Source organism: Pseudoalteromonas luteoviolacea CPMOR-1, from assembly GCF_001625685.1.
GTDB classification, from domain to species: Bacteria; Pseudomonadota; Gammaproteobacteria; order Enterobacterales; family Alteromonadaceae; genus Pseudoalteromonas; species Pseudoalteromonas luteoviolacea_K.
Genome location: NZ_AUYC01000028.1, coordinates 57,672 through 159,598, shown reverse-complemented (window position 1 = coordinate 159,598; position 101,927 = coordinate 57,672). Strand labels below are relative to the sequence as shown.

General features: G+C 41.8%; 95 protein-coding genes, 2 tRNA genes and 3 pseudogenes (1 of these 100 only partly in view). 35 read left to right on the top strand and 65 right to left on the bottom strand.

What is annotated here, in order from left to right; translation table 11 throughout:
- Positions 1-744 precede the first annotated feature (744 nt).
- From N473_RS26895 to N473_RS25845, 11 genes and pseudogenes are all read left to right on the top strand, one after another.
- The gene (locus tag N473_RS26895; RefSeq protein WP_269202341.1) at positions 745-876 is read left to right on the top strand and encodes a hypothetical protein; all 132 of its coding nucleotides are present in this window, start codon (positions 745-747) and stop codon (positions 874-876) included.
- Positions 877-887: 11 nt separating this feature from the next.
- Positions 888-1,019, top strand: a complete 132-nt coding sequence (locus N473_RS26890) for a hypothetical protein (protein WP_269202340.1) — start codon at positions 888-890, stop codon at positions 1,017-1,019.
- A gap of 7 nt (positions 1,020-1,026) precedes the next feature.
- A complete protein-coding gene (locus N473_RS26885) occupies positions 1,027-1,161 on the top strand; it encodes a hypothetical protein (RefSeq protein WP_269202339.1) in 135 nt (44 codons plus the stop codon).
- Positions 1,162-1,168: 7 nt separating this feature from the next.
- Positions 1,169-1,303: a hypothetical protein gene (locus tag N473_RS26880; protein ID WP_269202338.1), complete on the top strand. Its 135-nt coding sequence runs from the start codon at positions 1,169-1,171 to the stop codon at positions 1,301-1,303.
- A 6-nt stretch (positions 1,304-1,309) separates the two neighbouring features.
- A complete protein-coding gene (locus N473_RS26875; protein ID WP_269202337.1) occupies positions 1,310-1,432 on the top strand; it encodes a hypothetical protein in 123 nt (40 codons plus the stop codon).
- 7 nt (positions 1,433-1,439) lie between these two features.
- On the top strand, positions 1,440-1,577 hold the full coding sequence (locus tag N473_RS26205) for a hypothetical protein (protein WP_155735591.1): 138 nt from the start codon (positions 1,440-1,442) through the stop codon (positions 1,575-1,577).
- Between the two features lie 915 nt (positions 1,578-2,492).
- Positions 2,493-2,714 carry a hypothetical protein gene (locus N473_RS11845; protein ID WP_046354849.1) on the top strand — a complete coding sequence of 74 codons (222 nt, stop codon included), beginning with the start codon at positions 2,493-2,495 and terminating at the stop codon, positions 2,712-2,714.
- 124 nt (positions 2,715-2,838) lie between these two features.
- A complete protein-coding gene (locus N473_RS11840) occupies positions 2,839-3,087 on the top strand; it encodes a hypothetical protein (RefSeq protein WP_046354850.1) in 249 nt (82 codons plus the stop codon).
- A gap of 24 nt (positions 3,088-3,111) precedes the next feature.
- Positions 3,112-3,558, top strand: a pseudogene (locus N473_RS11835) (IS110 family transposase); the annotation flags it as partial.
- Positions 3,530-3,961: an IS110 family transposase gene (locus tag N473_RS11830; RefSeq protein ID WP_063368090.1), complete on the top strand. Its 432-nt coding sequence runs from the start codon at positions 3,530-3,532 to the stop codon at positions 3,959-3,961. The pseudogene N473_RS11835 and the gene N473_RS11830, both read left to right, overlap by 29 nt.
- Positions 3,962-3,979: 18 nt before the next feature.
- Positions 3,980-4,165: pseudogene (locus N473_RS25845) on the top strand (IS3 family transposase); the annotation flags it as partial.
- Positions 4,166-4,347: 182 nt separating this feature from the next.
- Here the strand turns inward: N473_RS25845 and N473_RS11825 are convergent.
- The 22 genes from N473_RS11825 to N473_RS11720 form a co-directional block, all read right to left on the bottom strand.
- Positions 4,348-5,109, bottom strand: coding sequence for an enoyl-CoA hydratase-related protein (locus N473_RS11825; protein WP_063368089.1), 762 nt, complete (start codon positions 5,107-5,109; stop codon positions 4,348-4,350).
- Positions 5,110-5,123: 14 nt separating this feature from the next.
- Positions 5,124-5,597, bottom strand: coding sequence for a MaoC family dehydratase (locus N473_RS11820; protein WP_081221118.1), 474 nt, complete (start codon positions 5,595-5,597; stop codon positions 5,124-5,126).
- Positions 5,598-5,623: 26 nt separating this feature from the next.
- The gene (locus tag N473_RS11815) at positions 5,624-6,430 is read right to left on the bottom strand and encodes a class I SAM-dependent methyltransferase (RefSeq protein ID WP_063368087.1); all 807 of its coding nucleotides are present in this window, start codon (positions 6,428-6,430) and stop codon (positions 5,624-5,626) included.
- Positions 6,431-6,525: 95 nt separating this feature from the next.
- Positions 6,526-7,527, bottom strand: a complete 1,002-nt coding sequence (locus tag N473_RS11810; protein WP_063368086.1) for a class I SAM-dependent methyltransferase — start codon at positions 7,525-7,527, stop codon at positions 6,526-6,528.
- The gene (locus N473_RS11805; protein ID WP_063368085.1) at positions 7,524-8,510 is read right to left on the bottom strand and encodes a hypothetical protein; all 987 of its coding nucleotides are present in this window, start codon (positions 8,508-8,510) and stop codon (positions 7,524-7,526) included. The genes N473_RS11810 and N473_RS11805 overlap by 4 nt, the downstream gene beginning before the upstream one ends.
- Complete coding sequence (locus N473_RS11800) at positions 8,503-9,411, bottom strand: arginase (protein ID WP_063368084.1); 909 nt, start codon at positions 9,409-9,411, stop codon at positions 8,503-8,505. The genes N473_RS11805 and N473_RS11800 overlap by 8 nt, the downstream gene beginning before the upstream one ends.
- Positions 9,408-10,979, bottom strand: coding sequence for an amino acid adenylation domain-containing protein (locus N473_RS11795; protein WP_063368083.1), 1,572 nt, complete (start codon positions 10,977-10,979; stop codon positions 9,408-9,410). The genes N473_RS11800 and N473_RS11795 overlap by 4 nt, the downstream gene beginning before the upstream one ends.
- Before the next feature lie 3 nt (positions 10,980-10,982).
- Positions 10,983-12,248 carry an ATP-grasp domain-containing protein gene (locus N473_RS11790; RefSeq protein WP_063368082.1) on the bottom strand — a complete coding sequence of 422 codons (1,266 nt, stop codon included), beginning with the start codon at positions 12,246-12,248 and terminating at the stop codon, positions 10,983-10,985.
- A gap of 6 nt (positions 12,249-12,254) precedes the next feature.
- Positions 12,255-13,178 (bottom strand): fatty acid desaturase, encoded by a 924-nt coding sequence (locus tag N473_RS11785; RefSeq protein ID WP_063368081.1) that lies wholly within the window; start codon positions 13,176-13,178, stop codon positions 12,255-12,257.
- A 30-nt stretch (positions 13,179-13,208) separates the two neighbouring features.
- Entirely contained in the window at positions 13,209-13,943 is a 735-nt protein-coding gene (locus tag N473_RS11780) for a hypothetical protein (protein ID WP_063368080.1), read from the bottom strand.
- A gap of 28 nt (positions 13,944-13,971) precedes the next feature.
- Entirely contained in the window at positions 13,972-15,009 is a 1,038-nt protein-coding gene (locus N473_RS11775; RefSeq protein ID WP_063368079.1) for an efflux RND transporter periplasmic adaptor subunit, read from the bottom strand.
- 6 nt (positions 15,010-15,015) lie between these two features.
- Positions 15,016-18,063 (bottom strand): efflux RND transporter permease subunit, encoded by a 3,048-nt coding sequence (locus N473_RS11770; RefSeq protein ID WP_063368078.1) that lies wholly within the window; start codon positions 18,061-18,063, stop codon positions 15,016-15,018.
- On the bottom strand, positions 18,056-18,799 hold the full coding sequence (fabG, locus tag N473_RS11765) for a 3-oxoacyl-ACP reductase FabG (RefSeq protein WP_063368077.1): 744 nt from the start codon (positions 18,797-18,799) through the stop codon (positions 18,056-18,058). The genes N473_RS11770 and fabG overlap by 8 nt, the downstream gene beginning before the upstream one ends.
- Positions 18,800-18,804: 5 nt before the next feature.
- Positions 18,805-20,001 carry a beta-ketoacyl-[acyl-carrier-protein] synthase family protein gene (locus N473_RS11760; protein WP_063368076.1) on the bottom strand — a complete coding sequence of 399 codons (1,197 nt, stop codon included), beginning with the start codon at positions 19,999-20,001 and terminating at the stop codon, positions 18,805-18,807.
- Positions 19,994-20,887, bottom strand: coding sequence for a beta-ketoacyl synthase N-terminal-like domain-containing protein (locus N473_RS11755; RefSeq protein ID WP_063368075.1), 894 nt, complete (start codon positions 20,885-20,887; stop codon positions 19,994-19,996). The genes N473_RS11760 and N473_RS11755 overlap by 8 nt, the downstream gene beginning before the upstream one ends.
- A 5-nt stretch (positions 20,888-20,892) precedes the next feature.
- Positions 20,893-21,123: a hypothetical protein gene (locus N473_RS11750; RefSeq protein WP_063368074.1), complete on the bottom strand. Its 231-nt coding sequence runs from the start codon at positions 21,121-21,123 to the stop codon at positions 20,893-20,895.
- A 1-nt stretch (position 21,124) separates the two neighbouring features.
- Positions 21,125-22,486, bottom strand: a complete 1,362-nt coding sequence (locus N473_RS11745) for an MATE family efflux transporter (protein WP_063368073.1) — start codon at positions 22,484-22,486, stop codon at positions 21,125-21,127.
- Complete coding sequence (locus N473_RS11740; RefSeq protein ID WP_063368072.1) at positions 22,479-23,729, bottom strand: ATP-grasp domain-containing protein; 1,251 nt, start codon at positions 23,727-23,729, stop codon at positions 22,479-22,481. Before N473_RS11740 ends, N473_RS11745 begins: the two co-directional genes overlap by 8 nt.
- Entirely contained in the window at positions 23,726-24,754 is a 1,029-nt protein-coding gene (locus N473_RS11735; RefSeq protein WP_063368071.1) for a BtrH N-terminal domain-containing protein, read from the bottom strand. The genes N473_RS11740 and N473_RS11735 overlap by 4 nt, the downstream gene beginning before the upstream one ends.
- A gap of 42 nt (positions 24,755-24,796) precedes the next feature.
- The gene (locus N473_RS11730; RefSeq protein WP_063368070.1) at positions 24,797-25,024 is read right to left on the bottom strand and encodes an acyl carrier protein; all 228 of its coding nucleotides are present in this window, start codon (positions 25,022-25,024) and stop codon (positions 24,797-24,799) included.
- Positions 25,025-25,036: 12 nt separating this feature from the next.
- Complete coding sequence (asnB, locus tag N473_RS11725; RefSeq protein WP_081221113.1) at positions 25,037-26,848, bottom strand: asparagine synthase (glutamine-hydrolyzing); 1,812 nt, start codon at positions 26,846-26,848, stop codon at positions 25,037-25,039.
- A gap of 4 nt (positions 26,849-26,852) precedes the next feature.
- Positions 26,853-28,271 (bottom strand): hydroxymethylglutaryl-CoA synthase family protein, encoded by a 1,419-nt coding sequence (locus N473_RS11720; protein WP_063368068.1) that lies wholly within the window; start codon positions 28,269-28,271, stop codon positions 26,853-26,855.
- A gap of 1,132 nt (positions 28,272-29,403) precedes the next feature.
- Between N473_RS11720 and N473_RS26200 the strand changes: the two genes are divergently transcribed.
- The 8 genes from N473_RS26200 (at position 29,404) to thpR (ending at position 41,269) form a co-directional block, all read left to right on the top strand.
- The gene (locus tag N473_RS26200; protein ID WP_155735590.1) at positions 29,404-29,571 is read left to right on the top strand and encodes a hypothetical protein; all 168 of its coding nucleotides are present in this window, start codon (positions 29,404-29,406) and stop codon (positions 29,569-29,571) included.
- A gap of 1,088 nt (positions 29,572-30,659) precedes the next feature.
- Positions 30,660-32,021, top strand: coding sequence for a bifunctional UDP-N-acetylglucosamine diphosphorylase/glucosamine-1-phosphate N-acetyltransferase GlmU (gene glmU, locus N473_RS11715; protein ID WP_063368067.1), 1,362 nt, complete (start codon positions 30,660-30,662; stop codon positions 32,019-32,021).
- Positions 32,022-32,154: 133 nt separating this feature from the next.
- Positions 32,155-33,399: an HlyD family efflux transporter periplasmic adaptor subunit gene (locus N473_RS11710; RefSeq protein ID WP_063368066.1), complete on the top strand. Its 1,245-nt coding sequence runs from the start codon at positions 32,155-32,157 to the stop codon at positions 33,397-33,399.
- A 29-nt stretch (positions 33,400-33,428) separates the two neighbouring features.
- Entirely contained in the window at positions 33,429-35,558 is a 2,130-nt protein-coding gene (locus N473_RS11705) for a peptidase domain-containing ABC transporter (RefSeq protein ID WP_063368065.1), read from the top strand.
- A gap of 188 nt (positions 35,559-35,746) precedes the next feature.
- Positions 35,747-36,967 carry a lanthionine synthetase C family protein gene (locus N473_RS11700; protein WP_063368064.1) on the top strand — a complete coding sequence of 407 codons (1,221 nt, stop codon included), beginning with the start codon at positions 35,747-35,749 and terminating at the stop codon, positions 36,965-36,967.
- Positions 36,968-36,977: 10 nt separating this feature from the next.
- On the top strand, positions 36,978-40,124 hold the full coding sequence (locus N473_RS11695) for a lantibiotic dehydratase (RefSeq protein WP_063368063.1): 3,147 nt from the start codon (positions 36,978-36,980) through the stop codon (positions 40,122-40,124).
- Positions 40,125-40,226: 102 nt separating this feature from the next.
- Complete coding sequence (locus tag N473_RS11690) at positions 40,227-40,745, top strand: hypothetical protein (protein ID WP_063368062.1); 519 nt, start codon at positions 40,227-40,229, stop codon at positions 40,743-40,745.
- Positions 40,745-41,269, top strand: coding sequence for an RNA 2',3'-cyclic phosphodiesterase (thpR, locus tag N473_RS11685; protein ID WP_063368061.1), 525 nt, complete (start codon positions 40,745-40,747; stop codon positions 41,267-41,269). The genes N473_RS11690 and thpR overlap by 1 nt, the downstream gene beginning before the upstream one ends.
- Here thpR and N473_RS11680 read toward each other — a convergent pair.
- Genes N473_RS11680 through N473_RS11670 form a run of 3 tightly spaced genes read right to left on the bottom strand, consistent with a single transcriptional unit; the run spans position 41,259 to position 43,914 of the window.
- Positions 41,259-41,909, bottom strand: coding sequence for a glycoside hydrolase family protein (locus N473_RS11680; protein ID WP_063368060.1), 651 nt, complete (start codon positions 41,907-41,909; stop codon positions 41,259-41,261). The genes thpR and N473_RS11680 overlap by 11 nt on opposite strands.
- Complete coding sequence (locus N473_RS11675) at positions 41,888-42,592, bottom strand: hypothetical protein (RefSeq protein ID WP_052262573.1); 705 nt, start codon at positions 42,590-42,592, stop codon at positions 41,888-41,890. Before N473_RS11675 ends, N473_RS11680 begins: the two co-directional genes overlap by 22 nt.
- Positions 42,593-42,624: 32 nt before the next feature.
- Entirely contained in the window at positions 42,625-43,914 is a 1,290-nt protein-coding gene (locus tag N473_RS11670; protein ID WP_063368059.1) for a LysM peptidoglycan-binding domain-containing protein, read from the bottom strand.
- Positions 43,915-44,090: 176 nt separating this feature from the next.
- Here N473_RS11670 and N473_RS11665 point away from each other — a divergent pair, with 176 nt between their 5' ends.
- Positions 44,091-44,387, top strand: a complete 297-nt coding sequence (locus N473_RS11665) for a DUF6482 family protein (protein WP_039611170.1) — start codon at positions 44,091-44,093, stop codon at positions 44,385-44,387.
- Positions 44,388-44,412: 25 nt separating this feature from the next.
- On the opposite strand, the gene N473_RS11660 is transcribed toward N473_RS11665, so the two are convergent.
- From N473_RS11660 to N473_RS11650, 4 genes and pseudogenes are all read right to left on the bottom strand, one after another.
- Complete coding sequence (locus tag N473_RS11660) at positions 44,413-46,407, bottom strand: hypothetical protein (protein ID WP_063368058.1); 1,995 nt, start codon at positions 46,405-46,407, stop codon at positions 44,413-44,415.
- A gap of 159 nt (positions 46,408-46,566) precedes the next feature.
- A complete protein-coding gene (locus tag N473_RS11655; RefSeq protein ID WP_081221112.1) occupies positions 46,567-47,319 on the bottom strand; it encodes a LytR/AlgR family response regulator transcription factor in 753 nt (250 codons plus the stop codon).
- Between the two features lie 84 nt (positions 47,320-47,403).
- Positions 47,404-47,552: pseudogene (locus N473_RS26730) on the bottom strand (histidine kinase); the annotation flags it as partial.
- 260 nt (positions 47,553-47,812) lie between these two features.
- Positions 47,813-48,712, bottom strand: coding sequence for a pepsin/retropepsin-like aspartic protease family protein (locus tag N473_RS11650; RefSeq protein ID WP_063368097.1), 900 nt, complete (start codon positions 48,710-48,712; stop codon positions 47,813-47,815).
- 263 nt (positions 48,713-48,975) lie between these two features.
- Here N473_RS11650 and N473_RS11645 point away from each other — a divergent pair, with 263 nt between their 5' ends.
- Together N473_RS11645 and glmS are read left to right on the top strand one after the other, a co-directional pair.
- Positions 48,976-49,752, top strand: a complete 777-nt coding sequence (locus tag N473_RS11645; RefSeq protein WP_063368056.1) for a DeoR/GlpR family DNA-binding transcription regulator — start codon at positions 48,976-48,978, stop codon at positions 49,750-49,752.
- Between the two features lie 30 nt (positions 49,753-49,782).
- Entirely contained in the window at positions 49,783-51,603 is a 1,821-nt protein-coding gene (glmS, locus tag N473_RS11640) for a glutamine--fructose-6-phosphate transaminase (isomerizing) (RefSeq protein ID WP_063368055.1), read from the top strand.
- Positions 51,604-51,743: 140 nt separating this feature from the next.
- Here glmS and N473_RS11635 read toward each other — a convergent pair whose 3' ends face one another.
- Complete coding sequence (locus N473_RS11635) at positions 51,744-53,192, bottom strand: anti-phage deoxyguanosine triphosphatase (RefSeq protein ID WP_063368054.1); 1,449 nt, start codon at positions 53,190-53,192, stop codon at positions 51,744-51,746.
- A gap of 142 nt (positions 53,193-53,334) precedes the next feature.
- On the opposite strand from N473_RS11635, the gene N473_RS11630 reads away from it, so the two are divergent.
- Positions 53,335-53,841, top strand: a complete 507-nt coding sequence (locus N473_RS11630) for a TnsA endonuclease N-terminal domain-containing protein (RefSeq protein WP_231099562.1) — start codon at positions 53,335-53,337, stop codon at positions 53,839-53,841.
- A 142-nt stretch (positions 53,842-53,983) separates the two neighbouring features.
- On the opposite strand, the gene N473_RS26725 is transcribed toward N473_RS11630, so the two are convergent.
- The 5 genes from N473_RS26725 to N473_RS11605 all read right to left on the bottom strand — a co-directional run bounded on the left by N473_RS26725 (position 53,984) and on the right by N473_RS11605 (position 58,823).
- Positions 53,984-55,429, bottom strand: coding sequence for a hypothetical protein (locus tag N473_RS26725; RefSeq protein WP_063368053.1), 1,446 nt, complete (start codon positions 55,427-55,429; stop codon positions 53,984-53,986).
- Positions 55,411-55,641: a hypothetical protein gene (locus N473_RS11620; protein ID WP_063368052.1), complete on the bottom strand. Its 231-nt coding sequence runs from the start codon at positions 55,639-55,641 to the stop codon at positions 55,411-55,413. Before N473_RS11620 ends, N473_RS26725 begins: the two co-directional genes overlap by 19 nt.
- Before the next feature lie 550 nt (positions 55,642-56,191).
- On the bottom strand, positions 56,192-56,788 hold the full coding sequence (locus tag N473_RS11615; RefSeq protein WP_063368051.1) for a hypothetical protein: 597 nt from the start codon (positions 56,786-56,788) through the stop codon (positions 56,192-56,194).
- Positions 56,789-57,782: 994 nt separating this feature from the next.
- Positions 57,783-58,367, bottom strand: a complete 585-nt coding sequence (locus N473_RS11610) for a hypothetical protein (protein WP_155735589.1) — start codon at positions 58,365-58,367, stop codon at positions 57,783-57,785.
- 207 nt (positions 58,368-58,574) lie between these two features.
- Positions 58,575-58,823, bottom strand: a complete 249-nt coding sequence (locus N473_RS11605) for a helix-turn-helix domain-containing protein (RefSeq protein WP_063368049.1) — start codon at positions 58,821-58,823, stop codon at positions 58,575-58,577.
- 278 nt (positions 58,824-59,101) lie between these two features.
- On the opposite strand from N473_RS11605, the gene N473_RS11600 reads away from it, so the two are divergent.
- Entirely contained in the window at positions 59,102-59,380 is a 279-nt protein-coding gene (locus N473_RS11600; protein ID WP_231099561.1) for a helix-turn-helix domain-containing protein, read from the top strand.
- A gap of 85 nt (positions 59,381-59,465) precedes the next feature.
- On the opposite strand, the gene N473_RS11595 is transcribed toward N473_RS11600, so the two are convergent.
- The 14 genes from N473_RS11595 to N473_RS11530 form a co-directional block, all read right to left on the bottom strand.
- Positions 59,466-60,290 carry an energy transducer TonB gene (locus N473_RS11595; RefSeq protein WP_063368047.1) on the bottom strand — a complete coding sequence of 275 codons (825 nt, stop codon included), beginning with the start codon at positions 60,288-60,290 and terminating at the stop codon, positions 59,466-59,468.
- Complete coding sequence (locus N473_RS11590) at positions 60,291-60,710, bottom strand: biopolymer transporter ExbD (protein ID WP_063368046.1); 420 nt, start codon at positions 60,708-60,710, stop codon at positions 60,291-60,293.
- A gap of 1 nt (position 60,711) precedes the next feature.
- A complete protein-coding gene (gene exbB, locus N473_RS11585; RefSeq protein WP_081221107.1) occupies positions 60,712-61,422 on the bottom strand; it encodes a tonB-system energizer ExbB in 711 nt (236 codons plus the stop codon).
- A 308-nt stretch (positions 61,423-61,730) separates the two neighbouring features.
- Entirely contained in the window at positions 61,731-63,014 is a 1,284-nt protein-coding gene (locus tag N473_RS11580) for an HlyD family type I secretion periplasmic adaptor subunit (protein ID WP_063368045.1), read from the bottom strand.
- Positions 63,011-64,720, bottom strand: a complete 1,710-nt coding sequence (locus N473_RS11575) for a type I secretion system permease/ATPase (protein ID WP_063368044.1) — start codon at positions 64,718-64,720, stop codon at positions 63,011-63,013. The genes N473_RS11580 and N473_RS11575 overlap by 4 nt, the downstream gene beginning before the upstream one ends.
- Entirely contained in the window at positions 64,720-66,612 is a 1,893-nt protein-coding gene (locus N473_RS11570; protein WP_063368043.1) for a choice-of-anchor tandem repeat GloVer-containing protein, read from the bottom strand. Before N473_RS11570 ends, N473_RS11575 begins: the two co-directional genes overlap by 1 nt.
- Positions 66,613-66,667: 55 nt before the next feature.
- Complete coding sequence (locus tag N473_RS11565) at positions 66,668-67,285, bottom strand: heme acquisition protein HasA (RefSeq protein WP_063368042.1); 618 nt, start codon at positions 67,283-67,285, stop codon at positions 66,668-66,670.
- A 129-nt stretch (positions 67,286-67,414) separates the two neighbouring features.
- Positions 67,415-69,313: a choice-of-anchor tandem repeat GloVer-containing protein gene (locus N473_RS26500; protein ID WP_196766403.1), complete on the bottom strand. Its 1,899-nt coding sequence runs from the start codon at positions 69,311-69,313 to the stop codon at positions 67,415-67,417.
- Positions 69,314-69,334: 21 nt separating this feature from the next.
- Complete coding sequence (locus N473_RS11555) at positions 69,335-71,842, bottom strand: TonB-dependent receptor (protein ID WP_063368041.1); 2,508 nt, start codon at positions 71,840-71,842, stop codon at positions 69,335-69,337.
- Positions 71,843-71,952: 110 nt separating this feature from the next.
- The gene (locus N473_RS11550; protein WP_063368040.1) at positions 71,953-72,915 is read right to left on the bottom strand and encodes a FecR family protein; all 963 of its coding nucleotides are present in this window, start codon (positions 72,913-72,915) and stop codon (positions 71,953-71,955) included.
- 15 nt (positions 72,916-72,930) lie between these two features.
- Positions 72,931-73,434 carry a sigma-70 family RNA polymerase sigma factor gene (locus tag N473_RS11545; protein ID WP_196766402.1) on the bottom strand — a complete coding sequence of 168 codons (504 nt, stop codon included), beginning with the start codon at positions 73,432-73,434 and terminating at the stop codon, positions 72,931-72,933.
- Positions 73,435-73,906: 472 nt separating this feature from the next.
- Entirely contained in the window at positions 73,907-74,437 is a 531-nt protein-coding gene (locus tag N473_RS11540; protein ID WP_063368038.1) for a TlpA disulfide reductase family protein, read from the bottom strand.
- Between the two features lie 165 nt (positions 74,438-74,602).
- The gene (locus tag N473_RS11535; protein ID WP_063368037.1) at positions 74,603-75,100 is read right to left on the bottom strand and encodes a YbaN family protein; all 498 of its coding nucleotides are present in this window, start codon (positions 75,098-75,100) and stop codon (positions 74,603-74,605) included.
- The gene (locus N473_RS11530) at positions 75,090-75,701 is read right to left on the bottom strand and encodes a biliverdin-producing heme oxygenase (RefSeq protein ID WP_063368036.1); all 612 of its coding nucleotides are present in this window, start codon (positions 75,699-75,701) and stop codon (positions 75,090-75,092) included. Before N473_RS11530 ends, N473_RS11535 begins: the two co-directional genes overlap by 11 nt.
- A gap of 303 nt (positions 75,702-76,004) precedes the next feature.
- Between N473_RS11530 and N473_RS11525 the strand changes: the two genes are divergently transcribed.
- The 3 genes from N473_RS11525 (at position 76,005) to N473_RS11515 (ending at position 79,787) form a co-directional block, all read left to right on the top strand.
- Positions 76,005-77,192, top strand: a complete 1,188-nt coding sequence (locus N473_RS11525) for a cellulase family glycosylhydrolase (RefSeq protein ID WP_063368035.1) — start codon at positions 76,005-76,007, stop codon at positions 77,190-77,192.
- Positions 77,193-77,446: 254 nt separating this feature from the next.
- On the top strand, positions 77,447-79,465 hold the full coding sequence (locus N473_RS11520; protein ID WP_231099560.1) for a methyl-accepting chemotaxis protein: 2,019 nt from the start codon (positions 77,447-77,449) through the stop codon (positions 79,463-79,465).
- A gap of 55 nt (positions 79,466-79,520) precedes the next feature.
- The gene (locus tag N473_RS11515; protein ID WP_419555150.1) at positions 79,521-79,787 is read left to right on the top strand and encodes a TIGR02450 family Trp-rich protein; all 267 of its coding nucleotides are present in this window, start codon (positions 79,521-79,523) and stop codon (positions 79,785-79,787) included.
- 2 nt (positions 79,788-79,789) lie between these two features.
- Here N473_RS11515 and N473_RS11510 read toward each other — a convergent pair whose 3' ends face one another.
- The gene (locus tag N473_RS11510) at positions 79,790-81,004 is read right to left on the bottom strand and encodes a helix-turn-helix domain-containing protein (RefSeq protein WP_081221104.1); all 1,215 of its coding nucleotides are present in this window, start codon (positions 81,002-81,004) and stop codon (positions 79,790-79,792) included.
- 188 nt (positions 81,005-81,192) lie between these two features.
- Here N473_RS11510 and N473_RS11505 point away from each other — a divergent pair, with 188 nt between their 5' ends.
- Positions 81,193-81,906, top strand: a complete 714-nt coding sequence (locus tag N473_RS11505; RefSeq protein WP_063368033.1) for a DUF2306 domain-containing protein — start codon at positions 81,193-81,195, stop codon at positions 81,904-81,906.
- A gap of 161 nt (positions 81,907-82,067) precedes the next feature.
- The gene (locus N473_RS11500; protein ID WP_063368032.1) at positions 82,068-82,880 is read left to right on the top strand and encodes an SDR family NAD(P)-dependent oxidoreductase; all 813 of its coding nucleotides are present in this window, start codon (positions 82,068-82,070) and stop codon (positions 82,878-82,880) included.
- Here the strand turns inward: N473_RS11500 and N473_RS11495 are convergent.
- Positions 82,877-83,767, bottom strand: coding sequence for a LysR family transcriptional regulator (locus N473_RS11495; RefSeq protein ID WP_063368031.1), 891 nt, complete (start codon positions 83,765-83,767; stop codon positions 82,877-82,879). The genes N473_RS11500 and N473_RS11495 overlap by 4 nt on opposite strands.
- Positions 83,768-83,865: 98 nt before the next feature.
- On the opposite strand from N473_RS11495, the gene N473_RS11490 reads away from it, so the two are divergent.
- Entirely contained in the window at positions 83,866-84,858 is a 993-nt protein-coding gene (locus tag N473_RS11490) for a zinc-dependent alcohol dehydrogenase family protein (RefSeq protein ID WP_063368030.1), read from the top strand.
- A gap of 316 nt (positions 84,859-85,174) precedes the next feature.
- Here N473_RS11490 and N473_RS11485 read toward each other — a convergent pair whose 3' ends face one another.
- The 5 genes from N473_RS11485 to N473_RS26190 all read right to left on the bottom strand — a co-directional run bounded on the left by N473_RS11485 (position 85,175) and on the right by N473_RS26190 (position 88,364).
- The gene (locus tag N473_RS11485; protein ID WP_063368029.1) at positions 85,175-85,558 is read right to left on the bottom strand and encodes a hypothetical protein; all 384 of its coding nucleotides are present in this window, start codon (positions 85,556-85,558) and stop codon (positions 85,175-85,177) included.
- Positions 85,555-86,151 (bottom strand): hypothetical protein, encoded by a 597-nt coding sequence (locus tag N473_RS11480; protein ID WP_063368028.1) that lies wholly within the window; start codon positions 86,149-86,151, stop codon positions 85,555-85,557. The genes N473_RS11485 and N473_RS11480 overlap by 4 nt, the downstream gene beginning before the upstream one ends.
- 190 nt (positions 86,152-86,341) lie before the next feature.
- The gene (locus tag N473_RS11475) at positions 86,342-87,718 is read right to left on the bottom strand and encodes a class II fumarate hydratase (RefSeq protein WP_063368027.1); all 1,377 of its coding nucleotides are present in this window, start codon (positions 87,716-87,718) and stop codon (positions 86,342-86,344) included.
- Between the two features lie 8 nt (positions 87,719-87,726).
- The gene (locus N473_RS11470; RefSeq protein WP_046354893.1) at positions 87,727-88,098 is read right to left on the bottom strand and encodes a hypothetical protein; all 372 of its coding nucleotides are present in this window, start codon (positions 88,096-88,098) and stop codon (positions 87,727-87,729) included.
- Positions 88,099-88,193: 95 nt separating this feature from the next.
- On the bottom strand, positions 88,194-88,364 hold the full coding sequence (locus tag N473_RS26190) for a hypothetical protein (RefSeq protein ID WP_155735588.1): 171 nt from the start codon (positions 88,362-88,364) through the stop codon (positions 88,194-88,196).
- 198 nt (positions 88,365-88,562) lie between these two features.
- Here N473_RS26190 and N473_RS11465 point away from each other — a divergent pair, with 198 nt between their 5' ends.
- On the top strand, positions 88,563-89,153 hold the full coding sequence (locus N473_RS11465) for a DUF938 domain-containing protein (protein ID WP_063368026.1): 591 nt from the start codon (positions 88,563-88,565) through the stop codon (positions 89,151-89,153).
- On the opposite strand, the gene N473_RS11460 is transcribed toward N473_RS11465, so the two are convergent.
- Genes N473_RS11460 through N473_RS11445 form a run of 4 tightly spaced genes read right to left on the bottom strand, consistent with a single transcriptional unit; the run spans position 89,130 to position 94,759 of the window.
- Positions 89,130-90,284, bottom strand: a complete 1,155-nt coding sequence (locus N473_RS11460; RefSeq protein ID WP_196766405.1) for a GNAT family N-acetyltransferase — start codon at positions 90,282-90,284, stop codon at positions 89,130-89,132. The two genes, N473_RS11465 and N473_RS11460, sit on opposite strands and share 24 nt — an antisense overlap.
- Positions 90,280-91,575 (bottom strand): alpha/beta hydrolase, encoded by a 1,296-nt coding sequence (locus N473_RS11455; RefSeq protein WP_063368024.1) that lies wholly within the window; start codon positions 91,573-91,575, stop codon positions 90,280-90,282. Before N473_RS11455 ends, N473_RS11460 begins: the two co-directional genes overlap by 5 nt.
- Positions 91,527-94,277, bottom strand: a complete 2,751-nt coding sequence (locus tag N473_RS11450) for an ATP-binding protein (RefSeq protein ID WP_063368023.1) — start codon at positions 94,275-94,277, stop codon at positions 91,527-91,529. Before N473_RS11450 ends, N473_RS11455 begins: the two co-directional genes overlap by 49 nt.
- 20 nt (positions 94,278-94,297) lie before the next feature.
- A complete protein-coding gene (locus N473_RS11445) occupies positions 94,298-94,759 on the bottom strand; it encodes an Lrp/AsnC family transcriptional regulator (RefSeq protein WP_063368022.1) in 462 nt (153 codons plus the stop codon).
- Positions 94,760-94,896: 137 nt separating this feature from the next.
- On the opposite strand from N473_RS11445, the gene N473_RS11440 reads away from it, so the two are divergent.
- Together N473_RS11440 and N473_RS11435 are read left to right on the top strand one after the other, a co-directional pair.
- On the top strand, positions 94,897-96,090 hold the full coding sequence (locus N473_RS11440; RefSeq protein ID WP_063368021.1) for a PrnB family protein: 1,194 nt from the start codon (positions 94,897-94,899) through the stop codon (positions 96,088-96,090).
- On the top strand, positions 96,080-97,189 hold the full coding sequence (locus N473_RS11435; RefSeq protein ID WP_063368020.1) for an aminotransferase class V-fold PLP-dependent enzyme: 1,110 nt from the start codon (positions 96,080-96,082) through the stop codon (positions 97,187-97,189). Before N473_RS11440 ends, N473_RS11435 begins: the two co-directional genes overlap by 11 nt.
- Here the strand turns inward: N473_RS11435 and N473_RS11430 are convergent.
- The 4 genes from N473_RS11430 to N473_RS26185 all read right to left on the bottom strand — a co-directional run bounded on the left by N473_RS11430 (position 97,182) and on the right by N473_RS26185 (position 98,657).
- The gene (locus tag N473_RS11430) at positions 97,182-97,949 is read right to left on the bottom strand and encodes an MBL fold metallo-hydrolase (protein ID WP_063368019.1); all 768 of its coding nucleotides are present in this window, start codon (positions 97,947-97,949) and stop codon (positions 97,182-97,184) included. The two genes, N473_RS11435 and N473_RS11430, sit on opposite strands and share 8 nt — an antisense overlap.
- Before the next feature lie 156 nt (positions 97,950-98,105).
- Positions 98,106-98,198: transfer RNA gene (locus N473_RS11425), tRNA-Ser, on the bottom strand.
- 18 nt (positions 98,199-98,216) lie between these two features.
- Positions 98,217-98,307, bottom strand: a tRNA-Ser gene (locus N473_RS11420).
- Between the two features lie 200 nt (positions 98,308-98,507).
- Positions 98,508-98,657 carry a hypothetical protein gene (locus N473_RS26185; protein ID WP_155735587.1) on the bottom strand — a complete coding sequence of 50 codons (150 nt, stop codon included), beginning with the start codon at positions 98,655-98,657 and terminating at the stop codon, positions 98,508-98,510.
- A gap of 248 nt (positions 98,658-98,905) precedes the next feature.
- On the opposite strand from N473_RS26185, the gene N473_RS11415 reads away from it, so the two are divergent.
- Positions 98,906-99,784 carry a diacylglycerol/lipid kinase family protein gene (locus tag N473_RS11415; protein WP_063368018.1) on the top strand — a complete coding sequence of 293 codons (879 nt, stop codon included), beginning with the start codon at positions 98,906-98,908 and terminating at the stop codon, positions 99,782-99,784.
- On the opposite strand, the gene N473_RS11410 is transcribed toward N473_RS11415, so the two are convergent.
- Complete coding sequence (locus N473_RS11410; protein ID WP_063368017.1) at positions 99,762-100,685, bottom strand: DMT family transporter; 924 nt, start codon at positions 100,683-100,685, stop codon at positions 99,762-99,764. The genes N473_RS11415 and N473_RS11410 overlap by 23 nt on opposite strands.
- A gap of 113 nt (positions 100,686-100,798) precedes the next feature.
- On the opposite strand from N473_RS11410, the gene N473_RS11405 reads away from it, so the two are divergent.
- Positions 100,799-101,927: the 5' portion of a PLP-dependent aminotransferase family protein gene (locus N473_RS11405; protein ID WP_063368016.1), read on the top strand. 305 nt of this gene lie beyond the right edge of the window; 1,129 of the gene's 1,434 nt are visible here — the first part of the coding sequence; it begins with the start codon at positions 100,799-100,801; the stop codon falls past the right edge of the window.

The window sequence follows — 101,927 nt, the reverse complement described above, 5'->3', positions numbered from 1 at the left end:
CATGGGATATTAACATGGGATGTTAAAGTGGGTTATTAAAGTGGGTTGTTAATGTGGTAAATAAAAATTCGGCGTTAGTGGTTGATGTTATTTTTTATTTTGTTTTGTTTTTTATTTTATTTTTTTTGTGTTTTTGTGTTGACAATGTTTTTTTGTTTGGTAGATTGGGTTTCAAGGTTTTATTTGTTATTTGAATTATTATTATTAAGTGTTGTTTATTTAGTTTGAGGTTTTGCTTCCTCTTGGCGGAGAGAGAATACTTCAAGGTTTAAATTGTTATATTCTTCGGTGGTGAAGTTTAAATAAAATTGTAATAAGGGTGCGAGAAGGTAATCTTCAAATTTATCTTCGTATACAGCTTAACGGGCTTTTATAGTGTGACTTACTCTTGGCGGAGAGAGTGCATTATTACTGTATTTTAAAGTAAGTTCATACTCTTTTTTGTGGTTGGGTAGCTTGCCCTCAGTCACCATATATAAAAGGTTTAGGGATTTTATTTTTACATTAAATGTCAGATAGGTTTTTATGTTTATCTGTTTTGTTCGGTTGTATTTTTTGGTGTGTCTGGGTGTTGTACTAGGCTGGGCATTAATATTTGGTTTGTTTTTATGGTATGTATATGAAAGTTATTTCAATAAAAGATGTTGAAAAAATCAGTGGTGGAAGTGTGTTCGGAGTAATAACTTTGGGTCCAGCTTCAAGTTTATATTTAAATTTAAATAAGTAGTTAACTAGGAGAAAGAAATGAGAGAGTTGACAGTAGTAGAAGTGCAAGATGTAAACGGTGGTAGTGAATCAGTAGATTCAGCTTTCATAAGATTGGGTGAGGCCATTGGGGAATGGCTTGTCGATGTATTTTTAGGTCTTTTCAACTAGAGGGTGAAAAAATGAAAGAATTAAGTTTATACGAAGTACAAGAAGTTAATGGTGCAGGATTCTTTGACCTAATTATTGATGGTATTGTTAATGCTGTTGCCAATATTGTAGTTGATAAATTAATTGGTTATTTCTTTGACTAGGAGATTAATGATGAAAGAATTGAGTTTATACGAAGTGCAAGAGGTTAATGGTGCAGGGTTCTTTGACCTAATCATTGATGGTATTGTTAATGCTGTTGCTAATATTGTAGTTGATAAATTAATTGGTTATTTATTTAACTAGGAGATTAATGATGAAAGAGTTAAGTTTATACGAAGTGCAAGAGGTTAATGGTGCAGGGTTCTTTGACCTAATCATTGATGGTATTGTTAATGCTGTTGCTAATATTGTAGTTGATAAATTAATTGGTTATTTATTTGATTAGGGGTTGATGATGAAAGAATTAAGTTTATACGAAGTGCAAGAAGTTAATGGTGCAGGATTTGCTGAGTATTTTTTAGCTAGTATTGTTGTTAGGCTTTTAGAAGAAGCTTATGATCGAATTTTTAACTAGGAGATTAATGATGAAAGAATTAAGTTCATATGAAGTACAAGAAGTGGCCGGTGGTGATGTCATTGACAGGTTTTTAGATGGTGTTTCTAATGGCCTTCCCTGGGATCAAGCTCTCATCGAAGCACTTTTCCCTAATCCTTTTTAACTCTATTATATCGGTGGCGGCTGAATATTAGAGAATAGTAAGATGAATAAGGAGCGTTTGCTCCTTTTTTTCGTCTGATATTTAGATAACTATACTAATGCGTGAAGTGTATTTTTAGCTGGTAAAATAGGGGTAAGGTGATTATCTACTTCTTCTCTTAGTCGTCTAGCTTAACTTTCTTTGTATCTACCTTAACCTGTATCCACTTCAACCTGTATCCACTTCAACCTATATCTACTTCAACCTGTATCTACTTCAATCTTTACCTACCTCACCCTGTATCTACTTCAATCTTTACCTACCTCACCCTGTATCTACTTCAACCTTTACCTACTTCAACCTGTATCTACTTCAATCTGCATCTACTTCAATCTGCATCTACTCCAGCCTTTAATTTATACATTGCAGGTTTAGCGTAGCTCCCTCTAACGATATAAATGGAAACCTTCTTATATGTCATTATACTTTGTGATGGTTTATTAAATGGTTAATAACCATTTTTATGTTGTTTTTGACTGGCTTAAAGTCTGTCTTTTTTTATTTTATATCTTCTCTGTTTTTTTCATATCAAAGCCATAAAAGAGTGTTATCCATGCCTAATTTTTATATGTAGGTTGTTGTTTTATATGCTTATTGTTGTTTTTTGTTTGAGTTTGATTTTTAGCAGGTTAAACATCATGATGGGCTCATGTTAATTGCTTGTTTTATACAGGTTGTTAACTGAATAAATATATTTAATTTGTTTAAATTGTTTTTCTCATTGTGGTTTAAATTGGGTTGATTGTTGCCAATTAATAATTGGTAAGAGTGGCGGAGTTATATAACTAATTAAACGTTATGTATATCCGTGTTTTGTGAAGAGCCGATAGAACATGGATGTTCTATTTTTAAATTTTATAACAATAAGAGTTTGCTATGAAGCTAATGCTTAAGAAAAAAAGCATCAAAACACTCTCTAGTTCGACGGTGAGAGTGATGAATGATGTGAAGACCGTGGCCGTTGCTGGAGGGGGACAAACGAGTGAAAACATAGCGCCGATTTTTACATCTCCGCATAAGCATTGCCAGATAGACAGTCTAGAGTGCATCAAGCCAAGTGTGATGGCACAGCACTGTATCGTACCAACCTTAAAGTAAGCGCTGGCGGCTCCATTTTTTGGTGTGGCGTGGTATGTGAATGAGTAAGTGGACACGCTGAGAAGTGCTCACTTAAATACACAAAGTAATGAAAGTTAAGTTCAATAAACAAAGCGAGAATAATATGAAATTAAATCTAAAGAAAAAAAATGTAAAGATGTTATCTAAAAATGCCAACGCCATTGGGCATGCGCAGACAGCAGCGATTGCGGGAGGGGCCTTTGCTTTGCCTGGTAAGGGTCACGCGAATACGGTGCCGGAAATATATTGCGTTGCGCCAAGTAGTGATGTGTGTAACCAGTATTTTTCACTGCCATGTCACCATGAAAGTGATGTCACACATTGCCGACCTTCAGCCTTAGCCTGTATCTAGTCTAGTAGTTAGGGATTAGAAGGGACAGGCACCTATGGTGCCGGCTTATGTAAGTTCTTGCAAGGTAAACACATTACAGTTTTTGAAGTTAACCGTCCTAATCGAGCAGTTAGAAGGCTAAGAGGAAAATCCGATCCTACTGATGCTGAAAATGCAGCTCGCTCTGTCTTGGCTAATGAATCTACTGCTATCCCCAAATCTCATGATGGAAAAGTTGAAGCTATGAGGTTTTTAGTTGTAGCAAGGAAAAGCTCAGTAAAGTCTAAAACACAAGTAATCAACCAGATTAGAGCTTTACTTGTTACTGCGCCAGAACATATTCGTCAAAAATGCTATGTCCCTTCGAGTTACCAATGCATTCTTGCCTGTAAAGCACTAGAAATGAATTCAGACAGCATACTTGAAGAAACACTAATATCAATTGCTAGCAAAGCGATGGGAAATGCTGTCACACGAGCTAAAAACAATTGATAAACGACTTAAAGCATTAACCAGCTCAGCAGCTTCTACATTACTAGAGCAATATGGTGTAGGAAGTTATGTTGCAGCGACTTTGCTTGTTGCTGCTGGTGACAACCATGAGCGGCTAAAAAAAGAATCATCCTTTGCAGCCTTATGTGGTATTAGCCCCTTGGATGTATCATCAGGTAAAAAGCAACGGCACAGGTTAAACAGAGGTGGTGCAAGAGATGCTAATAATGCACTTTGGACTGTAGCTTTAATTCGAATGCGTAATGATTCTAGAACAAGGAAGTATGTAGAAAAACGTTCATCAGAAGGCAAATCAAATAAAGAAATCCAGCGTTGTTTAAAACGCTACATTGTAAGAGAGTTGTATCCCATTATCGTTTCTGATTTATCAAAACTAAGTTGACCTTGACATAGGAGCGTCAATGCGGTCGTTGAACGCTTCTTCGGTAGCTTAAAATACGATTGGTTGTTGAAAGTACCTCAGCCAACTCATGAACATATGAGAGATGATGTGACAGCGTATATACGCTATTACAACTTGGCACGACTTCGTACGGCGAATGGAGATCTGTCGCCAATTAAATATGAGCAAAGCTCCTTAAGATAAGTGTCCTGATTTAGTTGCGCAGAACAATTGCTTATGCGATTGATGGGCAGCTGATATGACTTACCACTGCATAGTAAGTAGTGGGTGATATGTTGAATAGATATTTTATTTTGGCGAGAGTGCATATTAAGCGCAGAGACTGTAGTAAAATCATGTGATACAGCCTCGCTTTTTACATACTGCTATGCCTTTAGACGCAATTGTGCTTCGTCAGATACTCTTACTTTCGCAAGTAACTGAGCGGTGTAGTCTAGTACTGATGAAGGAGGTATTGTTTTAAGATCTAAAACTAAACGTTTTGATATCCTTTTTGCATTAGGCGCACACTCTGCTAGTTGAGAGAGTGTTAAGTCACATTGTCGATCGATGTCTTCGAGAGACTCACAAATCATGTCGACAATCCCATATTGAAAAGCTTGTTCACAGCTAAATATCTCGGCTGTTTGAAATAGTTTCTTGGTTTTCTTGCTACCAATACAGCCAATCACATAGGGGGCAATAGTTGCAGGGACTAGGCCTGACTTTACCTCTCTAAAACAGAAATTTACGCGCTTGCTAGCTAACACTATATCCATACAGCATAGAATGCCAATTGCCCCGCCAAATGCAGCTCCTTGTACTTTTGCAATGGTGGTTTGCGGCATATTTTGAATGAGCTGTAGTAAATCAGCGAGTTCGCGACTTGATTTATAATTGTCTGCATCATCTAATGTGGATGCTTCTTTCATCCAGTTTAGTGAGGCACCAATAGAAAAACAGCGTCCAACTGTTGAGAAAACAATTGTTTCGCACTGCTCTGAATCATAAAGTGCCTTTAATACACGGGTTAACTCTGCGATGAGTAAGCTATCAAATGCATTATGTTCCTTCTCATTATTAATTACAATACGAACAACTGAGCCATGCTCAGTCATACTAACATGTGTTAATGCTGGTGGAGTCATTCGTAATCCTTCGTTTAATAGTATGTACGTTCAATCAATTCAACCTCACAGGCTTTGATTGGAGCATTTTCGTTTGTTTCGATAGATGCCTTTAGTGTTATATTTTCGAATTTTTTATACTTTTGGCATGCCACCACCGTTAAACCTGCTCTAATCTTGGCTCCAACTTTAATTGGGTGTAAATATCTTAGATTATTAGCGCCTAGGTTTACTCGTGTTTTTGCATTATCGAAAAGGGGGTGTGTTTCACGCATTATTTGTGTTAAATGTGGAATAAGAGATAATGTAAAAAAACCATGCACTATGGTTCCACCAAAGCTCGTATCTGAAGCTGCTCTAATAGGATCTGTATGGATCCATTGTTTATCCTGAGTAATATCAGCAAATTGATCCACCATCGATTGTGAGATTATTAACCAGTCACTATACCCTATAAAAATAGGCAAATCATATGCAGCTGGTGTTCGTTGTACTGTTTGTGAGTTCAAAATAAGTTACACTGCCAATTTCTTTGTTAATTCGCACTGCGGCCAATAATCTCTACATAATTGATTGCAGCGAGTACTTCTGGTCGGCGCGACTCCTCTTTTAATTTCTGAGCAATCTTGTCTCTTTCTTCGATTGTGATCCACTTTAAGTCTGTTGCTTGGGTAGTGAAATTTGCTTTATTCCACAATGAAAGCATTGACTTATAAAACATCATTTTTCCCATTGGCTTTGTGGGTTGAGAGTAGGAAGCTGCGCACTCTTCGAGTTGATATCCCGCTTCACCGATTAATTTCGGTAAATAACGTCCTATATTTGGATTGCCTTGGTTATGCTTTATTGATTTGGCGAAGATGTCCATCAGGCTTTTTATTGCTGACTGTGAGCTGTGATAAAAGTTCTGACCGAGATCAACTTCTCTGAAGGCGATAATACCGCCGGGTTTGAGCACACGTTTTATCTCTGTTAGCGCATCATGGACATTGCTAAATTGCATCAAAATTGTATGGCCATATACGGCATCAAAATAGTTATCCTCGTAGGGGAGATCAAAAATGCTTGCTGTTTTGAAGTGACAATTCTTTATCCCTTTTTGAGCTGCATCATTCGCTGCTATTTCGATTTGGCCTTGTTCTATATCGATGCCGTGTACTTCTGAGCGCGCAAAGCGCTCGGCAAAGTCAATGGTAATTGAACCTGGACCACAACCTACATCTAAGATCCGATCTCCATTTTGGACATAGTCTAAAAATAAAGATGCGTTATCTTGTGCTGAACGAGATTGCATGATCCCTACTGCCGCTGAGTTATAACCAAAAGGGTATACTTTTTCCATCTATCATTCCTTTATATAGAATATATACAGAGAACTAATCTCTGTATATATTATTGAATTTTGTTGTTTGTTGTTTGTTGTTTGTTGTTTGTTGTTTATTTTTTTATGTATATTAGGTTGTCTCTTAACCTTGAGTTTTCAGGTAGTTTATTGATAAAACCTTCTGTTAAGCCTACTACAGTATAACCGCTGGGTTTAAATAACAGATCGACAACTCGATATTTATCTTCTATTGATAGTGCGTTATATCTTTCTTTTAGTAAATCAGTGTTAATAAGGTTTGATACATTTGTTATTTTACAGTTTAGAGGAGTTTTATCTGATAAACGAGTGTCATATAAAAATGCATCTTCCTCTGACGTTACACCAGAAATGACATAAGCTTTAAAGCCACTATCTTTCATTAGGTTGCCGATTGAGTCACAATCATACAATTTCTCATTGATATTTAAGTATGCATCAACGATTAAGCTATTTAATTCTTTTTCAGTAATATTAGAAAGGTTCCAACCGAATTCAAACTGGTCAAATTTTAAATCTTTTACAAGTTGAATACCCGACTCATAATCATTGTTATTACCTTGCATTAGCAGTCGTACAGCTTGCTTTCGACGCATTCTTTCTGCCCCACCAAGCTCTCCGTAAAGCCACAATAAAAGTGCGCCGTCTTCTTTTAGAGTTTTAGTTAGATTCGCAAGCCCCGTTGCAGGGCACTCGAGATGATGTAATACACCGATACACATGATCAAGTCAAATTCACCAAGACCTTGTAGATCTTCCATTAGATTAACTTGTTTATGTAAAACATTTTTTAGTTCATTTTCTGTAGCTAACGACCTTGCAATTGATAATGACGTTTCACAATAGTCTACCGCAGTGAAATGGCTATCAGGGAATGCTTTTGCTGCCTGCGTTAGACGGTGGCCCGTACCTGTGCCTGCATCCAAAATATGCTTGTCGGTTAAGTTGATATTGTTTTCTATTGAAAATATCTTCAATAAATATGCTAATTCTTCTAGCTTTTCTCGACCCGCTTCAGGAGATGGGTATGGGTATTTATTATACATTTCCATTACTTGTTCTGTAATACTGCTCATTTAACATTCCTTAATTTCATACTTGTTACATAAAAATCATAAATTTGAGATTCTAACTTAAATAAAATTTCAAGCTTTAAAATAATTTCATTTTTAAAATGTAATATTCTCTCTTCATTTTTTGAGAAAATAGCCTTGTAGTAAAGTGATTTTAATTCTGATACCTCTTTAACTATTGAAGATGCTTTTTCTTTAATTTCAACCTCTTTTCTCTTATTAGATTCTGTGGTTATATAGTCTAAGTAGCAAAATAAATATCTAGATAACCTTTGGAAAAAATCTAAATTAGCTTTAATTTCTTTTGTCGATGATAGGTGTTCTTGAATTTTCTTTGATATTGACCATTCGTTACTTTTTGTTTTTTCTTGGGTGTGTTTTAATATTTTTCTTCTTATGTTTGTTTCTTTTTCTTTTACGTTTTCCAAGGTTTTTATTATGTTGTTGAAGTAAATGTAATATGGTTTTTTAGTGTTAAAAATATCTAAATTAAAGCTGTTAACTTGCTTTAGTTCTGTATTTTTACTTGTTTTAGCGATGTCGAATACTTTTATTTTTTGTAACTTATGGCAATAACTAGCTATAAAGTAATGATAATGTGATTCTTCAGCATCATTTTTTAGATCTTGACGATGTTTAACGAAAGATTCAGGAATAGATATACCAAAAACTTGCGACTCGTATTGTTGTTTAAATGCATTGGCTAAAAGTGATTCGAATCGATCTACTGACATGTGGCCATCGCAATATTGTTGACTCCACTCACTCTCTATACCGAAGCAATTAGAAAAATAATGGTCAATAAAATCTACTCTAGAGTTACTCGTTATCGTCTCATTTTCTCTATACATCAAGTGTAGAGCTGAAAATATAATGTCTGCATCATCATAATAAGATAGACAAAAAGCGTACAAATTTGACAAGTAACAATTAGAGGGCAGTCTTGTATCGACTTTCTTGATAAGTTCAATGTTGTACTTATTCACTGAACAAAGTTCCTTTTAATATACGCATTACTCTATCTAGCGTTTCATTATTTGAATCAAGAGAAGGGTTAAACTCAACACATTCAAATATCTTGATTTTAGGGTTTGCAACCAAGGACTTTAATATGGACATGGCTAGTTGTTCGTTTATTCCACCTGAGACAGGTGTTCCTGTACCTGGTACCAGAGACTGATCTAGCGAATCAATGTCAAAGCTGATGTATATATGATCGCAATCGTAAAGTGCTGATGATATTCGCGTGACTATTTCATCAACTTTCAATTGTTGTAGCTGCTCGGGTGTTAAATAATTAATGTGATTATTTTCGAGTATTTGCCACTCTTGAGGTTCCAGATCTCTAATTCCCAAATAGAACATATCATTAAAGCTCACAGCCTCATTGCAGATAGACTTGGTTTTGTTCCACAGCTTTGAAGTCGTGCTACAGACATCCCGTACTTTTAGATCTAAATGATCTTCACCGACGACAGCTGCCAGTGGCATGCCATGTATGTTACCTGAAGGACTTGTATATGGTGAGTGTATATCTGCATGCGCATCAATCCAAACCACGCCTAGGCGTTTATCTGGATGAGATGCTTTTAATCCTGCGATGCTTCCTGCGGCGGTACTGTGATCACCAGATAAGACAACAAGCAAGCTACTTTTCTGATTGTCGAAATAGACTTGTACTGCGCGAGATATATTCTCAATGGTTAAATTTATAGCCTCTAAGCACGTAGGTAAATCTGAATTATGTAATTTACTATCGGTATGGATTTTTTCTAATACAGTGAAATACTCTTCCATATGATTATAAATTAGAGGCGGGCCTTGTTCTGCACCTAACATTCCAGCCCCAATACCACATTCAACCATGAGCAAATCTTTTTTTTTCATACATGCACCTCGCCCTTACAGAGTGCTTTTCTATCAATTTTTCCATTAGATGTTATTGGCCATTCTTTTACGATTTTAAACGTCCCCGGAATGGCATAACTAGGTAAGAATTGCTCTAAATAACCAATTAACTCTTGAGAAATTAGCTTGTTTTTTTCAATTGGTTGTATAAAGGCTGTTAAATTTTTTGAAGTACCATCTTGGTTAATCACAACAGTTGTTGACACCAATTTTGAAGCAATAATTACTGATTCTATTTCTTCCATTTCAAAGCGATAACCATTTACTTTTGACTGATTATCGATACGGCCGCAAAAAACTAATTCGCCAATATTATTGAAGTAACCTAAATCGCCTGTTTTATAGATAATAGAGGGTAGAGAACTCCCCGTTGTTTTATCTGTATGGATAAAATGCTTAGCGGTTAGTTGAGTGTTGTTATAGTAGCCTAAACTTAGCGCATCTTTGCCAATGTAAATTTCACCGACTTCCCCTTGTCCAACAGGAAGTCGAGTCTGTGGATCAAGTATCAGGACAACTGAGTTGCGCATTTGGACACCACAAGGTAAGTTATTGCCAGAGACACTTATTTCTTCTTTATATTGATAAAGTGTGCAGCCTACGACGCATTCGGTTGGGCCGTAGTGATTCCAAATAGTGGCGCTAGGGAATACTTTATTTATTTGTTCTGCAAGTGAAGTTGCAAAATTTTCACCTCCTATGACAAATGTATGGTTGTTATCATTAGTTTTTTTCCCAGATGCTAACAAAATTGACTTCATTCCGGTTGGAGTGATTCTGATTAATAGATTTCCACTTTGCTTGGAGTTCAGGAATCTTCCTGCGCGGATAGTGATGGAAGTCATGTCCATTATGACAATTTTGTGGCCTAAACACAGTGGTATTAAGATACTTGTGATACCCATATCAAACGATGGTGAGGCAACCAGTAGTGTGCCTTCCAATTGGGTATGGTAGTACTGATTTATCGCCGTTTGAAGGTAGCTCATTATACCTTCGTGACTAATTAAAACGCCCTTAGGGGTACCTGTTGAGCCCGATGTGTAGACCATATATGCCAAATCATCGAGTGCCAATTTAGGATAAGCTCTAGCTGATAATGATAAGTCAGTAACACTTCGCAGGGAGTCTGCACTGAATTTCTGTCCAGAAAAGTTTAAGTCGCATTCTCCTTCGGTAATTAGTACTCGAGTATTACTGTCGGACAAAATTTGTTCATTTCGAGATTTTGTATTGTTTTGATCTAACAATATAAAATGACATCCAAGCTGCATCACTGCTAGTAAGCTGGAGATCATTTTAAAGCTAGGTTTCAGATTAATAGTGACACATTCTTTTGGCTTCAAGTTAAGTTCGTTTAACTCATACGCAATGCTTTCAACCGCTTGACGCAGTTCTTCATAGGTATACTCTATATTTTTATCAACAATGGCGACGTCATTGGAAAACCGTGCCATATTGAATGAAAATAAGTCTGCTAAGGAACCAAACTGCATGATATTTATATCATGTTTATATGTATGAGCAGGGGAAGTTAATGTCTGCATCGCTTAAGCTCTTTCTAGCTGAATGTTGACGTTGTCTTCTATTGTTTTTAAGTCAGCTAATACTTCAGAATATGAGTGGCCTTTTAATATAAATATGGATGCGTGATCTTTCATCATTGCGAAGCCAGAATTGATTGTGCTGCCAATATTTCTAGTCTCTCCAAAAACGACAGAGTTTGGTATCTTATCTAAGCCAGAGAGCCCTCGTACCTTTGATCGTTCACGGGTCCCTGTTTTGGTATAAACTCTACCAACAGTAAACTGTGAGCCAGGCCACGTAGACCGATCAACCTCTTTTATATTAGAGGGTTGGTGCATATCCGCTAGTATTGATTCAATGAACAAATCGTGACCACAGGTTTCTCGATACATATCATTTATATGTGCCCCTCCAGCTCGACATCCAATTTCAAGAAATATAAGAGAGCCATCATCGAGTAAAAAGGCTTCTAAATGAAAAACACCATTCTGTAAATTGATTGCTTCTAGTACGTCTTTTGCTAATTGTTCTGAAGCAAGGATTTGGTCCTCATCTGACAGCGAAATTGATGGAAGTGCTGTATTTTCATGTTCGTAGGCATAACATGTTTCTAAGTATAAACAAGGACAGAAGAACCTTAGTTCGCCATTTCTGATCACACCATCTATGTGTAGCACAGGTGCAGAGATAAAAGACTCGATAAGATGTTTCTCGTTTATTTTATTGTTTGCTGCATATTCTAAAAGTGCAGCTTTATTATCAAATATCTCAACCCCTTTGCTGCCCATGCTAGAGATAGGCTTCATGACTATCTGGCCATCATAGTTAGCAAACTCGGACTCAATTACATTTGTATCTGATAAAGTATCAACCACAATGCCCGGTACGACACGTACATTTGTGTTTGCAAGCGCCTTTTTCATCTTAAATTTGTCACGGCAAATAAGGGCTGTGTGTTTAGAAATACCTTGTATTCCATACTTACTTCGTAAAAAACCAGCTGCATACGTTGCGTGTTCATATGGCGCAATAATGGCAGAGAATTGTCCATACTCTTCAACTAATTCACAGAATAGTTTATCTATATCGGATAAGCAGTCAGTATAATAGTCAAACTTTGGAGTCAGTGTTCCTCTAAATATTTTTATATCTTTTAAGCACTTTAAAGTGACCTTAGACAAGCTCATATAGGTGAATCTATCAATCACGACATGAACATCAAATTTTTTAAAATCAATATTGTCAATAACCTTGTAAGGGCTACCTATTATTAAAACGTTTTCTTTCATGGAAACCTACTTAGTTAAAAACTTTATATGAAATTTAATGTAACCATTTGATTTGTTTTTTATGTGTGGCTTTATTTCTTTGTTTATAGTTCTTAGTTTATACCAAGGTATATCTGGATAAAGGTGGTGCTCAACATGGTAATTCATATTCCAAAGGAAAAATGAAATAATTTTATTGGTATAAATGGTTCTTGTTTTTTCTATCACTGTACCTTCATTTGGCAATCCAAAATGTTCAGTTGCTAACCAAAATGAACAAAAAACATGAAAGAAAACAAGGCTTAAAACTACGAATGCCATTTGGCTGAAAAACGCAAATGAAAATGTTAAAAAAACCATCCAAATTGATAAAATTATACGGCTTTCACGTATATAATCTTTGTCATTTGATTCTATTATCCATCCCATGCTTTTTTTTCTATTTTCATAAGATTTAAACGAGAATATAATTAATTGTTTAAACTTGCTGATAAGTAGACTTTTACCTACTAGCAGCTTAAGCCAAAACTTAAACTTGGTGGCTCCTGTTTCAGTGAACTGACCATCTCCCCAAATCTCTGGATCTTTATTAATTACATGCGTATACCGATGGTGTTGAAAATGCAGGAACTTGTATATTGAAGGAGACATACCAAACAGGATACCGGAAATCCAAGCAGCATATTGGTTAAGTGCTTTTGATTTAAAAGCAGTTTTGTGAATACACTCATGAAAGGGGGCTAGGAATCCAGCCCAAACTCCACCAAGGGCAATTGAACACACGATAAGTAGTGCGGTGTTGTCTCTGTAAAAGATTAAAAATGTAAACAGACTAATAAACAGGGTCAGGTGAATAGAAAACCTGATAGAAGATTCTGTGTCACTTCTTTTTCTATAAACCTTTAGCTGATCAGACGGTATGATTTTTTTGACATCTTGCTGAGTTTGCATAACTACTCCACTGCTCTAAAAAGTGCTGAACTATTCAGCACTTTCCACCAATTTCAAAATATCTAACATGTACTGTTCAGTATCTTGGCATGCAGCGTCAAAGCCCTGTTTGAAAAGTTCAAACTCTTCATCAGATTTTACAATTGCTTCTGCCATTTCAATGGTTTGTCTCGCATGTTCCTCTTCACCATCTTCATCTAAATGCACTTCGAAAAACAGGTTGTTATTAATTGTTTCTTTGTCGAAGTGCCTTTTTATAAAGTCGTAGACAATGGCCATTTGGTAATCAGCTTCAACTTCAACAGCTAAAGCATAACCACTGGCTTTAATTGGGCATTCGGTATAACCAAGCACACTTCTTTCAATGAATTTCTCAGACGCTGCTTGGCGCTCCTTAATCGATACGCCGATCTCTTCAAGCATTTCTAAATAGAGCTCAGAGTGGCATTTAGGATCAAACTCTTCTTTACGAATATGTGTTATATATTCACGATAAAATGGATTTTTAATTTCTCTTTGTGCCGCTGGAAGTACATCTTCGATAAAACCTTTATTTGAGCCATAAAAATATTCAGATAGAAATACTTCACATTGCTCATTTGAAAGTTTATCTTCCGCTAGCGTTCTATACATCTCATTAAATAAAACGCTTTGGTCTTCTATATAATGTCGATGTATATGGTCTAGCCTGTCTTCCTTTGCAAATCTAGGTCTATCTCTTAAACGTTCGGATACATAGTTACTTAGTGTTTCATTTTTTATCATTGTTAATTCCTTTAAATTTATAATGTCATTAATTCCAGAGCTTTAAACTTGAGCCTGGAGATATTTTTTCAGAACCATTGACAACTACTTTGTCATTAACAGCTATTTTACCTTTTACCTCTACATTATCACCATAGTAATTTCCTAAAGAAACTGAGACTCTTTGAGCTTTAGAGTCCTGATCGACTAGATATATAAAGCTTCCTTCTTGCCTATGAATTATTGAATCGCGTGGAACTAAAAATTTATAATCTGGGTTTATTTCTTCTATATATGCTTTTACAAAAGAGCCAATTAAAAATCCTGATTTTGACATGTCAACAACCAATTCAAATGTCTGTGTCTTTTTGTCAACAAAGTTAATTAATGATTTTATATCTGCTTTATATTCTTTTTTATCAGATTTCATTAATATTTTTTTCATTTCTTTAAGTTGGTCATACTTTTGTATTGGGATTTTTACTTTCGATATTAGCCTCTCTTTTCCTACTATTTTAGCAATTGCTGTCCCTTCTAAAGCTAGCTCTCCTTCATTTATATAACGGTCAACAAATATTCCATCAAAAAGAGCTGTAATAGTTGATTTCTCAATCTTGTTTTTAACTGTTTGTCTTTTTGCTTCATATTTATCAATTTTTATTTTAGATAGATTATAGTGATTCCTTTGTTCCAAGTAATCATTTTTAGAGATACTCTTAGAATAAAAAAGATCTTTTTTAAACTGATAAAGTTCTTTTTTGTGCTCGTAATCAACTTTTAATATATTTAGCTCTGCTTCAATCTCTCTTAATTTAGACTCTAGCTCAATAGTGTTGATCTTTGCGATAACATCACCCTTTTTAAACTTATCACCATAATCTAATATAAATTCAATTTTCCCGGTATTTTCAGATGATATCTTAACATCTTGATTTGTTTTAACCTCTGTGATGTAACTGCTGTAATATGCATTGTTGTTGCTTAAAACATGGCGAATTTCTACTGGGTATTCTTTAGCTTTAACTTCATTATTTAATGAGTTTAATGTGGATAATGCAGCTAAAAAAATTAAAGTTTTTTTCTTCATGTTAAATTATCCTTTTTCTGATTTTATGGAGCAAAAGACCATGATAATTGAAAAGATCATACTGAAAATCATGCCGCTAATAATAACAACAGCTAGGCCTTTGTATAAACTGCTTCCTTCACCGCTTATAATCACTAAAGGTAACATGCCAAATACGCTCGTTAAAGTACTCATCATTATGGGTTTGGCTCTTTGCTCAAGTGCCATAATTAAGGCTTCAGTTTGTGAAGTACAAAAAGCAGATACTTCTCTAAATCTACTAATTAGCATGATTGAGTTATTTACAACTAGTCCGACTAAAATGACAAAGCCGATTATGGTGATAAGGTCTAATGATTGGTAGTAAAATTTATTTGCAATATATAATCCTAATACACCACCAAAAATTGAAACAGGTAGTGTTAACATAACAATAAAGCTGTCTTTTATAGATTTTAACGCAGCGCACATGAAAGTAAATAATATTAACACTGCAATAATCATGTTCTTTAATATAGTGTCAATTGCTTTCTGTAAACTGTCGGCACTTCCTTTATAGAAAAAGCCGCCTCTGCCATTTAATAATTCAAGAGAGTATGGCTTAACTTCTCTATCGATTATATCTATTACCTCTTCTACAGATTGACCAGGTTTAGGGAATATATTAATCGTTATAGTTCTTTCTTTATTAACTCTTACAATGTTTTTATAACCCACTTTTTGTTTTATTTTTAATACATCATTTAGTTTATAGGTTTCTCCATTTTCACTGATAAAAGGTATTTCACCAATTTCGGATGGATTGTAAACTTCTGTAGTCCTTAGATACATTTTCATGATGTCTCCGTCGGCATAGTACTCTTTGATATAAAGACCTGTACCAGACGTCTTCAGCGCATTAACTACCTCATATTCTGATAACCCTCGACGATGAATACTTTCTAGGTTTGGGGTGACAATTATCTCAGGTTGAATTGATGGGACTGTTGGTGAAGAGTAAATACTCGCGCCCGGTAGTTGTTCTCTGGCTTTGATCAGGACTTTAGACGTTACATCAGAGATGATGTCGTAATTATCACCATATATGTTGAGCTGTATCATGCCGTTTTCACTGAACGCACTGAGCAGGTCGGTTTGTCGCGGGTATGCATTAGTGTCAGGAATATCAGCTAGAATCTCTGTTTTTAATAATTTTGTAAGCGCTGCAATGTCTTCATTATTTACTGCTCGCGCACCTATTTCAGCTCCCCATGTCCCTGCCAAGATATAGTAGTTCTTGATATAAGGTGTTTTTTCATGGTTCATGTAAGGCTCAAGACGATCGGTGATCACATCCAAAATATGTTTTCTAGTGTTTTCTAAGGTGTTATTAGGTGGCAAGCTAATATAACCTGTGACCGAGTCACGCTTTAGGCTGGGTAGGTAATCCAGATGTGGTTTTAAATATACCGTACCAACAATAGAGCTCACGATTATGGTGCTTAATATTGTGATTGAGCGTGTTTTTGTCCCTGTTAGAGTATTCACTTGATTGGCAAGCTTGGTCCAAAGTGATTTATATGGATCTTTTCCTTTCTCTTCTGCAAGCCAGTTATTTACGATTATTGGTAGAATCGTAATCGATATAAAAAATGAGACGACAACAGAGACCGTGACGGTAAATGCTAAGTCTCCAAATATTTGTCCTTCAATCCCTTCCATATATATGACTGGTAGGAATATGGCTACAGTTGTTATTGTTGAGGCAACGAGTGCAACCCAAACACCGTTAACACCGCGATTTACGGACTCCGCAAAGTTTCCTCCTTTGTGAACCCTGATAATATTTTCGACCACAATAATTCCGGCATCTAAAAGCAGTCCAACTGAAAGGGCGAGACCCGCCAAACTGATTATATTGATTGTTCGGCCGCTGAGGTAGATAACTAGAATTGTCGTTATGATACAAATAGGAACAATGGCTGCAATTGCGATGGTTGATTTGAACGAACGCAAAAAGAACCAGAGCACTAGCACAGCTAGACCGATCCCTGTCAACAAACTAGAGGTTAGTTGTGCAATGGATCGTTCAATAAATATGGTCGAGTCGAAAGACTGAACTAATTTGACATTTTCCCTCACTCCGAGCCCCTGGTTTATTTGCTCTATTTTTTTATTGACCAGGTTGAGTACTTTGAGTGAATTAGCATTATCGTCTTTATATATTTGAAAATAGATTGCAGGATTGCCATTTTGAATTGCAAACCCTTGTACTTCTATATGCTGAACGTAAACGGAAGCAAAATCCCCTAATTTAATTGGCCTGTCATCGATCCATTTAACAATTATATTTTCCAGTTCGTTAAGCTTCTTTCTGCCTTTATATTTAAGGCTGAAGTTACGTTTCCCTACTTGTATAGTGCCTGATGAAGCGTCTTCAGCACTTTTTATCGCAAGTGACATATCAGCAACGGTGATCCCAAGTTTAGTGGCTCGTACTGGGTCGAAAACGATATCTAATTGTTTGTCAATATCACCGGCTTTGAGTTTAACGCTAGCGACCCCTGGGATAGTTTCAATCTCTTTACTAACGTAATTTTCTAATAGCTCCACATATTTTTGAATAGACTCTGTATTGCCTGGTAATTTTTGCAAATAAAAGTTTGTTAATGCTCTTTTTCCTCCGAAAAAACCGCCCATGTATATTTGCGGTGGTACGACATCTCTAGGTAATGAAGGCACTCGGTTTAATCTAGCGACTAAATCAACTAAGGTTTCGTTCATATCGGTACCTAAGTTGAAACTTAAATCAATAAAGCCGTAACCCTGATTAGCACTGGAACGCATTTCTTTTAAGCCAAATAACCCTTTAATCACATTTTCTTGCTGAACAAGTATTTCAGCTTCTATTTCTTCTGGGCTAGCTGCACCCCAGTTAGTGACTACTGTGATTTTTGGCTCTTCTAAATCGGGTACCAACCTTACCGGTATTTCAAACAGGCTGTATGCCCCGAAAAGCATCAGCGACACAATGACAAACAGTATGTACTCAGGCCTTTGTAAAGAAAAACTTGTAATATTCGCTCTCTTAGACACTGAGACCTCCATCTAGTACAACTGATTGACCTGTCATATATGAATTCTCGTCAGATAATAGAAAAGCAGCCATGTTTGCAACCTCCGCAACGGTGCCAGGCCTTGACATTAAAATTTTCTTGAGGACTTGCCTACCTTGGGGGCTGCTGTCAAAGCCATCAGTCATATCGGTTTCGATAAACCCGGGAGCGATAGAGTTGACGGTAATGTTATAACTACTAAGCTCTTTCGCCATTGACCGTGTCATTGCGATAATTCCCCCCTTACTGGCGGAGTAATTTACTTGCCCAACTGTACCAACAAAACCGCATGTCGAGGCTATATTTAAGATTCGACCAAACCGACTGCGGCACATCGCACTTGCAGCTCGCTGAGACACTAAAAAACAGGCTTTCAAGTTGGTATCGATAACCTTATCCCAAGCTTCTTCTTCCATGTTGGTCAGTAAGCGGTTTTCTACAACACCAGCATTGTTGACCAACAAGTTAACTTGCCCAAGTACGCTTTCAACCTCTTCAAATAAGCGTGAAACAGCTTGGCGGTCAGAAACATCCGCTTTAAATACTTCTGCAACTCCCCCAAGTGCCGTGATCTCATTTTTCACTTGCAGCGCATCTAATTGGCTACTGTTATAGTTGATGGCTACTTTTATATTTTGGGAAGCTAGTTTTTTAGCAATTGCAGCGCCAATGCCTTTTGACGCGCCAGTTATAAGTGCGACTTTGTTGTTATTCATAGTTGTTATTTTTGTTCTTTATTTTCTAAAATCACGACGCCATTGTTGCCACCAAACCCATAAGAGTTACACATTACATACTCGACGCTTTCAGTAGTTAACGTTGTTTTTAACAAGTTGATATTGAGGTTTGGGTCCATGACTGTATTCGCTGCTGTCGGTGGGAGTATCCCGGCTTCGAATGCCAGACATGCGGCTAACGTGTTCGCTGCACCTGCAGCTGCCATCATATGACCTGTCACCCCTTTTATTGCGATAATGTTGGGCTGATTGTCGCCAAATACTTCATTGAAAACGGCATTTTCTGCTTTATCATTGGCGACAGTGCCAGTCGCATGCGCGAAGACTGCGTCGATTTCATTACTACTTAGCTGTGCATCGAATAATGCATTTTCAATCGCATTTTTAATCCCTTCTGGACTAGGGTTTGTAAGATGAGAGGCATCGTTTGATGTACCTACACCAGCTACATAAGCATAAATTTTTGCACCACGCGCTTGCGCGTGTTCGAGTGATTCAAGGATAAATATCAATGCACCTTCAGAGACAACAATGCCATCTCTATTTTTATCAAAGGGCTTGCAAGAGTTTTTACTGATCGCATTAAGAGAATTAAAGCCTGCTTGTATTTTGTTCGAGAAAGGATCTGAAGAGCCACAAATGATAATGTCTGCATCACCATGTCGAATATCTAAAACAGCGAGCTCGATCGCGTTGTTCGAAGAAGAACAAGTATTATGAATTGCGACACAGCTACTACTTAACCCGAGCTTGTCTCTTATCGCAGCAACTATGGAGTGGCTTGCAAAGCCAGCTGAGTTTACGGGGGCGTCATTGGTGTCAGAGAGAGTATAGTTTTGATAGATTTCATATTCTCCCTCGCTATTACCAATAAAAATAGGAATATCACGCTGCGAACCAATAAAGTCGGTTAAACCGGCGTCTTTGATTGCTTCCAACGCAGCATAAGAGGCCATTAAAGCACCAGGTCCCAGCGTCTTATCATTAACAACGTTTTGAGCAAATTTTAGGTCGCTGTCGGTTATTCTTGAAGACATTTTATCTTGGCCATGACCTTTAAAAGCGTTCTTTTCAGGTGCGATATTGGCTGTTCCTGAAGTTAAACAGTCAAAAAATTCTTCTTTACTTTTACCTATTGGGCTGATGACACCAACACCGGTGATTACAACTTTTTTAGTCATTGATTTCTTTCCCCAATTGGATGTAACCAATTTTCCCATTTTCTAGTGGTGTAATGAGTACACCAAAGTCATGCTCACTTGATGTAAGTTTTGATATTAAACCTTCTAAAAAAAACAGTTCTTTATTAACTTTTTCGGCACAGTGTGAAGCTGCATGACCTTCGAAATACTCTGAAACAGAGCCTGTTACCTCTTCATCTTGATAAAACCACAGTGTGTTCTGGGCTTTAGACTCTTTAATACTTTTTACTAATGCGTTTAAATTTGAGAACCCTTTCACTGTGTTTAAATAAAAGCTGTAAGGAGCGTTTTTACATGATGTACTGAGTTCAACTGCTGACATGAATGCTTTCAATGGCAGCTGACTCTCAGCGAGAGAGTTCTCGTTTGTAAATGATGTTCTGTCATCACCAACTAAAGTGATAACACTATCAAGCTTCTGGCTTTGAACAAGTTTGAAAGCCTGTTTGATACTTTCAAAGCCTGTACTTAATCCTGCACTTAAAGTGAGATTTGTGCCTTTGGAATTTGTTGCGATTGAACTTAAAACGGAAGCCGAGCCAAAAGTGGCGTTGGGAAACAGTTGTGCGGATAGCTTGGTATCGCTGTCGCCTGCTTCATCGATCATACGCGCATGATTTTCAAAATTTCCGTATTGTGTGCCTAATATCAAACCTGCCCGATTTGGGTCGGAGTGTCTAGCTTTTGCAACGCTTAAAGCGCAATATAGAGTACACTTAGAAAATGCATCTTTGAAAAGATGGCCTTTTTTTCCAATCACCTCATGAAGGTCATTCGGAAAACAATCAGATAGAGAGCTATCAAGCTCTCTATTGATATTGCTTATACCAATAAAGGTAGGTTTATGAATATATGTCTTATACATAGGTGCTAAACCAATTCAGAGATCAGTTCGACAATAAATTGTTTACTTTTAAAAGCGTTGTCTGAAATGTGCTCAACGTCTAAGTAAATATCAAATTCTTCTTCAACTTTCACAACAAACTTAATGACATCTAGCGAGTCATTTAATAAACCTTCAAGAGAATCTTCTTTTAGATCATAATCTTTTTTGGTATCTGTTATGATTGAATTTAAACGGTTTAAAATATCATTGCTCATGTTAACCTCTTCTAATTTTTATAATGTAAATATATAAAATGATGGCTGCTAAAGCTTCAAATGCAGCTCCTAAATACCAGGCTGTTGACAATAAATTGCCTGTATCACTGAATAACTTTAAGAATAAATATAATGTTGTAATGTTAAATATGGTTGATATATATAATCTTACTTTGAATACAAATTTGTTTTTTTTGTAAGATTCAAGGTGTTTTGCGAATATGGTTGAGTAGCAAAATGCAATTATATAAGAAGCCATAGGAAGTAAAGACTCATTGAATATACTAACGAGAGATTGGTTGATATTTGACGGTGTGAATAGGTCAAATAAAAACTTATCGCAGTTAGATATTATTAAATAAGTAATAAATAAGTATAGCGTTCCAACTAAAATTGAAGCGTTTAAAAACACGGATGTATTCTTATCTTTGCCGATTTCATTTGCGACGACGGCGTTAATTGCAATACCAAGAGCCACGATGGGGATCACGAAAATATAATTGATAGCTACTAATATATTATTAGAGATTAAAACTGCTGTGCTAACAGAGCCTACTAGCCATACAAAGCATGCGTTGCCTATTACTCTAGAAACACCAGATGCAGATAAAGGGATTGCATGACTGAAAAAGCTTCTAATCTGTGAAGAAGATACTGATTTAATTTCTTGATAAGATACCAATCGATTCTGCAACAGCAGTATGACATATAAGCATGTACTTACAGCGAGAGCAATTGCTGTACCAATCGCTGCTCCTTTGATACCAAGCTCGGGCAGGAACCACAACCCATAAACTAACGAAACGGTCAGTGCGGCGTTTAAGGCGTGTTCTACAAGACTAACATAGAGCACGAACTTACTTTTTAAAAGGGCAACTAATATGGAAGAAAAACATGAGTTGATAGCAGCAAAAAAGCCAAATAAGGGAAAGAATAATAAATAGGCTTTTTCTTCTTGTACTGTTGCAATGTCACGAGAGCTAAAGTCAGGGATAAAATAAGCAAGTGAACCAACTGCGATCACTATTAATGATATAATGAGAGAAGAAGCAATAGAGGTTGATATCTCGCTCTCAATTGTTTTTTGCTCTCCTTGTCCATTCGCGATAGCGACTTTTGTACGAGTATAGGCAATACCTGTGGTAAACAAGGTTAGCAAAACCATGGAAGTATATGTAGCAGGACCAGAAGCCGCGAGTACCGTTTCAGAGTAATTTGAAAGACTAATCCTATCAATGGTAAACAATAATAAGCTGGATAGAAATGTAAGCAATATAGGGAAGTAGTTCTTGATAATTAGGCAACAAGCATTTACCAATGTGGTTTCATTGGGTACAGCTTTATCTAAGGTGTTCTCACTCATAAATCACCTTAAAATTCTGATCTATTAACTCAATGACATTCATTGCACTTTCTAAATTTTCGATACTGAAATAAAAAATTGCGACAGACTCAAAGTTGTATTCTGAAGGAGCTATGTAGTCTCCTGGACTTTTGAATAAGCGATATTTAGAAAATCCACGTGTTTGTGTGATGGTATCAAGGCCATCAAATGCAGTTATCGTGCCCCCATTCCCTGTTACAAACTCATACTCAAGAGAGCCACTTAGGTAGTCCACATTGAGTCTTAGGTTAGGTTCTTGGACTCGCTGGCGTAAGAAAAATTGGTATAAGTCAAAAGACGATGCGGCATTTATCATACACTCAATAGTTTCGCCCATTCCTGATAATCTAGGAGCTGCTTCAACAACGTATAACTCACCAGTTTGATATTCTTGTCTGATCTCTATATGAAATGGGGAATTTGGGAGCGCCAGTGAATCAATAAGATTATTTGCTATATCATTGAATTCTTTATTTATTTCTTTATTGTGGAAAACAAGCGCATTTTCCTGGAATCTCGGCCCGTGTAAATCAGGGTATTTTTCACTTAACATGAGTGGATGCCACTTTCCATTGATTGAAAAGCCATCTAAATTAAATTCTTTACCGTGGATATAGCTTTCGATAAGGATGTAATTCTTGTCCGTTTCTGGCCTCGAAAAAGATTGAGTCAAAAGCGCAACACGTTTTGTTTTAGGGTAAGCTTTTCTAAACTCATCTCTATTGTTCACTCTTACAACGCCAACACTAAAAACAGCATTACAAGGTTTGATAACGAATGGGTAAGGAATTTGAGACTCGATTCGCTCACATTCTTTTTCAAAATCTAAGCTCAGATCCATACATTCAAAATGCGCAGTCTTTATGCCATTTTTTTGGAAGTGATGCTTCATAAAATATTTATGAGTTAGCACCTTAATACTGTTTAAGTCTCGTGATGGCAAACTGAGGTGGTTAGATATTAACTCAGCTAAATATTGGGTGAAGTCTCGATGTGATAGAACGATGTCGAAGCCAAATTTGTTATGCAACTCTGAGCATAGAGAAGACACTTCTTTATAGTTATTTAGATCGCACTTTATTTCTTGATTAACTTCAATACTGTCAATCGTCGACTCTGTTTTTTTGCCACTGTTTAATATAATGAAATCTATTTCATTTTTTCTAAGGTAATTAATGAAGCTGTCATGGCTTAAAGGGTGGCTAATTATAAGTACTATCAACTTTTTACTCCCAGTATTTTGGATAATGCTGACCAAAAATCTATTTCTGCTTTTTCGGCGAGAGCGAATCGTTCACTTATGCGATCAATATCTTCCTCAGATAAGGTAATTGAGCATTTAATACATAAGTTACTAATAGCTTTCCATTGAAAGAAAACTGAGTCGAATTCGTTTTTAATCTGTTCATAGTCGTCACCCATTATTCTTGTTAAGGAGCGACTTAAGAGCTTTCTATTTGGTACGACATATAGAGTGTTTATATTGTCCACAATTCTTCTAAGGAAATTTGCCTTTTCATCATCCTCCAAATCGCGCATGTACTCAGTGATTCTATTTGAGTATTTTTTAATGCTTGAATCTTTTTTGTAATTATCTGTTATTGATAAACATGATTCTTTAATTGATTCTAAAAGGAGGTTTTTGTTTATGTTTGATGCTCCTTCAGCATCTACAATAACTAAGCATTTATTTTGATAATATGCATAGCCTTCGATCGTATCTGTAATAGCTTGTTCTAAACGTTTAGGCTCCATTGTCGTTTTGCATGCCGAAGGTGTTGCACTGATCACAAGAGAGTCAATAATGTTATAGTTGTTATTACTATCTTGGCCTTCAATGAAAATTGCATGCAAATAACCTTTACTGGAGTAATATAAGTCACTATAAGATAAGTGTTTTGAATTTGTCCATTGGACAATGCCCTTATAATTTGACATTAAATGATTTAGTGTTGATTTTATTTCTTCTGTGTTTAAGTCAATGTACTTATATTTTATATTTAATTTTTTAAAGAATTTCTGTGTTATATCCTCCATTTCAAAACCAAATTCAGGCACACCATACTCATTATCATAAGATGAGAAGTAGAAACCATTCCCTAAAACCCAGAGATCATCTTCCAGTAAATCATAGTCATGAACTTCAATGGCTTTTTTTACACTACCGGTATAGCAGTTAATAGATACATCTGAAATTTCTATCAGTGGAAAATTATAGTTTTCAGAAAAACACTTTGATCTAGGCATACTTGTCTCGAGTGACCTGCTCCAAAATGGAGCAGGTAATGATTAAATTTTGCTTTTAACTTTTTCTACTAAGTCATTAACAACTTGCAGATTAAATACTTCTTCTTCGCCAATTTTAATTTTGAATTTTTTTTCTACATCAACTACAAGGTCAATCATCATTAGGCTATCTAAGCCTATATCCTCAAGGAATCTTGACTCTAATTTAACTTCCTCTGCACTGTCTAATTCTGCAATTAATACAATACTGTCTTTGATATCTTCTAACATAGGTACTCCGTTTTAAATGTGTGATTTTAAGATGGATAAACTTGCAATCTCTATTAAGATAGGTTCTAAAAATCTCTTTTTTTGCTCGTCAGAACGATTGAATTCATCTAATATAACTGATGTATTAAAGCCAAGAGATTTAGACGATGATACTAAGTCCATAATTTGCATGTAAAACCGTGACTTTGTATCTCTAAGCACTGAAGGCGATTCAAAGTAATGTTTTTTTCTTGAGTATATAGAACTTGGTAAATACTCTTTCATTGCTTCTCTTAATATATACTTTTCAACTCTGTCTTTAACTTTTAACTCTGTTGGTATTTTTAAGGCAATGTCAGCTAATTTATGATCTAAAAATGGAAGTCTGGCTTCGATACTATTTGCCATTTCCATCCTGTCGCCAAGTGTCGATAACACAAAGTTGGGGAGCATGGTCATATTCCAGTAATATGGTGAGCGCTCTTTCGCATCGGCATCGAAAGCTTTAGCGAACTGAGCAAATCTTTCTTCTAATGAGTTGGAAGATATAACATTAGTATCTAGATAATTATTTACGATATGAAGAGATCGAGAATATTGCGCTTGCAGCCAGCTGATACTTTTTATTATTTCGCTATCTGAGTATGTGTCATTTACAAAGTCTTTATCTGAACGAATATTGAGAGCAAGATCTTTTCTAAAATGCGAATAGCCATAGAAAATTTCATCAGCGCCTTCTCCAGTTAAAACAACTTTATGGCCGCTTTCTCTGACTTTTTGACTTAATATATATTTTGCGACAGAGTTTGAATTAAATATAGGTTGCTCGTTATGTAAAACTGCTTTTTCAAAATATTCTGAAATTACTTCTGAGCTAACTTCTATAGTGTTTAATTGGGCCTTGTTATGTTTTGCAACAATGATAGCCTGCTCATTTTCATTGAATGCGCTATCATCAGTGAAAGCAATGTTAAATGCTTCTAAAGTTTGATCAGTGAGCTTTGATGCAACGCCCAATATGATAGAGGAATCAAGCCCGCCACTGAGATAGCATGCCACACCGACATCGGAAATCATCCTTGTTTCAACACTATTTAATAAGGCTTTTTCTATGCGTTTCTTAGCTTCTTCTTCACATTTAATCGCTTTCTCTTGATGCGTTACTTTAAACAGGTTGTAGTAACTATAATACTCACAACCTTGTTGTGTTATTTTCAAGTACTCACCAGGGGGAATTGAGTGAATATCGCTATATACAGACTGGTTTTCGAGGTAATAGCTTCTGTCTAAGAAACTTTTTACACTGATATCTAAGGAGTTGAGATTACAAGAGATACCTTTTATTTCTGAGGAAATAAAGTAAGTGTTATCCTCTTTACACACAAAAAGCGGCTTTATTCCAAATCGATCTCTGGCCGCAAGCACTTCATTTTTTTCATGGTCAAATAAAATGAATGCAAACTCCCCCCTCAGTTGGGCAAATGCATCAATACCGTATTCAGCATAAAGGTGTACGATGATTTCGCTGTCTGAATTAGTTGCAAAGTGATAGCCTTTACTTATTAAAGATTCTTTTATATGCAAATAGTCATAGAACTCGCCGTTAACAACAGCAGTGAACTTGCCACAGTTACTGTGTATCGGTTGAGTTCCTGATTGGCCACCCATTATTTCCAGCCTTGCATGTCCAAAGACTATATTCCCAGACTGGTTACTCCAAGTATTGCTTGAATCTGGCCCCCTGTGATGAAGTGCTTTTATTGAAGCGGAGAGCTGATCTAATCTATGTGATTTGTCGACTGGTATATTATGTTCTAAAGATATAATTGCTGAGACACCACACATACAATTACTGTCCTTTTACAAAAGAGTAATATCGGTATCCAAACATGCCATTTTGCCCGTCGCCGATAAAATCAAGCTTGAACTCATTGTTTGGTTCACATATTGAACCAGGTTTTGAGGTAACTTGAATTGTATATTCTGATTCAATATAACCTGTGACTGGTGAAGAGGCCGTAACATCTTTGTCTTTGTGATAATAGAAATCACGACTATTATGAATAGATTCATAGTCTTGCATTGAAATAGCTTGTCTTTCCCCCCCATCACAAACATCAGCAAGGTTTAATGTTTGGTATTTAGAAAACTCTTCGTAAGCATGTTTTGAAAACTGAGCACTAAAGACTTTGGCACTTGCACCGCTGCCATAGGCGGTCATTAATATGTGTTGATTATTAACTGATCTGCCAGTGTTTTGGTTAGTGTGTAAAAGGCTGTACAATGAAAGATATAAAGAGCCAGAGTAGATGTTTCCGATACTTTTTGATAGTTGAAGACTCGGATTAACTTGTTCAGCTAAGCATACTTTAAACTCTGGAGTTCTTTTGAGCATTAACTCTACTCGAGAAACGTCATCGGGATGGGTTTTTTTAATTTCGCCAACATTTTCTTGGATGAGTCTATATATTCTCGCAAGCCCATACTCTGCCATTTTTGGAAAAGGCACGTGGAATAAAAAGTGTTGATATTGAGTTGGTGCTGTTCTACTTTTCAATAAATTAGTTTTAAACGCACTTTCAGCACAGTCACAATATATTGAGATTGACTTTTTTCCATCTACAATGGGTGTTTGTGAAATATTAGGTCGATAAAAATCACTTTCATCCTTTGTGCAAGTGCCAAAAGAGAAGGGATCCAACTCAACTAACCTTGGGTTTTCAGAGAGCACCAAGGCGATAGCGCCTGCCCCTTGTGTTGACTCACCTGCACTTTTTAAAGGGTATAGTGCATGTTCTGTAGAGACAACGATTTGGTATGGTTTATCACTTGTTTTTGCCAGTAGTGAATTTAAGCCGTTTTCAATTGCATAAGTTGAACCTATACAAGCAAACTGTATTTGAGAGCAGCTAATTGAATTTAGCGGTTTGGCAAAGTAACTTTCTAATAGTCCTAACAAATATGCTGAGATTGGTTTGGATTGATCGATTGATGATTCGGTAGACACTACGATAGAACTTACATCATCAATATCAATCGCCCCGTTTTCTAATGCTCGTATCACCGCGTTTGCCGCCATAGTTACGGGGTCTTCATGATGGTCAGGAATTGCAATTTTCTGAATCCCAATGCCTTTTTCAACTTTACCAACAAGGGCATTGATTGATTCTTGAGATGCACTTGGTGCTCTATTAATGGCCCACTCTTTAGTTAGGTCTAAATACAGCTTAGGCACATAAACGCCCATAGCGTCAATTCCAACTTTCATTATTATAATTTCCTTAATTAACAAACTAGAATAAAAATCATGCCAGGTGTACCCTACAAAGTTATAGGATTCCTATAATTAAGATTAATATATTTATGTTACAGGTTTTTATATCGTTGAGGCTTAGATTCAGTGACACGTTATATTTTAGTTTTTAAACTAAAATTTATGCGGTTAAGTCTAAGTCGTCTTTTTACGATATTGTGAAGTTGGATATTAAACTTTGAAAAACAACTTTGTTAAGTAATGATTTTTTCATTCTTTTATGACGGGTTTCTACTTGTTCCAAAACTCATTTCCTTGAAGTGCTAAATTTAAAAAATCGAGATTTAAAATTTTAATTTATTATTGCCCTAACTAATTACTCGTGAAGAAGAGCACTTAGCTATATCTTGTTATCTGACCCCGAGCATTCTCGATGAAAAGGATTAAAACAGATTAATAAATTAATTTCAAGAATGTAACCACACAAAAAAAAAGTGTATATTATGTTAAAAAATGCAACTATTTTTTTTGGTTTTTGTTGTTGGTTGACTTGTTCAATTTTTTATGGATAAAAAATCGTGGTTGACTCTTTTTGTGTGATTTTTTATTAATAATCAAGCATTTGCTTTTTTGTTAATGGAGGGGTTAATAAGGTGTGCTTCGAGTTTCTTGGTAAATCAGCTTGTTCTACTAAGTGGAATAAGTATTTTACTCAACCATTTGTTAGCGAAATATTAATTATTAATGCTTAAATTAAAATAATTGAAAAAGTGTTTTTTAGGAAAATTTTTTATGCTTATCCTTTAAAATGTAATAAATGATGGCTTTGATTTTTATTCATTGTCCTTAGCTGCTAGATAAGTCGCTTCCGATAATAATGTTTAATGCATTGGATTTTTGTGTTGAAATTTATTTTGTTTTTTATGTATTATTTATATTGATTCAACTTTCCCAGTTGAATTTTTAAATTTAAAAGGAGTATTTTATGGTGGTTTCTCTAAAGAAAAAGTCATTCAAAAACCTTTCTAGTAAGGTGGTTCTGTCTAGTGAGAATACAAAGAATATTGGCGGCGGAAGCTGTGATATGACTTGTGATTGCTTCGCTAACGCCCAATTGGTAAATAATAACAAATAATAGAGCTCTGCAATGAAAAAAATATTAAAAATAAAGAAAAAAAACTTGGCAAACTTGTCAAATGATAAAAATAAATTACCTAATGCATTAACACCAAATGTAGCAGGTGGTGTTTGTTCGAACTGTGCAAGTGGTTGTCATGAGTTTCTTCAAGCGAATGTAACCCCAGAAAATCACTAATTTTAGTGCTTAGTTAATTTTAATTGAGCTTATGTGGCTATATGTCAGTCATATAAGCTTTTTATTGTACGCCTCTATTTTCACTAATCCTTAAGAGTAAATAGGTACTTTGTTTCTAGACCTCTATATATTGATGAGCGCTCATTGATAATGTGGAAAAGTGGTGTTCGTGTATAAATGTGTTTTATGATAGTCTAGCTGTATGGCCTATCATCGTTGAGTTTGTCTGTTGTTGTTAGGGCTGTGGTATTCCAGTACATGTATATATGGATAATCTATAACAGTCCCATTTGTAGTGAAGCTTGTTAGTAGGATTATACTGTCTTAAGATGGTCTATTGGTGTCTTTCAGAGTTTCCATTATTCTAAAACAATTGATGTAAATTTTTGACCATCATTATTTCCCCCGAATTTGTTTAAACTTTCCTCCCCCAGCATTTGGGTGGCGTTTTTATCCCATCATATTCAGAAGGTCACTCATGGCCAACATTTATTGAGTGTTTGCAACATCAACCTGAAATGAGAGTCAATCGCTTGACCTGTTATAGTTACGTCATAAATAGGCTCAGCTTCCTTGCAAAGCCTGTTAGGACACTCGGGTCTGTTGTCTGCCATTAGGGCGACAAAATTAATTAGTCCCTATTTTAACGTGATTGCGCACTTGATCATTGTGTATGTGCTTTAGAGTAGGTCATTGCACTTTGGACTAATGTGTTTTATTTAAGATAGCGACATACTAACTGGTTTTTGTTTAGAAAAAAGCCGTTAAATGTTACAGGTTTACAATTAGAAAAAGTGATAAGTGCCGAGTAAAAGGCGTACTTGAGACGTGAAGAGAATAACAAAGTCATTCGGTTTAAGCGGCAACAGTAAAAAATGGGAAAGATATGCAAGTATTTTTATACGAATTATGAGAAGTAAAAACATTTTTATGACTATCAATTTGGATAAATCGAGTTAAAATATCGTCAATTATTTCTGCGCATTATTTAAACCTGCGGTTGAGTCTGGTTGGGCACACGGAGTGACAATCTTAAAGTAAGAGATAGGGTGCAGAAATCGTAAGTTTTAAAAAAGGATCCATCACAGATGTCATTGAATACTGTCATTCTTGCTGCGGGTAAAGGCACTCGTATGCGTTCAAAATTACCTAAAGTGTTACACCCTATTGCTGGAAAACCTATGGTTCAGCACGTAATAAATAACTCGAAAGCGCTAGGGGCTAAGTCGACCAACTTAGTATATGGGCACGGTGGTGAGCAATTAAAAGCTTGTTTGTCTCATAATGACGTGAACTGGGTGTTGCAAGAAGAACAGCTAGGTACTGGCCATGCGGTCGCAGTTGCAAAGCAGCATTTAAGTGATGACGATACAGTATTAATTTTGTATGGAGATGTACCATTAACCAAGCAGTCAACATTAGAGAAGTTACTCGCAGTGACGCCTGAAAAAGGCTTAGCGGTGTTAACCGTAACGTTAGATAACCCGACTGGCTATGGCCGTATGGTGCGAGAAAATGGCAAATTAGTTGGGATAGTTGAGCAAAAAGATGCATCAGCTGAGCAGCTTAAGATTCAAGAAATCAACACCGGCATCATGGCGGCAAATGGCGAGCTTTTGAAAAAGTGGCTGGGTCAACTTTCAAATAACAATGCACAGGGTGAGTACTATCTGACGGATATTGTTGCGATGGCGCACCAAGAGGGCATTGAAATCACATCAGCGCAACCTGATGATAAAATGGAAGTGGAAGGGGCAAATAATCGTGTGCAACTGGCTGCGTTAGAACGTGCCTACCAAGAGCGTGAAGCAACAGAGTTGATGCTCAACGGTGCGAGTCTCGCTGACCCTGCAAGAATTGACGTGCGTGGTGAAGTGACAACGGGGCAAGATGTTGAAATTGACGTCAATGTGATTTTCGAAGGCAAAGTCACTATAGGCAATGATGTACGTATTGGTCCCAACTGTGTGTTAAAAGACTGTACCATTGGGGATGGCGTCGTCATTAAGGCCAACTCAATTATTGAAGAAGCTGAAGTAAAAGCAAAGTGTACATTAGGGCCTTTTGCACGACTGCGTCCAGGCGCCGTGATGGAAGAAAACGCCCATGTTGGTAATTTTGTTGAGATGAAAAAATCGCGCCTTGGTTCCGGATCAAAAGCCAATCACTTCACGTACCTTGGTGACACCCAAGTGGGTGAAAAAGTGAATATTGGTGCTGGCACCATTACTTGTAATTATGACGGAGTAAATAAATCGCAAACTATCATTGGGGATGGTGCATTTATTGGCTCTAATTCTTCATTGGTTGCGCCTGTTAAAATTGGTGCACAGGCGACAATTGCTGCAGGTTCTGTGATCACAAGTACAGTACAAGACGAGCAGCTGGCGGTTGCCAGAGGCAAGCAACGTAATATTGCAGGCTGGCAAAGACCGGTGAAAAAATCGTAACTTTTCAATAAAAAAGGGAAACACGTTTCCCTTTTTGTCCCTGATTCCTTTCTTTAGGCTAAAGTGATACATTATCGTTGAGGTTAAATAAAATTTAACAATAAAAACAATTCATTCGAGTGTACAAGTTATTATGGAAAATCTCTTTCGCAAAGAAGTACTTGAGAATAAGCGACACCGATTAGAAGGCGCTGTGAGTTTAGTTCAGCCGCCTGTGTTTAGAACACTTACCTTTCTGATCTTATCTGTAGTGATCATCAGTATCATTTACCTTACGTTAGGCAGTTATGCGCGAAAAGAGCGCGTTACGGGCGTGCTCGAGCCTAATACTGGGGTATTGAGCATGGTTGCATCACAAGAGGGCGTCATAGCGGAAGTGCTCGTAGAGGAAGGGCAGCTCGTTGAAGCAAATCAAGCTATTTTACGTATAGCATCCGCCAAACACAGCACGCAAGCCCTTGAATTAAATCAGGCTTTACTCAATCAATATGCATTTCAATTACAAAACCTTGAGCGCTTAATTGCGCAGCAGGAGCAACAAAACCAACTTGATCTAACAGAGTTGGAACAACAAAAAGCGACGGCACAAAAACGTTTGATTGAATTGAATAACCAGTCGAAAACCTTTACTAAGCGACTTGAGTTAAATGAACAAATGGTTAGCCAGATCAGCACCTTAAAAGGCACTGGTTATATTTCAGAATTAGAGCTACAGCGACAAAAAGACACCTTGCTGTCGCTACAACAACAGTCTTCGTCGATGCGCGCTGAAAAACTCAGTTTGCAATCGCAAATCGCTCAATATGATACTCAGCTGGAAAAGTTACCCTTGCAACATGCGGAGCGCATCAATCAATTGAATTCACAACGTGCTGAGATGAAAATGCAATTGTCGTCGGTCGAGCAGCAACGATTAGGGGAGCTGAGAGCGCCAAAAGCGGGGGTGGTGACCGGTTTATTGGCCAAAGTCGGTAAAAATGTGGTGACCGGAGAGCGGTTACTGAGTGTGATCCCAGAAAATAGTCAGATGCAGGCTGTCATTTATGTCCCGACATCGGCGTTTGGTTTCATTGAATCTGGGCAAGAAGCAAAATTGCGCTATCACGCTTTTCCATACGAAAAGTTTGGTATTTATGGTGGTGAAATAAAGCAGATCAGCAGTTCTTTGATCTTACCTGAGGAGGCAATTATTCCTGGCATGATCAGTGAACCGGCTTACCGCGTCATTGTGTCTTTGTCTGAGCAGCATATTCAGGCGTATGGTAAATCGACGCCGTTGCGAGCAGGGATGATGTTGGATGCAGATATCATTATCGAGGAGCGATCATTACTACGTTGGTTGTTTGATCCCGTATTTAGTATTAAAGGACAGCTGTAGCTGCAATAACGATAATAAAAAGGCTTTATATGCACCAGGAAGATAACTCACCGGTACAAAAATTACAGTTTTGGTCAAGGAATTCATTACCGGTTATTTTGCAATCAGAAGCGGCTGAATGTGGTTTGGCCAGCTTGGCTATGGTCGCTGCATACCATGGCTACCACAGTGATCTGACGACACTGAGGCAAAAATTCAGTATATCGATTGAAGGCGCGACATTGCTCGATATCATGCATTTCGCCGAGCAGTTAGAGCTGAGCTCGAGACCACTCAGAATTGAGTTGGAAGATCTTGATGCACTGCAAACACCGTGTATTTTACACTGGGATATGAACCACTTTGTGGTGCTCAAAAAAGCCAATGAAAAGCGCATTGTGATCCATGACCCAGCCTACGGCGAAAAAACCTTTACGATTGAAGAGGCATCTAAGCATTTTACTGGCGTAGCGCTGGAGCTGACTCCCACAAAGAGTTTCGAAAAGAAAGAGAAAAAGCCCAGTTTAAGGTTCGCTGATTTCTGGAGTCGGATCACGGGGCTCAAACGCTCTTTACTGTTGATATTTCTCTTGTCGATATTGTTGCAGGTATTCACGCTTGCTGCGCCCTATTATATTCAGTTAGTCATCGACGACGTGGTGCTGACGGGGGATACTAATCTCTTAACGGTATTGGCCACTGGTTTTTTCCTTGTGTTAGTATTTGAAATTGCCACCAATGCACTGCGTGGGTTCACGTTGTTGCACTTTGGCAATCAAATGAATATTCAACTGGGGGCGAATCTATTTCATCACCTAGTCCGACTACCGATCTCTTACTTTGAAAAACGCCACATGGGCGATGTGGTGTCTCGATTTGGGTCATTACAACAGGTCAAACAGATCTTAACCACCGGAGTCATAGAAGCCATAATCGATGGGCTGATGGCTATCATTACGTTGGCGATGATATTCTTTTATAGCCCAACCTTATCTGTGGTGGTACTGACCGCGGTGATTGCCTATGCTTTGGTGCGCATTGCAATGTACAAGCCGTTTAGGAATATAAGTGAACAAGAGATCATGGCCCGTGCAGAAGAAAACTCTAATTTTATGGAGACGGTACGCGGGATTCAGACAATTAAGCTATTTGGTTCAGAGGTGAAGCGGGAAGGGCAGTGGCAAAACCGCTATGCCAATGCCATCAATCAAAGTATTCGTTTGGGTAATTTCCAAATTGGTTATGATGCGATCAACCGTGCTTTATTTGGCATTGAAAATATCTTAGTTGTTTATTTGGCTGCGCATTTGGTGCTGGAAGGTGGGTTTAGTACGGGCATGCTCTTTGCGTTTATGTCGTACAAGCGTCAGTTTATGGATAAGACCGCTAACCTAATAGAAAAACTGATTGAATTTAAGATGGTTGGTCTGCATTTCGATCGTATCGCAGATATCGCATTAACAGAAAAAGAAACATTGCAACCTGAGCAACTTAAGAAACATTCAGTTGAGGGTAAAGTTGAACTAAAGAATATCTGCTTTTCATACTCGGATGCGACACCTGATGTATTACATAACTTAAATTTGTCCATCTCACCGGGTGAGTCAGTGGCGATTACAGGGCCTTCTGGTTGTGGTAAATCAACACTCCTTAAAATTATGCTGGGATTAAACCAAGCTAAAAGTGGTGAGGTATTGATTGATGATGTGCCGATTGATCAGATTGGTGCTCGTCAATATCGTCAGCAAATCGCGGCGGTGATGCAAGATGATGAGTTATTGTCCGGCTCAGTCGCAGATAACATTGCATTTTTTGATACGCCCATAGATATGGAGCGTGTTGTGTATTGCGCGCAACTTGCTGCCATACATGATGATATTAGCCAAATGCCAATGGGTTATGACAGCTTAATAGGGGATATGGGATCCTCGTTATCAGGGGGTCAAAAACAGCGTATTATCCTTGCGCGTGCGCTGTATAAACAGCCTAAAATCTTATTTATGGATGAAGCAACGAGTCACCTAGATACCACTTTAGAGTCTGATATCAACGAAGCGGTGAGTCGTTTAGACATGACACGCGTGATCATTGCTCATCGTAAAGAAACCATTGCCTCAGCAGATAGAGAGATCCGCTTGCAAAAAGTACACGCAGAAGAATTAGCTCAAGAGAGTGAGTAATGGGCGAAATGTGCAATCACCACCGCTTTTGAGTTGGTGATTGCAGAACAGATTAGGAAACACATAAAGAGACTATATAAGCGGCGAGAGGATAGTGAGTGGTGACAGCCTTATTGAGCTCGCACATGAATTAAGATAGCTTTTATTGAGACAACAAAAAAAATAAAGCTTTATTATTAAGGAAGACAATGTCAGAGCAACTATTGATCACAGATAATCAGCGCCAAGAGATTAGTAGCATTATCTCCGTGCTTGCACAAGAAGTCAGCAGTCATCTGCAAACAAACAATGAGTTAAAAAATGGCTTACTGAGCGGGCTTGCAGGCCAGCTATTATTTTTGTTTAAAGCCCATCAGATTGACCCAAATACCGTTGATGAGGCCCTGTTTTCAGAGAAATTAGAATTATTACAAGAGCAACTCTCAGAGCAAAGTTTTGAATTAAGTTCAGGCTTAGCGGGCCAAGCTTGGGTGTTGGAGTTTTTTAATCAGGCTGATAGAGAAGAGTACGATCCTGAGCTGCTTGAAGATGTCGACGACTTATTTGTACAAGCATTAGATTACGACCCGTGGCCAGGTGAAATAGAAATGGTACTCGGATTGTCAGGCTATGCACCTTACGCGGCAAGACGCAGCCTGTTTTCAGATCAATCTAAGCTGTACGCTGTGATTGTTAAAGGGCTAGAAAGCACCGCGACGTATTTTGATAATGGTCATATAGCGTGGTCACAGCCAAAAGAGTCCGTTTATCGTTTTGAGACTGATGATCGAGAAAAAGCAGAGTTTAATCTCGGTCTTGCACATGGTGTTCCAGGGATCATAGCCGCATTATTACCCGCACTGACCATTCCTTCCTTAAAAGAACGCGTTGCTAAGTTAGTTTTGGGAGCGTGTGACTGGTTATTAGCACATCAATCCGGGCATGAACATGCTCATTCTTGTTATGGCACGTGTGCAGAAGAGAGTGAACCAACCTCACGGTTGGGTTGGTGTTATGGTGACATCACGATTGCGCTTACTTTGGCTCGGGCAGGTCACGCATTAGACAGGCCTAGTTATGTAGAGCGCGCACGTGAAATCGCGATTCATGCCGCTAAACGAGATGACAAAAGTGGTTCTATCAATGATGCTGGTTTATGCCATGGCTTTGTTGGTTTAGCGTTGATATTTCAAATCGTCAATAAAGTGATCCCCGACCCCAAATTGGCTGAAGCCGCTAAATATTGGGTTGATTACAGCTTAACCGCTTATCGTGAGCGAGGTTTGGCTGCGTTGCATTCCTACAATGGGATGAGTAAAACACACGAACAAGATTTTGGTTTCTTAATGGGGTATGCAGGGGTTGGTTGTGGACTGATCAGCTTGTTGAATGATGATGTGAGTTGGACTGACTGCTTGTTGATGGCTTAGGAGTACTGAAATGTCTAGCAAACAATTAAAAAATGATAAGTTCTTTGTGATTCGCACACCGCGTTTGGCGCTTGAGCAGCTGGTCGCATTTGGTGATGAGGAGCAAGATACAAATACCTTGCTGAGTGCATGGTTGGCGACTCCAGGGGTTGAGGAAGCGATTTATCTTGCTAGCCCTTCGCTCTTAGAGCGCATTGAGCAGTGGCGTACCAAGCCTGAGTCTAAGCAGGGTAAAAAGGTTGCCCATGCGTTGATTAAATACATGGTGCGTATGTGTTCTCGTCCGACGCCCTTTGGCTTATTTTCAGGTATCCATCAAGGTCAAATTGAAGCTCAAACAGTATTAACGCCGGCAGCGCATGTAAAAGACACTCGCAAAACTCGCCTTGATATGTTCTATTTATCTGCACTAAAAGAGCATTTTATTAAACACGCCTCGCGCTCTGAGCATCTGACTTATAAACCAAATTCATCACATTATTTTATTGCCGAGCAATGTCGTTATATAGAGACTTACCTGTCAGATGACGCGATGCAATATCGCTTGAGTGCAGTAGAAAGTGACGAGTACTTTAAGTTCGCTTTGGCGCTTGCTAAACCGGGTTTAAGTTTTAATGACTTAGTTGCGGGATTTTGTGCACAGTATGATGAAGCGAATAAAGAAGAAGTCGAAAATTACATTCAAGACCTGATTGATGAAGGCGTTTTGTTAGCGGATATTCCTTTACCGCTGACCGGAGACTCTCCAGATCTTGCGTTGCTCAAATCGATTGAAGGGATCAAAGAGTTTGATGCCGCAGATAAATTAGCAACCGCGTTGGCGCAAATAGAGGAATTGGACACTGCACGCAGTGGTGAAATTACTCCTTACAAACAGTTATTGTCTCATTTTGAAAGCTTGCCGGTGAAAGCCCAAGAAAACAAACTATTCCAAAGTGATATTTACCGTGCGTTTGAGCAGTGCCAAATTTCTGAAATGGAAATCAAGCGTGTCCAGAAGCAGATTGAGGTCATCGCAGGGCTTTCCATTTCGAACTCAGGCTCGGGTTTAAGCCAATTTATGACCCAGTTTAACAGTCGCTTTGAAGGTCAGTTCGTGCCACTAGATGTCATATTAGATGATGAGTCTGGGATTGGTATTTCGACAGAAACCGGATACGAAGCGCCTTTGGTTGCAGGGTTAAATTTGGCGCGCAGTAGCACTAACCAAGGCACCGCACCTGAGCTTAGCATGATTGATAACCTGGTAGAGCGGGCTTTAAGTTTGCCTGAAAACCGTGATAAAACCTGTGTTGTCTTAAAGAGCAAAGAACTAAAAGGCAAAATCAGCAACCAAGATGCTGTAAACAAACTCCCTTACTCGTTTGCAACCATGTTGAGCCTATATCAAGATGATAGAGGCAACCCAGTTTATAAATTCAATGGATGTTATGGCCCCTCTGCCGCCAATTTGTTAGGCCGTTTTTGTCACCTAAACACCGAGCTAAAAGCATCGGTGATCCAGCATTTAGAGCAAGAGCAGGCGCACAATGAAGATGTCATTTTTGCGGAAGTTGTGCATATGCCAGAGGGACGCCCGGGCAACGTGATCGCGCGACCGCACTTGAGGCAGTATGAGATTGTATTTATGGCGGACAGTGCACTTGAGGATGAGTATCAAATTCCGCTCAATGATTTACATGTCTGGGTTGAAGGGCAAAAGGTGAAGCTGTGGAGTAAGCGCTTGAACAAACAAGTGGTGCCGCGTTTATCGAGTGCACACAATTACTCCGCACGCAGTCTCAGTGCATATAAATTTTTATGTATGTTACAACACCAAGAAGGTCGTGCGCCGCATTTCAGCATGCCAGCTAGCACTCAACGTGCCGCATTTGTGCCGCGAGTGATGTTAGATAACCTGATCTTAAGCGAAAAAACATGGCGTATTGAGCGCAGTGAACTGGAAGCGATCAATAAAAAAGGCCAGTTTAACCGCGCACAATTAGACGTGCTAATGCAGAAGTATCAGCTGGATGCACAAGTCAGTTTTGCCATGTCGGATAATGTATTACAACTGGATATCCGCAATCCAGATATGTTTGCTATTTTGTTGAGTGAAACCAAAGGGCAAACGAATGTTGAGTTAAAAGAAGTATTGACCAGTCACTATCGCTCTCGTGTGGTGGACAGTGCAGGACATCACTACAGTAATGAAGTGATTGTGCCATTTTTGAACGATCATGCACCTGTGCATGCGCATTTCTCTGATGACCCTTACGCCAATATCACGGCGGCGCCGATTAAGCGGCGTTTTAGTGCAGGCTCTGAGTGGTTAAGCTTAAAAATCTACTCGGGGAATTCGCTGGTGGAGCAACTCTTAACGGAAGAGTTATTACCCTTAATTGAGCAAAATGGTGAGTTATACGATAAGTGGTTCTTTATTCGTTATGGGGATCCAGATTGGCATATTCGCTTGCGTTTTTATGGTGATCCGCAACAATTGTGTGGTCAACTGTTGCCGCGTTTGAATGCGCTGTTAGACCCAAAAATTGAGTCAGGCGAGTTGCATAAAGTTGAACTTATGACGTATGAGCGTGAAGTTGAGCGGTACGGTGGTCCTGAGTCGATGAGTTTAGTTGAGTCACTCTTTATGTTTGATAGCCGTTTGATTGCGCAAACATGTGGTTTAATTGATGAGTACGGTGAGGATGTACGTTGGCGTGTTGCCGTGGCGTGTACACATCGATTACTCAACCTCTTTGAGTACACTGATGAAGCACGTTTTGCTTTGGTAAGCCAGCTGAGAGAGGGCTTTGGTCGCGAGTTTAATGAGACCAGTGTGCTGCGTAAACAGCTCGGTAATCGTTATCGTGAATATCAAGAAAAGCTTGATGATGATCTCGCGAAATTGGTCCCTGAGCAAGCAGAACACTGTGATGAGGTACAAACGGCGATATTAACCATATTAGAGCAATGGCAACATAACGCGGCACCTGTGGTTGAAAAGTTGAATCAACAGATCGCAGCGCAGCAGCTTAATTGTACTAAAAATTCGTTATTGGGCTCATTACTGCACATGCACAATAATCGTATGTTTAAAGCATATGGTCGTGAGCAAGAGTTGGTAATACACGACTTAATGCGTCGTAAGTATTTCTCGGCAGACAAAAAAGCCTGATAATCATAGACCTGAAAAAGCGCTCATCTGAGCGCTTTTTTTGTGCTTTGTGGATGCACACACTACAGTTAAAGCACACTTGACAATATAAGGGGAAAGAAGATGGATGTGCTGCGATGGGGGCTATGTTTAATATGTATATACAACCCAATTGCTTGGTCGGCGGATTTAGCTAAAGAGCTGAAGGTATTCGCGCCATACCTAGGCACTTGGGAAGCCAGTTTTAGTATGTCCACAGGGACGCCTGCAGTGCAGGATGTGAGCCGCTGGGAGCGGGCATTGAATGGTACCGCGATCCGGACAGTACACTCTATCAATAATGGTGATTACGGTGGCGAGTCACTGATTTTTTGGGATAAGCAAAAGCAATCCTTGGTGTTTTATTATTTTACCACAGCTGGGTTTTACACCTCTGGACGCATAGAAGTGCTCAGTGACCATGAATTTGCAGCTTATGAACAGGTGGTGGGTAATCAAGATGGGATCACACAGGTAAAGTCGACCAGTCGTTTTAAAGCAGGCCAATTTAGCGTTGCAACTGAGTATTTTAAGCAAGGTAAATGGACAGCGCCGCAAACGCGAGTGTACCAACCTAGTCATAAAACAGTGGTGTTTAAATAATGTCGGGTAAACGGCTGTTTTTTGGTATCGGGCTGGAAGCGAGGCAGAGGGCGCATATTGAAAGTTGGCTCACTCTACATGTGACAGCGAAAAAAGCGCCGACGTTGTCTCGTAATTGGCATATGACGTTGGCATTTCTTGCACAGGTAGATAGCGAGCGAGAAGATACATTGATCAGATGGGCGAGGGAGTTGGTGTTACCGCCTTTTCAATTGCGTTTTGCGGAGTCTGGATATTGGTCTAATAACGGGATATTTTATTTGCAGCCCGATCACATAAATCGGTCATTGGGCAGTCTTGCAGACCCTTTACGAGAGTATGGGGAGCAATTGGGCTTGTATCGTAACCCTTATCCATTTTCACCCCATATTACCTTGTTTCGTGGTGTTAAGCCGGTGCCTCACGTTGATGTGCCCATCGAGCCTTTCTCGCTTGATGTGACGCACTTTCATTTATACCAGTCACACACCCTAGATGACGGGCTCCACTATACGCCAATCGAAACATTTGCGCTTAGCGCTTAAATCGAGAGAGTGCTTTGGCAAGGATAAAGTGACCGAGTCTTTGCAATAAACTGGCGGTACCACTTTGCTTGAACAAGCGCGCTGTGGCGTTATTTCGGGCTTTACTCACGTGTTTTCGGTGGCATTCTTTGGCAGCGAGCTGCCAATTCTCAGTGCGAATGGCATGTAGTAGCTTTGGCCATGCACGACTTAAATTAGGTGTACCTAAATTGTATGCCATGTCGAGCAGTGCGAGTTGCACATTGGAAGGCATACGGTGAAAGGGGATATAGCCATTTTTCGTACTGAAAAGGCGGCTAAGTTCGGCTTCAAACTCCTCGACCTTCTTTTCTAATAATTTGATGCACGCTTGCTGTGGCAAGTACAATTTGCAGTGTGACTCATACCAACTGGCCAGACGCCCTGCAGGTAGGCGAGAAATGGTCTCAAACTCTTGTATTTTAAGTGCTCGACTTGCCGCTTTGTGGGTGGATTTTTCGCGCAGGGCAAATTTATTTAGCGCTTTGGCGCTGGTAATATGAAAGCCAGCGCCTAAGGTCACATTGCCGCGTGTATCGACATATAAATGTGCAATGACCCCTTCGTATAAACAAATGTGTTTAGCCGCTTTTCGACGATTTATTGTGTTGAATTGGAACAATTCGCAACCTTTTTTACTTCTGACGCTTTATTCACTGTGTAGCATTGCTTGAGCAAGGAGCAATAGCAAGTATTGACTTCAATATCATGGGCTATTTCACCGATTTTTTCCCATAAATTGTTATTAAATTTACTTCTTACCATGGAAAATAAGACCAAATCATTGCCATCGGCCAACAGCGAGTTATTGGGGTTACTGGTAACATACCAGCCAAATTGCTTCAGGTAGTTGATATCACCATTATCTGCTTGTAGCTCTTTAAGCGCAGTTCGGTAAGCATCGAGGTTACAGCAATCATTCAACAGTGCGACGAGGGTATCGTACTGTGTATCCTGATATTCAAATTGCATGGATTTTATCAGTGCAGGTCCTGTGCCGGAGTTTTTCACTTTGACCGTCATGTGGGACCGCTCTGCTTCAATATCATAGTCGCTATAGCTGACTTGTAGCCATGGCCAAGTTTCCGCATACAGCTGCCTTTCTGCGGCAGTGACTTGCTCTTGTGCGGCCTTTGCTTGCATATATGTGGCATAAAAGGATGCTGCAGAAATAAAGATGGCACACAGTGCCAAGATGCTGTTCATTTTAGAGCGTGATAAACGCAATTTAAACTTCGGCTGCTGACTATGCTGCGATTCTGTGGCGTCAGATTGTTCCACTGTGTCGTCTTGCTGTGAAGACATGTTCACCTCCTTTGGATATGTCTAGGGCGCGGCTAAAAAATAGTCAGTTGCTTGCCAATTTGCAGTGTAGAGCCAGAGAGTTCATTCCATTGCTTCAATTTATTGACAGAGACATTAAATTGCTTGGCAATGCGCCATAAACTGTCACCTGATTTAACGGTATAGGTGTAGTGTTGATCTGCCAGTACCGGTAATACCAAGTGTTGCCCTATGCGTATTGTGTCTGAGCGTAATTGATTAAATGATTTAAGTTGGCTCACACTCAGTTCGTAATTAGCTGCAATGACACTGAGGCTATCGCCTCGGCGTACTGTGTAAGTTTGCCATTGATTGCTTGGCATTGTGGGCAGGTTTTTGGCATAGCTCTGCCATTGCTGGGCTTTGTCGAGTGGCATAATGAGTCGATTGGGGCCGCCAAGTAAAGCGGGAAAGCGCGCATACCCGGTGTTAAGCTCGGCCAACATAGACCAATTTGGATCTCTGTCTAAAATGGTTGCTGCTGGCAATGACACGGTGGTGATGGCCTGCGTATTGGCAATGGCTGGAAATGGCATTAATTGTTGTTTGAGCAATTGCGTAGCAGCGATGAGCTTAGGGACATAGTGACGTGTTTGGCGTGGCAGTTGTAAAGCAAAGAAGTCTGTCGATTTCCCTGCTTTGCGATTGTTTGCTATGGCTCTTAATACGCGCCCTTCACCTGTATTATAGGCCGCGACAGCATGATACCAGTTACCGTCAAAGCGTTTGTGTAAATAGGTTAAAAAGTCCAGTGCGACGCGTGTTGAGTCAATTAAATCTTGACGTCCATCATACCAAGGGTTGATCTCAATACCGTAGTGTTTGGCTATCAATGGAGTCAATTGCCAAAGCCCTGAAGCATGTTTATGTGAATAGGCCTGCATATCGAAGTCAGTTTCGATCAATGGCATTAATGCTAACTCGATAGGCAAGCCGCGCTTCTCAATCTCAGTGACGATGTAATACAGCAAAGGCTGTGCGCGTTGGCTGATGGTATCCATGTAATTCGGGTGCTGCAAATACCAATTAACGCGTTTGAGTACCCTAGGGTGGCTGGAAGGCGCAAAGCTTATTTGTTGGCGGATCCGCTGCCAGACATCTTCAGCATGGATAGGGGCAGTAGGGAAAGGTTGCTGCTCTATATCATGGTGTGGCTGCATCTGGCTTGGCACAGTATGCAATTCGGTGACTTGCGAAGTCAGCTCACCTTCTTGAGTTAGCTCACCTTCTTGAGAGCCTTCTTTGGTCGACTGACAGGCGGTAAGAGACAGCATACAAGCAATGAGAAAAGCGCGTTTGAGCATAGCGGCACCGAGTTATTATTATTCTGGTTGCGCTATTTTATAAGTTAGTGAAATAAATACACAAGTTAAAATAATTGGGACATAGAATATGCTCAATATAGAGGCTGCCTGTTTTTTGAACTAAACTGGGGTTGAGTGCGTTTATATAGGTAGTTCCATTAAGAGAGGTGTTTTTTATGGATCGCACAGAATTGAAAGAGCAATTTGAACACAGTTACATGGATCCGGTGATATTAAGCTATGCAGATTCAAACCATTATTTAGCAGGCGGCCTGGATGTGTTGGGCAATTATCATTTGATCACGGATAAACATGGCAAAATCGTGACCTATAACTCTTTGCGAGAAGCAGAAGTTGAATTGGCCGATTTGGGAGCCAAAGAGGCGACGTTAGATATGGAGACCGCCTATGATGAAATGGTGGGGAGTGTCAGTGACGGTCATTGTCGTTTTAAATTACCTTTAGTGCATTAGCGATGAGAGGGGCGAATGCCCCTGTTCAAAGTTGCCCTAAGATAGACAGTGTAACGACTGGGTCGATGCGCTCATCGAAGCGAAGTGTACCAGTGTATGCGCCCCTTCGGTCTGTGTCGTAAAAGTGTTGTATATAACTGTACTTCGCCGTATTGATGGTCGCAATTGATGTGCGAACCCGCAATGTATGGGTAAATTGATATTCCATAAATGCACTGAACTCAACGTTATCTTCTTCGACATACAGTTCGTCAACAAAGTAGTTGGTCTCTGTGAAGGGTAAATAGACATCGATGCCCCAGCTGTAGTATTGACGGTCTTGTCGGAATTCAATCGTGGCATCATGTGGGACCAGACCATCAATGGGGCGTTGTCCGGTCAGTGGATCTTGATATCGAGCACTGGCGAAATCATAGTTGAGCGTTAACTGGCTATCGGACAGCCATGTCGCTGTGTCCCATGTTGCGCTCAGTGAGCCTCCTAATTTCTGTGCGTTACCTGCATTACCAATCATCGCATCGCCGTTTGGTCGTTGTATAAACTCGTGAACGTCCTTTTGCCATTGATGATAGACATTGATGTTTAAAAATAAGCTCTCAAACAAATGGAAATTAAACTCAGTGGCCAACTCACTATATTGACTTGGTTTGAGTGATAAGTTGCCAGATTGGGTGCGATTGAACTCGGCATCTTGGCTCTGTACAAAATCATCGAAATCTAACTGAGCAACTTGGTGTTGTGCGGTAATCGTCAAACCCCAATGAGAGTGAGGATCATAGCTAAAGCGAATGAGTGGCTTAATGAATCCCAGTTGGGTTCTATTGCTTTGTCGATCTCCACTTTTAAGTACGGTATGTTCTGCATTTAAGCGGGTATAAAGTTGCCACTGTGCAGTGAGCTGAGTGGTCATGGCTGCGTATGGTTGATATCTGATTTCGCTAACGTGGGCGTGTTCAAAGTCACCGTCACTGTCGGTTGCTGCCTTTAGTAGGTTTCGGCTGATCTCTATCCCGAGCTCAGGTGAATAAGTGCGACTGGGCAGTGAGGTATTGAACTGCACAACCTGCTCTTGTTGCGTTTTGTGTTGTTGATAGGGTACTGAAATCAGCGAGTGCTCAAAGTGATCACTGTTAATATCCGAGTGCTTTCGATTGTGCAGCACAACCAATTGAAACAGGCTATCGTTGTTACTGGTTTTTTGCCAGTCCATACTCATTTCATATTCAGCATGAGACTCGGATTCATTTAATTGCCATAATAGAGGCATGCCATTTTCTCTGTTTTGCGAGAGCTGAAAGTCATCCAGTATGGCTTTGGCTGAGAAGGTAAGTCGATTATCAACCAGCTTAGGCTGGCTGGTGATAGATAACAACCGACCATTACGTTTTTCAAACAATGTTTCGTGACCTTGCTCTACCATCCTCCCTAAGGCATCTACTTCTTGAAATACGGAGGTCGACTGACTGCGATCATCTTGGTAATGCATATTGAGTTGATGTTGCCAGCGCTCACCCGGTAAAGAGATCTGCGTCGCTAATTCACTAGGACGGTAATCATCATAAGCGGAAGTTAGCTTACTTCTAGCTTGCCAATGCGCACCGAGCTTAGGCGTGTGGGTAATGATATTGACCAGCTGATTAAATTGACTTGCTGTACTAAATGGGTGACCTGCACTGTAGAGATGAATAGCGGCGATTTGGTCACTGGATAACTGTCTTAAAATATCAGTGAGTGATTCAGACTTTGATGCCGCATTGGCGCCATTAATAAGCACATTGCCGCCAGCTGCACTTAGCCCTCGTTGATTGTTGCTTTGTGTGAGTGTGAACCCAGGTAGTTGATTGATCTTGTCTAGTGCATTTTGTCCATATAATGCATCAAGAGTTTCATTTTCATAGTGCGTTGCAGCAAATTGTTGTTTATGTGTTGTATGTGCATCAGTTACTGCGACCGTGGCGTTGCTGAAGGTATTGGCGCATAAACCAAGCAAGGTTATCACTGAATAAGCGGGTACTTTCATTGTGGGCGGATTTCCATTTTGAACTTACTTGCGATGGGTATTTAAATAAATCAATCTATTATAATCAATCACCTAGTGATGATTGGTGGGGTTTTGGGACGAATGGCATGATGCTGTTCACTCGTCCCTGCAGGGCTGGGACGAGTATCGTATTGACGGTTAAGCAATGTGCTTGAGTTTGGCTTTAACGATGGGCTTAAAGGCTTTGCTCAGTGCCACCACTTTACCATTTTTGAGCAGTACTAGACCGCTACCAGAAGGCTTTATTTGGATACGCTGAACGAAATCTAAATTAACCAAATGTGAGCGGTGTGTTCGAGTAAAGAGGGAGTCAGGGAGTTGTTGCTCTATTTGCTTTAAGGTGATCCGCTTGAGGTAATGCTGTTGTTCTGTGTGGAGTTCAACATAATTACTGGCAGAGTTAATGTGGGTAATATCATTAAAGCTCAGTTGTGTCGTGGTGTTACCTGATTCGACTTCAAGCGTATTATGATGAACGGATTTATCAGGTCGTAAAAAAGTATGCCAAAGATAGCTCAGTACAAACAGCACCACAGGGTGGGTGGGCGCGAAGTACAGCACGGTATAAGGGATGGGATCACACAATATCCAAAAATCAAAAATGGCTTGATAGGTCATTGAAATGCATAACATCAAAGCAAGGATATGAATAAACTTTTGCTTGGTCAGCTTGTTTGCTAGGTGATGCTGCGTGAGCAGGCGAAATACCACGGGAGTTAATAAATACCAAAGCCCCCACTCTTGTAAAGCCCACCAAGGGCGATTATTGATCTCTTCTGCTGGTGGCACAGACCAATCATAAAGTACATAAGTGGCAGACATGAAGAAAATAAAGGCACTCCAGCCTATGCAGGAGATAAACCATTCCTTTTTAAGTTGTGCTGTCATCATGAAACCCTAAATCAGAAACGCAGTGATAGTGTACGCGAATAATTTAATTTGCCTATATACATTGCTGCTATTTTGACCTAGAAGCTAGCCAAATACACAGCGAAAATAAGCGCCTTGTGGCTTGTGTAGGTAGATTATCTCTCCGCCATAATTTGCTTAGATAGGCTCAAGCCTATCTCTGAATCTGATTGCTTAGTTGTAAAAAATGGCAAAAATATCATTTTGTGGACATGAGCGAGAAGTTGGGTAGGACGATACGATGTCTGTAACAGAGTTGTCTAAGCAATTCAGAAGTTTAGTAGCAAGCCAGTTGAAATTACATCAAATATCAATCACCTGCATTTAGTACGAATACGAGTGAACGAGGTATACAGTAGTTAGTGCTATTTAGGGTGGATGTGGGCTGACTTTTAGAGCTGCGACAATACGACCCTCGCAGATTTTACGTTACGAATAACATAAAGGAGCCAGCGCTAAGCGCTGGCGACTCGGTTTAGAGCTGTTCTTTTGGCACGCCAACATGTAGGTTGCCGCTTTTTAGATCCATGGTCATCACAAAGTGTTTAAATACTTCATAACCTACGATACCTCTGACTCTCACGCCTTTCACATGACTACTGGAATGGCTATATTGGCTAGTTATCTTCACTTTACTGCCTTTTGCAGGGAAAGCGACATGAACATTAGATAGCGTATAAGGCCCAAATTTAACTTCTTTGGCTTGTACGTTTTCCATTTTTTCTGAGGTATTAGCGCCTGAAAACTGGGCTGTTTGGTTTTGTGTTTCTAACCAGCCAAACTTTTTCGCAAAGCGACGCTCTATCATAATGCCCCCTGAATAACCGGTATCTAGTAGCATCCAAACAGAATCTCCCTCTAATTCTAGTTTGACGATAGGCCTTTCAAATCCTTTTTGTAGTTTGAATTCGATATTCTCATACTTTTTAAGGTCGAGGTGATCGTGTGTAAGTAGGCGCATGCGTTGATTTGGGTAGTCTATTTGGGTATTGAATAGCTTAAAAAAACCTTGACCAAATAAAACGGCGTTATCAGGGTTATTTAGCGTAATAGTTGGGAGGTCTTCTAGTTGGGTATTTATGCCAAAAAAGGAGACGGGGACTTTTTGGTATACTTTGTTGCGCTTCGTATCAAATGCACCTTCTAGTTCCATATTGCCACTGTGCGTGTATGTGAGTTTGTGCTTGGCCACAAAGTTTTCATTGATGGCATTAATATTAGCCCCAGTGTCTAGTACAGCATAGCTGTCTATACCAGAGACTTTAACTGGAATCGTGATCAATCCATTTTGATAGGTAAAGTCTAGCCAAGGTGTCATCGCGGCGTGTGAAAATGTGTTGAATAGTAGTCCAACCAGTAATGTTATGTATTTCATAAAATAATGTTTCGATAAATTATGGGGAGGGTTAATTGTTGCTATTTTAGGAATTCTAAAAACGCGTAGCAATGTAGTTTTGTATTTATTTTGTAAAAATGTCATATACATTTAATTCCTTTTTAAATGTGTTGTTGATAAGTAGAGCCTACATAAAGTTTGCTAAAGGTGTTAATTATTTAGCCAAATTTACACTTGAACAATCTTCAATGTTTCGACTAGAATACACATAAATTTCGAATCGAAACTTATGTGAAAGATAAATGACCAAACGAAATACTCAACAGCGTCGCCATACTATAGTCAGCCGGGTAAACAGCGAAGGTGAAGTCAGTGTAGAGGCTTTGGCTGCTGAGTTCGAAACATCAGAAGTTACGATTCGAAAGGATTTAACCGCCCTTGAAAAAAGCGGCCTATTACTGCGTCGTTACGGCGGCGCTGTGGCGCTGCCCAAAGAGATTGTCGCAACGGGGATAGACAAGCAAGACCCACAGCGCAAAGTGGCGATTGCCAGTGCAGCCGCTGCGCTTATTCGTGACCATAATCGTATCATCATTGACAGTGGTAGAACCACCGCAGCCATGATCCCCGAGCTTGCGACCAAGCGAGGCTTAGTTGTGATGACCAATGCCATTAATATTGCTAACCGCTTATTATCACTAGAGAATGAACCCACCTTATTGATGACCGGGGGAACGTGGGATCCACATTCTGAGTCCTTCCAAGGCCAAGTTGCCGAACAAGTGCTACGCTCATATGACTTTGATCAACTGTTTATTGGTGCTGATGGCATTGATGTGGCGAGGGGAACCACCACATTCAATGAGTTGATTGGATTGAGTAAGGTGATGGCGGAGGCTGCAAGAGAAGTGATAGTGCTGGTTGAGTCTGAAAAAATTGGTCGCAAAATTCCAAATTTAGAGCTGCCTTGGCAGCAAGTCACCACCTTGATCACCGACAACACCTTGGCACCAGAGATGCGCCAAGCGATCGAGGCACATGGCGTAAACGTGATCTGTGCAGAGATCACACAAGAGTAAACACACAAACGTGCAACGAATGGAGAGATTATGTGTGGCATCGTAGGAGCTGTGGCAGAGCGCCCGGTTAACCGAATTTTAATTGAAGGTTTAAAACGTCTAGAATACCGTGGCTATGATTCAGCCGGTGTAGCCCTGAGCAGTGCAGGCACACTAAATACGGTTAAAGCAGTAGGTAAAGTTGCTAATTTAGCCAGTGCACTAGAGCGTGCAGAAGTTAAAGGTACAACGGGGATTGCGCATACACGCTGGGCAACACATGGTGGTGTAACCGAAGCGAACGCTCACCCACATTTGTCAAACGAGCAAATTGCGCTTGTACATAATGGTATCATTGAAAACCATGAAGCGCTGCGTCATGCGTTAAAAGAAGATGGCTATACGTTCTTATCGGATACAGATACAGAAGTGATGGTGCACCTTATTCACCAGTTACGTCAACAACATGGTAGTTTGCTTGAGTCAGTACAAGCCGCGACAAAGCAGCTTGAAGGTGCATATGGTACGGTTGTTTTTGACAAAGAAAACGACAATGAAATCATCGTCGCACGCTCAGGCAGCCCATTGGTGATTGGTCTAGGATTGGGTGAAAACTTCATTGCGTCAGATCAGCTTGCGTTGTTACCTGTGACACGCAGTTTTATCTTCTTAGAAGAAGGTGATGTTGCACGTATTACCCGCGATACCGTTGAAATTTATGATGTGAATGGTAATGAGGTTGAGCGAGAAGTCGTTGAGTCGAACATCACGCAAGATGCATCTGGTAAGGGCGAATATCGTCACTACATGCTAAAAGAGATTTATGAGCAGCCATTGGCTGTGCGTAATACCCTTGAAGGCCGCCTTGAAAACGACCGTGTTACAGTGGATGCGTTTGGTGACAGCGCAAACCAGATTTTTAAGGATGTGAAGCATGTTCAAATCATCGCATGTGGTACGTCTTATCACTCAGGTATGGTAGCGCGTTATTGGCTTGAGCAGTTTGCAGGCGTCAGCTGTAATGTCGAAATTGCCTCAGAATTCCGTTACCGCGAGTCGTTTGTGCACGAAAACAGCCTATTAGTCACGATTTCCCAATCTGGTGAAACTGCGGATACATTAGCGGCATTGCGCTTGGCGAAAGAGCAGGGTTACATGGCGTCTATGACCATTTGTAACGTACCTGGCTCATCACTGGTACGTGAATCTGATTTGGCGTTTATGACCAAAGCGGGCGCTGAGATTGGTGTTGCTTCAACCAAAGCGTTTACCACGCAACTTGTTGGCTTATTAATGCTCACTGCCTCTATCGCGCAAGAAAAAGGTCGCGATCAGAGCGTGATTGTTAATGCTATTAAGACTTTACCAAACAAGCTAGAAGAAGCGCTAAGCATGGCTGAAGGCATTGAAGCACTGGCAGAAGAATTTGCAGACAAGCATCACTCTCTGTTCCTTGGCCGTGGTTCACAATACCCAATCGCAATGGAAGGCGCATTGAAGCTTAAAGAGATTTCGTATATTCACGCAGAAGCATACGCAGCAGGTGAATTAAAGCACGGTCCGCTAGCGTTGATTGACGCTGACATGCCAATCATTGTTGTGGCACCAAACAATGAGCTACTTGAAAAGCTGAAGTCTAACGTCGAAGAAGTACGCGCACGCGGCGGCATCATCTATGTATTCGCTGACAAAGACTCTGCATTTGCATCAGATGATACGATGCGTGTCATGAACGTAAATCACGTTGAAGACATCATTGCACCCGTTGTCTATACTATCCCACTACAGCTACTGTCATATTATGTCGCTGTGATTAAAGGCACAGACGTTGACCAACCGCGTAACCTAGCAAAATCAGTGACAGTTGAATAATTAGGTTTCAAGGGTTTTATACTTATGTGGGTGAACAATAAAGTTTCACCCACAACAATAAAGTATCATCTCAAACAATAAAGTTTCATGCTGGGTGTGTTCTTAATGGGTCCAGCTTTTAAAAGCTGGACAGTCTCAAACTACAGGTGGTCAAATATAGAACCTTTGCTAGGGGTGAAAAGCTTTTCATAGTACTTTGTCGCATATTCGTCTGTCATTCCAGAAACGAAGTCACAAATTACCCTCATTTGCTTACGTTTTACTGAATCTTTAATTGATTGTCTTTCTTGTTCTTCTTCCGATAACCCATCAAGTACTGATTTGGCTGCTTTCTCCCAAACTTTTTTGGTCTTATTGGGTAGGAATCTCTCAGGATCTGTTGCCAATACCTCAAAGAGTTCAATTATTAGTTTTTGGCCCTTAAACTCAAGCTGCTGTACATTTTCATTGTTGATAACAAGTTCCTTAACTAGGTCAAATATTGCTTTTCTTATCTTCTCAACATCTCTAGTGAGCTCAACATTCAATCTTAATAAAGGCTCTAAGCACTGGGAATCATTTTCGACTATTTGGGTGTTACTAATCATGAGGTTTACTAAGGAACCTATAGCGTCTTTGCGTGTATAGCTTGACTCAAAAAGATCTTTTGTAATTTTGTCATACGCACAATCTGGTCGCTCAGTACTAATTTTCGCAAATAGCTCTTTTCTTTGCCTGCCATCTACTTTTTCTTCAAAGTAACGCTTCCAATCACTCTGGCGGATAAGTTCCAGAGACAAGGCATCTTCAAAGTCATGCAAACTGTATGAGATGTTATCAGCTAGGTTCATGATTGAGCAGTCTAAAGATTTATATTTTGTAAGTTTATGCTCGGTTTCAGGAGAACGATGATCATCATTCTTTGGTTTGTATTCCATGCTTGCAGTAAACTTTTCTCTCTCTTCTTGTGAGAAAGGTTTGAGGATGAACTCTACAATGGCTTCATCATCATCATGATAGCATTTAGGAGGTTTTTGTTTCGCGGCTTTAAATAACCAGTTCGGTGTTTCTTTAGTCTTTGCTTCATAAGCCATATCATTAAGTAAAGAACTGTATGCTGCTGGATATTTCAATACGCCAAGTAGCATTCTACGTGTTGGGTTTAAGCCATATCCTTCAAGATATTTATCTAAAGTCCCAAGAATTCTTAAAGTCTGTCCATTTCCTTCAAATCCACCATAATCTCTCATACAGTAATTTAAAGCTACCTCACCGCCATGTCCGAATGGTGGATGCCCAATATCATGTGCTAGACAAATAGCTGTAATTAATTCACTAGGAGGGAGTTTATCGGCATTTGCTACATTTTTCTCACGCAAATGCTTTACAATACCTCTTCCGATTTGTGCCACCTCCATAGAGTGAGTTAGCCTCGTTCGATAGAAGTCGCTCTCTCCTAAGCCTAGAACTTGAGTTTTTGATTGAAGCCTCCTGAATGCTGATGAGTGAATTAACCGAGCTTCATCTCTGTCGTATTCGCTACGATGATCTTCTTGCCTCAGTTCTTGTGGGTACTGACGTTCTTGCCAAGTTGAGTCTTCGAAACTCATAGTTCCTCCTAGCTGTTCCTTGATATTAAAAAATATATTAGCATCATACTTTGGGTTGAATGTAATAGTTTATTTCAGTCAGGTTGCAATGGAAAGTGCTGATAGGCTATGCTGAAATTTCAATCAGTTATAGCGGTATATTATGTCTAGGAAGATTGGCCATACTGAGGCTCAGTATCGTAAGTGGATCAAAGAAGGACGTGGTGCAGGTGACAATCAAGATTATAAGCCTTGGTTGACTGTTTACGATGCACCTTCAGACGGTCGTGTACATCGGGTTTTTGGTTATAAATCAAAACGCACTCATCATTTATTATCCGATCTTGAACTATCCGTGTTCTATTTGCTTGAGTGGCGGGAGGATGTGCTGCAAGTCAAAGAGCAGTTCCCTCTAGAACGCGAGATAACGCTTGAGTTAGCGGAATCTGCTGGTATCAAGCACCCAAATGTTCGTGGTGTTGACCAATACCTTTCAAGTGACTTTCTTGTTGAAACAACCTCAAGGGACCTTCCTTACTTTGCGCTACAAGCTAAATATGTCAGTTCATTTGAAGATCAGCGAAAAATAGAAATACTCGAGCTCGAGAAACGCTTTTGGCGTGAAAAGCAAATCCCCTGGAAAATAGTCACTGAGCAAGAGATCTTATAAGTGGTAAAGATCGAATGCTAAATGAACTCACCTCCAGCAAGGCGTGTGAGCAATAACGTGTCACCCGCCATTAAAGTTTCATTGAAACTTGGGCTTTTGGTAATTTTCTAATTGAAAATATTCCCTGCTGGAATGAAGTACATTACCTATCATAAATTATCACTCTGGTCTTAACATGCGGGTGTGACATAAATGACAACTTATACTTATCGGCGCCTAAAAATGCCGGGCCATACACCCCATTATTACAATCTGGGTGCAAGTAGTTACGAGCCCAAGCCCAACCCCAAGGATCAAAAATATGGTATCTGTGTCCAGCACTTAACCCTAAATTAAAGTAATATTCTCCACCGCCTTCTTGTCGTGTGAAGCCTGCAACCCCAGTATTGTTGTTATTTGAAAGCGCGCCCTCTAGATAAATATGTTCATCTATTGTTCTCACTTCATCAGTACCACTAATTTCATGCTGCAACAATAATCGGATAGTACACCCGTCACCATCAGCACAATGATTTCTAATATCTTTTGTTACACAGGCATAAGTGGTTGTGTCATTGTTGTAGACATCAAAGACCATAGGCTGGGCTTGTTGAATAATACCTGCTGATAGGGCGGCTATTTTGCTGTCAACGTAGGCTTTGTTGGCGGCATCATTATTTTGTGTCGGAGGCGCTATCCCTGTGATTTTTTGATTATTGGCGTGATTACTGCTCGCTAATATTTCTGCCAAGCTTTGGCTAACGACGACGGTGTCTCCTTTTTCACCTTGAGGGTCTTGCGGACCAGTCGCTCCCTGCGGGCCTTGGGCGCCCTTGTCACCTTTGTCGCCCTTTAGCCCTGGAATACCTTGGGGGCCTCTCTCTCCTTGCACACCCGCAATGCCTTGTAACCCTTGTGGTCCTTGTGCGCCGACATCACCTTGTCGGCCTTTCTCACCCTGAGGCCCTCTAAATTCGCTCCATTGCTGACCGTTGCAAATCATGGCAGAGTCTAGGTTTTCATCATAATAAATACTGCCACGGCTGATCTGTGAGCAAATAAAAGGTTCCGCCAGTTTTGGTGATAACAGAATTGCCCCATCAATGGTTACATTGCCAGTAAACGTATTTTGTTCAGAAGAAAGCGGTGGTACCGAGTTTATATCGAGGGGGTCAAAGCCAGTTTTAATTTCGTATAGATTGGCAAAACCATCACCATCACTATCAAAATCCGCATCGTTTAAATGACCAGTCGGGTCTTGACTAAATGGGTTGTTTGGATCGGAATTTAATAGTGTTATTTCGTCGTTATCGACAATGCCATCATTATCAGAATCTGCAAGCGGCTCTTGCAATACAGCTTGTACGGCATCAGCAATAATAAATCCGTTGGCATGCTGATTTGAAAGTTTTACGACAGAGGGCCTATCAAAAATACCAAGCGATACCCACTCGCCATTTCGATGTTGCTGGTTAACCTGTATCACGTGGCGACCATTGGTATCTGTGACCTCATAACTGGCGTTACTGGCTCGATTAGGATGCGTTGTCCATCTGGCAAATACCTCATAAGTCGCGTTAGTGCTAATGCCTAAATGCCGAAATGCCATTGAACTTCGCTAACGGTGTCAACATTTCCATCATGCTGATAATAGTTACCTTGATATCCTGCTACTGACGTACTCTTAACCCAGTCACCGGAAAGCACTGAAAAGTGTGTAGATTCATTGTCTATGACAATGGTTTCAGCCTTCGCTGATAGCGTAGTTAAAGAGAGCAAGCTTATATAAATACAAGATGTGAGTGTGGCAGTATGCTTCATAAATCCTCCATGCATATTTTAAAACAACCAAATAATTAAAAAGTAATTCGGTCAGTTAATTTAGATCCTTTGGTCGGCTTTGGTAGTCTTTCAAACCATCGATAATTTCTCGTGACCGAAAACACCGCTTCTTACGTTAGTGGGTGGCGCTTTAGTCGTGCTATAGGCACATTTAATGTAGTTCATTATCTCAACAGCGTCGCTATCATGACTATTACCAATTCGACGTATATGCGTTATTCGTTGCTTTTGAGTGGCTACATTAATGTCAGTGTCGAGTTGGAGCACATTACTGCTTGGCATATTGGCGTGACCGTCTTTCGCTGAGCTGTCTAATTAGGTAAAGAGTAATGCGACTTGTACCAAGCGGCTATGACATATTCGATATACGGGAGAATAACCCCTAGAGATATAAGGAGGCTGCAGGCGTTTATAGGTAAATTGTGTGGTGCAGGTATGTCACTTTAGGTCGCAAGAGGAAGCTGAGTTAGTTATCGCAGTTTTGGCGCTCATTTTCTGTGCTCGATAACTTGAGATGTATATCTTTGAGTTATTTAGTTTGATTGACATTTGAATAGGCAATGTCTGAAATGACTTCGGGGGTGACATCTTCTAATTCTCCCAGTTTATCAAGAATGTCTCGAACCTCTCGTGAAGATGCGTTTAATGCGTGTATAGTCTCTTCGCCAAGGTCCTCTTTGAGCTTTTCAGAGTGATTAATGATTAAAAAGTTGCTCTGTAGGTTTCTGACGAGGTGATTCACACCCGCTATGGTCTCACGATAAATTTGGATTTTCTCCAGCTCTTTTTCCAAAGCCACCTGTTTGGTTAGCTCGCTAAAGTACTTGATGGTGAGTAATGCACAGGCCCAAATTGCGACTAATGCAATGCCACGATTAAACATGACCTTCCAGAGCTCTCCGCCGCTTGGTGAAATATAAAAGGCGAAAATGGTTAAACAAGAACCAAGTACGGCTAAAGTAAGGGTAAATCTAGTATTTTTTGCCCATAAAGAGATTAAGATTGGAATGATATGCGGGACGCCCCCTGCAACGCCCAGTGGGATTTGCGCATCAATCGCAAACACCATGGCCATGGCCAAAAAAGAAATAACAATAACTAAAATTTTATGATTGCTCTTTTGCATGATCCAGTCAATCTATCCGTATAAAACTTACCATCATTTGGGCAGCTAATGAGGCAGTGTCTGCCTACATTGAATGAAGAGATAAATTAAGGTTAGTCTAATTATTACAAGCTTGCCGATTTTCAATTTAATCATTTGTCTATACAACATAAACAAGTGCTGCGTGGCTGAGATTTTTATTTTGTTATTACTAATCAGTTTTTTATAGGTTTTAGTTAATGGCGAATTTGATATCTTTGGTAAGTAAGTCTGAGTTTGATGAAGGGTAAGTAGATGACTTTTCAAGCCAGTTGGCTAAGGCGATTTGCCCCATTTTGCTTTTACCAAGGGCGATCTACAGGGCGCTTTTGTAATTTAGGTTTTTGGTGCTCTGCGCTTGAATTGTTATCGATACAATATGGCCTAGGCTCTGCACATTTATGGCCACCAAGCGCCCTTAGACACTGAGTGTGTCCATAGTATAAAAAGTAAGGTGTTACCCAACACGTAAGGACCGTTTACTGGTGGCTTTGAATCAATGGAGTGCACCATACTCAAAGGACTTCCAAGTGCCTTTTCTGAGTGTGGTTTCCTTACAACTTATTCTTCATTGAGTATGATTGGCATGGCATGTTGCTAAACAAAGTAAAAAGGTGATGTTTTTGATGGAAGCAGCACAGGCTTTGGCGAGTTAGTTTATGACGTGGTGAATGACCAGAGGCAGCAGGGCGATGTAGGGAGCACTAGCGTTTGAAGAACCTTGTTAAGCTTCTGAAATTAAATAGAAATTGTTCTGTGTGCGACTAAGGTTGGGGGGATACGTTTTCGCCGCAGAGGGTTTGTTCTTGAGGTATTGAAAAGTGGGCAACAAGTCTAAACACAGACAATTAAAGTCGTACATGAACTTAATTAGTAAGTGCCAGAGGATCTGGCACTTATTTGTTAAGCTATTTTGCTAGTTGATCGCAACAATGCATGTAAATATTCATTTTTACAGAGAAAAATAAGTGAGGGTTTAAGTCAATTGCTTATTTTTTACTTGTATTATCAACATGGTGAGTAATAACCCACAGGTCACAGCAATAATTGCATACCCAAACGTTGTATAGATGTCGTAGATAAACCTTAAAGACTTCCAGTTAAGACCATTTCTTATCGCATTTTCAATCAAGGCCAATACATTCATAATACCAGCTGCAATGAATATCCAATGGAAAAGGCCATCAAAATCAGTCAGTATAATTTTTCCTGAACGTGAGAAAAATCGTGATACTTGTACCCGGAATATAAATAATACAATCGCAAATAAATTGATTAAAAGCTGTATGCCAAATATTTTGGTGCCAACAATGAGGTAGTTATCGTCTGGTGCTCCTAAATCTATGAGGCCGGTACCAAATAAAATAAACTCAATTAATATAACTACAGCAAGCATGATGGAAATGTGGCAAATATTAGGCTCTTTCTGTACTAGACCAAATAGAAAGCAGAAGATTAGTACTGAGAAATAAAAATGAAAAACATAAACAGGATTATCTACTTGTATATAGAAAGCGATAAGCGCAATTATTGTAACAAGTATCAAGTGTATCATTTTCATATGGTTAATTACTTATGTGCGAGCTTTGATCGAGAATGTATTTTCTATACTCATATAAATTCTTGGCTAAAGAAAATACGACAATAAAAAGTTATATTTGACTTTAATCTAAGGGGTTTACAGCTTTTACAGCATTAGGATGGTTTGGTTTCCACATTGAGCCGCCAATGACTTTTTTGAGAGATGCTGAATTGAGTGGTGTCATAATTATTCCTTATCTTTAATATCTTTTTGATCGGCCAATTTGTTCGATACATTGTTAATTTGTATCATCAGTGGGTTAATGTCAATTTTACAATAAGCAAGCCATTTGAAAAAATGACTAATCCGTGGCTCACCGACCCCAAGCTCATAATTACTCACGGTTTCCCTGGTGATATTGAGCTTATCGGCCATCTGCTTTTGCGTGAAGCCTGCTTTTTTGCGCATAGCTTTGAGGTCGTCACCGCTTATCACATTTGATTTCCTTTTGGATAAATATCAAAGGTTTTGTCTAATAAAACTATGTTGGTCGTTACCTATGTCGTAGAACCGCTCTAGTTAGAATAGCTATATCAAGCCTTGAATTTTGACAAAAATGCTGGAGGTAAGAAAATTTCTCATAAATAGTCCTTTTTATAAAATTCGAAGATTTTTCCACATTAAGCTCTTTATATTATTAACAATGCATTTTCATAAGTAAATAAGAAAACAGTTGTGAACGCAGCTTTTCGGTGATGTTTTCGAGGGAAACGATGAAGAATAATGTCATAAGACGAAAAATTAAAGTAAATAACTTAATGTCTGAGGTTCAGCATAACTTACGTGGGCTTAGAAAAAGAAATAATCTGACTCAAACTCAGCTTGGTGCAAAGTTAAGTGTAGATCAAGCGACTATTAGCAATTTTGAAACTGGCAGGACTGTAATGACCGTAGCCCAACTTTATGAGATCTATTTAATTTTTGGTGATGATTTTGATTGCCCGTTTATAAAATATACTGGAAAAGAAAATAATATACCTTCTGTTTACTAGTATTTTAAATAGGGGGTAATGTTGCATTTTGGCCTGTTTAAGATATGAGTTGCGTATTTTATTATATCGACGTGTTTCTTACTTGTTAAAGTAAATAAAACCTGACGGGCACCATAACTTTACTGTTTAACATATTCTCGGGTGGTAAGGGCAGAGGTTGTGCGCGTTTAACGACGCTTTTTGCTTCTTTGTTGAGGAGTGGATAGCGAGATGCCTGTACCACTTCTATGTTTTGCGCTTGTCCTTTGTCATCAATGACAAAGCTCACCATGACCGTGGCTTCTTGGCGTCTTTTACGTGCCATTGTAGGATAGCGCTTTTTCTTTGCAAGGTGAGCAATCAGCTGAGCTTGCCAGTTTTGTGCAGCTACCAAGGCCAGCTGGGTGTCTTGGCCTTGCTGTTGGGCTTGATTTTGCTGTGCAGTGGCTTCGGCTTGTATTTCTTTTGCGGCACTGGCGATACTCTCTTGCTGTTCAGGTTGATCAGTCACGTGTTTTGGCATGTCAGGCTGCTGAATCGGCTGGGGATTTTGAGGCGCTAACTCGGCCGTTTTTTTAGGCGCACGCTGTTTACGTGTTTGTGGTTTTGGTGCCGGATCTACCGCTTTTGGCTCTGGTTTTTTAGCCATGTCGAGCCGTCCATCATGTGTCAGTCCAATATTATTCGCCGTGGTATTTTGGGGCTCCAGCGGTGCAGGTATGCTGGCTGATTGCGCTTGCGAGCTGTGCAGCTCTTGAGACTCGCTGGTTGCCTTGGCCAAGGGTGCTAACTTGACGACAAAAGGCGCTTGAGAGATCACAGGCTGGGCTGGTGTATGTGGATGCCAACTCCACATGACTGCACCCAATACAGCGAGATGCAACCCGACTGCCCAAATAAACCCCCATAACCAATCACGCCGAGTGAGCACCTAATTTAAATCCTCTTCACCGACCAAAGAGATGTTGAGGTAGCCAATGTCTCTGAGAGTATTTAACGTGGACATCAAATCGCCATAATCAACCTGTTCATCTGCACGAATAAAGACGATTTGTTCTGGGTTATGTTGGCTTGCAGTATTCAGTGCAGCTGCTAACTCAGCGTGTGACACGGCTTGGTCGCCTAAAAAGAGGTGTAAATCTTTATCTAAGGACAAAATCAGCTGATTTTGATCTAAGGTGTGTGCTTCGGCATTGGCACCTGGCAGTTCGAGTGGCACTGACACCGTAGATAATGGCGCCGCAACCATGAAGATGATCAGTAACACCAACATGACATCAATAAAAGGCGTCATATTGATTTCATTATTGAGCGCAAATTCGTCCTGTTCATCGTCGTTCATCATCGCCATGTTAACGCAGCTCCAGTTGACGACCGGCTAAGACCAAAAGTTGGCTTGAAAGTGCACCGAGTTGCTTGCGATAAAGGGCAATGTGGCGAGTAAAATGGTTATACATGAGTACCGCAGGGATGGCAGCCACTAGGCCCAGTGCTGTGGCTAGCAGCGCTTCTGCGATGCCTGGGGCGACCACGGCCAAGTTGGTGCTATTGGTTGCGGCTATGCCGATAAAGCTATTCATAATGCCCCAAACGGTGCCGAACAAGCCGATAAATGGCGCGGTTGAACCAATGGAAGCCAAAGAACCTGTGCCTTGAGTTAGGCCATCCGTGAACTCGTCGACACGGGTTTTCATGCGCTGTAGAGATCGTTCCTTAACCCCTTCAGCTGTGGCATTATTTTTTGCGCCCCAGTCCATTTCGATTAACACCTCTTCGACGAGTTGCGCTTCTAAAATATGTGACTTGTTTAATTGAGAGAGGTCATCTTGTTGACGACTTTGTGCTAACAGGTGCGCGAGTCTGTCACGTGCGGCTTTAATTTGCTTTTGCTTAGTGATGAATACGGCCCAGCATGCAACAGATGCAGCGACCAACATCAACATCACACTTTTTACGACCCAGTCTGCTTGAATAAACATCGCATAGGCAGTCAGAGAGCCTGTTCCACTGGCTGATGCATTAAAAGCGAGTGACAGTGCTAAAAAAGCTAAAGCGTGTTTCATTGGTTCTTAACCCCTGATTTCTCTAAAAACGAACCCCTATAGTTAAAGAACGCATGAGATTAAAAAAACAGTAATGCTTTTTTAACTTTTTATTATTTGACGAGAACATATCCGCTTTGGGTCGGTCACGGTTTGATTATATTGAATTGGAGTTTTGAGCTTGGCGGTGGCTGTATATGATGTGTTGGTAGCTGCCTTACCGAAAAAGCGCGCGATCAAAATAGGCCCGCCTATGATACAAAATTGCATCGGGGAAACGGCGGGCACTATGACCAAGTTCGATAAGTGTATCAAAACAGGTACAAAGATTAAATATCTGCCATGGCATTTGGAATGCGATCGGTGAGTGGTTTGAGCAAATAACTCAGCATGGATCGCTCGCCATTTTTGATGAATGCTTGCACAGGCATGCCCGGTTGCAGCACTAATTTTTCTGTTAGTGCATCTTGGTTTACGCGAATGGCAACTTGATAATAAGGCTGCCCAGTGCGCTCATCGTTGATGGTATCTTGCGCTAAGCGTTCAACCTGTCCTTTCACCTTCGGTGTGGTGCTGGTGTTAAATGCACTGAACAACAGGTCCACATCTTGTCCTAACGTAACACTGTCGATGAGATTGCTGGGGATCCGTGCATTGACAATCAACCTTTGTCCTTTGGGGACAATTTCCATCAAAAGCTGCGATTGCGATACTACATCACCGAAGGCGTCTAAGCCGATGACTTGCCCTGCGACAGGCGCTCGAATTTCACTGTTGTCTAAGCTAAATTGTGCAGCCGTCATTCTTTGTTTAAAGTCGCTGATGCTAGATTGATTTTTCGCTCTTTGCTGACTGACTTCTTGACGATAGCCTTTGAGTGTTTGTTGGTGCTGCGTATCTAGTTCTAATAGACGAGCTTGTTGAGACAATAGTTCTGAGTGCGCATTGGCTAAGTCTGCACGGATCTCCGCGGCTTGCGCTTTGAGTTGGTACAGTTGTTCTTGCGATTGGAACCCTTTTTTAACCAGTGCTTGGGTATCATTGACCCAATTATCATAGACATCAGCGCGTTGCTTGTGGCTCGCTACAACGTGTTCAAGACCCTCAATACGTGATTGGGTCGTGTGTTTACTGTCTTGCATCAGTTGTAACTGTGTTTGCAATGCGGCGCGGCGTTGCTCAAATAACTGTTGATTTAGTGCCATTGCTTGGGTGGCTTGTGGTAAATGGACCGTGGTGAGTGCGTCTGAGTAAACCAGTGCGTTTGCGTCTTGCAGTTCAGCATCGAGTCGCTCTTTTTCAGCCAGTGCCATGTAATACTGTGTGGTTGCCGCGGCAAGTTGGCTTTTTGCCACTTTGCTATCTAGCACCAGCAAAGGTTCGCCTTGATCGACCCATTGACCATCTTGCACCAGCAGCGCTGAGATCACGCCGTGTTGTGGTGCCTGTATTTGTTTTTTATGTCCGGATACCGCGACCTGACCATCTACAACAACGCCTTTGTCTAGCGGTGCGAAAGCGCCCCAAACTAAAAATATACCAAGGCTGAGCGCGATCACCGTCCAGCCGAGACGAATGTGTTTGCTGCCGGCAATGTGTTGTTTTGTACTCATGCTGCAACTCCTCTGTGGCTTTGCTTAGCTTGCTGCATGGCACCAAGGACATTTTCTCTGGGCCCAAAGGCCTGCATATTGCCTTTATTCAATAGTAATATTTTGTCACTTAAGCCTAAAATGCTGGCTCTGTGTGTAATGAAAATTACGCTGCAACCGGACTGTTTGAGTGTTTTAATGGTGATAGCAAGCGCCGCTTCTCCGGCATCATCTAAATTTGAATTTGCTTCATCTAAAATCACTAACTTAGGGTTGCCATACAGTGCTCTGGCTAAGCCAATGCGCTGCTTTTCACCACCAGAGAGCCCCATACCGCCTTCACCAAGTATCGTGTTATACCCTTTAGGTAATTTTAATATCATGTCATGCACGCCAGCCAAACGGGCGGCTTTGATGATGGCTTCATCATCCATGCTGCCAAATCGTGCGATGTTTTCACGAATGGTGCCAGCAAATAAGCCCACATCTTGCGGTAGGTACCCCAAGTGTGGGCCTAGGCTCTGCTTATTCCATTGAAAAATATCGGCACCGTCTAGGCGTACTTTGCCTGCGCGTGGTGCCCAAATACCTGTGATAAGGCGTGCAATTGATGATTTTCCTGCACCAGAAGGGCCGATAATTGCTAATACCTCACCGGCATTTAATTCAAAATTGATATTGTTGAGCACGGGAGTGTGTGACATGGGTGGGATCAAAGTCGCATTTTCGACGGTGAGTTTTCCGTTTGGTGCCGGTAAATCAAGCCCAGCTTCTTGAGCGGGGTATTGGTGCAATAACGCATCAAGTCGTTGACGAGATAACTTGACGCTTTGCCATTGTTTAAATGCGCCAACAAGTTGTTCAACAGGTGATAGCATACGTCCGGCCATAATTGAACCTGCGATCATCATGCCTGCGGTGATCTGGCCATCAACAGCCAACCAAGCACCCGCACCTAAAATGACAGACTGTAACGCGAGACGGAGAATTTTACTGATGGCGGTTAATACCGAGCTTAAATTACTCGCCTGACTTTGATGACTGATACTGGCTTGATGTTGTGCTTGCCAGCGAGATTGTAAGTTGTGTTGCATGCCCATGGCATGTGCCACTTCGGCATTATTAATGATCCCGCTTGCTAAGCGCGTGGCGATGGCAGTGGCGTTTGAAGAAGCTTTCAGCGGCTTTTTAGCCCAGACTTCATTAAGCAGTGCCAAGGTAAAAAGAATAACGGTACCGACTAACGCAATGGTGCCTAGTATCGGATGGAAAAAGAACAGCAATAGCAGAAAGAGGGGGGCCCAAGGGGCATCAAAAAAGGCAAAGACTGCGGTGCCCGTCATGAACTGACGCACTTGATTTAAGTCGTTAATTAGCTGGCTTGGGTTGGCGTTTCCAGCTTTGAGTTGATGTTGATAAACAGCATCAAATACACGGGCATGCAAATCATTGTCAAAGCTTTCGCTAATACCGATCAATACGCGGCTACGTATCCACTCTAAAGCACCCATCAGCATGAAAAATCCAGCGACGATGAGGGATATCATTAATAAAGTGTCTAAGTTTGAAGAGCTTAAAACACGGTCATAAACTTGAAGCATATAGATTGCAGGGATCAGCATTAATAAGTTAATCACAGCGCTAAATCCGGCGACGTGTATTAAGCTACGCTTTTGTTTGCTTAATGCCTGTTTCAAGGCTTCATTTGGGACTGTAAAAGGCTTCATTATTTGGCCTCTTTACGACGCGATCTTGTCATGCCCAAGGCGCTTAATAATGCCAGTATACTCCAGTGCAACGTACCGCCATTGCCATAGTTGAGCGTTTCACTTTGTGTTACTTTTGGCTCTGCATTGACATATAAGGTGGCCAGTGAGCCTAATCGAGCGCCAACATCGACATCGTTGCAGTTGATAGAAAAAGTGTACACGCCAGTTTCTGGCGATATTTTAATGCTGCCTTGTGGCGCAATTACTTGATCAGGTACCCAATCGCCACTTGCTACCCCGCCGGTTGCAACACAGTCTTCTATGTTATTACCTGCCCAAGTGACTTCTGCTTCTTCACCCAGTTTGATGGTGCCTGGGGTAATGCTCAGTGTCACCGAGCCGGTTGGTTTCATGCCACTTAGGTCGACTTCGAATACAGTGCCAAAAATATCGTTTTCCCATTCCCAACCCGCTTCATCAATAAAGCTGCGGCCACCGTGTAAGGTGGTGCCATACATACGCCCATTTTCGGCTAATTTTAAACCTGTGGGCACTTTGCCATCGACATCTTCGCCGATGCCGCCTTTAAAAGAGTGCACATGTTCAAAGCCACTTTGTACCACAGCGCCATTTTCAATCTTAATCTTGTTTAATTGAATACGGTATAAGGTCCCATCTCCTGACATATTTTGCGCTTGGGATGGGTATGTATCGCCTTTACGTACTTTGATTAGCTCACTTTTATGCGCGCCCCCACTCATGGTGGTGCCATACAGGAAGCCTGTATCTGTGATCACCATAGGCCCTCTGGGCTGGCTGCCATCTTGGCCGTTAAATGTATGCAGTAGGGTAAACTCTGAACCGTCTTTTTTTAGTCTAAATAGTGAACCATGTGGGTTACTGCCATCGTAATGAGGAAATTCGGTATGGATGAGCTGAGCGGCATCTTGCATGCTTGAGTAATGCATATATTTACCCCCGCATAAGCCATTGGCATAGACGATAGGTTGTCCGGTAAATGTACTTATACCCTGTGTTTTACAGGTGCCAACTGAGGTTGAGCCATATAAGTAACCAGCTTGATCTTCCGCTAAATAAGTTGCGATTCGGTTCTCTGCATGGCCACCTGTATCCCAAGGTACTTCGCCTTGGTTGAGCGTGAAGTCGTGAATTACATTGATATCAACACTTGAGTCGTCACTGAGCTCTGCGGCATAAATCGCACCCACAGCAAAATTATCATCGTTCGATTTCGTATTGAAATATGGATAGCCTCTGGGGTAACCCAGGTAGCCATAAAGGGTATTACCACTGAGGAGCATGCCACCTGCGGCAGTAAAATCACCGTGAGGATTTTGCGTGAATTGGTGTAATTCTGTGAGTGTATTATCGCTTTCAAGACGCATCAGTCTTGAGTATGTTTTGTGGTCTGTATCGATAAACAAGAGGCGTGCTTGGTCATCAAAAATAGGATGGACGTTTGGGTATTGATTGAGCGTGCCATCAGCATTATCGAACACAATGGTTTTATTGCTGCCATCCGAGTGCACGTAAAATATATTACCTAAGTCATCAATGCTATAAAGTCTATCTAGCGTTGGATGCTGCACAAAACCAACGAATCCTTTGATGTGTTTTGCCAATGCAAAATAATGTCCTTGTACTGGTGCTAATCCCCACATACTGGGCGCTACAATGTCACTGTCATACCGCCCCACGGTTGAAAGACCGATTAATTGATCCCGCTGTGCATTGTAAATAGGGGGAGCATAGGGTTTGCCTGCACTTGGCCAACCCTCTGGGCCGGTGTAGTGAAGTGAAGTGAGGTAGTTTACGCTGACGCCATCGACAGCCGTGGTCGCAAGGCTAGAGAATGATAGGGATAACAAGCAGATACAAAGTTTTTTCATAGTAGACTCGATAGATTGCAGATAGCACTGCAGCGAAGCTGCAGTGCTTTATGGGTTAAGCGACTAGGTCAAAATCAGCCAAGCCTGCTACACCAACTGTACCAACAGTGTCGTTTTGAGTGAGATCGATGCCTTGTTGTGTGAGTAGATCTGTGAAGTAAGTGAACTCAGAGTCTTTTAAGCCATCAACAATGTTGTGGGTTGTGTTCGTGCCTTCATGGCGACCAATGACACCACCAGTTGCATCAAAGCCAGCATTTAGGCCGATTGTGTCTAGGCCATCGAAGCTCACTAGATCTTCTGCGAAGCTGTATTCACCATTTGCATTTTGTGTTAGGCCACGACCGAATGAAATCGAAGCAATTTCACCGTACATTGTGTGTGAAGGACCTGCGAAGAATGTGTAGTCTACGTATGAACCGTCAGCTGCTTGAATGATAAAGCCTAGGCTCTCAGTACCGACTTGGCCTTCTTGAACATATTGAGTACCAGAGAAAGTACCAAATAGTCCCCAGAAGCCCAGATCTACAGTTGGATTTGGGTTCTCTGCACCTGCAAAGCTACCGATGTTTTCATTGTAATCGGTGTTTTTGAAGAAACGAGTTGCATCTGTGAAGAAGTCGTTTAGGTTACTGAACGTGTAGTTTGCACTGTAAGTTACTTGTATTGACATGGTAATTCCTTAATCGTTAATTATTTAATATTGTTGACCTAAAGGTCGTTGTGAGAAGTACCTGCTGCGCGCCATGCTGATACTTCCGTTGTTATTGGCAAGGGCATGCCCTTGCAATTCGAATTTGGTTTAGTGCGTTTTTCTGCGTAAACGGCGACCTATCACCAATGCACCTAGCGCAAGCATGAAGCCGCCAAATGAACCACTGCTGCCTTTGTCTGCTTCAGGCTCAGGTGTAGGCTCAGGGGTTGTGCTGGTATCAGGCTCAGGCTTTGGTTCTGGCTCTGGCTCTGGCTCAGGCTCTGGTTCTGGTTCAGGCTCTGGTTCTGGCTCTGGCTCTGGCTCAGGTTCTGGCTCTGGTTCTGGCTCTGGTTCTGGCTCTGGTTCTGGCTCTGGTTCTGGCTCTGGTTCTGGCTCTGGCTCTGGTTCTGGCTCTGGTTCTGGGTTGACTAACACTTCAAGTGTTTGGGCATAAATCTTTTGATCAGTATCCTGACAGGTCAACACATAGGACTTTTCGCCCTCAGAGTCCGGTTCTATAGACGCTTGCCCATTGCTCTCTTTTAGACCTTCCCAATCACCACTGGCGGTACAGTTACTGATATTGATCGATTGCCAGCTTAGCTCTAGGCGCTCTCCAACCGTCAGTTCAGTTGTTGCAGTGGTAAAACTTAAAGCATGTTGTTTGACGGTAAATTCAAATACGCCACCAGATTCTGTGGTGTTATTACCGTTGGTGGCACCATAGATAGTCTGCTGCTCTTCTACGAGTGCGCCGGGTGTTAGACCAACAGGTCGGATAGAGGCTTGACCATCAAATTGTTGAACAATTTCAAAGCTATCTTTTGTTTTATCAAGATCTGCCGTATCTGCGCTTAAGTTGATGCGGAACAAAGTACCTGCTCCCGTTTCGTCGCCGCCATTGGAGCGCGTCGTACCGTAAATGTTGCCATCTGCGGCGAACACCAGTGGGCCCGCTGGTAAATGACCATCTTGTGCTGCTGTGATGCCATTTTCTTCGTTGCCAAAGGTATGAAGCAGACTGAAGCTGTTCGCTTTATTTTTATGGAGGCGCCATACCGTTTTGGCTGAAGTACCGTATAGCCAGTCTCCATGTTCAACAACGACGTTGGTTGTCAGCGAATGGTCGTCAATTAACCCATGAAGCTTATTGGAGAAGGAATGAAGTACTGTGACTTCTGAGCTGCCATCTGTCACAACACTGGCCAGATCGAGTTTAAATACGGTGCCACTGGCAAAGTCGTCATTGTCCAGTCCGTCATGGCTGCCTGCACCTGCCGAATTCGCATTTTTGTGTGCAAGGCCGTAAATGGCATTGTCGGCTGCACTGAAGATCAAGGCTGCGGGAGATTGTCCTTTGGTATAGATAAACGAACTGCCTGCAGCTTGTTTATATTCATCACGACCGAAGTTGACCAATATGTCTAGTTCACCTTCCGAGCTTAAGCGTAACAAAGCATAAAATTCATCATTGCGCTGTGATGCTGCAAAATAAATATTGTCTTGTGTATCGACGGTGATGAGGCCGTTTATTTCGAAACTGCCACCATTGATATGGCTAAGATCTAGACCCGATAGCGCATCCTGCATACCACCTTCTTCGGTCCATACAAATAAGCTTGATTTTGCACCACCAAAGGCTGCACCTAGGCTGTTTACCACGATATTGGTCGTAAATGCACCGATATCATTATTTACGGTATTAATTTGAGTATTAAAATCAGTCAACTTTCCTTCACTCAATTGCGGAGTGAAGTAATAAATCCCTGATTGACCGAGTGTTGTCATCGTGTTGCCAGCACCAGACATCATGCTACCGATCAACTTGCCACTTTTAGGGTGCAATACTGGTGGCTTGGTGGGCAACATGCCTTTGTCTCCGCCGAACATAATGGTCTGTGGGTTGCCAAACACATGTAATTGTTGCAGGTTTATTTCAGCGGCAGTTGCCACGTTCGCGCTCATTACAGCGCTACTGATAAGCGCGAGCCTAAAAGCTTTTTGCATGATTTTTACCCTTATCTTAAATTAGAATTTGATGTTGATCCGTCCAATCACACTGCGCCCTGGTGCTACCCAATATGAAGTACCATTGGCCTCGGCATAATTGAGGTCTTTAAGGTTGTCGACAGACAGACGCAGTTGGAGCTGTGGTGAGTACTGGTAATCTAGCCATAGATCGTAGATTTCCCAGTCAACAACATCTTTATATGCTGAGCCACCTCGACCATCGTTATCTTCTACACGCACGCGCGTACCAAATTTCAATTTGTCTTCGAGTAGCTTGACGCCAATCGTTAAGGCAGCGCTATGCTTTGCAGGCTCGATATAAAGTAAGCCTCCAGATTTTGTTTGACCTAGATTTGTTTTCGGGAACCCAACTTGGCTGCCCAGTGGAAACGGGTCATAGTCGCCCTGGCCTGGGTTAAAGTTCATTTTGGTGTAGTTCAGCTCGGCAAAAATATGTTTTGACTCATAGTCGGCTTGTAGTTCAAGCCCTTCAAAACGAACCTCATCGAGCAAATTGACATAGCTGCGAATATTGCTTCTATCACTGACAGACGTTGGGCTCATGACGGTACCTTGAACAATAAAGTTATCAACCGTATTGTTAAACCAGCCCGCTTTAATCATGAGGTCATGCTCATTGGCTAATTGCATAAACTCAAAGTTGATGCCAACTTCGTTATTGAGAGACTTTTCAGCTTTTAAACCGGGGTTTGGGTAAAATGGGAAGCTATTACCGGCGTGCATACCAAAAAGCAGAGTTTCCGTGATTGCAGGGTGTCTCACCCCTTTGGCCGAGCTTACATACGCCTGTATTTCATCGGTAAAGCGATAGGCTACACGTACATTAGGCGATATGTATTCGTCATGGCGTGCCACGTCAAAATGAGTAAAAATAAGCGTTTTAGACGGTGTTACGCCCGGCGGGTTTAGGATTGATCCTGAGTTGATTTCTCCTTCACCTTCGATTGAGAAGTGCTCGTAACGCACGCCTGTTTCAATGGATAAATGCTCCCCATATTGCCATTCTGCCTGAGTAAATACGCTGGCAACGGCACGATCGCCACCTGGTGTTGCACCTGTGAACCAAGTTGGATCGCCTGAACCGGGTGTTTGCTGAATCGCTTGAGGTTGTGTCCAATCTCTAAAGTATTCGGTACCGGTATTAAGGATTAATAAAGAGTCAGCCTCTGGCAACCATTGATGTTCGAGACTGAAAAATGCATAGTTTTCTAGCGCCATGCCAACGGTATTGGTCTCAAACTCAAGCGCAAACTCACCGTACGGGTTGGTGTCTTTTCCTGACTCAAAACGATGCTGACGCATGTTGGTGCGGTTGTAATAAATACTGGCACTTAAATCGAGGTAATCAGAATTTGGATTCCAAGTATAATCTAACTTAATGGTGTCATTTTTCAGCTTACTGGTTGCACCTGGTGCGCTGTCGGTGTTGGTTTGAACCGTGGTTGAGCCCTCCTCAAAGTCGGCGTAAAAGCCGATATAGCTCAACTTAATTGTTTGTTGGTCATCAATTTTATAACTGGCTTTGAGTAGAGAAGACCACTGATCTTGTTCGGTAAATGCGCTTAACGCATCGAAGTATTCACTTTTACCTGCATTGCCACCATTTTGACCTGGTTCAAATCGTCCTACGCTTTTTCGGCCAACGGCTGCTACCAGTTCTAAATTCTTTCCCACACGAACACCCGATGCTAACAGCCCTTGCAAGTGATAGGCATTACTGCCTGTTGCTAAAGAAAGCTTGCTACCATGTTCTTTCCCTTCGATTGCTAGATCTGCAAATTCAAGCGTCTTGAAGTTGACTACGCCACCTATGGCGCCTGCACCACCGGCATCACCCACTGGGCCTTTGGATATATCGACACTGGACAGTAATTGTGGATCGAGATAAACCGTGCCATTTGCGCCGTGACCACTGCGTTGAAAGTTTTGCCTTGCACCATCTATCATCACATTTACGCGGCCAAAGTCTTGTATACCGCGCACGTTGACGGCCACACCTGGCTCTTGGCGTGATTGTGAGGTGGCCACACCGGGCACATTATAAAAAATATCGGATGTATCTCTTGGTGCGACGCGGGTAAGCTGTGCTTGCCCTAACTTTGTGTCGGAAGAAGCCGATTGATAGATCTCAGTGCGCGCATTATTACTGGCATAAACATCAAGTGTATCAAGCACAACGGCTTGGTCATCAGTGATTGAACGGATGATGAAACTGCCATTCGCTGTTTTTTCGGCATACAACCCAGTACCTGTGAGTAGCTGATCGAACCCATCTCGCAATACAAACTCGCCTTTTAATCCAAGAGTCTGTGTGCTGCCAACTTGGTTGGGGTCGAATTGTAGTAAGACGCCCGTTTGCAGTGCTAACGTATTCAACGCGTTAGCTAAGCTGCCTTTTGGAATATCAAGTAGGTGTGCTTGTTGTGCCAAGGCTGCGCTTGGTAAAGCCAGTCCAGAGCACAGCAATGCAGTTAAAATTGAGCGAGGAGTACGAACGCCTATCATAAATGGTTCTCATTATTATTTAGAGCTACATATAGGACGGGGCAGTCAAAAAAAACAGTACCCAAAAACTAAAAAAATTCAGATTTTTTTTAGTTTTTGGGTTATTTCAATTATTTCAATGAGATAAAGTGGAGGTGATTGGCTACTGATTGGTGCTTTATGGTTGGATCTGATGCCAACATTTTCATCGCAAGTTCGATATTGTCAGTCGGGTAGACGCCAGATACACGAATATGGCTGAGCTCTGTGCTTTGATACATTAATACGCCTGGGTAATGCGCTTCGAGCGATTCCAGTAACACGGTTAGACTAATATCATTGGCGACCAACCTATGGTTTAACCAAGCTAAGCGGATGCTAGGGTTGGTTGGGTAAGGGCCTGTTAAGTATCTATCCTCTACTTCCATGGCTTCGCCTTGTTTTCCTGTTACACAGTTATTTTGTGGCAAATAGCACAGTTTTACTTTGGATTCCGTGACCACAACGTAAGTATCTTGTCCGCGTGCTTTGACCGAGAAGCTTGTACCCAGTGCGGTTGCGCTGGCATCTTTTGTTTGCACCACTAACGGCCAGGATGGATTGGTGGTTGCATCGATATGTACTTCACCTTGATGTAGGCGAATTAGGCGGGTTTGGTCATTGAATTCCACATCAATTTGGGTTTGTGCATTTAGGGTTATCACACTGCCATCTTGAAGTGTAATCGTTTGAGTTTGCCCTTTGAGGGTATAGTGATCAGCGGTGATACCGCTAAAACCAAGATGGTTTAATAACAGACCAAATCCCGAAAATAAGGCGATACTGAGAAAGGCTTTTGCGGCACCATGACGCTTTGGCGGCTTGTTATCTAACACGTTATTTAAAACGCGCCCATTTAACCCCGTATCGGGAGTATTAAACTCACCCCACAACGCAGTTAATTCATCATATGCTCTTTGATTGTCTGGGTGTAAGTTTAGCCATTGATGATGTGCTTGAATATCTTCGTCAGTTGGTGCGTCCGAATGTAATAAGGCACACCAATCTGCGGCTTGTTTGAGTTTATGTTGGTAGCTAGCGTTTTGTGCCGACATAGTGATCTCTGGGACTTAATCCATCAACTGGCTGTGGCAATGTAAGAGCGTTTGAGCAATATACTTTTGCACCATGCTTTCAGAGACATCAAGTGCTGCGGCGATTTCTTTATATTTCATACCATCTAAACGCGCCATTAAAAACGCGCGTCTGGGCTTATCAGCTAGACCTTCGAGTAAACGGGACAGCGCTTCCAACCTTTGCATCGTTTCTAAAACTGTTTCACAAGAGGGGGCCTGCGCTTGCGGAAGTTCACTTTGCGCCTCGATATAAGCCTGCTCGATACGTTTTCGACGTGCTTTATCTATGATCAGGCGGTTTGCAATTGTCGCTAAATAAGCCCGAGGTTCTTTGACCTCGAGCAGATCGGTCGATGAAGTCAGGGCCCTGATAAAGGTGTCCTGAGATAAATCTTGTGCATCGTGATGCGAGTGCAGTTTCAGCTTGTTCTGTAAGAACCTCACCAGCCAAAATTGATTATCGCGAATAAACAGATCTATACCAGCGGAATTTGACACCGTTTGTTCCTTACTGTAGTGCATAAATGTAAATAATTATCATTAACAGTACCATTAATAAAGTATTGGAGCAAGTTTATTATGTCTAAGATAAAAGTTGGCAGAGTAAAAAATTAGCAGGGTTTAAAGTGCGAATTGCCACGATAAAAATTAAGTAAAGGTGGTTGATTTTGATACCTGCATTTACCTTTTAATATAGATTGTATCTGTGGTGATTTGATACTAAAAGTATTGAAAAGTTTAGAAAATTGCTATTTAAAAACGTGCTGATATTGATGGGATGTGGTCTTTGTTATTTTTATACATTAAGCAGTCATAATTGTCTAAAGATGTGTTTTTGTTGTCGCCAATTGAGCCCCAGTACAATATTAATTATTTAATTTTATACAATATATAAATGCCTTTATACCGAGGTAAGTGGCAAGGCTTTCAGACACTATGTTGATTTGTTCTGAAAACCAAACGTGTAATGTTATCCTTGATCTTCGAGCGACGTTTTACTCGTCAATACTTTCTCAATGGCTTTAAGCATGGGTTGGGCTGTTCGTTCACTATAGCCTGCTTGAGCGTAGGTTACCTGGCCTTGCTGATCTATAACGAGGGTGAAAGGTAATCCAGGCTTTTTTAACTTCTTATAGAGCGTATGCTTTTTGTCGAAAACAAAAGTGACTTGCAGACCACGCTTTTCAAATTGCTTTAAGAGGCTTTTATACGTTCTTCTAGTTTGCCCCAGATTGCCTTCCTCCTTGGTGTTAACAACAATCACGCTCACTTTATCGTGACCTAATTTGCGTTGTAACCCCTCTAGTAATGGTAATAATTGTTTACAGTATGGGCACCATGAAGCCCAAAAGGTGACAATGGTAGGCGTAGTACTGCTTCTGTAAATCGGTGCTTCGTGCTGATTTACCCCGAGTATTTGATCAGCACTTATATGCTCTACATCTGCGTTTGCTGTCGTTGTAAAACACAAAATAAATAAAATCACACTATACCTTAGCATAATTCGCTCCTTGTCATTTTGAACCTGTTATGTTTATGAATTGTAACGCGTTATAGAAGTAGAACGATATTTTTTTGACAAGATAACAGGTCGACTGTGTTTTGTTTGTTTATCTCAGTGACAAGGACTACATGGAGGTGTAGTTGAAGCGCTAAGGGGGTCAATTTATTGATAGACTATTGGTGAATATTCAACGATAAACCAGTAGCAAAGTAATACGCAAGAAACCGCGCTGAGCGCGATATTAAAGCGTTTCTCCTGTTGAGGATTGCCTTGTGAGTTTGGACAGCTGGGTTTGGCAAATAAGTAGTTGCAGATAAAGGCAAATAGCAAAAATAAAGCGACTTGTAACCAACCAAAAGAAAACAGCAGACCAGATATTATCAGGCTGGCACTCATTCCCGCTGCGGCAAAGAACTTGGCGGGTTTTGGTACAACTTGATGTCGTTGCCAATTCCTAAGTATTTGGCCGAATCTGGGGTGTGTTAGCAGCCAGTGCTCAAGTCGAACAGAGGATTTTGAAAAACACCACAATGCGATGATCAGAAAAACTGTGGTTGGCATAATTGGCAAAATCGCCCCAATGAATGCGAGCCCCAGTGAAATAACTCCACCGAGTAGGTAGGTATATTTCACTAGGTTTTGACGAATATTATGCGACATGCGTATTTTCTGGTTGTGCATAACTTAGCTCAACAAGCGCATTGGCAAATGTGAACGCGGCTTGTGCGCCTTCTAGCATCGCTTGTTCTTGTTGTTCGTTCAGTGGAGCATCTTCAATGCCTTGCATAAACTGGCGCCAATGAGACCCTCTACTTTTTTCTGAACCAGCTAAAAAGCGAGCGCCAAATTCACCATTTAAGCCTAACTTTTCAGCCTCTTTTGCCAAAACAGCCGCGCCGAGTTTTGAGCCCTCGATGACATACAGCCAACCTAAACTAGCATAGTGGCAATGTGTCACAATGGTTGTATTGGGGAGTGGCTCAGGTTGTTCTAGATTGAGATCTTGGAAATCTTGGCTGAGTGCTTTGAAGCGGTTACGTGCAAGCAGATCAGGGACCAGTTTGGCGAGCTGAGTGTCTAAGTAGAGTGACTCAACATGACGCATTAGGTGAAATTGGTAACGTAAAAAATGACCATAGTTTGTTTTGTTATCAAATGGCGATTGCGCCATGATTTTTTTATCTAATTGGTCATGGACACTGGATGTGGATGCCCTCAGTTTGCTCATTCTTGGGTAGTTAGCAGATCGTAAGTTACTCATTTTCTTTCAATTGAATTCATCATATAAGTAAGAACGCTCGAGTGGCTAAAACCCATAATATAATTGGTTTTTATTTTGTAACTAGCTGATTGAGTTGTTTTATATGCCTGTCATTGCATGTTGGAAAGCCTGGCCCCAAATAACGCGATTGGAAAAAAGTGTATCAGTGATGATTTTCAGCACATTTCAATCCTTTTTCAATACTTTACGATCAATTTGGCGAAAAATAATAGCCATTTAGGTTGGCAACCTCTATATCTCAATCAGGAACAACTATGTAAATAATATGTAAAGGTGAAAGAGATGAAAAAACACGATTTGAGTGCTGTCTTATTGGCAGTCGGACTGATATCAAGTCAGGTTTATGCTGCTGATTGCAGCACCGTAAATACCTATCCAGATTGGCCACAAAAAAACTGGCAAGGGCAACCAAGTCATGCTGGTGCGGGTGATAAACTGGTGCACAATAATACGCTTTATCAAGCAAAGTGGTGGACAAGCTCGGAGCCCGGTACTGGGTCCGCGTGGCAATATTTAGGTCGCTGTGACACAGGTGTCCATATTACGCCGGTTGAAAAGTATGGCCGCTTGCAAGTGTGTGGCACGGGTTTGTGTAGTGAAGCAAACCAGCGTATACAATTACGTGGCATGAGCAGTCACGGATTGCAGTGGCATGGCTTGGGCAAATGTTTGACTGATAAAAGCTTAGATGTACTGAGTTATGATTGGCAGGCTGATGTACTGCGATTGAGTCTATATGTTCAAGAAGGCGGCTATGAGACGGACCCGATTGGTTTTACCAATCAAATGCATACGCTCATTGAAATGGCGAGTGCGCGTGGGCTTTATGTCTTGGTGGACTGGCACCAGCTTGACCCAGGTGATCCCAATTATAATGTTGAGGCTGCCAAAACGTTTTTTACTGAAATTGTCACCAAACATAAGCACCGCAATAACCTTATCTATGATATTGCCAACGAACCTAATGGCGTGCCTTGGTCTGCGGTGCGTCACTACGCCGAGCAAGTTATTCCGGTGATCCGAAATATCCAGCCTAATGCTTTGATCATGGTTGGTACACATGGTTGGTCAACGTTTGGTGCCTCCATGTCGGATGGCGATTTACAGGATGTAATCGATGACCCAGTGCCGTTTGATAACATCATGTATACCTTCCACTTTTATGCTGCCGCACACACGGATTATCACCGCAATATGCTCGATAGAGCGTCGGATATTTTCCCTGTGTTTGTCAGTGAGTTTGGTACACAGCATTACACAGGTGGCGGTGCAAATGACTTTGTGAGTTCGCAGAAATACATTGATTTAATGGCAAGAAAAAAAATCAGTTGGACCAACTGGAATTACTCAGACGACCCACTCAGTGGTGCGGCGTTTAAGGTAGGAAGCTGTGCGTCGCAAAACTTTGCTGACTCTGAACTTAAAGAAGCCGGTGCATGGATCAAAGCAAAAATATTAGACGGGCGTTAGTCGTTTCACAAGCCGTTTTAGCTGTGGCAAAAGAGCACGGTCACGCTCTTTTGCTGCGATTTTCTTGGTGACGCGTCAGTGCAGTTAAGTTTAAAGTTATCTTATTCAAATTATTGCTATATTTGCACTTTTTTACCTTTTATCGGTATTCTTAGTGTCTTTTGATTAATTCATTTATTTTCATTTAGTTAATAATGAAAGATAAATAATTTTGCAATCTGGTGAGCTGTACTATAGTTTAATTCGTAAAAAAAATGTTTAAGAAAAATAGTGGTGCAGTGATGTTACAAGCAATTGCTCGATTGGTTTCTAGCCATATGACAACCGTTGTATTACTACCATGTTTACTCTTAAGCGCAGTGATTTTTTACGATGTATCCATGTCGGCTAAACGGATGAACGACGCCTATGATGCAGAGTACAACGCGTTTTTGAGCCATATGGTATTAAGTGTTATCCACGAGACGCAAAAAGAGCGGGGGGCCTCGGCGGGGTTCATTGGCTCTAAAGGCACTAAATTTAAAGATAACTTGCGTCAGCAGCGCACACAAACAGACAGATTACTTTCCACACTGAAACAGGAAAAACTAAAGTGGGATCTGATCCCAGAAATGGCCAAAGAGTTGGCCGAGTTTGAACGCATGTTTGGTAACTTGTCGCAAATTCGAAATCGTGTAGATGCCTTGTCTATCCCGCTGTCTGAAGCATTGAAGTTTTACACGGATATCAACCTCAAAGCGCTGCATATTGTAATCACCGCATCGCGGCTGAGTAACGATCACACCATCGCCACTGAATTGGTGGCCATCTACAATTTTTCTAGTGCCAAAGAGTCTGCGGGCATTGAACGCGCCGTTTTATCTAATGTATTGAGTCGAGATAGTTTTACGCCAGCACTCAAAACCAAGCATGTTGCGCTGATGACAAAACAAGATGTGTATTTAGAAGAAGCCCTTGAAGCATCTCCTCTCGCAATGAAACGCATCTTAGAGCAGGCACTCAGTGGCAATGCCTTTCGTGAAGTGGCCCGTTATCGCAGTGGCGTTGAAAGTAAAAATGACAATTTTGGCCTGGATGCGGAGAGTTGGTTCAAAGCGGCCACAGATCGTATTAACGCCCTGAAAAAAGCAGAAGAAAAAGCACTGAACTTGGTGGATGAAACGGCCATTAAAATTCAGCAGCATGCGGTGTGGGTGTTGGTCATTGAGTTGATTATTTTAGTCGTCGGCTTGGCTATCACCGCGGCATTGTTTTTTGCGATCCGGCTGCGCCGCCGACAGTCAGCAAAAATTGCTGAAGGCATAGACATTGCCATGCTAAACAAAAACCTAGGGCATGAGATTGGCGTGATTTCTAAAGACGAGTTGGGAAAGTCTGCAAATAATATCAATAAATTAACCCGCCAGTTTGAAGACGATTTGATTGAGTTTGCCAGGGTATCCTCCAGCATTGCGAATGCCTCTCAAGAAACGGCAACGGCGATACAGCAAAGCCAAGAAAATTTAGTCAGCCAGCAATCTGGTATTCAAACGATTGCGTCTGCTTCTGAGCAGATGAGCGCCAACATTCAAGTGATCGCCAATTCGATGAACGAAAATGCGGCGGCTGCAAAAACCGTGACCCAAGAATCATTACAAGGTCAGCAAGTGGTGGCTGATGCAGTGCAAGTGATCCAGCAAGCCTCAGATGATATGGCACGCTCTGCACAATCGGTGGATGCACTGAATGAGCGTGTAGGCAGCATTTCTTCCATGGTTGAAATGATAAAAAGCATTGCAGAGCAGACCAATCTATTGGCATTGAATGCCGCCATTGAAGCGGCTCGTGCCGGTGAGCAAGGGCGTGGTTTTGCCGTGGTGGCTGATGAGGTACGTAGCTTGGCCAGCCGCACCCAAAAATCGACAGAAGAAATCTCAGCTTTGGTGAGTGAATTACAAACCAGCTCCTCAGAGGCGTCTGATGTGATCACACAAGGTAAAGAGAATGCGCTGGAAGCGGCGCAGCGTGCGGAAGAAATTAAGCGTGCCCTTGAGCAAATAGTTGAACAAGCTCAACAAGTTGAATTGGTGACCGAGTCTGTATCGAGTAACACTCAGCAGCAAAGCAACGCCATTGATGAAGTGAGCAAAAATATTAATGGCATATTCCAAAAAGCCACGGAAAATGTCAGTGGCGCCGAGCAAATCAATATTGCCGCCACAGACATTGCCAGAGCCGCACAAATGATGGATAAATTGATCGCTGAATACACGGTGAGTCAGTCAGTGCGTTAATCTCACATGGGCATACCATGGGTGAATGGTATGCCTGTTGCGGTTTTGATCTGAGATGATAAATTGGACGTATCAAGCGTTAAATCAATCTAAAACCGTTTTTATGCAGCATACACTCACTTCTAAAAAGTTGCTCCACAGTAAGTGGACGTCAGTTAGCCCAGCACACAAAGAAAAGCATTTTATGGTCACGTCAGTTGAGTTTGATGAAGATGGCAAAGTGATCGAGTGCGTGATTGAAGCGCTGATGACTAAACGTGAAATTGCCATTAATTGGCGTACACTTAAAGACTCTAAAATATGGAAGATGGGCTGGAAGTAGCCCTAATCCGTGCTGTCTTGTTGCCGATAGGCACTGGGAGTCATACCGGTGTGTTTTTTAAAGGCGGCATAAAATGCAGATTTAGAATTAAAGCCAACCAACATGGCGACATCTAATATGGTCTTATCACTTTGTACGAGCGTGTGTTTTGCCGCATCGACACGGTGCTGATTCACAAAATCGAAAAAGCGGATATCCAGCGTTTCGTTTAAGGTTTGAGAGATATAATGACTCGGTGCACAAATGTGCGCTGCGAGCTTTGGCAGTGACAAAGCAGGGTCTAAGTAGAGCTTATCACCTTGCATGGCACGCTGTAATTTTGTGGCAATTCTTTGCGCTTGCTGGGCGTCCAAAGCGGAGCGCTGATACTTTTCATCACGGCTTGCAGGAGGGTCAGTGATCGGTGGCTTATTAGGCTCAGGCGCTTTATCAAGATCGTAACATTCCACAAAGCCTGGTTTTTGTCTTAAGCCCCACAGCGATAAGCTATATACGAGCAACAAGACTAAAGTGGCATGTAAATGCGGGCTGAGTGGAATTGGGCTCAGCAGGTTGTCAAATACTAAGTTCGTGGCGATAAACAGCCATACCCCGCCAACTGAGCTTAATAACCAAACTAACCAGTGCAGCTCTTTTTGCTCGGTTGATGCAAAGACATCTTTGAGTTTGGCATGATAATCACGCAGCTGTTTAATGATTTTGTAAAAGTACCAAGCAGATTGCAGCACCCAGCCGAGCACACTGATAAATGTGATGATTAATAAGCCATAGATTAAAATTTGCAGTAGGCTTGGGGCTTGCTCAATCAACGCGAGATTGTCGTTGACCAAAATTGCATGCTGATAGGGTGCGGGTAAACACAATGCAATAAGTGTAATGGTGCAGCCAATGCATACTGGGATCAGATGCTTTATATCATGACGTGAAAGCTGCCAAGGTGTATTGCTGGTGAGTGCTTTGGTGTATAGCCATAGGCTGGGTGCAATCAATAATAAGGCAGGCAATGACACTAATAGGTTGATAATTTGCCACTCGATTGGGAGTAATACTTTGCTGATGGGTAACATAGCAATGAGTCCAATGGAGAGCAAACAGACAGCCAAAGGACGGTACACATGTTGCGAGTGCATCCGCAAAATCAGCTGATGTGCACTGAAAATGATGACACAGAGCGTGGCTACATTAAGGGCAAATAGGGCGGGTTGCTCAACGATCATCCGTCTGACAACATGTTTTTTATTAAAATAAAAATAAGCATATAAAACAACATATTAAATGGTTTTTTACGTATTAATCAAGCCGGGCAGTCCCGGTGTTTTTGTCCTTCCCAATCAGCGAGGACGACCTTTTTTTAATCATCTTACATAATCATCGCATCCTTCACCAGATGAGTTAAGTGAGTAAAATGAATAGACACAATCAACCCATTGCGTTTAACTGGCCGGTGGTCAGTGGCCTGCTTGTTATTATGGCGATCCCCGGTTTACCGGCCATCATCATTATTGCGTTAGTGCTGTTGGGTCAAACTGGTGTTTTTGGCATGACTGATGTCATAAACCCTCAGTACATAGCAGCGCCTGCTGCGATATTAACCCATGCTTTAGCGGGGGTAATCTTCTTTTTAACTATGCCTTGGCAGTTTTCTCCTCGTTTGCGTGTGCGTTACCCGCGTTGGCACAGGCTGGCTGGACGCATTGCGGTACTTTCTGGCTGCGTGTTGGCGCTATCGGGAGTTTGGTTACACCTTGTGTTGTCTCCAGATGAGCTTGATGGGCGCTTTATTTCGTTGGTCGTGATGAGTATCGCCATTGTGGGGGCATTCTCTGTGGCTGTTTGGCAGATAGTGCGCGGCCAAGTGACAGGCCATAAAAAGTGGATGATGCGTGCAGTGGCGATAAGCTTAGCTGCCATTACGCCGCTATTTATTGGTGCGATAGTGCATTTGGTGTTGGGCCATTGGCAAGACACATTTGCACCTCTACTGACGATTTACCGTGACTACGACAGATTGATTGCCATGTGTATTAACCTAGCCGTGGTTGAGTGGTTAAGTAAACCGCCACATCAAACGGATGAAGCAAGCGCAGAGCTTAGAGCTGCGTCATCGCTCGACAAATAACGAGGTCCCGTTTAAAAAGTGATTCTGAGCGTGTTTTGATACTTATTATCAATTTATTTTTGAAACTGATTTAAAAACATACACTATTATCAATATGAGTTAGGTGTATTAAAGTGATCCGCAGACATTATTGACACGGTTAATGGGCAAAGGGGAGCGCAATGAGCAAAACCATTTTAATTACTGGATCGACAGATGGCATTGGCAAAGCCTGTGCAATGACTTTGTTGATGCAAGGGCATCGTGTGTTATTACATGGCCGTAATCAAGCAAAGTTAGATGCATTGCGTGATGAACTATCCACACGCTTTGGCAGTGATCGTGTTACCGGTTATTGTGCGGACCTATCTGTGTTGGCCGAGGTCTGTGCTTTGGCTAAGGCGGTTAGGGCAGATCATGCGCAGTTAGATGTGTTAATCAATAATGCGGGTGTGTTCAAAACCACACAAACGCTCAGCAGTGATGGGTATGACATGCGCTTCATGGTTAACACTATTGCGCCTTATATTTTGACGCAAGCACTGCTGTCTATTGTGCCAAAGCAGGGGCGCGTTATTAATTTATCATCTGCAGCCCAGTCGCCATTTGAGGTCAGCGAACTATTAGTACCTAGCAACCTGTCATCGGGGACGGTGTATGCAAAAAGTAAATTGGCGTTGACTGTGTGGTCAATGAGTTTGGGGGCACAATTAAAAGCAAGTGGCCCATGTGTGATTGCGGTCAACCCCAAATCTTTTTTAGGCAGTAAAATGGTGCAGGAAGCCTATGGCATGCAAGGCAGTAGCGTGCAATTGGGGGCGGATATTTTAGTTGAAGCGGCCTTGGGCGAGCGCTTTGCTGATGCAGGCGGGTTGTATTTTGACAATGACATTGGTCAATTTAGCCCGCCCCATCAAAGTGCTGAGGAGCAGGCGTTACAGACGAGATTAATGGAGACCTTGGCGCAGTTAAATCAACACGCGAATTCAATTTAATCCCAATAAGGGACCTCTCCGATATACGCTTTGAGGTAATCAATAAACACCCGCACTTTGGGCGCTAACATGCGAGAGCTTGGGTAGACCGCCCACAGTGCCGTGTCGTTTACGAGGGGAGAATCCTTTAACACTTGAACCAGCTTGCCTTCTTGTAGCGCTTGATAGGCACACCACATTGAGCACAGTGTGATCCCCATACCGCGTATGCAGGCATCACGAATGGCTTCCCCATTATCGATATGCAAGCCACTGATGGGTTTGAGCTTAATGTGCTGCGAGTCACCTTCAAATACCCAGTGATCGATGCCAGTTAAGTTAATCAGCGGGTGGGTGTTAAGCTGCTCTATGGACTCGGGCGCACCATGCTGGGCGATATACTCAGGCGATGCGCATAAAATACGCGTATCGCTGGCAAGCTTACTGGCGATCAGTGAAGAATCACTCAGCGCGGCATTACGGATAGCCACATCAAAGCCACCTTCTACCATATCAACGATACTGTCACTTAAGCGGAGGTCTATCTTCAGTTCTGGATAGCGCTGTGTAAAATCTGCCAATGCCGGCACGATGTGCATCCGTCCGAATGAGGCCGGTGCTGTGATCCGCAATGTCCCTTGAGGTGTATGACTGCCTGCGCCAATGGCGGCTTTGGCGACTTCAACACTTTCGAGAACGGATTCTGCATGCGGTAAAAAAGCCAATCCCTCTTCCGTTAATGCCACTTTACGGGTGGTGCGATAGAGCAGTTGTGTTTCCAGCGCTTCTTCTAACTTATTAATATGGGCGCTGGCAACGGCTGCAGAGAGCCCGAGTTCTTTACCCGCAAGGCTAATGTTATGCGTGGCGGCGATGCGAGTGAATAATTTTAAATGTGCAATGTTCATTATCAATCAAATCTAAAAACTGATTGTATTTATATCGATATTATCAAAAGTATAGTTAAAAAGTAGACTGTTTGTATTCACTGAACGAGGGTTTAATCATGAAAGCAATGGTCATCAATGAATTTGGCGGTACAGACGTATTTACACAAACAGAAGTAGCAAAACCAGAAGTCAGCGCTGGGCAGGTTCGCGTTAAGGTGATGGCGAGCAGCATTAATACGGTAGATATGATGATCCGTGAAATGGGACCGGCTCTACCGTTATCGCCTGCTTTGCCTGCGATTTTAGGTATGGACTTTGCCGGTGTGATTGAGTCAGTTGGCGAGGGAGTGGACGGTTATCGTGTCGGTGATGAGGTTTATGGTTGTGCAGGTGGATTAGCAGAGTTACCTGGCGCATTGGCTGAGTATATGATTGCCGATGCCAATTTAATTGCACATAAGCCGACGTCATTAAGTATGCGTGAGGCCGCAGCCCTGCCATTGGTTGGGATCACTGCATATGAAGGGTTGGTACGTGCGGGGGTGGCACAAGGTCAGCGTGTACTTGTGCATGGTGGCGCTGGCGGCGTCGGGCATGTTGCGGTGCAATTAGCGGCCCATTTTGGTGCCGAGGTGTATGCAACAGGTTCCAAACCGGATCAGCTTGACTTGATAACACGCATGGGCGCAACGCCAATTCACTATCAAACAGAATCGGTATCAGATTATGTGGCTACGCACACACAAGGAGCAGGCTTTGATCTAGTATATGACTCGGTCGGTGGAGCAAACTTGTTGAATTCATTTGAAGCGGCTGCGCTTAACGGTCAGATTGCAACAACGGTATCATTGGCTGAGATTGATTTATCCGTGGCGCATTTTAAAGGGCTGTCTTTGCATGTGGTCTTTATGCTTATTCCAATGCTCCACAATGTGAAACGCGCTGAGCATCACCATATTCTGGCCAGTATGGCAGAGATTGTCGACGCAGGTAAACTGAGCCCTGTTTTGGATGCATCAGACTTGAGTTTTGCGCAAGTGGGCGAAGCGCATGCGCGTTTGGCCAGCGGTCAGGCCATGGGTAAAGTGGTCGTGAGCAATCTTTGGTAGCCATTATTGGGCACTGTTTGTTGCAGCAATTAAAATTAGGTGCAGATTTAACAATGTACCGCTATGATAAAATTATGTATCTAAGCGTATGAGTTGTCAGTGTCTTTTTATCTACTATCGTTATTGTTGATGTTTGCGTTATTTGGCGTGGCATCCACTTATTTGTTGCGCTTTATGTATTGCTATTGGATCAAAAAGCGCTTGGTATTATCTTATCTGGGATCGGCGGGATTGTGCGTTTTACTGGTCGTCCCTTTGTTGTTACTGAACCATTTTTTAGCGGGGTAGGCAGTGAAAAACGACACTGCCTGTCAGGTTATTTTAATACGATGGATTGGCATTTATTGCTAATACACAAGGCTTGAACCGGTAATACGGGCTCGCAGATCTCGCTGGCAATTTTGTTTTGGTTTTCAGACTGCTCTGTTAAAGTGACGGCCTTGGCTGCACGCTCAACATCTTCTTCATTCACATTCCGCGACGAATACACTAGATAGCGGCTCGGTCCGCCACATGTCAATCGCTCACCAACTGCAATGACTTTACATTGAAAGCTGGCATCACACCCTTTATCAGCAATTATCTGCTCAAGCGAATCGCCGGAGCGGGTCGTGGTAGACTGTGATCCTGAGTCTGTGGTTTCACAGCCAGTCAAAAACGTCAGTGATAGACCAAAAGCAATGCCGAGTTTACACTTCATCGATAGTCCCTAGTTGGTGATTTATTAGTACCACCTAGTGTAACACAAGTATTTTCAACACATTGAGTTGTTGGCTGACGTAAATGCTCACAAATGCTGATCATCCCGTGTTTGGCATTATATTGCGCTTCGCTATCGGTCAGCTTTTTAGCCAGTTCATACACTGTGTTTTGATCTGCGGTTTTAGTGGAAAACACTAGGTAGCTTGAAGGTCCACCACATGCACGGCTGCCAACAGGGATCGCCAAACATTGGCTGTTACTGTCACAGCTTTTGTCTCTGGTGATGAAGTTTAAATATTTGTGTTGATTTTGGATCCCCGCTTGAGAAATTTCATCCTCGTTATAATGGGCGATGGGTTCCGCTTTAGTAATCATTTTAGCCGGTGCGGGCTTGCCATGACCGGTATCATGGCGTATTGCTGATTTAGTTTGTAGCTTCGCCGGTGCCAGTTGTTTTTTATTTTGCTTAGCCGGTTGCTCAGCAACTGGTAGCTGGGTTTGTTGTGACTGCGTTGTGTCAGAGCCGGCCTCTGTACTTGAACATCCTGAAATAACCAATAGGCTAGCAAGTGTTAGCTTAAGTGCGTTCATAATCTATCCTGTTTTTTTTTAACAGTGTGCCGTGCTTTGCGCAGAGATACAAGCACGGTACGCTAGGGGTTGAGCAACTAATTGTGTGATAACTGACCTACTTTAGTGGGCCACAGCTCGCCTGTATCATGGCTGAATAGCCTCAGGCGAGTGTTGCACAAACCCTGTATAAGATTAGAGCGCTTTTTGCTTATAGACCACCCTCAGTAAGTTTTTGTGGGTCAAGCAGTGTTTTGAGCTCATCTTCACTGAGCTCTGTATTTTCTGCTGCCACTTCAATAATTGGGCGACCTTCTTTATAGGCTAATTTCGCAATCGCTGCTGCTTTTTCATAGCCAATCACCGGGTTCAGTGCAGTCACTAAAATTGGGTTACGTGATAGCGCACGTTGGATGTTTTCTTCATTGACTTTGAACGTTGCGATGGCTTTATCTGCGATTAAACGAGAGATGTTTGCCAACAACTCAATGCTCTGCAAAATGTTATAGGCAATGACAGGTAGCATCACGTTGAGTTCAAAGTTACCTGACTGACCACCGACTGTGATTGTGGCGTCATTACCGATCACTTGTGCACTGACCATAGCAGCTGCTTCTGGGATCACAGGGTTTACTTTACCCGGCATGATTGACGAGCCTGGTTGTAGTGCTTGCAGTTCAATCTCCGCTAAGCCAGCTAGGGGGCCTGAGTTCATCCAGCGCAGGTCATTGGCAATTTTCATATTCGCGACGGCCAAGGTTTTTAATTGGCCAGAAAGCGCAACAATGGCATCTTGTGAGCCAATGTTGTAGAAAAAGTTTGGACTTGGGTTGAAGCGAATGCCGACATTGCTACTTAAATGGGTGTTAAATGTTGCTGCAAATTGCTTGTCTGCGTTTACGCCAGTGCCCACAGCTGTGCCACCTTGACCTAACTGATAGACTTTTTCTAGAGATGACAAAATGCCTTCGTATGCCGAGTCAATTTGCTGCTGCCAACTGCTGAGTGTCTGGGCAAACGTCACAGGCATCGCATCCATTAAGTGTGTACGCCCTGTTTTTACATGGTGACCCACTTCTTTGCTTTTTCTTTCAATGGTTTGTGATAAATGCTTAAGCGCAGGTAGTAGTTCATAGACTGCTGACGTTGCACTGCTGACATGGATTGCCGTTGGGATCACGTCATTCGAGCTCTGTCCCATGTTGACATCGTCATTGGGGTGAATATTCAAACCACTTTGTTGGCTGGCTAGGGTTGCAATCACTTCATTGGCGTTCATATTTGAACTGGTACCAGAACCAGTTTGAAACACATCTACTGGGAATTGGTCTAGGTGATCACCATCAATAATCTGCTGACAGGCTGTCGCAATGGCCTTTGCTTTGTTTTGATCTAGGTGACCTAGTTGCGCATTCGCTTCTGCTGCGGCCTGCTTGATATAAGCCAGTGCGCGTACAAAGCTGGTTGGCATGGTTAAGTCGCTGACTGGGAAGTTATTCACTGCGCGCTGTGTTTGTGCTTGGTACAGTGCGGTTTCTGGTACTTCTAAAGTGCCCATGCTATCAGATGCGGTGCGGTAAGTGGTCATACTGACTCCTAGTTAAAAGGATTAAATTCGTGACTGATGATCCTAGCTTCGCGTTCTAGGCGGTAAAATGGCGCCATAGAACGGTGCTGTTTTTTATAAAAGCGTTTGAGTGCTAGAAGCGGTTTATGAAGCTGCTCAAAGCATTGCTGCCGAAAGCTCTGATGTACAAGCGGATCGGCGATGTGGTTAAGCAATTCAAAAAAGACACGTCGTAAATAAAGTTCTTGTAATAACACGCAGGGCTTTTTTTCATACCACTTAGCCAGCTTGAATCCATCTTCGATAAAGTTGGCCACATGCACTGGGGCATCTAAATAGGGGCGTTGACATTGTGTATCTAAGCGGGGTTGAAACTGACATAGAACTTGTGGTGTAACCATGACGTATTATATTTTAGTGTAACGATAATTATTATCATTACACTAAAATAGGAGATTAGCAACCCTTATGCGGATTGTCAGTGATGGTGTTATTGTCAGTTATAACCCAAGATAAACTGCTCTGTGGTTTGATCTTTTTCCTGCTCTTTACTGCTGAGCAGATCAGCGACTTCTTGTTGATAGGTTTGCTTAGACTCAGCGGCTTGTTCCTCTGGGATATGGCCTAAACTTTGATTGGGCATATGTGTCACTTTTGAGTACTTCATTTTTGGCATCTCCATACAGGGTTTTTGAACGGGTACACTAGGTACTTATAGTCAATACCTATGTTTTTTGCATACCATATACCAAAATTTTTTTATCTATATTTATCAGTACAGTAAATAGACATTGCGAATAACTCGTTGCAAAATGGGAATCACATTGCGCCAACTCGGCGCGTAAGTGGTCTATTTAGGTGCAAAATGACAAAGCCATACTCTCAAGCATGTGAAAATAATAAGGGGCCAATTTTAGCCCATTTAGCACCCTTCATCGGTAAGGCACAGAGTGTGTTAGAAGTGGGCTCTGGGACTGGTCAGCATGCGGTGCACTTTGCCAAAGCACTCCCCCATGTGATCTGGCAAACCGCTGACTTGCCTTGCAATCACGACGGGATCATCAGTTGGTGTGAAGAGGCGGCGCTGGATAATTTGCGCCTTCCATTAGCGTTGGATTTAAATCAGCAATGGCCTGTGGCACAAGTGCCCGTGATTTATACGGCCAATACTTTGCACATCGTTTCTAAAGCGCTGGTCGAGCGCTTTTTTACAGGTGTTGAGCGTCACCTCGATACGGATGGGAAAGTGATAATTTATGGCCCTTTTAATTATCAAGGTGCATTTACGTCGCAAAGTAATGCTCAGTTTGATGCTTTTTTAAAGTCTCGTGACCCTGACAGTGGGATCCGTGACATTGAATGGATCATGACCCTCGCGACAACAGCAGGCCTTAAGTTAGTGGCTGATCATGCCATGCCAGCCAATAACCGACTACTGTGTTTTAAACGGCAGTAATGTTGTGCACTGGCGTGCATAGTGAGCAATTTGGCCTCGCTCGGTATTGATAAAGTCGTCAATCGCCTGGCTGAATAAAGGGTGGCAGATGGTGTGAAACGAGCGCGTAAACACCGGCTCAAATCCTCTTAGTAGCTTGTGCTCCCCTTGTGCGCCAGCGTCAAAACGCGCCAATTTATGCGTAATGGCATAGTCGATCCCTTGATAGTAACAGAGTTCAAAGTGTAAGTGCTCACTATGCTCAAGTGCTCCCCAATACCTGCCATACAACGTGTCTTTATCTTGTAGATATAAGCTGGCAGCAATCAATTCCTGTGCATTAGATTGGTCGTGTTTTCGATAGGCACAGCAGAGCTTTACTTGCTCTGGGATGGCATTAAATAGCAGCTCAAAAAATGCGCGAGTTAAGTAGCCATTGTGTCCGGAACGTTTTCGATAGGTCTGACAGTAACATTGATAAAAAAGATCTATGATATTTTTATCAATGTGCGTTGCTTCCAGCCAGACAATGGACAGCTCTGAACTTTTAACCTTGTCGCGTTCTTTATTTATCATTTTGCGCTTACGTGCTTTCATCGTCGCTAAAAAGGCATCAAAATCCGCATAACCTTGATTATGCCAATGGAATTGCACACCATGGCGTTCAAGTAACTGCGTACTGGACCAAGCTTCCTCTTGGCGCGGGAAATTGACATGCCAGCCAGACCAAGCTTGTTGCGCCGCTTCGTCATCGAGAACAGATTGAATGAATGAGTACAGTGTCTCTGTGGGTGCTTCACATAAAAGTCGCGCGCCGACTACCGGCGTAAACGGCACACCAGATAACCACTTGGGGTAGTAATCTAGGTTGTGTCGCTCATAGGCTTCTGCCCATGCCCAATCAAATACATATTCCCCGTATGAGTGGCTTTTAATATATCCAGGCAAAATGGCGACTGGGTGCGCGGTGTCTTGCTGGTATATCACCAAGTGATAAGGTTGCCAGCCTGTTTGGTGGCCTACACTGCCACTGAGTTCAAGGGCTGATAACCACGCATAGCTGGTAAATAAACTATCACCTGCTAAACGCTGCCAATGCGATTGCTCTACGGCACTGATACTGGTCACAAATTGATGACGATACGGCTTAATGGACATGATGATTTAAGAACTCACGGAGTTGTTTGACTAAACCGGTGTAGTCAGGGTTAAAAGTGACTCTGGCAAGTGGCGTGTGTGTTGCTTTATTAGTGCTGTGGTGTTCGCCAAAGGTAATTTGCTGTGCAGATTTACAGGCTTGGTAGGCGGTTGCATCTGTAAAATAGCTGCCGCAGTGGCGATACGCGCCCTGCTCGCCATAGTAGGGGTGATGTTGTGGTATCAGCAAACCAACGTGCGACATATCAATGACCTTGTCCAGTTTATCAATGCGTGTGAGTGCAATACGTTGGTCAAGCTCTATGGGATTATTGGCATAGAGCCGTAATGCCAAGGGGGCGCGGTGTGTTTTGGCCCACCGAGTTAGCAAGTTCAGTGTGGCTTGGCTATCTATGGTGGTATCAACATCGCTCATTATGGTTAAGATGGGCAGATCTGTTGGCACGTTACTCTGCATCATATCAACCATAACATTATGTACTAAGGCTGCTGCGGCAAGGGGGAAAGACTCATATTTAGCAAAATCGAGATCGGCATCTTCATCCAGCCAATTCATCAGCGGTAGCCAATCAACCCATTGTGCCATCCAGCTGTTTTTGTTATGTGACTCTGTGGCTGGAGCAATCAATGCCAAGGCTTTGAGGTTAGGCGGTCTGCGTTTTTCTATCTCAAGGGTTGCTAATGCCGCACCGGTCGAGAAGCCCATGACGGCAAAGAGCTTGAAATCTTTGCTGGTACGCTCAATTGCGTAACTGACATGACGCTGCCAATCGCGATTGGATACACGTCGTAAATCATCTGCTGCGGTACCATGGCCTGGTAACAGTAAGGTTCTCACATTGAAGCCCTGGCGATATAAATCTTGTGCAATGGCATTAAAAATATAAGGAGAATCGGTCAAACCATGGATCAGTAAAATGCCTTTGTCTTGGTTGTGATGTAAAAGCTGATAAGGGACTATATGATCAATGACTTGAGTTTGCTTCGCTTGTACAGGCACAGCAGTCGGCAGTGGACAGGGCAGCGTTGCGCGTTTGTTGCGCTTTAATATCAGGGCTCTGGTGGCATCGATATACTCAGCGTAAGCCATATTTTTTGTTAGCGTAATGGTGGCGGGACCTATGTTGTTCGCATTGCGGTATTCGCCAGTTTTTATGCCTTCTAAGTATTGTTGATGATCTGTGGGCAGTGTTGTGCAGTCGTGTGCAGAGGCACTGACTACCCACAGTGTTGAGATTAAGCCGATGAATTTTTTGAGCATATTTGAGCGTAATGAGCCAGACATGCTCCTAGCTTATCGCGATCAAGGGGTTTTGCAAGATGGCTGTTAAATCCAATGGCCAACGCATAAGCTTTGTCCTCAGGCATGACATCTGCGGTGAGCGCCACAATGGGCAATGCTTTTTGATCGTATTGCTGACGCAGTGTTGACGTGGCCTGATAGCCATCTAATATTGGCATTTGGCAGTCCATTAAAATCAAGTCAAACTTGCCTTGTTGTGCGGCGGCAATAGCTTGCTGACCGTTGGCAACCAATTCGTAGTTTACGCCAAAAGAGTCTAGCATAGACTTGATCACGATTTGATTCACTGGGTTGTCTTCGGCCACCAAAATGCGGAGCTTGGCAATGTGCGTGTCATCGAATTTAGGCATCGCTGGACTGATGGCTTCACCAAATGGGCAGCGAATTGAGAAGTGGAAGTGACTACCGATATCCACTTGGCTATCTACCTGCAAACTCCCGCCCATTCTGTCTGATAACTCTTTACTGATTGCTAAGCCCAATCCTGTGCCACCAAAACGCCGTGAGGTGGAATTATCAGCCTGTACAAATGGTGAAAAGATATGGTTAAGGTGGGCTGCATCAATGCCTATCCCTGTGTCTGAAACGCTAAATTGTACGCGATAATCAGACTCACTTTCCGTTACTTCACAGTGCAAACTGACTTGACCACTTTCAGTAAATTTAATGGCATTACTGCATAAATTGATCAGGACTTGCTCTATTCTTAGTTCATCACCTTTGAGCCAGACAGCATGATCGACATTACTGTAAATCCGCCAACTTAACCCCTTTTCTTTGGCACTGCTAGAAAATAGGTTGTCCATGTGCTCAAGCAGCTTTTGTAAGTCAAAATTGTGCTGTTCGATATGCAGTTTATTGGACTCGATTTTGGTGATATCGAGAATGTCATTGACCAAACCCAGTAAGGTTTTGGCTGACATATTGATGTGCTCAATATATTTTTTTACAACGTCTAGAGAGTGTGAAGTTTGCGTCAAAGAAGCGAAGCCGATCACCGCATTGAGTGGCGTACGGATTTCATGACTCATATTGGCAAGAAAGCGGCTTTTGGCTTGGTTAGCTTGTTGTGCGTCTTGTAAGGCAACATTGAGTGATTCTGTGCGTTCAGCAACCAAGTGGTTAAGGGCGATATTCTGATAATTGTAGAGCAATACAATAAAGGTGATCAGGGCACAAATACACAGCTGTAACGTCAACAGCCAAATCGTTTGCTGGTGGTTCAAGTGACTAATATAACTGTCTTTGATAGCTAAAGTTAGCCGCCAGGATTGACCTGCAAAGCGAATTTGTGTGCTGTAGTGGGTATCTGCATGATACGGTTTTTGCGCAGTATCATAGTTGCTAAAAAAAGGTGTTTCGCTGTTGCCATCGTAAAAGGCGAGATCGTAATTGCCGGCCTGTGTCATTTTGAGTACAGAGGTCAGTAAGACGTCGGTTTGTACCACGCCAATGGCATATCCTATGATATCGGCGTTGAGCGTGTGTTGTTGCGTGTCGTTCTGGCGAAATACAGGCGAAAATAGCACATAAGCTGGTTTTGCAGGTTGGGTCTGCACTAACTTGACGATATTAGTTGCTCTTGGCTGCAAAATAATTTCAGGGTCTTCCAAAGCGGCCTTGCGATTTGCTCTGGAGTAAATATTAAAACCCAAAGAGGCAAAGTTTTCAGCTTGGGGCGACACATACTTCACCACCACCATGGGATCGGTGTCATTGAGCGACGGGCCATGCAATAAGACTTCTTTGCGATAGAGTGTATCGAGCTCCGTTTGCAAGGCCGCTGCGTCTGATTGTGGTATACGTTGACCCCAAGAAACGGCAAACAAAAATGGGTAACGTGACCTTTGTTGCTGCGCAATTTTCATAAATTTGTTGTGATCAAACTGTGGCTGTGACTGTAACTTAGCCGCAACACCTTGTACCGCAAGCATGCTGAGATTGACATGTCGTAATACCACATTTTCGATGATATTGACCTCGCGCTGCGCTTCTCTTTGTGCAGCTTGTAAATTCCCTTGGTTATATAGGTAAGTGGTTGCTGTCACTGAAATAAACAGAATGGAACAAGTCGCTAATAAAATCCGTTTATGTTGGTAGCCACGCGGAGTAAACACAGTCATGTTCAGAAGCATTAGTAGCAAAGGCGTGAAAATTAATATGCCCAAGCTGTCACCTAACCACCAAGCAATGACATTTTGCCAATGCTGTGAAAAGGCATATTGTGGATTAAACAGACTTAACGCGAGCATGCCGATATTGGCTGAAGTGACATTGGCAAATATACCAACCAAAAAGACATAGTAAGCAATGTTCTTTCTTGAACGCATTAATAGTGGGTCGCCAAGCCATAACCGCATTAAATATCCGCCGAGCAAGCCCTGTATAACCGCGCCTAATGCAACCACAGTCACTTGAATAACGTCGCTGTAATGTGCAATGTGTGTTTGCAGTCCAAAATAGGTGGTCCAATTGAACAAGACTGAGGCAATAAATATGGCTGGTGCAAAACGCCAACCCCATAAAAAGCAGCCAACCAAGGCGATGCCTGCTGGCAGCCAAATGGGCAAAACTTGGTCTTGAAATGCGATGAGTGTGAAGAGTTTTCCAAAGCCAAAATAACCCAGCGCTAAGCCGATGTAGGCTAAAGCATGATGCAGTGGCGAGCGGAACTGAATGTGCATAAGTTAAATGCCTTTAAAATTCATAGTGGCACTCCGCGCTTGTTAAAGGTCTGCTTCAACACAATGGTTGATTCAACAGCTGCAATAAACTCTAAAGAGGCGAGACTATGCTTAACAAAATGCTCATAACTAGGTAAATCCTCAGCGAGGATCTCCAATAAGTAATCATGGCTACCTGACACGACGGAGCAGCTTCTGACTTGTTGTAGTCCATCGACATGATTTTCGAAGCTTTCTGCTGCTTTGACTGAGTTTTTGGTCAAGCGAATAAATGCATAAACCAGTACAGAGTAGCCGACAGCTGGCGGCGATATATCGGCATGATACCCCAAAATGACGCCATCTTGCTGAAGTTTTTTAACTCGGCGCAAGCAGGGGGTATCAGACAAACTGGCTTGCTCTGCAAGTGCGGCATTACTCAGGCGGGCATTTTGCTGTAATGCGCTGAGTAAAATCCTATCTTTATTATCAATGTCAGACATATTAGTTAATTCTGCTACTTTTTTGTATTTAAAGTTGGTATTCCACTAATTGAGTTTAACGATTAATAAATAATTGGCAAATATCCCTTCTGATGTTTTGTTAGCCTGTCTCTGATGCATTTTTCAGGATTTAAATCATGACAAAAAAAACAAAAAACTTTGATGACTGGATAAGAACTGAGTTTGTCATGCTAAACGATAGATTAGAGGCACTCTATCGAGAGCAAGCCGATCCGGCCAACGTGGTGGGCATTGGTGATGAAGTAAAGCAGCAGTTGCTGTTACAGGGTCAACAGTATATTGAAGCGTTACTGAAAGAGGGTAATACCGACGAAGGCTTTGACAATGCGTTTGACCTACTTGGAAATGTTGGCTTGTATATGGCTGCATGTCGCCGTCATGAGTTGACAGAGCCAAGTAGAGAGCGACATTCTCCATTAAAAGCAGCTTCTGCATTAGCAATGCATATTGGTTCATCTATTGGTGTGACACCAAGATTTGCTACTGCACACCTTACAACCCACAATACGGCTATTGATGGTGTGTACAAGCGTTTTACCAGCGATCCGGCTGAAAAGCTCTTTATTGACTATAACACCCGCGGTATTTTGGCTTATAAGCGTGCAGCAGAGGCGTTGTTAAAATTACAACCACTGGGCATTTCACACCCCATGGCACCGGTGTTATTGGAAGAGGTGAAACGTGCATTAGTGGATGTGATTAAGTCGAATCAGGCGCTGTTTCAACAATTAGATACTGCCGCATTTTTCTATGTTGTAAGGCCATATTATAAGCCATATCGGGTGGGCAAAGAGATTTACCGGGGTGCGAATGCCGGAGATTTTGCAGGGATCAATGTCATCGATATGATGTTGGGATTATGTCAGGCAAATGACGTCGATTATGCGCAAATTTTAGTTGAAAAGTTGCTTTATATGATGCCAGAAGATCAGGCGACATTAAAAGAGTGTATGCGGTTGCCAAATCTACTCGATGCATTTTTGGCCGCGCAGCAGCACAGTCATGAAAGTTGGTATCAAGCGTCCCTGAAAGTGTTTTTACAAGCGTGTAAATTGCATGGCGATACCGCCATTCAGCACCACAATCAATTAGTTGAAAAATACATTTGTGGCCCGGCTAAAAACTTAGCTAATCAGCATCTTGATAAAGTAACTGCCAGTGGACCGCCATTGCAGGTGCTATTGGCTCAGCTTGAAACCCTACGAGATAAAAGAGCTGCTGCGAAACGCAGTGATCTTGATACACGATATACTGATTTAAAGATATTACGCCAGTCTTTGAAAAACGCTGAGGTGGATCATGCAAGCTGATGACTTTTTTATGCCACAGGGGACTTATCTATTGAGTCATTCTGTGGGACGCATGCTGAAAACCGCGCCTGCGCATTTTAATGAGCAGTTTGTTGCTCCGTGGCAGCAGCAAAATCGCGAACCCTGGGCTCAGTGGCTGGAAGGCGTGATGCAGTTTAATCAGGCATTGGCACAGTTATTCAATAGCCATGCAGATAACTTTTGTCCTCAAGCTAACTTATCCAGTGGACTGACAAAGTGGTTAATGAGCCAAGCATCGTTACAAAATCGGCGAGTGCGGGTTTTGCTTAGTGAAGATGATTTTCCGAGTATGGGATTTGTATTGCAACAAGCATTGGATGAGGTTGAGCTATGCTTTATACCCATGGGACAAGACATGAGTGATATTGCGAGTTGGCAAGCGCATTTAAACCAACACTATGATTTGGTTTTTGTCAGTCATGTCTACTCTAATACCGGTCAGCAGGCTCCCGTGTCAGATATTATTCCGATGGCGAAACAATTGGGGTGTAAAGTGGTTGTGGATATTGCGCAATCGGCGGGCATTTTGGCGGTAGATTTATCCGCATGGCAAGCGGATTGTGTGATTGGGTCTTGTGTAAAATGGTTGTGCGGTGGCCCTGGGGCTGGTTTTCTTTGGGTGTCTTCTGCGTCTTTGGCTGAATGCCAACCAAAAGATGTGGGTTGGTTTTCACACCAAAATCCATTTGAGTTTGATATTCATCATTTTGCATCACATGAAACGGCACTGCGTTTTTGGGGGGGAACACCGTCAGTTGCGCCCTATATTATGGCGGCCAACAGCATTGAAAGGTTGGGGCATTTTGGGGTTTCCCATATTCGCCAGCACAATCTACAATTACTGGCGCGTATTTGGCAGGCACTACCACAATATTGTAGATCACCAACAGATGCTGAACTGTGCTCTGGTACTGTCATAGTGAATACTGGAGACAATCTCAACCCGTGCTTAGCCGTGTTGACTGAACAGAATATTGCCGTTGATGCAAGGCGATATGGTTTGCGCGTGTCACCTCATATTTATAATACCGAGTTTGAGATTGAGCAGTTTATCCATGCCGTGAAATCAACTACTTAATCTTGATTGGCTTATTTAATCCCAGTGCTTTTTTGGTTTTAGCCTTAACAGATCGCCAGTGTGTCACGGGCTCTGTTGGTGCTAATTGCTCTAAACGTGCAAAGTCGATTTCACCGAAGGGGATCTCTCCTTGGTGAGCCAAAATGATATGTGCGGGTTTGATCTGTTGGATCCGTTGCAATGAGTGGCGATAGCGATTGGGATAAAAAACGGGGTAAGGCGGTATAAATTGGCCCCTCACTTTGACAAAGAGGTCGGCCACATACAGCTGTTGTGTGGCCTGATTATAAAGAGAAAGATCTCTATCTGTGTGTCCTGGCGTATGCAGGGCTTGCCATTGCGGAAATTCAGGTAGGTATGCCTTATCACAGAGGTAATAATCTGCTTGGAGTTTCCTGTCATACCATAAGTTTTTACGTGCCTTGTTTTTTCGTCCCGCAACCCACAAAGCAAGAAAAATATCAGACCAATGCATCAAGATCCCATCAATACCGCTATACCAATGTCCGTCAACTTTGGCCGCGGCTATTTTAGCCCCTGTGCGCATTCTCAATATATGCGCACCGCCAGCATGATCTGGGTGCATGTGTGTGACGACGATCAGTTTAAGATCGGCCAATGATCGTGAAAGTTGATTACGGATATAGTCACAGACAACATCGACATCTGCTCGTGTACAGCCATCAAGCAGGAGTAATCTGTCTGGGTACTCAACCAAGTAGATCTGTTGAATATAGCCTTCGATAAAATGGATCTGCATTTGAGCTCTTCAGTTCGCTAGTCATATCTATATACATAACACATCTGACCAGTTTGTGCAGCGTAAACATGATTGGGGTGATAAGGTATTTGAACAGGGGTAAGTAAATTTTGGGCATAAAAAAACCGTCCAATGGACGGTTTTTTTACAAGATAATGGCGGAGGGGGAGGGATTCGAACCCTCGATAGGGCTACAAACCCTATACTCCCTTAGCAGGGGAGCGCCTTCAGCCACTCGGCCACCTCTCCGACGCAAAACTTTAAATATGGCGGAGAGATAGGGATTTGAACCCTAGATACGCTATTAACGTATGCCGGTTTTCAAGACCGGTGCTTTCAACCACTCAGCCATCTCTCCATGGGCAACGATAATACTTATGGAATGGGTCGCTGTAAATAGTTTTTTAACCGTTTGCTGAAAAAACAGCCAAAAAAGCGAAGTTATTGAATTGTTTGCCTGAAATTTATACTTTTTGATATGGTGAGGTGAGTCTTTTGGCGGAAAATCAACCTTGATAACCGTGGCTTCATGGTCATCAAGGTGAATGGAGTCACTATTTACTTATACATCACCGCATGATTGAGGCTAAGTGCTCGTCCGATTTTACTAAACCATGCCATCCACTGGATCTGAGGCTGTGTTGTCATGGTATTCGTCGTTTCGGGTGCGGTCTGTGTATTGCCGCATGTTGCAGCTGAATTAAGCATAGTTGTACTCCAAGTAATTGACGTATTGATAATTTACTTGGCTATTTTGCATCCAGTATGCGTAAAATTAAAACGATAAAAATTGCTGTCGAAGCATTAGATAATCTAATGAATAATTTATTCAATAAGATTTAAATTTGTTCTAGTGAATATTTATTCAATGGTTTAATCGCTGTTTTTTGGGTTTTAGTGGTTTTAAAGTGATCTAATGAATAGTTATTCAGACAAGTTATATTTGGGGTTTTGTTTTGTTGGTTGTCTATAGGCCGCAGCGCGGCAAACAATTTTTGTCACACAAGATATGGCTTGAAAAAACCGCCATGGAACGGAAAATAACATTGCAATGGTATGCAACGTGTGGCTGTTTTGATGATGATGTTGCGCAATTAAAAAGCTTGCTGATACATCACCAGCAGATCACTGTATTGGGGGGAGATGGCACGCTAAATGTCGTGGTGAATGCGCTCTTGGGTGGAAATGAGGTGGCTCACGCGGCAACACAAAAGCGGATGGCCATATTACCATGCGGTACAGGCAATGATTTTGCGCGCGCATTTGGGTATTCAAACAAACAGTGGCGTGAATCTGTTTTTTCGGGTGTTGCCCGTCATATTGATGCCGGTAAAGTGAATGCGCGGTATTTTATTAATATGGCTGGGGTTGGCTTTAATGCTGAAGTAGTTGCTGCGATGGCGGGTAAAAAGCGCTTTGGCGCATTGAGCTATACATTATGTGGCATAGTAAAGTTATTGAGTTATCGAGGCATGGAGGTCATGCTAGATGGCACTAAGCTGCAAATAATGATGTGCTTATTCGCCAATGGGCGACATTTTGCTGCCGGGCTTACCCCTACCCCCAGTGCACATGTAAACAGTGGAGTACTTCAGGTGCTCACGATATCTGCGGTATCCTTGCCCAAGCGATTATTGTGCTTTACCTTGATGTTAGTGGGTTTACATACCAAGTTACCCTGGGTAAAGGTCAGCAGTGGGCAGTGTTTTGAAATCAAGACCAAAGGCGTCAGTATTGAAGCTGATGGAGATGTGATCGCAGCAACACCCGCGAAGATATCCGCACTAGCGGCATCGCTGCGATTAAATATACCTAGTGCGGGTGAGCGTACTTAGCCGCAGAAAATGGCATGTATTTCGTGACTAGCTGTTTGGGAAGCAGTACTAATAGATTCCCTGCGCATATTAGGCCAAAGCCGATAAAAGTATTGACCTGCCAGGTGAACCCTTCAAATAAGGTGCTGAGTATCACCGCAACAATAGGAAATAAAACAATGATATAACTGGCACGCTCTGGACCGATGTTCTTGAGCAATGAGAAATAACACGCAAAGGCGATCACCGTGCCAAAAATGGCAAGATAAAATAGAGAAACCCAATAACTGGTATCTGCTTCAATAACAAAAGACAGTGGGCTGAATAGGGTATATGCCCCTAGCAATAGACTGCTGTAAAGCATGCCCCATGCATTGCCCTCTAAGACACCAATCTTGCGATTTGAGTTACGAATACTCACCATATTGCCGAGTGAGGCGGCAAGCGTGCCCAGCAGGGCTAATGCTAATCCGATTAATGTAGCTGAAGATAAATCCGCCCCCCCAATCTCATGCCAAAATAGACTGACGATCCCTGCTACGCCAAGGCCTGCGCCGATGTAGCTTTTGAATGCGATGGGTTTGGCAAAAAAGAGTCGTGTATTGATCATATTTAATATCAACATAAACGAGAATGCGATTGAGGCCATGGCAGAGGATAATGTGCCCTGCGCCCAATATAGCAATAAGTAATTGAGACCAAAGTTGCCAATGGCTAGGAGAATAAAAAAGCCATGATCAATGAGGTTGAATTGCATGGGTAATTTTCGCCACAGCACAAACCCCCACATGCAGATGGCCGAAATAGCAAAACGGTAGAAAAGGGAAACAACTTCATTGACTTGACCTAATTGGAATTCGATTGCCAGCCAAGTTGAGCCCCAAATAAGAACGGTCATAATGTATAACAGCCAATTTCTCATTATTGCTCCTTGTGTGATTGGAATATTGCAGCAGGTAGCAGTTTACTCGGATAATCTGTATATAATAGATACAGAAAAATGTATTTTTAACCTATACAGATGGGGTGGATTATATGCAAAATGGACAGTTTCTCTACCAGCGTGTGATAGAAGTCATCAATGACATGATCTCACAACAAGTGTTAAAGCCAGGTGAAAAGCTCCCATCCTTGCGCAAACTGGCGATGCAGTTGTCAGTGAGTATTCCGACGGTGAAGCAAGCTTATTATCATTTAGAGGGGCAAGGTCGAATATACTCGAAAGAAAAGTCGGGGTATTTCTTATCAGATGCGGAACAAAATGCTTTACCAAGACGCTGTCAATTGCCAATTAATCCAACTGAAGTGAACAAGCAGTCTTTAATAGAGCAAGTTTATGAAGGAATACATGCGCCGCATCAGGCCCAGTTTGGGATTGCTAATCCTGTCACGGCGATGAGTAATGAGGCCGTGCTGGCAAAAATGATGCGCAGTGCGTTAAAGCAAGCTGGTGAGCAAATTCTACACTATGGTGCGATGGACGGGCTGATGAAGCTCAAGCAGCAAATAGTGCAGCGTTATTTGCGCATGGGGCTATCGGTTTCGTTAGACGACATGGTGATCACCAATGGTGCTCAAGAAGCGCTGGCCATCGCATTACAGTGTGTGACACGGCCAGGCGACGTGGTTGCGATTGAGTCTCCGTGTTACTTTGGCATTATAGAGTTGATAGAAAATCTGGGCTTGAGAGCGCTGGAGATCCCTGTGTGTCCTGATGATGGTCTGTGGCTTGAGGACTTAGCTGATGCGCTCACTCAGCATGAGGTCAAAGCCTGTGTTTGCTCTTCCAGTATTAATAATCCAATTGGCAGTGTCATGCCTGAAGCGCGGCGTCAAAGTTTGCTGAAGATGCTGGTAGAGCACGAGGTGGTACTTATCGAAGATGATGTATATGGCGATTTACATTTTACCAAGCATCGTGCAAAGCCCGCTCAGTTTCATGCACAGCCGGGCCAGGTGATCACCTGTGGGTCATTTTCTAAAACGGCAGCACCGAGTTATCGTATCGGCTGGATGTTAGCACCTAGATACGTGCAAAGAGCAAGGCGCTTTAAACGGGCTTTGAGTTGCTCTTCTTCATTGATAAATCAATGGGTACTTGCAGAATATTTGGCATCAGGCGCATATGATCGCCATATAAAAAAGTTACGTTTAAGGTTACAAG

Excerpts from the sequence above, each read along its gene's own strand:
- N473_RS26895 (WP_269202341.1), top strand. The coding sequence starts at position 745 with ATGAGAGAGTTGACAGTAGTAGAAGTGCAAGATGTAAACGGTGGTAGT.
- N473_RS26890 (WP_269202340.1), top strand. The coding sequence starts at position 888 with ATGAAAGAATTAAGTTTATACGAAGTACAAGAAGTTAATGGTGCAGGA.
- N473_RS26885 (WP_269202339.1), top strand. The coding sequence starts at position 1,027 with ATGATGAAAGAATTGAGTTTATACGAAGTGCAAGAGGTTAATGGTGCA.
- N473_RS26880 (WP_269202338.1), top strand. The coding sequence starts at position 1,169 with ATGATGAAAGAGTTAAGTTTATACGAAGTGCAAGAGGTTAATGGTGCA.
- N473_RS26875 (WP_269202337.1), top strand. The coding sequence starts at position 1,310 with ATGATGAAAGAATTAAGTTTATACGAAGTGCAAGAAGTTAATGGTGCA.
- N473_RS26205 (WP_155735591.1), top strand. The coding sequence starts at position 1,440 with ATGATGAAAGAATTAAGTTCATATGAAGTACAAGAAGTGGCCGGTGGT.
- N473_RS11845 (WP_046354849.1), top strand. The coding sequence starts at position 2,493 with ATGAAGCTAATGCTTAAGAAAAAAAGCATCAAAACACTCTCTAGTTCG.
- N473_RS11840 (WP_046354850.1), top strand. The coding sequence starts at position 2,839 with ATGAAATTAAATCTAAAGAAAAAAAATGTAAAGATGTTATCTAAAAAT.
- N473_RS11830 (WP_063368090.1), top strand. The coding sequence starts at position 3,530 with ATGCTGTCACACGAGCTAAAAACAATTGATAAACGACTTAAAGCATTA.
- N473_RS11825 (WP_063368089.1), bottom strand. The coding sequence starts at position 5,109 with ATGACTCCACCAGCATTAACACATGTTAGTATGACTGAGCATGGCTCA.
- N473_RS11815 (WP_063368087.1), bottom strand. The coding sequence starts at position 6,430 with ATGGAAAAAGTATACCCTTTTGGTTATAACTCAGCGGCAGTAGGGATC.
- N473_RS11810 (WP_063368086.1), bottom strand. The coding sequence starts at position 7,527 with ATGAGCAGTATTACAGAACAAGTAATGGAAATGTATAATAAATACCCA.
- N473_RS11800 (WP_063368084.1), bottom strand. The coding sequence starts at position 9,411 with ATGAAAAAAAAAGATTTGCTCATGGTTGAATGTGGTATTGGGGCTGGA.
- N473_RS11795 (WP_063368083.1), bottom strand. The coding sequence starts at position 10,979 with ATGCAGACATTAACTTCCCCTGCTCATACATATAAACATGATATAAAT.
- N473_RS11790 (WP_063368082.1), bottom strand. The coding sequence starts at position 12,248 with ATGAAAGAAAACGTTTTAATAATAGGTAGCCCTTACAAGGTTATTGAC.
- N473_RS11785 (WP_063368081.1), bottom strand. The coding sequence starts at position 13,178 with ATGCAAACTCAGCAAGATGTCAAAAAAATCATACCGTCTGATCAGCTA.
- N473_RS11780 (WP_063368080.1), bottom strand. The coding sequence starts at position 13,943 with ATGATAAAAAATGAAACACTAAGTAACTATGTATCCGAACGTTTAAGA.
- N473_RS11775 (WP_063368079.1), bottom strand. The coding sequence starts at position 15,009 with ATGAAGAAAAAAACTTTAATTTTTTTAGCTGCATTATCCACATTAAAC.
- fabG (WP_063368077.1), bottom strand. The coding sequence starts at position 18,799 with ATGAATAACAACAAAGTCGCACTTATAACTGGCGCGTCAAAAGGCATT.
- N473_RS11760 (WP_063368076.1), bottom strand. The coding sequence starts at position 20,001 with ATGACTAAAAAAGTTGTAATCACCGGTGTTGGTGTCATCAGCCCAATA.
- N473_RS11755 (WP_063368075.1), bottom strand. The coding sequence starts at position 20,887 with ATGTATAAGACATATATTCATAAACCTACCTTTATTGGTATAAGCAAT.
- N473_RS11750 (WP_063368074.1), bottom strand. The coding sequence starts at position 21,123 with ATGAGCAATGATATTTTAAACCGTTTAAATTCAATCATAACAGATACC.
- N473_RS11745 (WP_063368073.1), bottom strand. The coding sequence starts at position 22,486 with ATGAGTGAGAACACCTTAGATAAAGCTGTACCCAATGAAACCACATTG.
- N473_RS11735 (WP_063368071.1), bottom strand. The coding sequence starts at position 24,754 with ATGCCTAGATCAAAGTGTTTTTCTGAAAACTATAATTTTCCACTGATA.
- N473_RS11730 (WP_063368070.1), bottom strand. The coding sequence starts at position 25,024 with ATGTTAGAAGATATCAAAGACAGTATTGTATTAATTGCAGAATTAGAC.
- asnB (WP_081221113.1), bottom strand. The coding sequence starts at position 26,848 with ATGTGTGGTGTCTCAGCAATTATATCTTTAGAACATAATATACCAGTC.
- N473_RS11720 (WP_063368068.1), bottom strand. The coding sequence starts at position 28,271 with ATGAAAGTTGGAATTGACGCTATGGGCGTTTATGTGCCTAAGCTGTAT.
- N473_RS26200 (WP_155735590.1), top strand. The coding sequence starts at position 29,404 with ATGAAAAAAATATTAAAAATAAAGAAAAAAAACTTGGCAAACTTGTCA.
- glmU (WP_063368067.1), top strand. The coding sequence starts at position 30,660 with ATGTCATTGAATACTGTCATTCTTGCTGCGGGTAAAGGCACTCGTATG.
- N473_RS11710 (WP_063368066.1), top strand. The coding sequence starts at position 32,155 with ATGGAAAATCTCTTTCGCAAAGAAGTACTTGAGAATAAGCGACACCGA.
- N473_RS11705 (WP_063368065.1), top strand. The coding sequence starts at position 33,429 with ATGCACCAGGAAGATAACTCACCGGTACAAAAATTACAGTTTTGGTCA.
- N473_RS11700 (WP_063368064.1), top strand. The coding sequence starts at position 35,747 with ATGTCAGAGCAACTATTGATCACAGATAATCAGCGCCAAGAGATTAGT.
- N473_RS11695 (WP_063368063.1), top strand. The coding sequence starts at position 36,978 with ATGTCTAGCAAACAATTAAAAAATGATAAGTTCTTTGTGATTCGCACA.
- N473_RS11690 (WP_063368062.1), top strand. The coding sequence starts at position 40,227 with ATGGATGTGCTGCGATGGGGGCTATGTTTAATATGTATATACAACCCA.
- thpR (WP_063368061.1), top strand. The coding sequence starts at position 40,745 with ATGTCGGGTAAACGGCTGTTTTTTGGTATCGGGCTGGAAGCGAGGCAG.
- N473_RS11675 (WP_052262573.1), bottom strand. The coding sequence starts at position 42,592 with ATGTCTTCACAGCAAGACGACACAGTGGAACAATCTGACGCCACAGAA.
- N473_RS11670 (WP_063368059.1), bottom strand. The coding sequence starts at position 43,914 with ATGCTCAAACGCGCTTTTCTCATTGCTTGTATGCTGTCTCTTACCGCC.
- N473_RS11665 (WP_039611170.1), top strand. The coding sequence starts at position 44,091 with ATGGATCGCACAGAATTGAAAGAGCAATTTGAACACAGTTACATGGAT.
- N473_RS11660 (WP_063368058.1), bottom strand. The coding sequence starts at position 46,407 with ATGAAAGTACCCGCTTATTCAGTGATAACCTTGCTTGGTTTATGCGCC.
- N473_RS11655 (WP_081221112.1), bottom strand. The coding sequence starts at position 47,319 with ATGATGACAGCACAACTTAAAAAGGAATGGTTTATCTCCTGCATAGGC.
- N473_RS11650 (WP_063368097.1), bottom strand. The coding sequence starts at position 48,712 with ATGAAATACATAACATTACTGGTTGGACTACTATTCAACACATTTTCA.
- N473_RS11645 (WP_063368056.1), top strand. The coding sequence starts at position 48,976 with ATGACCAAACGAAATACTCAACAGCGTCGCCATACTATAGTCAGCCGG.
- glmS (WP_063368055.1), top strand. The coding sequence starts at position 49,783 with ATGTGTGGCATCGTAGGAGCTGTGGCAGAGCGCCCGGTTAACCGAATT.
- N473_RS11635 (WP_063368054.1), bottom strand. The coding sequence starts at position 53,192 with ATGAGTTTCGAAGACTCAACTTGGCAAGAACGTCAGTACCCACAAGAA.
- N473_RS11630 (WP_231099562.1), top strand. The coding sequence starts at position 53,335 with ATGTCTAGGAAGATTGGCCATACTGAGGCTCAGTATCGTAAGTGGATC.
- N473_RS26725 (WP_063368053.1), bottom strand. The coding sequence starts at position 55,429 with ATGGCATTTCGGCATTTAGGCATTAGCACTAACGCGACTTATGAGGTA.
- N473_RS11620 (WP_063368052.1), bottom strand. The coding sequence starts at position 55,641 with ATGAAGCATACTGCCACACTCACATCTTGTATTTATATAAGCTTGCTC.
- N473_RS11615 (WP_063368051.1), bottom strand. The coding sequence starts at position 56,788 with ATGCAAAAGAGCAATCATAAAATTTTAGTTATTGTTATTTCTTTTTTG.
- N473_RS11610 (WP_155735589.1), bottom strand. The coding sequence starts at position 58,367 with ATGAAAATGATACACTTGATACTTGTTACAATAATTGCGCTTATCGCT.
- N473_RS11600 (WP_231099561.1), top strand. The coding sequence starts at position 59,102 with ATGAAGAATAATGTCATAAGACGAAAAATTAAAGTAAATAACTTAATG.
- N473_RS11590 (WP_063368046.1), bottom strand. The coding sequence starts at position 60,710 with ATGGCGATGATGAACGACGATGAACAGGACGAATTTGCGCTCAATAAT.
- exbB (WP_081221107.1), bottom strand. The coding sequence starts at position 61,422 with ATGAAACACGCTTTAGCTTTTTTAGCACTGTCACTCGCTTTTAATGCA.
- N473_RS11580 (WP_063368045.1), bottom strand. The coding sequence starts at position 63,014 with ATGAGTACAAAACAACACATTGCCGGCAGCAAACACATTCGTCTCGGC.
- N473_RS11575 (WP_063368044.1), bottom strand. The coding sequence starts at position 64,720 with ATGAAGCCTTTTACAGTCCCAAATGAAGCCTTGAAACAGGCATTAAGC.
- N473_RS11570 (WP_063368043.1), bottom strand. The coding sequence starts at position 66,612 with ATGAAAAAACTTTGTATCTGCTTGTTATCCCTATCATTCTCTAGCCTT.
- N473_RS11565 (WP_063368042.1), bottom strand. The coding sequence starts at position 67,285 with ATGTCAATACAAGTAACTTACAGTGCAAACTACACGTTCAGTAACCTA.
- N473_RS26500 (WP_196766403.1), bottom strand. The coding sequence starts at position 69,313 with ATGCAAAAAGCTTTTAGGCTCGCGCTTATCAGTAGCGCTGTAATGAGC.
- N473_RS11555 (WP_063368041.1), bottom strand. The coding sequence starts at position 71,842 with ATGATAGGCGTTCGTACTCCTCGCTCAATTTTAACTGCATTGCTGTGC.
- N473_RS11550 (WP_063368040.1), bottom strand. The coding sequence starts at position 72,915 with ATGTCGGCACAAAACGCTAGCTACCAACATAAACTCAAACAAGCCGCA.
- N473_RS11540 (WP_063368038.1), bottom strand. The coding sequence starts at position 74,437 with ATGCTAAGGTATAGTGTGATTTTATTTATTTTGTGTTTTACAACGACA.
- N473_RS11535 (WP_063368037.1), bottom strand. The coding sequence starts at position 75,100 with ATGTCGCATAATATTCGTCAAAACCTAGTGAAATATACCTACCTACTC.
- N473_RS11530 (WP_063368036.1), bottom strand. The coding sequence starts at position 75,701 with ATGAGTAACTTACGATCTGCTAACTACCCAAGAATGAGCAAACTGAGG.
- N473_RS11525 (WP_063368035.1), top strand. The coding sequence starts at position 76,005 with ATGAAAAAACACGATTTGAGTGCTGTCTTATTGGCAGTCGGACTGATA.
- N473_RS11520 (WP_231099560.1), top strand. The coding sequence starts at position 77,447 with ATGTTTAAGAAAAATAGTGGTGCAGTGATGTTACAAGCAATTGCTCGA.
- N473_RS11515 (WP_419555150.1), top strand. The coding sequence starts at position 79,521 with ATGATAAATTGGACGTATCAAGCGTTAAATCAATCTAAAACCGTTTTT.
- N473_RS11510 (WP_081221104.1), bottom strand. The coding sequence starts at position 81,004 with ATGATCGTTGAGCAACCCGCCCTATTTGCCCTTAATGTAGCCACGCTC.
- N473_RS11505 (WP_063368033.1), top strand. The coding sequence starts at position 81,193 with ATGAATAGACACAATCAACCCATTGCGTTTAACTGGCCGGTGGTCAGT.
- N473_RS11500 (WP_063368032.1), top strand. The coding sequence starts at position 82,068 with ATGAGCAAAACCATTTTAATTACTGGATCGACAGATGGCATTGGCAAA.
- N473_RS11495 (WP_063368031.1), bottom strand. The coding sequence starts at position 83,767 with ATGAACATTGCACATTTAAAATTATTCACTCGCATCGCCGCCACGCAT.
- N473_RS11490 (WP_063368030.1), top strand. The coding sequence starts at position 83,866 with ATGAAAGCAATGGTCATCAATGAATTTGGCGGTACAGACGTATTTACA.
- N473_RS11485 (WP_063368029.1), bottom strand. The coding sequence starts at position 85,558 with ATGAAGTGTAAACTCGGCATTGCTTTTGGTCTATCACTGACGTTTTTG.
- N473_RS11480 (WP_063368028.1), bottom strand. The coding sequence starts at position 86,151 with ATGAACGCACTTAAGCTAACACTTGCTAGCCTATTGGTTATTTCAGGA.
- N473_RS11475 (WP_063368027.1), bottom strand. The coding sequence starts at position 87,718 with ATGACCACTTACCGCACCGCATCTGATAGCATGGGCACTTTAGAAGTA.
- N473_RS11470 (WP_046354893.1), bottom strand. The coding sequence starts at position 88,098 with ATGGTTACACCACAAGTTCTATGTCAGTTTCAACCCCGCTTAGATACA.
- N473_RS26190 (WP_155735588.1), bottom strand. The coding sequence starts at position 88,364 with ATGAAGTACTCAAAAGTGACACATATGCCCAATCAAAGTTTAGGCCAT.
- N473_RS11465 (WP_063368026.1), top strand. The coding sequence starts at position 88,563 with ATGACAAAGCCATACTCTCAAGCATGTGAAAATAATAAGGGGCCAATT.
- N473_RS11455 (WP_063368024.1), bottom strand. The coding sequence starts at position 91,575 with ATGTCTGGCTCATTACGCTCAAATATGCTCAAAAAATTCATCGGCTTA.
- N473_RS11450 (WP_063368023.1), bottom strand. The coding sequence starts at position 94,277 with ATGCACATTCAGTTCCGCTCGCCACTGCATCATGCTTTAGCCTACATC.
- N473_RS11445 (WP_063368022.1), bottom strand. The coding sequence starts at position 94,759 with ATGTCTGACATTGATAATAAAGATAGGATTTTACTCAGCGCATTACAG.
- N473_RS11440 (WP_063368021.1), top strand. The coding sequence starts at position 94,897 with ATGACAAAAAAAACAAAAAACTTTGATGACTGGATAAGAACTGAGTTT.
- N473_RS11435 (WP_063368020.1), top strand. The coding sequence starts at position 96,080 with ATGCAAGCTGATGACTTTTTTATGCCACAGGGGACTTATCTATTGAGT.
- N473_RS11430 (WP_063368019.1), bottom strand. The coding sequence starts at position 97,949 with ATGCAGATCCATTTTATCGAAGGCTATATTCAACAGATCTACTTGGTT.
- N473_RS26185 (WP_155735587.1), bottom strand. The coding sequence starts at position 98,657 with ATGCTTAATTCAGCTGCAACATGCGGCAATACACAGACCGCACCCGAA.
- N473_RS11410 (WP_063368017.1), bottom strand. The coding sequence starts at position 100,685 with ATGAGAAATTGGCTGTTATACATTATGACCGTTCTTATTTGGGGCTCA.